An 89,061-nucleotide genomic window follows, 5' to 3' on the forward strand; every position below is an offset into this window, starting at 1 on the left:
TGGACGGTCCTCGGGACCCTCCTGGTGGGCGGTGTCGCCGCCTACCGCAACCGCAGTGCCCTGGCACTCTGGCGCTTCCAACGCCGCGCCAGGCGCGGCAGAGCCTGAGGCTCGCATCGACGAGGGCGAAAAACCGGCCGGTGTGCGGGTACAAAGAGGAGCCCGGCCGGAACACTGCCGGGGAAGGACCCCATGAACCTGGACCGCACCCGAGGAGGATCCGTGAGATCGCGTACGAGGACCGCGCTCACCGCCCTGCTTCCGCTCCTCGCCGTTGCGGCCTGCACCGGTCCTGCAGCCGAGGAGCCAGGCGGGTCGTCGCCGGCGCCGACCTCGAGCCCGTCCCCGTCCCCGACCCCGTCGCAGGATCCGGGAGCGCCTCAGGAGCAGCACCTGCCCGAGGAGCCGCAGCCCACCATCACGAGCGGCGAACCGATCATGCCGACCGACTGAGCTCCTGCTCCTCGAAGAGCTCCCCCACCCGGGCGAGGAAATCACGCAGGTTCGGCTCGGTGACGAGTGCGTCCGCCTCGGGCAGGGTCAGCCAGCGCAGTTCGGCGCCCGGCTTCTCGGGACGGGCCAGTTCCGGGGTGCCGGTGGCGAGCAGGAACCGCAGGTCGGCGTGCTCGTGGGCCGGTTCGGTGCGGCCGGCCGGCACCGGCAGGACCACCACCTGACGCAGGGTCGCGTCCGGCCAGCAGATCAGGTCGTCGAGGCCGGTCTCCTCGGCGCCCTCCCGGAGCACCACCTGCACCGGGTCCTGCTCGCCGGGGTCGCCGTGCCCGCCGATCTGCAACCAGGCGCGCATGCGGGCATGCCAGCGCAGCAGCACCCGCCGCGTCGGTGGATGCACCACCAGCGCCGACGCGGTGACGTGCAGTGGCAGCTCCCGCGACCACGGGTCGCCACCCGAGACCAGGTCCCGGATTCGCCGTACGTCGGCAGTCTCCGCCGCGGTCCGTGGCTGGCATCCGTCAAGCGCCGTCGCGAGCGGCGTCCGTGCGGGGTGATGCATCAACTGCTCCCTGTGGGACCGGGGGATCTCGAAGGCCCACCACCCTATCGATCGACCGCCGTCACGGCTGTTGCTTCACGGCCGCCGGGCGCAGCCCGCGCCCGCGGCCCGTCTTCGGGGCGAAGATCGGCCCGCGTACGGGTAGAAAGAGGAGAGCGAACCCACCACTGCCGGGAAGGAACCCGATGAACCTGGACCGCCCGATCCCGCCGGACCCGTACGAGCTGCTCCCCGCCGTCGGATCGTTCACGCTGACCAGTTCGGACATCGCCGACGGTGAGCCGATGGACGCCGCGTTCGCCCACCCGGGTGTGGGTGGCGAGAACCGGTCGCCGCAGCTGTCCTGGTCCGGCTTCCCCGCCGAGACCCGCGGTTTCGTGGTCACCTGCTTCGACCCGGACGCCCCCACGGCCAGCGGTTTCTGGCACTGGGCGCTGGTGAACGTACCGGTGGAGGTGACCGAGCTGGCGTCCGGCGCGGGCAGCGCCGCCGACGCCGGGGTGAGCGGCGCGTTCAGCGTCCGCAACGACTACGGCGACGCCGGGTACGGCGGCGCGGCCCCGCCGGCCGGTGACCGTCCGCACCGGTACCTCTTCGCGGTGCACGCCCTCGACACCGACAAGCTCGACCTGACCCCGGACACTCCGCCCGCGCAGGTCGGCTTCAACCTGACCTTCCACACCCTGGCCCGAGCCGTCCTGCGCCCGACCTACCAGGTCAAGTAGGCCCCGGCCGGGGTCGGCACGGCTCCCCGCGCCCGGCCGGGCCGACGCGAACCGCGCCCGGCCGGGCCCCGCCCCCGGCAATTCATGATCGTTAGTTGATTTCCGGTGCCCTGACCCGCTGAGAACACCGGAAATCAACTAACGATCTCTGTCTCTCGACCCGATGGACGGTGCGTCCGCCAAACCGGCTCCACCCGTCCTCCACAGAGCGCAAACCCTGCCCAGCCCCGTCGATCATGAGGTTATGTGCGACCGGCGCGGCGTGTCGTGGTCATAACGCCATGATCAGCGCACGCCTGACGGTGATCGGGTTGGGCGGAGGTGTCTGGGAGGCGGTGCTGGCGTCGGAGGGGGGAGGTGGGGTGGCGGGTCAGGCGGGGACGCGGGCCACGGCGAAGACGGACTGGCCGAAGGGCGGGCGGACGGCCTGCTCGGCGGCCTTGGTGACCGGGAGGACCAGGGAGTCGTACACCTTGACCATGGGGCCTTCCTTCGGCATCAGCCGGAAGACCTTGGTGGCCATGAAGTAGCCGATCAGGCCGAGCGCGTTGGCGTAGTGCAGCTTCTCGACGGTCAGCCCGGCCTCGGTCAGCGCCGCGCGCATCGTCTTCTTGGTGTAGCGGCGCACATGGCCGGTGGCGATGTCGGCCGGTCCCATCGCGAACATGAAGGCCGGCACGATCAGCACGATCGCGCCGCCGGGGCGGACCAGGTCGCGCATGCTGCGCAGCGCGCCCACGTGGTCCTCGATGTGCTCCAGCACGTTGTACGACACGACCGCGCTGTAGTCGCCGTTCTCGGAGTGCGGCAGCAGCATCTGCCGTACGTCGATGTTGGGGTGGTCGGCGAGGCGCTCCTTGAGCCCGACCAGGCGGTCCGGGTCGGCCTCGGTGGCGGTGAAGCGCTCCAGGTGCGGCGCCCACTCCAGCGCGTAGTCGCCGAGGCCGCTGCCGATCTCGATCGGGTTGTCGCCGAGGTACGGCAGGGCGAGTTCGACGAACCAGCGGCGGTGATTGACCGCGGTGGCGAGTCCCTCGAGGACCTCCGACTGGATACGCTGGTCCCCAGTGATTTCTGCCATGCGGCCGATTCCCTCGCGATCTCGAGTCGCCTGCACCTGGTCGGGACAGAGTGAACCATCTACCCCGGCGGTACCAAAATCGGGGCAGCAAAGACCCCAGATTAGCGGCATCCCCCCGGGGCACCGCCAGCCGGTGACCACCAGGTGAACCCGAGATGCCCCAAAACGGGCCCCGCCCCCGTACGGCTTTACTACGCTCGCAGCGAGATGGCTTCGACGAGCGCACCCTTCGCGGACGGTTCCGGACCGGAGCGCGGCGGCGCAGCGACGGCCGTGCAGAGTGGACAGGGCAGGCTCGCCGACCTCGCCGCGCTGCTCAGCTTCGCGGCGCTGGCCTTCTGGGTGACCGCGCGGCTCTGGCTGCACCCCGGCCACCAGGTCCGGGCCAACCGCACCGACCAGGCGCTCTTCGAGTGGATGCTCGCCCACGGCGCCCGGGTGCTCACCGACTTCGACTACCCGTTCTTCTCCGACCGGATGAACGTGCCCGACGGCGTCAACCTCGTCGCCAACACCTCAGTGCTGGCGGTGTCGCTGCCGTTGACGCCGATCACCCTGGCCTTCGGGCCGCGCGCGGCCTTCGTGGTGTTCCTGACGCTGGCGCTGCTGGCCACCGCGCTCGCCTGGTACCTGGTGCTCTCCCGCTATCTGGTCGGCTCCCGCGGCGCGGCCTGGATCGGGGCGCTCTTCTGCGCCTTCGCCCCGAACATGATCTCGCACGCGAACGGGCACCCGAACATCGTCAGCCAGTTCCTGGTGCCGCTGATCGTCTGGCGCACGCTGGAGCTGCGCCGCCACGGCCGCTGGCTGCGCAACGGCGTCTTCCTGGGGCTGCTCATCGTCGCCCAGGGCTTCATCAACCTGGAGATCCTGCTGATGACCGCCGTCGGGCTCGGCGTGGTCGTCGCCGTGCTCGCCGTCGGCCGCCGGACCGTACGCGCCGACGCCCGGCCCTTCCTCGCCGGCCTGGGCGTCGCCGCCGCGGTGTCGGTGCTGCTGCTCGGCTACCCCATCTACGTCCAGCTCTTCGGTCCCGGCGCCTACCAGGGACTCTCCACGCTGATCCGCGGCTACCGCACCGACCTGGCGGCCTTCTTCGCGTACGCCCAGGAGTCGGTCGCCGGCGACCCGGCGGTCAGCACCCGGCTGACGCCGAACGACACCGAGGAGAACGCCTTCTTCGGCTGGCCGCTGGTGATCCTGGTGGCGACGCTGGTCTGGTGGCTGCGCCGGGACCTGCGGGTGATCGCGCTCGCCGTCACCGGCGCGCTCTTCGCGCTCCTCTCCCTGGGACGCAGCATCCAGTTCAACGGGGAGGAGACCGGCATCTGGGCGCCCTGGGCGCTGCTGGAGGACCTGCCGCTGCTGCACTCGGTGGTCCCCACCCGCTGGACGCTGGCCGTCACCCCGGTCATCGGGGTGCTGCTGGCGATCGCCTGCGCCCGCAGCGCCGAGCTGGCCCGGCGGTATCCGGCGGCGCGCAACGGCATCCGCTTCGCCACGGTCACCGTGCTGGCGATGGCGTTGCTGCCGATCGCGCCCACTCCGCTGCCGACGTCGCCGATCCCGGCCACGCCGGAGTTCGTCAGCTCCGGGGCCTGGCGGACGTACGCCGACGGCGACCGGAGCGTGGTGACCCTGCCGCTGGCGGACGCCACCTACGCCGAACCGCTGCGCTGGTCGGCGCAGACCGGTCTGGACCTGCGGCTGGCGCGCGGCTACTTCCTCGCCCCGGACACCCGCGCCGACGCGCCCGAACCGGGGGTTGGCGTCTTCTCCGGGCCGCCCCGGCCGACCAGCACCCACTTCTCGGCGATCTGGCGCAACCGTGAACAGCCGCCGCTGGACCGGACGCAGCTTGTCGCCGATCTGCGTTACTGGCAGGCGGGGGCGGTGGTGCTCGCCCCGCACCGCCGGGCGGAGCAGATGCGGGAACGGATGACGACCCTGCTCGGCGCCGAACCGGTCTGGACCGGTGGCCTCTGGGTCTGGGACGTCCGCGATCTGACCGGCTGACCCCCGCACCACGCCCGGCCCGTCCGTCACCGCGCCCGGCCCGTCCGCACCGTGCCCGGCCCGTCCGTTACCGCGCCTGGCCCGTCCGTCAGCGCCGTGTCCGGGAAGGCCGGCGCGGTCGCCGGGGCGAGGGTCAGGCGGTGCGGATGCAGCAGCCGGGGCAGACCTTCGGCTGCGGCAGGCGCGCCGCGAGGCAGCAGGTGCGGCGCTGCACCGCGGGCAGCCCGTGGGCGTCGGTGGAGATCTCGATCAGGTCGCTCATGCCGAGCGTTTCCAGCAGCGTGTCGATGGTCCGCAGCGACGAGCCGGGGAGCGCGTCGGCGGCCTGCAGGATCGCGTACGCCACGCCGGAGGCGATCGAGCCGTGCAGTACCCGGGTGCCGAGCCGTACCTCGGTCTGCAGGGCGGTGATCATCGGCGTGAAGTGCCGGTCGAGCAGTGACTCGCGGAGCACGGCGAGCAGCGCGGCCTCGTCGGCGACGACGTGGATGCGCGGGTCGCCGGCCAGCGCCAGCGGGTCGGTGGGGAGCACCGCGATGCGGGTCTGCGGACGCAGGCCCAGCGCCACCGCCGGCCGGTGGTCGGCGAAGTCGACGAGGACATCGGCGGGGTCGAGCAGTGGGACGCGGCGGGCGCCGGCCCAGCCGAGCACGGCCGGCAACGCCAGCCAGTAGCTGTACGCCTTCCAGGCGACGCCGGCGCAGACGTGCTTGCTGCCCTGCCAGCGGGTGACGGCGGCGGCGACGAAGTCGGCGATGCCGCCGTCGTGGATCAGGTTGCCGGCGGGCCGCCAGCCGGACTCGTCGGTGACCACCAGACCGGGAGCCAGCCCGGGGAGGCGGTCGGTGCCGAACATGCCCCGCAGGGTCGTGGTGACCGGGGCGAGAGCGGCGGCGGGGTCGACGGCGGCGCGGCCGGGGGCGAGGGTGATCACGTCAGGCTGCCGTTTCGCTGCGGCGTCCTAGCGGTCACCTGGACCATCTCCTCGGGTTGTTGCCGTTCGTCGTGCGCTGCCTGTGCCCTGTCGTCGTGCTGCCGGGCGCCGTGCTCCGGCGACCCGCGAAGCTAAGGCTAACCTAACTTGCCGTGCGTCAACAAGGGCTCGGGCCGATCCGTTCCCAGCCGGTGCCCGCCAGGGACCGCGTCGCTCGCCCCAGCCGGGACAGGCACCCGCCAATGTCGCCGGATACCCGGACACCACCTGGGAAAACCGGCATGGGCGCCGAGGCGTCGCCCGACGAAAAAAGACCGGGCCGCGTGCCCAGTGGGTGGGGCACGCGACCCGCTCTCGGGGGGAGAAAAGCCTCAGTAGTCGCCGAAGCTGTCGTACCGGATCTGCTCCGGCGGCACCCCGTCGGCGGCGAGCGCGCCGAGCGTGGCCCGGACCATCGGCCCGGACCCGGCAACGAAACAGTCGTGCTCGGTCCACGGGCCGAACCGGGTGAAGACCTCCGAGACCTGCCCCTGCTCGCCGGTGAAGTCCGGGTCCTTGGAACAGACGGGGACCACCGAGAGCCACGGGTAGTCGGAAAGCAGCTGCTGGAACTCCGCCAGGCCGTAGAGGTCATCCCACCGCCGCGCGCCGTAGAAGACATGCACCCAGCGGGTCCGGTTGTAGCGGGCCACCTCCTGCACCAGTGCCTTGATCGGCGCGATGCCGACCCCGCCGGCCACGCAGAGGATGTCCCGCGACGAATCCCGGTTCAACGTCATCGCGCCGGTCGGCGCCGCGAGCCGCAGCAGATGCCCCGGTTTCGTACGCCGTACCAGCGCCGCCGACACCCAGCTCTCGCGTGGCACCCGTACGTGGAACTCCAGGACGTTGTCGTCGGTCGGGGCGTTGGCGATCGCGTACGTCCGCCACACCCGCGGCAGGAAACGCGGCACCTCGACGCTGACGTGCTGCCCGGCCCGGTAGTCGAGCCGATCCAGCAGCGGGCGGCAGGTGATGACGGCGAGGTCGCGGCCGCGCCGCTCGTGGGTGAGCACCTCGGCGTTCCAGAAGGCCGGCTCGGTCGCCTCGGCGGCCCCGGCCCGCATCCGGTCCGCGATCGCCGCGTACGCCCCGGCCCAGGCCTGCTGGTACTCGTCGTTCCAGTGCTTGCCGGCCACCGACGCGAGCGCGTCGAGCAGCGCCTCGCCAACGGCGTCGAAGTGCTCGTCGCGGAGGTGGAACCTGCGGTGGTCGCGGCCGAGGGCGCGCAGGGTCGTGTCGAAGCGTTCGGGGTCGCCGACGATCTGGATGGTGGTGACCAGGGCCTCCAGCAGCCGGTCGTGCTGGGGAGCCATCTGCGCCGGGAAGAGGTTGCGCAGTCCCGGCTGGTCGAGGAAGAGCCGGGAGTAGAAGTGGCTCACCAGCCGGTCGCGGGAGTCCTCGACCAGGACCCAACTCTCCTTCAGTAGCCGTTCCAGGTTGTCCATATCGACGCCCTCTCGGATACGCACGGGAGCTGACCTGCCAAAGCATGACCACTCTTCGTGTCAGGTGGTCGCACAGAGTGTGCGACCGGCGCGAACGCGGCCGTCGTTTCGCGCGATCCCGGCGTGGCTGCGTTGTTGCGTGGCTGCGTGGCTGCGTGGCGTCCCGGCGTCGGAGGCCGCCCTGTTCGGCGTGGAGGTCCCGGCGCCGCGGGCCGGACCGGTCAGGCAGAGTGGGGCGGTGACCGTTGAGCTGGCCGCGCCGCCCCGGCGGCGGATACTCGGCAACGAGGTGCTGCTGGTCCTCGGACTCTCCCTCGGGCAGTCCGCCATCTACTCCCTGGTGCGCATCGTCGCCCGGCTCACCGACGAAAGACCCCTGTCGGAGCAGAGCGCCGCGCTGAACGTCTCCCAGTCGGTGCGCCCCTGGCTCGACCTGACGTACCAGCTCCTGGGGATCTTCTTCGCGCTGCTGCCGGTCCTGCTGGCGTTGCACCTGCTCAACCGCTACCCCGGCAACGCCGTACGCCGCCTCGGCCTTGACGCCGGCCGGCCCGGCCGGGACCTCGCGTACGGGGCGGGGCTGGCGGCGCTGATCGGGCTGCCCGGGCTGGCGCTGGTCTGGGCGGCGGCGCAGCTCGGGCTCAACGTCTCACTGGTGCCCTCGGCGCTGCAGGACACCTGGTGGGCGGTGCCGGTGCTGATCCTGGCCGCCGCCCAGAACGGCATCCTCGAGGAGGTGCTCGTCGTCGGCTACCTGATGACCCGCCTCGGCGAGCTGCGCTGGTCGGTGCCGGCGATCATCGCCGCCAGCGCGCTGCTGCGCGGGACGTACCACTTCTACCAGGGCTTCGGCGGCTTCGTCGGCAACGTGGTGATGGGCGTGATCTTCGCGCTGGTCTTCCTGCGGACGCGGCGGGTGATGCCGCTGGTGGTGGCGCACACGCTGATCGACGTGGTCGCCTTCGTCGGCTACGACCTCCTGCCCGACTCCTGGTTCGACTGGCTCTGACCCGGTAGGTCAGCGGCGCCCGGCCGGTGCGGAGGTGGCGCGGTAGTGGGCGATGGCGCGGGAGGCGAGCCGCCGGTTCACGTCGGCGCAGGCGATCCCCGCCAGTAGCGGACCGGCTCCCGGCAGGCGCCGGGTCAGCAGCCGCAGCGTCGCCCACGCCCCGGTCTGCCAGGCCAGCGGCACCGCCAGCCGCCGCCCCGCCTCGGCGACGTCCCGTACCGGGTCGTCGGTGGGCTCGGTGTCGGGCCCGGTCGCGTCGACCGCCCGGCCCACGGCGTTGCGGGCGCTGGTCAGGTCCGGATGCACGCCGGTGAAGGCCAGCAGTTCGGCGGCCCGGTCCGGGTGGGTGGGGTCCTGATCGTGCGCGGCGGCCAGGTGCAGCAGCAGCCCTGCCTGCGTCCACGCGAGGGTCGCCCCCTCCAGCACCGGCCCGGCCACCCCGGCCAGTGAGGCGAGCGCCCCGCCGGCCTTGGCCATCCGGTCGTACCGCCCGGTGGCGAGCCGCACCAGACCGGCGGTGGTCACATCCGGGTACGTCGAGCGCACCTCGTCCGCCCAGCTCTTCGCCGCCGGCCCGAGCGACTGTACGGCGGCGAGCGCGAGCAGCTCCGGCGCGTACACCGGCTGCGCGGCGAGCCGGCGCAGGACGGCCAGTGCGGGCGTACCCGTCGCGGGGACGGCGGGCTCGGTGGTCGGGGCGGGGAGGTTCGGCGATTCGTCGACCCGTACGAGCGCGTTGCCAGTCGCCGCGAGGGCCGGCTGCATCGCTGTTGCGGCCCCAACCCCGCCCTGCGCGGTGTCGCGGTGGGCTTCGGACGCCGGGGCGATGGTGGGTCCGGTGGTCGGGGTGCCGGCTTGCGGGGGTGCGGCCGGCTCGGCGATCGGAGCGGCGGCCTGCGGGGGTGCGGCCGGCTCGGCGCTTCCGGGTAGCGGGGCGGTCGGGACGGAGGGTTCGTGGCGCGGGGTCAGCCCCGGCAGCGGCTCGGGTGCCGCTTTCCCGGCAGCGGCGTTCCCGGCGGCCTTCTTCGCGGGCGCGGCCTTCTTCACGGCGGCCTTGCCGCCGGTGGTCTTCTCGGCCGCGGTCTTCCCGGTCGTGGTCTTCCCGGCCGTGGTCTTCTTGGCAGTGGTCTTGCTGACAGCGGGGGTCTTACTGTCGGCGGCCTTCGCGGCGGTCTTCTTCGCCGTCCTGGCCGGTCTCCTGGTGGCCTTGGTGCCCTTGGCCGGCGTCACCGGCTCGGCCGCAGTCGTCGTTTCGGCGGCATGCGCCGGTGGCACGGCCGGTTCGGCGCCGCCCGGCTCGGCGCTGTGCGGCGCTGGGGCGACGGAGGGAACCCGGTGGTGAGCTGCCTCACGATCGGACGAGCCTTCGGCGCGGCCACCCCGTTTCCGCGGCGGCGGCTCCTCGCCGGCGGGTGGCTGGAACAGTACGGCCGGCGGCGGCGTCTTGCGGGGGCGTGACGCGGATCGCTCCTGCGGCGGTTCAGCACCGCCACGAGTGGGTTGCCGGCGGGGCGGATCGGTGCGGGCCTGCTCCTCCATGCCGTTGGAGCGTAGTCCCGTTCCGCCCCGTTCGCCCGGTGTAAGGCCCCGGTGGCGGTACCGCTTTGCTGAGGTGGTCACCGGACCTGTATCCTCGGACGCCGGTAGCTCTTAGCTATCGAGGAGACTTCGCCTAGTCTGGTCTATGGCGCCGCACTGCTAATGCGGTTGGGGTCTTAAAGCCCCTCCCGGGTTCGAATCCCGGAGTCTCCGCGCGAAAGCCGGTTGTGTAGACTGGCCCAGCACGAGCGCCCGTAGCTCAATGGATAGAGCATCTGACTACGGATCAGAAGGTTAGGGGTTCGAGTCCCTTCGGGCGCACACAGTTGAACAGGGAAAACGTACAAGGCCGGTCGCTTGCGACCGGCCTTGACAGCATCCGGTGACAGCAACGTCATTCCGGGGTCCCGTCATCGAGCATGCCGCCGAGCTGATCCAGCGCCGCCCGCTTGTCGTCCAGGCTGACATGCCCATAGACCGTCATGGTCATTTCCAACGTGCTGTGCCCCACGATGTCCATCACCGCACCGTTCGAGGCGGTACGCCCAGGGCCAGGAGCACCGAGACGCACCCGTGCCGTAGGTCATGCAGCCGGATGGCCGGCAGTCCCGCCCTGGCACACTGATCCTGTACCAGGCGAGTGCAGTTCCGTGGGTCGAGCGGAGTGCCGATCGGGGTCGTGAAGACGTAGCCGAGACTCGGCCACTTCGCCCCCAGTGCCAGCCGTTCCGTCTCCTGGTTTCGCTGGTGGACGCGCAACGCTCGGACGACGACGGCCGGGAGCGGTACTGCACGCGCCGAGCGTTGAGTCTTCGTCGGAAACGTTGCCAACTTCCCGTCGACCCGGTACAGGCTCCGCCGGACGCGCAGAACCCCCGCATCCAGGTCGACGTCGTCCCACCGCAGGCCCAGGGCTTCACTGCGCCGAAGACCGAGCACCGCGAACACCAGGAAGAGAGCGTGCAGCCGGTGATGCCGCGTTGCTTGAAGCAGCACGCGGACCTGGTCGACCGTCAGCGGTTGGCGTTCCTGCTTCTCCGGGCGGGGTGCCCGGACCAACTTCGCCACGTTGCGAGAAATGATCTCTTCCCGCATCGCGTCCTCCAAGGCCGCACGCAGCACCGCATGAGCCAGCTGCGCCGTCCGTTCCCCAACGCCGTCTGCCGAGAGGGCAGCGAGGAACTGCCGAACGTCGCGGGCGCCCAGTTGCCCGAGACGCTTCCGGCCGAGCTTTGGCACCAGATACTTCGCGATCAGGTCGCGGTAGGACCGGGCGGTATTGGGCCGAACCCGCGGAGCGGCTACCTGCTCCATCCACTCATCGAGGTACCGGGCGACCGTCAACCCGGCGGGAGCCAACGGCGCGCCTGCGCGAACGTGCTTGCGAATTTCGACAAGCTTCGTCTCGACCTCTTCCGCCGAATGGCCGTAGACGTAGCGGCGTGACTCCCCACCCCCCGGCATGGGAACGAAGTACGCTGCCGTCCATCTGCCGTCCTTGCGCAGGTAGATCGAGCCTTCCCCGTTTCCGCGCCTGGAACGCCGAGGCTTGCGCTCGGGCAACTGCTCACCGTCTATTCCTGGCTGCGGCATCAGTCGTCGGCTCCCGCTTCAACGCGGCCCGCGATGCGGGCCGCGCCGCCCGGCCTCGGCCTGCTGGCGACCTCCGGCCGGCATCGGCCGGACCGGGCGGCAAGACGCATGGGGATTGAAGGGGATTTGAAGACCTCGGGGCTCCGCCCCGAACCCCGGGCCTCCTCGGAGATGCCGCCGCGGATCACCTCGCCGGGCACCACAAGGGCTACCGGCCTCCCCGGACGGGGCCACGGTCGTTCGTCCGGTAGGGCGCTCCACCTTGTCCCCGCCCGGGGAGGCCGGAAGGTCTACGACTGCCCGACGAGGAGATCCGCTTCTAGCTGAAGCTTCAGTTTGCGAAAGCTTGTACGACGTTGTACCAGGGCATGGTGGTGATAGCCGACCCCAGGGCCCCGCCGAGTCCGTTCAGAATGATGGTGCGCACAACGATGCCAAGGGCCTTAAGTCGATCAGGTCGCGGTTCGTTTCGGTTCAATTCGCGATCCATCAAAGCCAGTTGAGCCTGGATATCGTCACGATCTTCCTGGCTCATGGCGGGGTGTTCGGCTGCTGCGCGCGCGCCTTCGATGAACTCTCGAGCTTGAGCTGCGAGTTCAACGGAAAACTCGCCATACTGGCTGGCGTTCGGGCTGCCCTGCTGCACCTGCGAGCCGATCATCGTCCCGATGTGAAGGACATTGACCATCGGAACAAAGTGCTCAGTCGGCTGGTCTGGCCTAGTCCGAGCCTGTTCAATCTCGCGAATTCCCAGGTGGGTCAGCTCGACAGAGAACACTCCTTGAAAGGCACGCTCGGCACGCAGCAGTCCCTCGCCTTCAAGGAAGTCGATCGCATCGTCCACCGCTGTTCTCGATGCACTGTCGTCGCCGATGCCTTCCTGCTTGAGGAACAGTTCCGGTCGCACGGATGCGGAGCGGCTGCCCTTCGCCTGGTCGAAGACCCAGTTCATGAACCGCGTGCGGAACGTGCGTCGTGCCTCGATCTCGTTTGCCATCGGCCCCTCCGGCAAGAACATCAATAAAGATACTCATGTCTACCATCGGGCGCTCATGATCGTTAGTTCGCCGCCCCTTCGGCGTGTCGCGGCCGCAAGTGTCTGGCTTCTGGTCGCAGTCCGCAAGAGGTCAGCGTCCGATTAGCGGCAGGATGGCACAGGGTAGCCGAGGCTGGGAAGGGTTGCCGGCGTCGTTACTTCACCGAAGTAGATAAGACGCCATGACCGCCGCTCCGGCGATGACCGCCATCGCAAACAAGGATGCGGCGACTCCCTTGCGGAAGGAATCCCAGGAAAAGGCGTTGACGCCGCGAGATTGGGATGCGCTGAGGAGCATGTGGGAGGCGGAGTTCATTTCCTCGCAGACTCTCTTAAGCTCCTCTGTCTTTGCGATCGTCAGCGATGCTGATTCAGATGCTTGCTGTAGCTGATATAAGACGCCTTCAAGGTCCTTCGTTCTGTTCTGGATCTCGTGCGAAACAGTGAACAAGCTATCTGCGACGTTCGGGTTGATGCTGTCAGCGGCCCGAGAGAGTAAGTGCGCGACGTCTTCATTGATGCATGCACTCGCTCGCGAAAGAATGTTGGCGACGTCTTCATTTATGTTGCGGGCGGCGGTTGCCAGCGTGTATACGGCGTCCGGTGATATGACACCTTCGGTGAGTGCTCTATGGACTATGGCGCCAAGTGCGGGGGCGTCTTTGGCCAGCTTGTGTAGCACCGCCTTCGTCTTTGGGTCGAGCTGTTCTATCTTTAGGTCCCTGCCGACAAGTAATCCTGGTCCGGTGTTTATCTGACTACCCGCTGGCCACTCTTTAGGGGTGTCCATAGCGCCTCATTCCCTGATCAGGTTGCTGTCGCCGTCGAATCGAACATCTCGGCCGATGAATATTCCGGAGCCGTGATTTTGCTGCGAACCCACAATGAATGCGTGGTCACCCGTGCTGGCGACGCCTTCGTTGCTTCCAATGGCAATGGAGTGCGGTCCGGAGGAGTCCTGAATTGCGGCGGGCAGCATGCGCGCCACATCACTTGCCAAATCTGGATCCGCAGATAATGCCTTGCGAATTTGCAGGCGAAATGCTGCCTCGCTGTCCTCCTCTCGGTTCGCGAGATCAATGAAAGCGTTTTTGATGGCGTCCTCTGAATCCTTTTTCCGAAGGATTCGGGAGAGTATGCGCTCTCCTATCCCGGCAACTGCGGTAGACGTCTTCTCGACGGCCATATCATGGATCTTTTCTGCCGCGTCCTTGCCGTAGGCGGTGGCCATGGCGGCGGCATACGGCACCACTGCCGAAGCGACCTGGGCTACATCGATCTGCATCTATTATGGATACGTGAGGTCGACGGACGGGGCAGTCGTAAACGAGACAGTCCATGCACGTTGGGCGGGCCTTGCCCCGTGCCATGTAGCCTCCGGCTAGCTGCGCGTCGCAGTCCGCATCCAGTCCGCAAGAGGTCGGCGGACACCGGGGAGTGGCGAGAGATGTCGGAAGGTGTTCCGCTGCTGGACCGCCATGTGCCCAGGTCGGCGGGGCAAGCAACTTGATCTCGTAATGCATAGGTCGCGGCTTCCGTGGGACGACGCTCATCCCGCTGCAACGCCTGCCGATGCCCCGTTGCATCGGAACCCATCTCGTACGGCAGCATGTCGTGGTGACCACCCAACTGTGCTCCTGCTGCGGACAACCAGCCGATGTCCACGACCGGCAGGCGCGGTTTCGGCTGCCTGATCCTGTCCTGAACACGCGCAAGCAGCACAGGGCACGGGGCGCGTGGCTGAGCCATGGGACGCCGGATGATTCGGTGATGATGCAGGTTCCCGGGGTCGGTGCCTTCGTGCGAGCGCTGCTTCCCGTGAAGTTGACCGGTGGCTTCAGCGCTACGTTCGGGGTCTGGGTTGCCCTCGATCCCGCTGACCTTCAACGCACGTTCGCAGTATGGTCGCGCCCGGAGTATCAGAACCTACGGCTCCAGGGCTGGCTCGCGAACGCTCTCCCGGCCTGGGGCCTGCTGGCTGCCCCGGTCGAGCTGGAGGTGCGTGATCCGGAGCAGACGCCGTACTGCGCAGAGAGCACAGATCCTAAGCTGGCCAAAGTGCTGACTGAGATCTGGCCGCACCAGGATGTGTTAGCCGAGCTGCCATAGACCTTCAGCCCACGGGCCATCCACGGGCCACAAGGCGGTGTCACGGGAGGCCAAACGAGGCTACCGCCGGCCAGCCCGGCAAGGTAAAACGCCATGCTCCGAACCGATCTTGTGCGATTCCCAAGCTGGCAGTCAGCGTGCGCGTGCCCGTTGCGTGCCCGTTGGGGTGGGCGATGGCGGTCAATGGGGGGTCTGCTGCACCGATAGGTGACAGGTCAAGTCACGCGGCCTGACTGGCCGGTGGGGTCATGATGGTCTCGTACTCGATAGGGGTCAACCGGGACAGGGATCGTTGGCGTCGGCGGCGGTGGTAGGTCCGTTCGATCCAGGTCACGATCGCGGTCCTCAACTGTTGCCGGGTCGTCCAGGTTCGGCGGTCGAGGACGTTGTTCTGCAGCAGGCCGAAGAAGGATTCCATGGCGGCGTTGTCGCCGGCGGCGCCGACTCTGCCCATCGACCCGGTCATGTGGTGCTGGTGGAGGGCGTGGACGAATTTCCGGCTTCGGAATTGCCTGGGTTCAACCGGCGTTGACACCACCTGGTCTCGTCGGGGAGGCTGGACGGTCTGGTGACTGCCCGACCAGGAGATCCGCCGATTCCGGGGATGCTTCGCAACGTGGATACTAGGCGAATGCGCGAAGAGGAAGTCTTTCAGGCGATCGCCCATCGCGTGGCTGCTCTCGACTACAGCGACGAAGTCTTCGTCCGCCCTGGCTACCTGGATGCGGATGGCAGCTGGGTACTGACGCCTTCTGCCGATGACGTTCGATGGCTAGAGGAGCGTGGGTCACAGGCGCACCTTGCAGCCGAGGCGGTCGGAGCGGTTGACCCGCTGCCGCCGCTCGAACCTGCCTCTGCCGAGGCCGTGGCGGAGGCCGAACGACTGCTCGGCCATCCGTTACCGCCGTTGCTGCGTCGTCTCTACCTTGAGGTTGCCAACGGCGGCTTCGGTCCGGGCGTACTAGGTGTCGCTGACGGTTACACGGACGACCTGGAGAGAACGGCAGTCGATCGGCTGGACCCACGAGAGCCCTCAGGCCTTTTTCCTGTCGCCCATTGGGGATGCGCAATCTACTCGTACGTCGACTGTTCCGAGCCATCGGCGATGATGTGGGGCTTCGATCCGAACTCGGGTCTGGCAGAGCGGTCGTTCTTTCCCGAGGGGATCTCTCTCACCGAATGGCTCAGCCGGTGGCTGGAAGGGCGGCTCCGCCAGCCTTTGCTCGTCAAGGATCCGCAGACGGGTGTATGGCGTGGCGCAACCCATGCTGAGCATGAAGCCGAAGCTCGTGAAGTCGCCGAGCTAGCAGCACGGATAAGCGGCGCTGGCGGACGCGACGCCCGAGGAGAAGGGCGCCGCAGATAGCACCGTTGCCCACGGTGACAGCAACGGTTGACAGCAACGGTGCTGTACGGACTGACGCAGCAGCGGACAACTGCGAGCCCTGCTACCACTGTTTGCCCACCCTCCTGCACCGAGCCGGACGGTTCGGCCGAGGCTACGGATCAGAAGGTTAGGGGTTCGAGTCCCTTCGGGCGCACAAACGATCAAGGCTGTGACCTCCCTGAACAGGGGTCACAGCCTTTTTCTTTCCCATTTTGTGGCCACCGGTCCCGCCTGCTGGGATGACGATGGGCGGTGCAGCGGGGGCTCGGCGATGGTGCCGGCGACGTCGGCGAGCCTGTTGCGACCCCGGTTGCGGTCTGATCTAGGCGCGTCGCCGTGCCGCGGTGGGCACGGTGTGCACGTTGGTTGGGATCGCAGAGGAAGGGCGAGTGACCAGCGGCGTGATCGTTCGGGGACGGCCGGCGACGCCGCGACGCCGGAGCGATCGCCGGACGCGCGTCGCGAGGCCCGACGCCCGGGAGTGCTGATTCCTATGGCGTGAGCGCGTATGAGGGGCGGAGGAGGGTTCGCGCTGACGCCGGTGCGCGGTGGCACCGGCCAGTCAGGCCGCGTGACAACACCTGTCCTCGCTCATTCGGTGAACTCGGTCCAGGAGACAGCGCGGTCGAACCGCTGGGCGGCGAGGTCGTCGACGCGGATCATGAAGCGGCCGAAGTAGACGTAGTCACGGGTCTCGAATTGCACCAACGGGAGCCACTCCCGGCGGATCCGCTGCAACTCCTGTTCCACGAGGAAGGCCTCCTGGGCGCGGTCGATGCCGTTCAGGCGGCCTCGAAGCTTCTTTTCCGCCATCTCCAGCTCAGGGTCGTCGTACAGGTGGCCGTAGGACTTGCCGCCGGTGTGCCACGAGTAGCCGCCGAGCTGGAAGGCGGCGGAGTTGGCGGCCGGCCGGAGCCGGTCGACCAGGGCACACAGTTCCCGACGATGCGGCATGTCGCGCGCCAGCTGCTGCTGAAAGACGGACAGGTCCGCATCCTCCGCGGTCAACCAGGAGGGTAGGTCGGCGTGGACGACAGCGAAAAGGTCCTGCTCGGGGGCGATGAAGTCACGGTTCGCGTAGTAGGGATGGGCAGCGTAGTCAGCCGGCAGCTGCGCCGCGGTCTCCGTGCCGGCGCGCACATACAGCAGCCGCCCGTACTGCTGCGCGTCGCTGCGCTCACAGACGTCGTAGTCCTCTTCGTGATGCAGGAACACCAGCAGGGAGCCGTCCGACGGTAGCGGCAGGCGCTCGACCCGCGGCAGCGCGGCACAGTCGAAGGACGCGATGAACGGCAGCGGGTAGCCCTCCGGGTCGGTGGGCCACGGCATGCCGACCGGGAGCTGCGGTAGGCCGCCGGCCTGGCCGACGAGCACGTCGGCGGGCCGCCCGGACGGCAGATCCCCAGAATGCGCCGCGATCCCGCCGTTGTACTGCTGGCTTGTACAGATGGCGAAGCGCAGCAGCTCGGCGAACGTCGCCGTCTCGGTCTTGGTGAAACCCGCGTCGGTCGCGGCGCGCCAAAAAAGCTCGTAGTGATCCACGGACGTAATACTGGCAGGCCTGAATAACCGGCGGCGGCAGGCTTTTCGTATCCGCTCTTCGGCTGCTCGCCCACCGCGGCGTGCCCTTGCGGTCGAAATGGGTGAACCTTGTCTTCGAGCCTTTTCCGATCGGGTACGGGTGGTGGCTGCGGGATCCACCACCCGTACTTCGCTCGGACCGGCCGGATGGTGCGGCTATTTCGTGAGAGTTCCGCGCAGCAGGCACTTGCCCGAGTGCGTGGCGTCGCCGCCGCGCTCATGGCGCCCACGGAGGCTCCGGTGCAACTGAGGCGGCGGTGGGCTCGGGGGTCGTTGCCGCGCCCCCGAGCCGCGGATCAGCTCGTCAAATAGCCCAGGTCTCGCACCACCTCGCAGAACGCGACGGGGCCCAGGCCATCGCACCCGCGTACGCCAGTCAGGGTCTTGGGTTGGTCCGGGTCATGCCAGTTATATCGAGGCGTATACGTGATCTCGACTGTCTGCGGCCAGTCGCGCAGGACCGAGGTGTGGTCGTCGCCGAAGCGCCAGCCCGTCGAGGTGAGCACGAACAGTTTCCGCGCGTCGACCTTCATGCCGGCGAAGGTAGCCAGGTCTACCTCGCCCGGTGTTGCCAGCTCGCGGCCCAGTTGGGGGAACGGCTGGATGATGGCGTAGTCGGCGAAGATCTCCGACCAGGCGGCCCTGTCGTCGCCGAGGTGCCACGGGTGCGGCACGGCGACGGTGGCCGTGTCATCGAGCTGCCATGCCTGGTCGTGCAGGTCGGCGAAGGTACGGTCCTCGGCGACCCGGAAACTGACGGTGCCGTGTTCGCCGGACGCCGCCCACACCAGCCGGTGGGTGAGCTGCCACATCAGCGGGTGATCCAGCAACAGGGCGCGGAACTCGGCCGCACTCCACCGGCGCCCGGTGACCATGGCGTCCTCGATGGCCCGAATGCGCTCGCCGCCGATCTGCTTGACCTCCTTCTTCAGGTCGGCGAACCGCGCGTACGCCGCAGGCGCCAGCACCGGATCGTCGGCGGCAGCCGGCCGCGGCAGCCGGGACAACCGGCGTCCGTCCCCGGCCGCGATCCACGGCTGCAACTGCTCGTCGAGATTCACCGTGAAACGGCGTGGCCCGTAGTCCAGGACCGTCCGGCCATCGGCGTCGAGACCCAGGTCCGGCACGATCCGGTCGGCGAGTTGCTCGGGGCTCAGGCCGCGGGCGGCGGCTGTGCCGGCGAGTTGCTGGGAGGCGTGCTCGCGTAGACCGGCGGTTGACGCTCTGCGGCTGAGCCGATGCAGTTGGGTCAGGGCGAAGTCGGTGCCGATCGCGGCGAGCACGTCCATCGCGGCGCGGATCCGGGTGCTGGCGGACGACCATTGCGGGAGTACGGCGACCAGGTCGGCGACGGTGGTGTCGTCACCGAGAGCGGCGATGGACACCAGCGCGATGCCGCTCTTCGGCGCGTATTCGGCCGTGCGCCACTGCTCGAGGACGGCCCAAGCAAAAGCGCCCAGCTGTCGTGGCTCGCAGATGTCACGGGCGGCAATGAGCTCCGGTCGCGGCTTGGTGATCGTGGAGAGGGCGAGCAGCACACACAGCCGGTGGACCGCCTCCGCAGCCAGTGTCTCGCCGGTGTCGCGGACGGTGACCGCGGGAAGCTTGGCGGGGATCAGCCATTCCGGCAGGTCTGGTTCCCGCGGCAGCACGCCGGCCAGAACCGGTGGCACCACGCCCTGCGGGCTGGGGGAAGGTAGACCGGCGATCGCGTGGACGCGGGCCCGCCCGTCATCGTCGAGGGCCGCCAGCGACTGGGGGTACGCGAGAACGTGGTCACGCAGCAACTCGATGACGAGTGGCTCGGTGGCTCTGGTGAGCAGTGCCCGCAGCGCCAGCTGGGGATCGCGCTTGGCCGCCGCCAGCAACGCCGGCCGGAAGTACTGGCGCTCGACCCGGTCCACGACGAGCCCGAACGCCTCCTCGGTCGGGATCGCGGCCAGCGCGGCCACGGCCCGTTTCACGTTGTCCGCGCCGTCGATGCCACGGTAGTAGTCCTGCTGGTCCAGCATCGTCGCCCACCCGGCGCCGAGCCCGCCCCCGCCGTTCGCGACGATCTCCTCGGCCCGGGCGCGGCCCGGCCCGGCCAGGTGCGGGATCCACCGCGGCTCGGTGAGCACCATCGCGCCGAACAGGTCACGCGACACCGCGTCGTCGCGCTCGGCGAGGACACGCAGAACCCGCAGCGGGTAGCGGGTCAGCACGCCCGACTTGAGCAGGTTCCCCGGCCGCCACGGCTTCTCGTCGAGGTGGTCGCGGACCAGGATCCGCATCGCGTCGTCGCTGGGTGTGCCGGCGACGAACCGGGCCGCATCCGGGTTGAGCCGTGTCGGCTGGTTCAGGGCGCTGAATTCGTGCAGGTAGAGCAGTGCCAGATAGAAATCGTCAGCCAGAAAGGTGACGGCGGCCGGTCCCACACCGTCCAGCACCGTGAGGGCGTCCCCGGGTTCCTCGAAGCCGAGCATCGTCCGGCGGATCGCGCCGCGCAGTTGCTCGAGATGTTCGGTGCGGCTCGCGGCCAGTAACAGGATCCCGGACATCGCGCGATGATCGGCCTGGATCCACTCCTCCCGGCCGGGCTCGTCGAACCATGCCGCTGCCGCCGCGCAGTCCTCGTCCACCCAGTCCTGCCTGGTCGGCATCAGGTAGGAGGCCAAGATGCGGCCGGCCGGGAAGCTCCGATGCCCGGCCAGGACGGATTCCGCCTCCCTGTAATCCCGGTCCGACGCGACCGCGAGGTGACGCCGGACCGCCCGGGCCACCGCGTACGTGGCGCCGAGGTCATCGCCGCGCCACCCCTGCTCGTAGGTGTCGCCCTCGGAGGCGCGGGTCCAGAGCTCACCGGTGTGGCAGATCTGGTTCGCCGCCACGACGGCCCGGACCGCGAACAGCAGCCCGGCCCGGGCCACCCATGCGTCCACCAGGGTCTGCCCGTCGGCGGGCACGTTGCGATAGACCACGAGCAGCGCTGCCACCGCAGCGGCGACCGGGTCATCATCCGGTGCCCGCAGATGCCGCTCGCCGGGGGCGACCAGCGCCGCGTCGAAGACGGCGTTACGGCCCAGCACGCGGGCACGTCCCTGCGTGGTCCGGTCCGTCGCGAGGAGGTCCCGAAGCCGCTGCGCGGCGCCCGCCGGATCGGTGATCGCCGGCCGCCACCGGCCACCTCGCCGCGGATGGACACGGGCCCACCAATCCTTCGGCATGTGCCAGGCGTCCTCGTCCGGCATCACGAACCTGCGCATAAAGCCTCCTCGTCCACAGTTCGCGGGGAGGGTAGTACATCGGTATGACGCGAATTGTCCACAGCCGACGGCGTTCCACGGGGCCGCAGCGCAGCGGAAGTGTGCGAGGGGTCAGGTACAGGTCCTGAGCCGCTTTCGAGTCGCAATCGCCTGCGGGTGCGCCGTCGGTGCGCGGGGCGGTGTTCGTGGACGCGGTGCTGCCGCCGCCCGAGGGTGAGCAGGCGGCGGCGCCGGAGGGGCTGCGGGAGCTGTTGCGCGCGCAGACGGACGGTGAGGGGCTGCTGCCGGTGTGGACGCGCTGGTGGCCGGCGGCGGATGTCGCGGTGTTGTTTCCGGACGCGCAGGCCCGGGCGGCGGTGGAGGCTCAGCAGCAGCGGGTGCCGTTCGACTATCTGACCGCGCGGGTGAAGGTGGCCGGTGGCTGGGATCGTTTGCCTGCGGCCTATGTGGCGTTCGGTGACACCTATGCCGAGGAGCGGGAGGACGCCCGTGGTCGCGGCTGGGCGGTCGAGACGATGGCCGGCGACCATCTACACATGCTGGTGGAACCAGGCCGGGTGGCGGCGGCGATCGTACGCCTGGCGCGGGCTCTCTGATCTCCGCACGCCCGCGGGCCAGCCGTTGAAGTCGGAGACCGTCCTGGCCCGGTCGAACCTGCGCTGCCGCATTGCGCTCTCTCCTTCTGCTCGGCCGGGCTGCCGGCCCCACGCTGGATCGCTGCGACGGCACCGTCTTGGACGAAAACGACATGGCGATGCCGGACGGAAGGTGGCGAGTCGACTGGCCGTACTACCCGAAGCCGGGCGAACGGCACCCGGCGGAACAGCCGTACGTCGTGCTCGCGGATCCCGAGGGCAACCGGTTCTGCGTCGCCGGGCAGCGGTAAGACGCGTTGCCCCTCGGCCGGCCGGCCGGCCGCTCGCGCTCATCGCCGTCGCATGCCCGCGGTTGAGGATGCCGGCGATCTTCTCCTTGCGATGATGGTCAATATTGATAGCCTTCAGCGGTGCTTGAGCACCTGGACATCTCGCTGCGTTGCCTGATCGGAGTGGTCTTCCTCGCCGCCTGCATCGGCAAGGTCGGCAGCCGCGCGTCCTGGCGTGAGTTCGTCGCCTCCCTCGCCGCGATGCGGGTGGTGCCGGCGCGGCTCGTCCCCGCCGCCGCCTACGCGGTCGGCCTGGCGGAAGCCGCCGTTGTGGTTCTGCTGCTGTTGCCGCCGACCGGCCGGCTCGGCCACCTGCTCGCGGTGCTGCTCCTGGTCGCCTTCAGTGGCGGGATCGCCGTGACGCTGCGCCGACGAACGCGGGTGGCCTGCCGCTGCTTCGGTGCGGCGGGTGCGCCACTCGGCCGGCGGCATCTGCTCCGCAACGGTCTGCTGATCACTGCCGCGCTGGTGGGAGTGGCTGTCGGGGGCGCCGGCGGTGGCGTGGCCCCGGCGGGAGTCGCCGTGGCCGGGGTGGCCGGTGTGGTGCTCGGACTCCTCTTCGTGCGCTTCGACGACATCGTCGAACTTTTCGTCGCCCCGCCTGCCCGGCCCGGACCCGGGATCCGCGCCGGACGGCGCGGCGGGCCTGAGCAGGCCCACCGACACGACGACGCGACCGTGCCCCCGAGATAGCTCACCACCCCGAGAAGCACAAGGAGCCCCTCATGGCGTACCTCGCCGCTGCCGTCGTTGTCGTCGGCATGATCGCCCTGCTGAATCTGATCCTCGCCTTCGGGCTGATCAAACGGCTACGGGAACACACGGCGCGGCTCGCCGTCCTCGAGGCCGGGCACAGCAGCCAGATCATGCTCGGGGCCGGGGAGAGCGTCCAGCCGTTCCAGGCCGTCGCCGAGGACGGCGCGGCCGTCACCCGGGACGGGCTGACCGGGCGTACGCTCGTCGGGTTCTTCTCCCCGGGCTGCGAACCCTGCAGGGAGCGGATGCCGCACTTTATCCGGTACGCGGCCGAGCACCCCGGCGGCCGGGACCGCGTCATCGCGGTGGTGGCGAGCGAGCCGGCCGCCGCGGCGGAGTACGTGGCCGCGCTGACGCCGGTGGCCCGGGTCGTCGTCGAGTCCGACGGGGGGCCGCTCGGCGTCGCCTTCGGGGTGCAGGGCTTCCCGGCGTTCGGTCTGGTCGACGAATCCGGAGTCGTCGTCGCCAGCGGTTCCATGATGGACGAACTCTTCGTGCCCGTGGCCGGATGAGTCCAGCAGACGACGGCGGCTCCGCCCGGCATGGCCCGCCGGGCGAATCGACGGAGAAAACGCCAGGCGGATCACCCCGTACGGCCGGTGACCGCCGATGGCCGCTGTTGACCGCTGCCGCCATGGGCCTGCGCCTCGTGCGTCGCGGAGCGCCCCTGGTCACGATCGCCTATGGCCTGGTCACGGTGGCGAGCGGGGTGCTGCCGATCGTCACCGCGTGGCTGCTCAAGGTGGTCCTGGACGCGATCGGCAGCGGCGCGGAGCTGGGCACCGTTCTCGCCGCCGGCGCCGGCCTGGCCGTCGCGGGGCTCGGCACCGCCCTGCTGCCGCAGTTCGGCGCCTACCTGACCGCCGAGATCGCGCGGAACATCGCCCTCGTCGCCGACGACGAGCTCTACCGCTCGGTGGGCCGCCAGGTCGGGCTGGCCCGGTTGGAGGATCCGGTCTACCTGGACCGGCTGGGACTTGCCCAGGACGCCGCGGCCCGGCCGGTGCAACTGGTGGAGGCGGGCTTCGACCTGGTACGGGGGGTGCTGCTGGTCGGCGGCTTCGTCGGATCGCTCGCCCTGCTCAGTCCGGCCCTCACCGGACTGGTCCTGCTTGCCGCCGTACCCGTGTTCCTGGCGGAGCTGGCGCTCGCCCGCCGCCGGGCCCGGGTGCAGTGGCAGCTCGGCCCCTGGGAACGTACGGAGATCTTCTATCGGAGTCTGCTCCAGGACGTGCAGGCGGCGAAGGAGATCCGGCTCTTCGGCCTGGAGGGTTTTCTGCGCGGGCGGATGCTGCGGGAGCGGCGCCGGGCGAACCAGGCGCTGCGCCGGGTCGACCGGCGGGAACTCCTCATCCAGGGCGTTCTGGCGGTGTTGGCGGCGGTGGTCGGCGGGGCCGGGCTGCTCTGGGCGGTCCGGGCGGCGTACGCGGGCGAGCTGTCCGTCGGCGACGTCTCGATGGTGATCGCCGCGCTGGCTGGCGTGCAGTCCGGGCTGAACGCGCTGGTGCGGGCCGTCGCCGACGGACACGAGCAACTGCTGCTCTTCGACCACTTCGCGGTGATCAGCACCGCTGAGGTGGATCTGCCGCACGCCGTCGCGCCGGCACCGGTGGGGCCACTGCGCCGGGGCATCGAACTGCGCGACGTCTGGTTCCGCTACAGCGACGAGCTGCCCTGGGTGCTGCGCGGTGTCGACCTTCACCTGCCGGCGGGTGAGGCGGTCGGACTGGTCGGGCTCAACGGCGCCGGCAAGAGCACCATCGTCAAGCTGCTCTGCCGCTTCTACGACCCGGACCGGGGGGCGATCCTCTGGGACGGCGTCGACCTGCGCGACCTCGACGTGACAGAGCTGCGCCGCCGGATCGGTGCCGTCTTCCAGGACTACATGGCCTACGACCTGAGCGCGGCGGAGAACATCGGCGTGGGCAACCTGCCGGTGGCGCAGGACCGGGACCGGCTGATCCGGGCGGCACGGCAGGCCGGCGTGCATCCGGTGATCGAGTCACTGCCGTACGGCTACGACACCCTGCTCACCCGGATCTTCTTCGGTGAGTCGGACCAGGGTGACCCGCAGACCGGGGTGCGTCTCTCCGGCGGGCAGTGGCAGCGGATCGCCCTGGCCCGCGCCTACCTGCGGGAGGAACACGACCTGATGATCCTCGACGAGCCCAGTGCCGGCCTCGACCCCGACGCCGAGCACGAGGTCCACAACGCGCTGCGTGCCCACCGGGCCGGCCGCACCAGCGTCCTCGTCTCACACCGGCTCGGATCGATCCGCGACGCCGACCGGATCGTGGTGCTCGCCGCCGGGCGGGTCGTCGAGCAGGGGACACACACCCAGCTGATGGCGGCCGACGGCGCGTACGCGGGGCTGTTCCGTCGTCAGGCGGACGGCTATCAGCTCGATCCGGTACCGGAAGAGGTGCGGTGAGCACGCCGGTCGTCGTGGCCGCCGCGCTCGCCGCCGCGGTGGGCGCGGCGCTGTGGTGGCTGCGCGTGCGGTACGTGCTGGTCACCGTCGACGGAGAGAGCATGTTGCCGACGTACCGCCCCGGTGACCGGGTGCTGGTGCGGCGGGTACGCGCCTCGGCGTTGCGTACCGGGCAGGTCGTGGTCGCCGGATGGCCGGACCGGCACTGGGTGCCGGGGCAGCGGACCGGCAGACACCGGCCGGTGCCGGACGAAGCCTGGCTGATCAAGAGGATCGCCGCACTGCCGGGCGATCCGGTGCCACCGGGGTTGCCCGGTCCGGACGTGTCGCAGATCGACTCGCTCGTCGCGGCAGCAGCAGGTGGGACGGTGCCGGGCGGCCGCGCGCCGGAGACCGTGCCCACCGGGCTGCTGGTGCTGATCGGCGACAACCGGGCGGCAAGTCACGACTCGCGACAGGTCGGTTACTTCACGCTCTCGGACGTGCTCGGCGTGGTCAAACGCAAGGTCGTCTCGTCAGGTCATTGACGTCCATATACATGTACGATCATCGCTGTCCCACCATCTGGCGGGATGAACTCCAGTTAGGAGGATTCGCGTGCTGCGACTGATCGAATCTCTGGGTGACCGGATGCTCAGCCTGGTCGTGCCGAAGACCACGGCCGCCGCTGCGGCGTGCCAGGCCGGGTGGGGCGCCTACTGCGACTGCAGGTCCGGGCGGCCCCGCTACCTGTACTGCGAGTGTGTGAACGGAATCCGGCGTTGCGACTGCAAGACTCGTTCCGGGGTCGGAGTCTGCTGACCACGCTCCGGTGAGCCCGTCCTGCCGTGACCGGTGGGACGGGCTCATTCCGCTCGGGGGTGGACGACCCCTGCCCAGGAGTTCCTTCAAGCGGCTAGGAGCATGGGATGTGTCAGGCGAATTCGCACCCGAGTTCATTCCAGACTTGCATTTCCGACCATTCCGCCAGGAATTGGTAGGGGTAGGCCGGAAAAGCGACCGCCGAGACCCGGGTCAGGGCCTGGATGTCATCCGCCTCCAACTCGAGATCGGCTGCGCCGAGATTGGCTTCCAGTTGCTCGGCGCTGCGTGCACCCAGAAGCACAGAGGCGACGCCAGGGCGTGACATGAGCCAGGCCAGCGCTACATGCGCCATCGGCCGGCCGATCCGGTCTGCGATCTCCCGGACAACAGCGAGGACCTCGTAGGTGTGCTCGGCGTTGCGCCGTGCATAGGCTTCCACACCACGATCGGGGTCGTCGCCGAGGCGGGTGGCTCCCTCGGGCCGGGAGTCGGATGAGTATTTCCCGGTCAGCCAACCGCCGCCGAGCGGGGACCAGGGAATCAACGCCAAGCCGGCATCGATACAGCAAGGCATGACCTCGAGTTCGATGCCTCGGTCGAGCAGGTTGTACTGCGGCTGCAACGCGATGGGCACGGAGACGCCGAGCATCCGGGCAGTGAGGATGATCTTTTGGATCTGCCAGCCGGCAACGTTCGACCAAGCGATGTAGTGAATCTTGCCCTGTCGGATCAGATCGCCCAGCGTCGAGAGTGTCTCCTCGACATCGGTGTGCCGGTCCCAGCCGTGCATGTAGTAGACGTCGATGGTTTCAAGTTGCAGGCGACGCAGGCTGTCGTTGACTGCCCGGACGATTGCCCGGCGTGAGCCGCCACGACTACCTGGGGGCGGCCCGAAGCGACCCTTGGTGGCAATGACGAGGTCGGCCATGCCGCCGCGCTGTTTCCCCCAGCGCCCGATGATTTCCTCGGAGAGGCCGTTCGAATAGACGTCGGCGGTGTCAATGAACGTGCCGCCGCGTTCAACAAACAGGTCCATCTGTCGATAGGCCTCCGCTTCGGTGGTCTCGGCGCCGAAGGTCATCGCGCCGAGTGCCAGACGCGAGACAACCGGGCCGTTACGTCCCAGCTGCGCCACGGGCATAATTACGTTCCGGTCCGCTGAAATCGTCACTAGATACTCCATCCGCAACAGCAACAACGAGTGATCACGGTTTCCTTAACGCGGGCCGGCATCCCGCCTTCCGGGCTGACTCACGGCTGCACGATCCCACAACCTCGTACTATCCGCAGTCCTGTGTGTACGGAAACGGCGAAGCCGAAGCGCGTGGCACGCGGCCGGTCGGGGGAGGCGTCGCTTTCGTCAGGCTCCCCCGACCGGCTGCAGGGGGCATATCCTTCCTCTGTGGGCCTGCGGTTCGAGACACGTCGATCGGACTCAGGGTGGATCAGCACCGTGTGGACGTGCACGAGCGAGCAGGTCACCGCGATGACGTCGGTCGCCGGGGCGCATTGGGGCCTGGTGTTCTGGGAGCAGGCGGGCCGGACGTACGCGGGGATCACCGGTCCTGAGACCCGGACGGGGACGGCGCCGGTGCCGGAGGGGGCGACCTTTACGGGTATCGACTTCGCCGTCGGCACCTCGTTGCGGGCAGTGTCCACGCCGGCGCTGGTCGACGGTGGCATCCAGCTTCCGGACACGACCCGCCGGACGTTCAGGCTGGATGGGGCGCGCTGGGAGATGCCCGGCTGCGACGATGCCGAGGCCCTGGTCGAGCGTCTGGTCCGGGCCGGGATCGTGGTCCGTGACCCGCTCGTTGCCGAGGTGCTGCGGGGTGGCCACCCGACCGTGGCGGAGCGCACAGTCGAGCGCCGGTTCCGCGCCGCGACCGGGCTGACGCGGGGCGCGGTGCGGCAGATTGAGCGGGCCCGTACGGCGGCGGAGCTGCTGGCGGCCGGGGCCACGGCAGGCGATGTCGTCGTCAAGCTCGGCTACTTCGATGAGCCGCACCTCGCCCGGGTGCTGCGCACCTACGTCGGGCGTACCGTCGGGCAGTTGCGGGCGGGCGTCGGCGGGGCGATCGCGCTCGATGTGGATCAGCGCCGGACGTCGTAGACGAGTTTCAGGATGCCGTTCGGGTAGCTCTCCGACTCCCGCAGCGTCAGCATGTGCTTGTCCCGGTCGGCGCGGCCGAAGAGGCTCTTCCCGGCGCCGAGCAGCACGGGGAAGACGAGCAGGTGGTACCGGTCGATCAGGCCGGCGTCCGACAGCCGCCGGGCCAGCTTCGCGCTGCCGTGGATGAAGATCGCGCCACCTTCGCTCTCCTTTAGCGAGGCGACGTCGTCAGTGGAACGCAGGATGGTGGTCGGCCCCCACCCGTCGACGAGGGCGTCCTCGGTGAGCGTGGAGGAAACGACGTACTTGGGCAGTTCCTGGTAGTCGGCGTGGTCGGCGGATCCGGGCCAGACCGGCGCGAACGCCTCGTAGCTGCGGCGGCCGAACATCAGCGCCGTCGTCTCGGCGAGCTCCTCGCCCTTAAGCGACCAGGCTTCCGGTACGTACTCGAGGTCCTTGAACACCCAGCCGCCACTGCGGTGCTCCTCGCCCGGACCGCCGCCGGGCGAGTCAACGACACCGTCGAGCGACATGAAGCCCGTGTAGACCAGATCCCGCATTGCGCTCTCCTCCTGCTCGGCCGGGCTGCCGGATCCACGCTAGATGGCGGCCACGGCACCGTCTTGGACGAAAACGACATGGCGCGAGGTGTGGCCTAACCAGCGGAGGGTGGCCTGGGTGCATCCCAGACCTGGGCGAACTCGTCGGCAAACAGGGGCCAGACCAGACGTACGCCGTCCTCGACGGAGTCGATCTCATCGGCCGGCGGCCCGAAGATGACGAATTCGTGGGGGATGATCCTGCCGGCTGCGTCCTTTCGTTGTAGCGGATCGGAAAAGCGCAGCGCCACTTTGTCGCCGAGGCGGCGACAGGCCTCCGGCTCATCCTCGACCAGGGCAAAGGCTTCCTCGTATGCCAAGAGCGGATCGCGGTATCCGCCGTCACGGAGGAACCGGAATCCCCAGTGCTTTCCCCCGGTGGCCCAGATCAGCCTCATCGCCGGCTCCTGATGAAAATGTGCTTCTCCTCGGCGCTTTCCAGGTCGATCCGGAAGCCTGTCAGCGCCGCTCTCAGGTGGTCCTGCTGGACCAGCGCCTCGGCCCTGGCCTCGGCGAGTTTGCTGCCGGCCATCACGGCTGCGTCGCTGAGCCAGGGCATGACGAAGGTGAGGACCTTGCCAACCGGTGCGGGGAGCTTGCTTTTGGCCACCACTCCAGTCAGCACATAGCTCAAAACCTTGGCGCCACCGACCAGGTTCTCGGCGACCTTGCTGCCCTTTTGCAGCGCCTCGGCCCACCGTACGTGTCGTTCGAATGGCAGCATGGCGGCCAGCGGCAGGATCAACTCCAGGCCGACGCGCTCGCTCACCTCGATCCTGCCCGGACTGAACTTCGCCGAGGAGAGCAGCAGAAAGTCCTCGCCCACTGACAAAGCGTCACTGGCTTCGACGAACCCGGCGATTACCTCACGCAGTTCGGTTATCTCCTCTCCGGCCTTGCTGATGAGGAGATCCCGGAAATTGAAGACATTCATCTGCGGCAGCAGATCGGACTTCGACAGGGCGAATATCCAGATCCGCGGGACCTCGACGAGAGGCTTGCCGTCGGTCAGGATGTCGTCTTTGAGGGAGAGCAGCCCGTTGCGGAAGTTGGCAAGCAACGACTTCAGGTACCGCTCCTCCTCGCCCTCGTTGTCCAGCAGACGTTGTGCGTCCACCAGCAGCAGTGCGACATGAGAGCCGAGCAGGGACCGGAAGGTGTCGACCCGGCGCTGGGCCTCCTCGGGCCCGCTCACGTCCTGCTCGAACCACTCGCCCGGGTAGTCGTGCCAGACGAGGCGCAGGGCATCGAAGGGCCGCGCCTTCTTCGCCCTGGGGCCAGAGGCGTCCTTCAGCTTGATCGAAAATGAGTAGGACGTAGCGGTGAAATTGGTGGCGCGGGGCAACCGTGGGGTGGAGTCCTTCATGCCGAGATAGTTGCGATGCAGCCGATTTCCCTGACCGAAGTCGTCCGCCATCACATAGAAAGGATTCTTCTTTCCGAACTGCGGTTCCTGTGTGGCTCCGTAGAACGAGGAGAGCAAGACGGTCTTACCGCTGCCACGCCCTCCGAACACCGCAATCTGCTGCTCCAGCGTCCGACCCAGTTGCATGCGAGCAAGATACGCTTCGGCCGGCTACCCGCAACCCCACCGGCCGCCGCCCTGCGCGCAGCCGTGACCGTCATGTCCGTCTTCGTCTCGGCCGGAGTAAAGAACCCGACTCGCCGGTGCGCCTGCGGAGGACCATACGGGGCCGATTGTCAGTCAGCGGCGATCCGTGCGGTCGCATCTTCGGCGGCGGCGAGCAGCACCGAATTCCCGGTACGGGCGTACGCGTCGATCGCAGCGTCGGCGAATTTGATCGCGTGTGCGTCCCCGGTCTCCACAGCTCGTTGCATGACCTCTTCGGAACGCAACGACGTACGGGTGGAAGGGGCGGGCCGCGCCTCGGCCGGACTGTATGCGGCGGTGACCGCGGCCGTCGCAGCCCAGGCGGCGGCGAGGCTCGGGGCCCAGAGCGCAGCCGGCAGGGCCGGCAGGGTGCGCAGTACCGCGGTCGGCGCGGTGGCGGCGTGCACGAGCATGACGGGCTTGGCGTATCCGTGTGTGCCGTGGCGGATGACGGCAGCGTCCACGATGGCGGCGAGCCGGGTCGGCACATCTTCCGTGTGGTGACCGGGCACGGCGCCGGCCGCAGTCGGCCAGGTCGGCAGGTCGGCCAGTTGGGCGAGGCGGGCCCGGATGCCGTACCGCTGGTCCGGGACGCGGGGCACCGCATCGAGCGCGGACCGCGCGTCGGTCACCGGGTAGGGCCCGACGCCAGGCGACGCGAGTGGTTGCCACCGGGCCGCCCAGTACGCCAGCCCCTGGCCCAGCTCGGTGACACGCGGCCCGGTTTCGGCGCCGAGCAGGGCGCGTACCGCGTGGCCGACGCGGATCACGCCGTGCGTGGCGCCCGCGGCGATGCCGGGCAGCAGGCGCGGCCACCATCGGGCGAGCACGTCCCGCCAGTGGTCGTCGGCGAGTTCGCGGTCGAAGTAGGTCAGCCAGTCGCCCGTACGCACCGGGTCGCCGAGCGGATCACGCCACTCGTCCCGGGCGATGGCTTGGATTCCTCGTGGGCGCTCCTCCAGCCGGTCTGCATAGGAGTCGAGCCAGCGGTGGACGGACTGCGCCTGGCCGTGGTGGACCAGCGCCTCGGCCGCCATGGGGGCGTGGTTGGAGAGCCAGCCGTCCCGCTCGGGGCCGGTGTGTCGCAGCCGTTCGTACGCCTCGTCGAGCATTGTCATGTGCAGAAGCCTGCAACGTGAAGCTCGGTTCAAGTCAAGGTTGACTCTGACTACACGGACTGCGGTCCTTCCATTCGCAACCGGCAGCTCATGGCATCCGGAGTACCCGTACCGGATCACGCAGGCCGGCTGCCGCCGCCGACGGCAACTGGGCGATCGCCCCGCCGAGGCCGGCCGCGACCACCGTCCAGACCACGAAGTCCGGCGGCACCACCACCGACTGGGCGAACCACAGGTACCCGGAAGCGCAGACGGCGCCGCAGACACTGCCGGCGAACATCACCATCCAGCCGGGCAGGAGCACCAGCGCCACCACCGTCAGACGGCTCGCCCCGAGCGCCCGCCGGCGCCCGAACTCCTGGCGCCGTGAGTTCACCATCAGGACGGAGACGAGCCCCAGCACCAGGGCGCCGGCCGTCATCACTCCCGCCACGATCGTCGCGCTCCGCTCGGAAACGGTACCGGTGATTCCGGCCCTCAACTGCGCCAGATCGGTTGCCTGCTCCACCCGGATCTGGCCGGGCCGGCTGCTCTCCGACAGGGCCAGGAGCATTGCGGTGGTCTGCTCCATGGATTGCACGTGGGTGACGGTGACGTACAGGTTGCGGGGCTCGTCCCGATCGACGTCCGCCTCGAAGAGCGCGCCGGTCGGCGCCCGCTGGTGGTCCGGGTCGTAGACGCCGACGACCGCCCATTCGTGTCCGTTCGCGTCCTGGACCGCGCCGATCCCGTCGCGGAAGCCGAGCGCCGTTGCGCTTGCCGAATCGATGACCGCCTCGTCGGGGTCGCTCGGCCACCGGCCCTGCCGCAGTGTCAGTGGCAGTCCCTCCCAGGAGTCGGCGACCGCCCGAGCCGCGACCGCGGGACCATCCGCGAGCGCCCGGTTGCGGACGTCGACAGCGGGCCCGGTCATCCACACCTCGTCCACCGTGGAGAGACTTCGTACGTCGGCGAGCATGGACCAGGGCAGGACCCGGCTGCCCTCCTCGTCCACCAGCGTCAACGTTCGCAGGTGAGGCTGGGTGAAGGTCGCGGCGACCGCGTCCCGCTGGGCCACACCCTGCCCCACCGTGACGGTCAGACCGGCGATCACGGCGAAGCCGATCGCGGCGACCGTCAGCGAGAAACCGCGCAGGGCGCGGGCGGTGGCCCATGATTCCCGCAGGATGTGGACGACGGAGCTCACAGCCGCACCGTTCTCGTGCAGCGCTCGATGACCCGGTCGTCGTGGGTGGCGATCAGCACCGCACTGCCGGCCGCCGCCGCGTCCGCCATCGTCGCCAGCACGACCTGCGCCGACGCCGTGTCCAGGTTTCCGGTCGGTTCGTCGGCGCAGATGACCGCCGGTTCGAGCAGCAGGGCGCGGCAGAGCGCTACCCGCTGGGCCTGTCCGCCGGATATCTCGCCGGGCCGGGCCGAGGGACGCAGGCTGACCCCCATCCGTTCGAGGAGATCCATGGCCCGCTCCGTGTACGCCGCAGGGCTGAGACCGGCATAGAGCGTCGGTTCGAGAACCGCATCCAGCACCGTGCGGCGGGCGTCCAGGGCGGCGTCCTGGAAGACGAACCCGAACGACCGCGCCCGCAGGCGCGAACGCAGGAAGTCGGGCATCGCGGCCAACGGCCGGTCGTTCAGCCGTACCTCTCCCGACCAGGGAGTCAGCAGGCCAGCGAGGAGGTAGAGCAGTGTGCTCTTGCCCCGGCCGGAAGGGCCGGTGAGGGCGACCATCTCGCCCGCGCGAACGCCTGCGCTCAGGTTCTCGACGATCGGAGCGCTGCGGCGGTAGCCGAAGGTAACTCCCTCAGCGGCAATGATCATTTTTGGGCCTGCGGTCCCGGTACGGCGACCGTGGCGCCCACTGCAAGGCCCGTCACCACCGCGATTCCTCCTGCGGAACCAACAACCGACACCTCCTGGCGGGTCCCGTCGACGAGCCGGACGCTGGTCTGGCCGGCGGCGTCGGTCTCGATCGCGGCCATCGGCACCGCCGGGCCGCTCTGTTCCGGCACCGTCTGGACCTTGATCGGCACGCTGACCGAGGCCTCCTTGCCGAGCGCTCGCAGGCAGTAGGTGTCCACGGCGCAGAACTGCTTTTCCGGACTGGCGGGACGAGCCAGGCGTACCAGCATCTCCCCGCCGGGCGCGCCGTCGCCGGCGGCTGCCGGGACCTGGCCGAGCCCGGCGACCACCGCCTGCTGGTCGTCGCCGACCAGTACGGCGGCGCCGACCGGTATCAGTGCCGCCTGGTCCCGGGCCACCCGCAGCTCGAGCTCGGGCACGCCCTTGTCGACCCGGTAGGGGCGGTCTCCGGGCGTCGCGTTCCTGCCCGTCTCGAGCGCCTCGGTGGGGCGCACGCGGACCGGCAGGGTGGGGAACCAGAGGATGTCGCCGGCCTGCAGGGTGCCGTCGGCGGACAGCCCGGCCCCGCGCTGCCACTGCATCAGAGCCGATTGCAGATTCGCGTCGAACAGCGGCGAGTCCCCGCAGACCGACGGTGAGCCCTGTGCGCAGAGGAATCCACGTAGCTGGCGTACGTCGGCGCCCTCGTCGCCGAGGCTCAGGGCACGGAAGGCGGGCACCTTGCCCCTGCCGGCGTGCACCGGCCGGAGGTCGACCGTGTACAGCGGGGTGCCGGCCTTGACGGAGGTGGAACGGCCCACGAGGACGCTGGTGATCACGCCGCTCGCGCGGGCTGTGGGGCCATCTGCCGTGGTCGGCGTGATCTTTCCAGTGAACGACAGCGACCGGCCGACCGACCTGTTCTCGACCGTCCACGTCATCGCCGTGGCCGTGGCGTCGCCGGCGATTCCGGTGGCCCGGGTCGCCGATCCGACCGACCAGCGGCCTGCCTGGAAGGTCACGGCGACCGCGATGACCACCGCGAGCACCAGCCCCGTACGGCGCACCGCCGGCCGCCAGTCCCTTTTCACCGGGGCGCTCCGCTTTCGAAGGGAAGCATCTGCTCGGGGCACTTCTCCAGGGCCTGCTGCCACTCCTGCTCGGTGTTGAGCGCGAACAGGTTCAGCTCCTCGTGCTTTTCGAGGTAGACCGCCTCGGACGGGAGCTCGGCCGTCGGCAGGCCGTTGGCGGCGAGGCAGTCGGAAAGCGCGACGATCCGCTCGTACTCGGTGCGCAACGCATTCTCGTCGTCGGCCGGGAGCAGGCCGTCGGCCACCAGTTGCCGACGGCAGTCCGCCAGGGCCGACTGGTACTCCGAGAACTGGTTGTCCTCCGGGTCGACGAAGTTGACGCCGCCGTCCGCGCCTCGGGTCACCGGGAATCCCTCGGCGGAGAGACACTCGAAGAGGCGGTCGTTGACGGTCCGGTCGTCGACCGTCCTGGCCCCGGCAGGTGGGGTTTCCGTGCTGGAGCAGGCGACCGCGGCGACCGTCGTCGCCAAGGCGAGCAGGACGCCGAGCCCGCGGCGGCCCGGCGACGGCCGCCCTCTCAGCGAGGCCCAGGCAGCGCTCATGACAACTCCTCTTTCAGTTGGGTTGCGTAGCGGGTCGCTTCGACGTTGCAGACGCTGCCGGCAGCGCCCCACTCGCGTACGAAGGCGTGGAATCCGCCGAGACAGTCACCGCGCCGGCCGTCGATCTCGGCGAGTAGCTCCGCCTCGCCGACGGGCAGATCCAGGCTGGCCCGCGCCAGGCCCAGGCTGCCGGCGAACAACAGGAGGCTGTTCATCTGGTCGAGCGGCCGGTCGCCGAGGGTCCTTGCCATGTGCGCGGCCAGCCGGTCGAGCAGATGGTTGTCCGTACTGCCGGTGCCCTGGAGGGCGAGCAGCAGCCGGGCCGCGGCGTACCGGTTGTCGTCCTGTGGTGCGAAGAGCGCGGTCAGGGCGGCGGGGGTGATCTCCGGGGAACGCAGCGGCACGTCGAGCACGTCGGCGTGTTCGGCGGCCGAGATCCAGGCCATCACGGCTTCCGGGGTCGTCAGCGTGGGCGCGTCCGCCTCTGCCTCTTTCAGGAACTCGGCCACCACCGCTGCCCGTTGCTGCGGGGTGGACTGCGTTCCGAGCAGATGCCCGATCGCCGCGCCGGCGAGGCGGTGGCTGATGTCGCGCCCGGTCAGTGGCCCGGTTGCGGCGAGGACCTTGCTCGACCACTGCGGGTCGATCAGGCCGGGGCCCTCGGGGGCGATCCGCAGGTAGCGGATCATCCGGAACGTCGAGCCCAGCGAACCGGCGAAGACCGGCGCCTCCAGGATGCCGCCGGCGACGAGACGTTCCTCGTCGAACTGGTCAGCGAAGAGACGGGTCAGGGCGGGGTTGCCGGCGCGCGCGAAGGCCCGCACCGCGTACGAGTAGGTGTAGTCGTCGAAGGCTGCCCGGTCGAGCAACGGCCGCCAGTACCCGGGGTCGGTACTCATGCCGGGCACACCGGGGTGCAGGGCCACCCAGCCGTAGAGCTCGCGGGCGAGGAGAGCGATGTCGGTGCCCTCTTCGAGGGAGGCCAGCCACGTGCCGGCCGCCGAGGGAGCCGGCGTTTCGTGGCCGGCGCGGGTCAGCACCTCAACGACCTGCATCTGCACCCACGGCGAGGGGTCGTCGTGCAGCTTCAGCAGGTCGGCGCGGGCCGTCTCCCCGAGCCGTACGGGGTTGCCGGTCTGCGTGGCGACCGTCGTCGCCTGCCACAGCCGTTCCAGTGCGTCGCGGCCCGGGACCCCGCGGTCGGCTGCGGAGAGCCAGCCGGTCACGGTGCGGGCGTCGACCGGGGATTCGAGTCCTGCCTCCACGAGCAGGGCGGCTGCCGCCACCTCGTTCGTCTCCTCGGTCAGCGCCGGGTGGAGCCCCTTGGCCGTCTTGGACCAGGAGGTGGGATCTCCGGTCGCCTGGCGTGCCAGGTTGTGCAGCACCTCGCTGAGCGCCGAGGGGGTGAGTGCGCTCCACAGCTCGGGCGGGAACAGGAGATTGTCCGGGGACCGGAGGTTGTCGAGGTCTGCGGCGAGACCCGTCGGCCGTGCCGCGGGTTCCGGCGCGGCGGGGGTGCACGAGCCGAGCAGAAGGAGCAGGGTGCCGAGAGGCACGAGACGCCGCCAGAGCGGACGTCTCGTGCCACGACCCGTGGGGCTGATTACCAAGTCGTCCATCCGCTGTTGGCGGTGACGCTGCCCGAGGTCAGGCGCGACCGCGAGGCGACCGAGACGGAGAAGATGCTCGGCTTGGCGGTGCCGGACATGTAGTTGCGCTTGGCGGTGACCGTCCGCGACGCGGTCGCCAGTGAGGTCGAGTTGCCGGTGATGGTCACCGACGGCTTGGCCGAGATGGTCACCGAGACGCTGATGCCATTGGCCTTGACGTCACCGCGGTGGGTGAACTTCTTGGTGGCCGAGGTGGTGGCTTCGGCGTCCCAGTCGCAGCTGCTCACGTAGACGTTGCAGGACCAGGCGTTGGCGGTGTAGGTGACACCGGAAACGTTGATGCTGCTCGAGCTGCTGAAGGCGTTGGCCGGCACGGCCATTCCCATGCCGAGGCCGGCCACCGTGGCGGAAACCGCCATTGCCCGCCAGATATTACGCTTGATCTGCATTGCGCACGTCACCTCATTTGAGTCGAAGAAAGAATGCTTTTAATTGGCGAAAGCAAATGCTACTGAATGATTCATGCAACCCGGGTTGGCGCGCGCCGAGAGCAGTGAATCATGGTGGCCGATGCTTGGTCAACTCCACAGTGGACTAACGGGCAGTGATCAACTGCGATGGCTCGGACGATAGTTTTCGCAGGTGGGAAGGTTGTGGGGAGGGTGGCACTTCGTGCCGTCTCCGGAGCTGCGCCACGGCCTGCGACCGCCGGGGAGGCAAAAGCGCCGTCGTGCCCATCAAGTCCGAATCATCCGGTCGATGATCTTTAGTCGGTAATGATCTTCAAAGAAATTCATTGCCTGTCGGCAATGTTCCCCGGGTGGAAATTCGTGCCGCGTTCGGTGTTCCCGGTATCGGCCGTATTCCTCGTGGCGCAGCTCGACCCGGTCGGCATTGGTGGCGCCAGATGCCACCGCGCCGCGGTCCGACAGCCCTCGGCCGTCGACCGGCAGGGTCAGTGGTCGCGGAGCAGGCGGCCCGCGCCGGGGACCTGGTCGGCGATGCCGTGTTCGCGCAGCGCGTGCCAGAGGGTGGCGGCGTTGATGGCGACCACCGGCTTGCCCAGTTCCTGCTCGAGCCGGTCGGCCTGGGCGACGAAGGAGAGGTTCGTGCCGACCTGGACGATCGCGTCGACCTCGGGGCCGTCGAGTTCGGCGACGAGTTCATGCAGCCGCTCCTCGCCGACGCGGGCGATGTCGGTGGCGGTCGGGCAGCGCAGGCCGGTGATCGCCACGACGTCGAAACCGGCTTCGGTGAAGAAGCGCCCCACTTCCCGGTCGGCGACCGGCTGGTACGGCGAGAAGACCGCGATCCGTCGGCACTCCAGCTCCTGCAGCGCCGCCCGGCACGAGCTCGCTCCGGTGGTGACCGGCAGCCCCGTACGGTCGCGAAGTCGCCGCTCGAAGGCGGCGTTGCCCTCGACGCCGCCCCAGAACGTCTCCGCGGACATCCCCATCACCATGCGGTCCGGTTCGGCGGTCAGGGCGTCGCGGACCGCGGTGTCGATCGATGCCCGGATCTGCCCGAGGAGCGCCTCGAAGCCGGCGTCGTCGTTCATCACCGGGTTCGGGATGTACATCGACCCGGCCCGGTAGGCGACACCGGGCACGCGAGCACCCCAGTAGTCGTGTTCGACGACGGTGTTGGTGCTCGGCACGATCACACCGAAGACGGCCCGGGGTCCGACGATGTTGGTCACTGCTGACTCCGCGTTTGTCGTGGGGGTCGCGACGCCCCTGCGCCCGACGCGCCGTCAGCCTCCCACGACCGATCGCGGCACGGTACGCCCCGAAGTACCGACTGGGACGGCCTCAAGTAGCGAGTCCGGTGGTGATTGGGCCCTTTGCCGACGTCGGAGGCCGAGGGGAGAGAAGTGTCCCCCTGTCGTCACCTACCGGCCGCGCGCCGAAACGGGTTGTCTGGTGCTGCGTAGTCGCACCACATCGGAGGTGACGGCATGGCATAGGGCCCGATGGTCCTCCTGACCCACAACTGAATATCTCAGGTGATCATGCGGCCTGGCGGACGCACGGGGGGTCCGCCGGGCCGTATGTCGTTTCGGTGACGGCGCGCAGGGGTGACGCAGCGGGCGGTCATAATGACCGCGATGGCCCACTATCCACAGGCGACGCGCGCCACCGGCACCGAGGCCGGTCCCGGGCGCGACCTGGGTGTACCCGGATGCGTCCGCGCGGTCGAGGTCGGGCGGGGCGGGTTCGGCGTCGTCTACCGGGCCTGGCAGCCCGTCTTGTCGGCTGCCTGGTCGCGGGCGCGGTGCTGCTCTCCGTCGCCGGGTCGGCGGCCCCACCGGCGGTCCCCGAGGTGTCGATGCCGGCGCAGGTCGCAGTCGGCGAGCAGGAGCTCTACGCACTTTCCGAAGAGCACCCGGTGACCGTGGCCAACGCCGGCGCCGTCCCCGTCCAGGTCACCGCGGCCCCGCCCGGCCGCTGCTACGACGACGCCGTGCAGATCGCCCCGCCGGCGTACGGGTACGACGGTGGCCTGCGGGCGCTCTCCGTACGCCAGTACTGGTCGCCGACCTGCCGGGCGGTGATGGGGTACGTCTGGGTCTGGAAGCAGTACCGGGACAACGCGATGCTCGACGACGGCACGTGGCGGGTACGGCTGGCGGTCCGGCCGGCCGGCGGGGCACGCGGCAACGGTGTCGCCGAGCACGTCCAGGGCCAGCCGCACGAGCTCTGGACGGTGCCGTTCACCCCGGGCGCCGGCTGCACGGTCGTGACGGCGACCCTGACGCACCGGCGTACGGGTGAGTCGATGACGGCGACCACCAAGCCGTGGTGCGGTTGACCATGCGCGGCTACTTCGAGGTCCACCTCGCCGGGTCGGTGCGGCTCGCGCCGCTGACCGCGGACGCGCTGACCATCGGCCGCGCCGTCGGCAACGAGGTGACCATCGACAGCAACCTGGTCTCCCGGCTGCACGCCCTGGTGGAGCGTTTCCCCGCCGGCTGGTGCATCCGTGACCTGGGCAGCACCAACGGCACCCGGGTGAACGGCGTGCGGCTGCGTTCGGCGCGGACCCTGCGCGACGGGGACCGGATCGAGGTCGGCCCCGCCCGGCTCGTCTTCCACGCCCCCGACGGGGAGATCGGCACCCGTACCGTCGGGATGGAGTTGCCGCCGGTGCCGCCGGTGCTGACGCCCCGGGAGCAGGAGGTCCTGGCGGCGCTCTGCCGGCCGTACTTTGCGGAAGGCACGCCCTTTCCCGAGCCGCCCACGGTGCGGGCGATCGCCGCGGAGCTGCACGTCACCGAGAGCGCGGTGAAGAAGCACCTCGCCCGCCTCTACGACAAGTTCGGCCTGATCGGCAACAACGACCGCCGCCGCTCCCGGCTGGCCGCTGAGGCCGTACGCCGCGGCGCCGTCTGAAACGCCGTCGCACCCGTGGATTTCCTTGAGGAACTCCGGCCGAGGGTGTCGGATCGGAGCGGAGGCGTTCGTAGCTGGAGTGGGAGGCGGGCCGGACGGGCCCGCCGGTAGCCGAGGAGACAGTGATGGCGCAGTACCTGATGTCGGTGTTCGGGCCGGCCGAGCGCGGCGAGTTCGGCGGCTACTCCTCCGAGGAGGAGATGACGCAGGCGTACGCGGACACCGGCGCTTTCAACCAGCGCCTGCAGGACGAGGGTTACTGGGTTTTCGCCAACGGCCTGGCGCCGGCCACCACCGCGACCGTCGTCGACGGGCAGGGCGCCGAGCCGGTGGTCACCGACGGGCCGTACCTGGAGTCGAAGGAGCACATCGGCGGCTTCTGGATCATCGACGCGCCCGACCTGGATGTGGCGTTGAAGCTGGCCGCCGACGGGTCGAAGGCCTGCCGGGGCAAGGTCGAGGTGCGTCCCTTCGCAAGCGAGTGACGGCGGTCGACGAGGCGATCATCCGGGTCCACCGCGCGGAGTGGGCCCGGGTGGTCGCCGCGCTGGCCCGGCGCTTCGGCGACCTTGACCTCGCCGAGGAGATGACGGCCGAGGCGTTCGCGGTCGCGGTCGAGCGCTGGCGGGCCGACGGTGTGCCCCCCAACCCCGGCGCCTGGATCACCACCACCGCCAACCGGCGCGCCATCGACCTGCTGCGCCGGGAATCCCGCCGCGACGACAAGCAGAGGCAGGCGCTGATGCTGTACGACGATCCCTCGGCGCAGCCGCACGGCGTCATCGACGACGACCGGCTCCGGCTGATCTTCACCTGCTGCCATCCGGCCCTGGCGATGGAGTCCCGGATCGCGCTGACGCTGCGCATGGTCGGTGGACTGACGGTCGCCGAGATCGCCTGCGCGTTCCTGGCGAAGGAGACCGCCGTCGGACAGCGGATCACCCGGGCGAAAAGCAAGATCAAAGCGGCGGGGATCCCGTACCGGGTTCCCGCTGCCGAGGACCTCCCCGCCCGCGTCGGCGGCGTACTGGCGGTGCTCTTCCTGATCTTCAACGAGGGCTATCTGAGCTCGGACCCGGCGCAGGAGGCAGTCCGCGGCGACCTCACCGGCGAGGCTATCCGGCTGACCCGGCTGGTCCATGCCCTGCTGCCCGCCGACGGTGAGGTGGCCGGACTGCTGGCGTTGATGCTGCTGACCGAAGCGCGCCGCACGGCTCGGGTCTCGGCCTCCGGTGAGCTGGTCACGCTCGGCGAGCAGGACCGCGGCGCCTGGGACGCGGCGCTGATCGCCGAGGGGCACGCGCTCGTCCGGGCCCGGATCGCCGCCGTCGCCGCAGGTCAGGGCCGCCCCGGCCGCTACCAGCTCCTGGCTGCCATCAACGCGGTGCACACCTCCGCCCGCGACGTACGCGACACCGACTGGTCCCAGGTCGTCGCCCTCTACGACCAGCTCGTCGCCCTCGACCCGTCGCCGATCGTCGCGCTGAACCGGGCCGTCGCCCTGGCCGAGCTCGACGGGCCCGAGGTGGCGCTGGCGCTCGTCGACCGGCTGGACCTGGCCGGCTACCACGCCTACCACGCCACCCGCGCCGACCTGCTGCGCCGGCTCGGCCGGTCGGCGCAGGCCCGCACGGCGTACGAAAGGGCCATTGAGCTGGCCGGAAACACGGCGGAGGTCGCCTACCTCACCCGCCGCCGCGACCAGCTCACACCGAAGTAGGACAGCGCGCCGCCTCACCTGCCGCCCCGAACGGTTTGTCAGGGTCCGCTCTGGCGCCGATCGGCTTCCGCCGGTCTACGGCAGTTCCAGGAATTCGCGCAGCGCCGTCTCGACCGCCTCCATGGTGGCGTGTGAAACGAACCCGTGGTTGTCGCGGAGTGCCCTTCGGTCCGCGACCTGCACGACACTGTGGATTCGGACGTACGCGCCGGTCAGCGGGTCGCCCTCATCGAGGCGTACCGCCAGGTGGTTCGGGTGCGGTACGTCGCGTACGACGGTCAGCGCCCAGATGGGGAGTACGTCGACGCTGTTGTACTCGTCGTTGCTGATCACGAGGATTCGGTGCTGACTGCTGCCACGCAGCAACGTCCAGATCTGTCCGCGTCTCACCACTGGGAGTCACGCAGAGCTACGTCATTGCTCGCCTCGATCAGCGTACGGTCGTCCTCCGCCTGCTCGGCGGAGCGTCGGCGCAGGTACTCGCCGTACGCCTGGGCTGCTTCCCGCTGGCGGGCCCGGCGGGCCTCGGGGAGGACGCGCCGTACGGCGTCGACCACGACGGCGGAGGCATTGCCCTGGCTGCGCAGGTAGGCCGCGACGTCGTCGGGCACGCTTATGCTGATCTTGACGGTCATACTTTCATCCTACCGGCTGCCGGCTGCTGATTACCGGCTGCGGGCGTCGGCGTGGCCGACAGCCGCCCCGGCAAATGGGAGCGCGCAGCGCGGGCCCTGGCCGGTAGCGTGCCTGCGGTGACAGGGCAGAGGCGGGGCGTCGCCCTCGATGCGGGACGCGGCGCCGGCTCGGCAGGGAAACGGGAGCAGATGATCCGGAGAGCAGACCTCAGCGACGCCGACGCCATCACCGAGGTGTTCCTGGCGTCCCGGGCAGCGGCGATGCCCTACCTGCCGCGCCTCTACGACGACGCGCAGACCCGCGCCTGGATCGTCCACGTGGTGCTGCCCGGCTGCGCGACCTGGGTCGCCGAGAGCCCGGCCGGCGAGATCCTGGGCTTCGCCGCGCTCGACGGCGACGTGCTGGAACACCTCTACCTGCGGCCCGACGTACGCCGGCAGGGCATCGGCACGGCGCTGCTGGCACAGGTGCGCCAGGCCGCCCCGGGCCGGTTGAGCCTGCGCGTCTTCACCCGCAACACCGCCGCCCGGTCGTTCTACCAACGGCACGGCTTCCGCCCGGTCGACGAGGACGACGGCAGCCGCAACGAAGAGAACGAGCCCGACATGACGTACGCCTGGCAGCCGTGACCCGATCCGACGTGCCGTTCGCATGCCGGCCCCTTGAGTGCGTACCGCTCTTTTCTTGATCGTTAGTCGAAAACAAGTGTTCCAGGGGGCTCGGGGCACCGGTTTTCGACTAACGATCAAAAAGCGGCGGCTCAAGGTGTGACGGCGGCGGCTCAAGAATCGCGGCGGTGGCTCAAGGTGTGACGGCTGCGGTTCAAGGTGTGGTGGTGGCGGCGCGGAGCAGTTCCAGCGGGTCGGTTTGGACGCCGAAGCGGTGCCGCAGCGCGCGGTGTGCGGCGTGCAGCCCGGCCATGCCGTGCACTCCCGGCCCGGGCGGGGTGGAGGAGGAGCAGAGGTACACCCCGGGCAGCGGGGTGCGGTACGGATCCCAGCGCGGCACCGGCCGCATCGCCAACTGCCACGGGTTCACCGCCCCGCCGGAGATGTCACCGCCGACGTAGTTGGCGTTCTGCTCGGACGCCTGCGCCGCGGTCACCACGTGCCGGGCCAGGATCAGGTCCCGGAAACCGGGGGCGAAGCGCTCCACCTGGGCGGCCACCTGGTCACTGACGTCCCGCACGGACCCGTTCGGCACGTGCGCGTACGTCGAGAGCGTGTGCCGGCCGGCCGGGGCGCGACCGGGATCGACCACGCCGGGCTGCACGGCCAGCACGTACGGGCGCTCGGCGTGCCGGCCGGCGGCCACCGCTGTCTCGGCGGCCCGCGCCTCGGTGGCCGAGCCGACCAGGTGCAGGGTGCCGGCCAGGCCGCATTCGGGGACCGTCCACGGCACCGGGCCGGCGAGCGCGAAGTCGACCTTGCAGGCGGCGCCGCCGTACCGGAAGGAACGCAGTTGCCGGGCGTAGCCGGTGGGGAGCCGGTCGCCGGCGATGGTGAGCAGTCCGGCGGGGGCGACGTCGAGCAGGACCGCGCGCGCCGCCGGCAGGTCGGCGAGGTCGTCGATGCGGGTGCCGGTGATGACCTGGCCGCCGAGGCGGCGCAGCCGGGCCGCCATCGCGTCGGTGATCGTGGCGCTGCCGCCTTCGGGGACGGGCCAGCCGACGGCGTGGCCGAGGGTGGCCAGCAGCAGCCCGGCGCCGGCGGGGGCGAGCCGTCTCGGCGGGGCGATCGCGTGCGCGGCGACCCCGGCGAAGAGCGCAGCGGCCGCCTCGTCGCGGAATCGCGTCGCCGCGGCGGGGGTGCCCTGCTCCAGGGTGCGCAGACCCAGCAGCAGCGCGGCGGCCGGGTCCGGCGGCACCGCACGCAGGTCGGACAGGGCGGTGCCGACCACCCCCTGCCAGCGCCGCACCAGTGGTCCGAGCAGCGACCGCCAGGCCGGGCCGTCCCGGCCGAGGCCCGCGGCGGTCCGGTCCAGGTCCCGCCAGGCCAGCGCCGCCCGGCCGCCGTCGAGCGGGTGGGCGTACGCGATCTCCGGCTGCCGCAGCCGGACGCCGTGCGCGGCCAGGTCGAAGGCGCGGAAGAACGGCGAGGCGAGCGCCATCGGGTGCACCGCCGAGCAGACGTCGTGGCGGAAACCGGGCAGTGTCACCTCCTCGGTACGGGTGCCGCCGCCGATGGTGGCGGCTGCCTCGTACACCTGGACGGTGAGCCCGGCCGAGGCGAGCACCAGGGCGGCGGCGAGCCCGTTGGGGCCGGACCCGACGATCACCGCGTCCACCTGGGCGCTGCCGTGCCGGCCGGTGCCGGCCACGGTCTCCGTCATCGCCGTCTCCTCTTTCCGCGAGGTTTCACACTGTCACGGCCGCCGGTGCGCCGTCCCGGACCAGTGACTGTTCGGCGGCGAGACCGGCGTAGAGGGTGTTGTCACGGACCAGCTCCGGGTGGGTGCCGACGGCGCGTACGACCCCGTCTTCCAGGAGCACGATCTGGGCGGCGTCGACGATCGTGGAGAGCCGGTGCGCCACCACCACGACCGTTGTCGTCCGGGAGATGTCCCGGACGACCTCCCGCAGCGCCGCCTCGTTGGCGGCGTCCAGCTGGGAGGTCGCCTCGTCGAGCAGGAGCAGCCGGGGCCGGCGCAGCAGGGCGCGCGCCACCGCGATCCGCTGCCGCTCCCCGCCGGAGAGGGAGAGACCGCGGTGCCCGACCGGCGCGTCCAGGTCGCCGCCGAGGCGTGCCAGCAGGGACTCCAACCGGGTCGTCCGCAGCACCGCCCGGATCTCGTCGTCGGTGGCGCCGGCGGTGGCGTACGCGATGTTCTCCCGCAGGGTGCCGGCGAGCACGGCGACGTCCTGCTCGACGTAGCCGATCACGGCCCGCAGCTGGGCCAGCGGCCAGTCGGTCAGCGGCCGGCCGTCGACGAGGATCCGGCCGTGCTGGGGTTCGCCGAAGCGTTCGATCAGGCTGAGGACGGTGGTCTTACCCGATCCGGAGGGCCCGACCAGGGCCGTCAGGCCGCCGGCCGGGACGGTCAGCGTCAGGTCCCGCAGGGCCGGTTCGTCGCGTCCCGGGTAGCTGAAGTGGACATTCTCGAAGGTGACACCGGCCGGCTCCGGTGCCCGAGCCGGCGCCCTCGTGGGCGGGACGGGCGGCTCGTCGACAGCGGGGAGGTGGAGCCCTTCGATCGGCAGCGCGTTGATCTGCGCGATCCGGGCCAGCGCCGCCCGCCCCACCTGCAGGTAGGTGCCGGCGCCGGCGAGCTGCATCACCGGATGCATCAGATAGGCCACATAGAGCAGGAACGCCACCAGCGCGGAGACCGGGAGGGAACCGGCGGCGACCCGCGCGCCGCCCACCCCGAGCACCACCAGGAACGCGACCTGGATGGCGAGCCCAGCGCTGGTCCCGGCGATCGAGCCCCACCGCGCCAGGCTCACCCCCTGCCGGTACGCGGCCAGCGCGGCGGCGTCGATCCGGGCCGCCTCCACCGCCTCGGCGCCGGAGGCCTTCACGGTGGTGAAGGCGCCCAGCGCCCGCTCCAGGGCGGCGCCCATCTCGCCGACCGACTCCTGCGAGCGCAGCGCGGCGGTCCGGATCCGCGGCATCAGCAGCCCTATGACCAGCACCAGCAGCACCACCACGACGGCGGTGACCGCGAGCAGGACCAGGTCGACGAAGGCCATCAGTGTCACCGCGCCGATGAGCATCACACCGCCGGTGAGCAGGTCGATCAGGCACTGGGTGGCGAGCTGCCGCAGCAGCATGGTGTCACTGGTGACCCGGGCCAGCAGGTCTCCGGGGGCCTGGCCGCGTAGCGCCGGCACGGTGAGCCGCAGCAGGTGCCGGACCAGGCCCCGCCGCCCGTCCAGCGCGACCGCCTCGCCGGTCCGCAGGATCAGATAGTTGCCGGCTCCGAGCAGCACGGCGGCGGCGATCACCAACCCGGTCAGGGCCGACAGCGCCCCGCCGACGCCCCGGCCGTCGGTGAGCCCGTCGATCAGGGCTTTGGCGGCCAGCGGCTGGGCGAGCCCGAGCAGGCTGGAGGTGAGCAGCAGTACGGCGGCGGCGAGGAACGGCCCCCGGTGCGGCCGGACGTATCCGGCGAGCATCCGCAGCCAGTGCCGGTCACCGGATGGCTGGTTCACCGGGCGTCCGCGGGGCGGTAGACGCTGACGTGCATCGGCTCGGCGCCGGTGAAGGGGGTGCCGGCCCAGTCGCTGTGCCGCTCCACCAGGCGCAGCCCGGCCTGCTCGGCGTAGGCGTCGACCTCGTCGGGGGTGGTGAGCCGGCTCAGTTCGGTGGCGATCCGGGAGCGCCCCTGCTCGAACCAGATGTGCGACAGGTGCCAGATCCGCCGGTCGGCGTCGATGGTCGAGTACGACAGCAGCCCGGTGTCCCGCCCCGGATAGGGCGTGAAGTACGACTCCCGCGCCCGGCCCTGGTTGAGCGCCAGTGCGAACGCCGGATTGTGCGTCTCGATCACCAGGGTCCCGCCGGGAGCCAGGCGGTCCGCGGCCGCCTGAACCGCACGTGCCTGCTCCTGCGGATCGAGCAGCATCGACAGCGTCCCGCAGACGCAGTAGACGAGGCCGTACTGGCGCTCGTCGGCCCAGTGCCGCAGGTCGCCGAGGACCGGGGTCACCGGGTCCCCGACGGCCGGGGCAACCGATCCGTCGCCGATCACGGCGGTCACCGGACCGTCGGCGGCCATCGTTTCGGTCAGCACGGCGAGCATCTCCGGTGAGGAGTCCACGCCGACGACCGGCCCGACCAGTTTGGCCAGCGGCAGTGCGACCCGCCCGGTGCCGACGCCGAGTTCCAGCGTCGCCGCCCCGTCCCCGGGGTGCAGATCGGCGAGGCGGCGTACGGTCTGCGCGACGGCGGGGCCGCCGGGGAAGAGCCGGTCGTAGAAGTCGGCGAACTGCCGCCCGTAGCCGATGTCGTGGATGTCAGTCATCAGTGTTCTCCGTCAACGGCACGAACGGGGAGGCCAGCAGGTACTCCGGCTTCTGGGACTCGTCGTAGCCGGCGCTGCGGGCGATCAGGAACTGGAAGCCCTGCAGGCCGCGCCGCGGGTGCTGCTGGCGCACGACCTGCTCCACGAGGTCGCGCAGGACCTCGTACGCCGGGGTGGTGGTGATGTCCGTTCCGGGGTGTCCCATCCACCTGATCAGATCGGCGCAGATGTCGAAGACGGCCTTGTCCTGGCGTCGTTCCGGGAACCAGACCATCTGCCGCCAGGCCCGGCGCGGGATCTCGATGGTCTCCGCCCAGGGGGTCTGCTCGCCGTCGTCGGTCAGCACCCGGTGCAGCAGGTGGAAGTCGTGCTGGGCGGGTTCCGGGGCGAAGAACCGCCAGTTGCCGATCATCAGCCCCGCGACGTCGTAGCGGCGGAACCGGTCGAAGACCTGCTGCGGGTGCTGGCTGAGCACGGTCACCCCGAACCAGGTGACCAGGCCGGCGGTGAGCCCGATGGTCAACGGGCGCAGGTCGGAGGCGACCCGGCGGCTCATCGCACACCGCCCTTGCGGATCGCGTCGCCCTTGCGGGCCGCGCCGTCCTTGCCGACCGGCCCGTCCTTGCCGACCGGCCCGTCCTTGTGGATCGGGCCGTCCTTGTGGAGCAGGCCGTCGTCCTGCGGAGAGTCCTCGGTGACATCGGCGACGAACGCGGCGAGGATCTCGGCAACCTCGCCGGAGTGGTCGGCGTCGGTGAGGATCTCGTCGTGGTCGGCGCCCTCGATGGTGTGCCGTTGCGCTCGCGGCGCCGCTGCGGCGAACTCGTCGTGCAGCTCCGCCTGCACCGCGTCGGCGCGCGCGGTCTGCCCGGCGGTGATCACCACCAGCGGTACGTCGATGTGCGGCAGTGGGGTGTCGGCCTCGAAGTGTTCCCGCACCACCTCCCACTCCCGCCGGGCCGCGGACCAGAGCGCCGGGTCCCGGTACTGGGCAAGGGCGATGCGACGCACCGACTCCGGCATCCGCTCGACCCAGGCGGGCCGGGGCAGCATGGATCCGAGCCCGGCCCGCAACGACCCCGGCATGATCGCCAGCGTCTCGGAGAGCGCCCGGCCGCCTTCGGCCTGGCGCGGTGAGCGCTGCAGCTCGGCGGGGTGGCTGGCGTCGACCAGCGCCACCCCGCGCACCTGGCCGGCGAGCCGTTCGGCAGCGAGCAGCGCCAGGTAGCCGCCGAGGGAGTGACCGGCCAGCACGAGCGGACGGTCTCCGGCGACGTGCCGGGCCAGTTCGACGAGGTCGTCGACCATCGTGTCGAACCGGTACTCCCCGGTGTCGTGGTAGCGGCTGGCGCCGTAGCCGGCCCGCTGGTACGTGACGGTGGTGAACTGCTCGCCGAGCGGTGCGGCGATCCGCTCCCAGTGCTCGGCGGTGGCCGCCAGCCCGTTCTCCAGCAGCAGCACCGGGCCGTCGGCGGGGATCGGGCCGCTGCCGGCGTACCGGTAGGAGAGGCTGTTGCCGGCGGTGGTGGCGAATCTCTGCTCGTCGCCGCGACCGCGCTCGATGATCCGCCGCCGGCGGATCCGGGCGGCCTGGCCGGCGGCGAAGAGCGCCAGGCCGGCGGCGGCCGCGACGGCGGGCAGGGTGTCGTCCCGGCGGACACCGTCGCGCGCGCCGGTGCGGTCCCGGGGACGGGTGGTGTAGACGACCGCGGGATAGGTGGAGGTGAACGCCCAGAAGAAGCGTCCCAGCCCCATCACCCGGGTGTTGACCAGGTGGAACGCGCCGGCTGCGCCGAGCAGGAAGGGCGCGGGACGGCCCTTGGCGGCGAAGGCGAGCGGGAATGCGCACTCCATCGCCAGCACGCCGTGCGCGGTGAGCCGGGTCAGCCGGGGGAAGCGGCGCATGAGTTCCCAGGCCTGCTTGTCGCCGTAGGTGATGGTGCGGACGATCGCGGGCAGTGCCCGTCCGCTGCGCCAGGTCTCGCTGGGCAGTTTCGCCCACCCGGAGACGGTGTACGACAGCACCGACTGCAGGGAGAGGAACCAGAGGGCGGCGTCCACGACGGCGGGGCGGTTGCGGCCGGCGCGGGCGACGGTGGTGAGCGCCTGGACGAGGAAGGAGACCTGGTCGGCGCCGTCGCTGCCGTAGAGGTGCTGGGCGTGCAGCGCCCCCTGGCTGCCGGTGAGGACGGCGTTCGCGACGACCCGTTGCCGGTTGGTCAGGGGCAGCCAGAGCGCGGCGGCCGCGACGGCCCGACTGGCGTGCAGCGCGGTGACCACCCGCTGGTCGGCGAAGAGGTCCAGGACGCGGGTGGCCCGGGGGGCGTGGGCGCGGAAGGTACGGCGGTTCACCGCCCAGTTGTTCGCGCCACCGCGCTGCCGGTCCCGGCCCCGGGTGAGGTATTCGAGGCTGGCGAGCAGGTGGGTCACCGAACCGATCCGCTCGGTCCAGTTCAGCACGGTGGAGCGGTCGAGGCCGGCAGTCAGCCGGCGCGGGCGCGCGGTGGGTCTCTTCATGGGGAAGCGCTTTCTGATGGTGCGTCGGGCCGGACCGGCGAGCGGGGGCGACTATCGGGAGCGGTGCGGGACGGTGCGGGGGCGCCGGCCGGAGGAATCCGGATCAGGGGTCGCTGTGGCACGAGCCGGTGTGCCGCAACTGGCACACCGGCTCCGGCACGGGCGTTGGCAGGCCTCGTACGTTGGGCCGCTACTCCACCACCGGCTCGGTGCTGCCGATGGCCCTGCCCACGGCGTAGCCCGCGGTGAAGAGCCCGGCCACCGAGGCAACCAGGCCCATGCCGGCGGCGAAGGTCACGACGGGGGCGGGGGTGGCCAGGACGGGCATCGTCCCGAACTGGTTGCGTGCCTCCCGGCTGGTGATCGGGATCGTGGCGAGTTCCGGTTCGGCGTTCACCCGCATAGCGAGACTGGACATAGATCACCCTCCTCAATGGTGTGGTTGTCGCCTGGCCTACAGGGGTTGCGTCGACCCTCCGATGACGGCGAAGGCCGGGCCGATCTGGCAGACGTGGTAGCCGCCGGCGGGGGCGGCGACGAAGGCGACGCAGAGGACGGGCGAGGCGCCGGTCCGGTTCTGCACCTCGGGGCTGGTGATCGGGATCGTGGCGAGTTCCGGATCAGCGTTCACGCGCATGGCAAGACTGGACATTGATCATCCTTTTCCATGTGTGGGCGGTCGCCCGCCTACAACTGCGGCTCGGTTGTCCCCTCGGCTGCGGCGCGGGCCTGGCCGAAGGTGTAGCCCGCGGAGAACGCGCCCCACCCGACCAGGACACCGGCCACCACCGCCGTGGTGGCGAGTACCGGCGCGACGTTGCCCCGGGCGTACAGGTCCCGGCTGTCGGCGAGGTCGCCGAACATCTCCGCCGAGATGTCGTTGGTGTGCTCGACCAGAAGGCTCATCAGCAGGTACCTCCTCTCGTTCTGATTAGCTGATATGAACGAGAGCAGAGGAACGATTCATATCAGCAGCGATCATGAGACGCTAGGATGGCCGATGACTCGTACGCCGTCAACCACTTCCCGACGGCGCGATCCCATCGACGAGGGGAGGGTGTCCGCATGGGCCAGTCGAGCACCGGCACCCTGGCCGACAAGATCAACAGGCTCTTCGAGGTCGTCCGCCGCCCGGACCGGGAGCAGTACCGCAACGAGGAGGTGGCCACAGCCTGCCGCGAGGCCACCGGCGAATCCTTCTCCGCCACCTACCTCTGGCAGCTGCGCACGGGTCGCCGGGTAAACCCGACCAAGCGGCACCTGGAGGCGCTCGCCCAGTTCTTCCAGGTCCCCCCGGCCTACTTCTTCGACGACGAGCAGGGCGACCGCATCGCCGAGGAGCTGGAGCTGCTCGGCGCCCTCCGCGACAGCGCCGTCCGGCAGATCGCGCTCCGCGCGGTCACCCTCTCCCCAGAGGGGCTGGACACCATCAGCGACATGATCGAGGCGATCGGGCGACGGGAGGCGCGCCGGGCCGGAGCCGCGGCCCAGCAGCGACCGCAGTCCGGTGGAGGAGAGGAGACCGCTGGGCCGGCGGTTCGCGATGGCGGTTGACCGGCGCATGTGGCGCCGCTGCCGCCAGATCGTCGACGGGCTGACCATCCCGGCCCCGTTCGAGCCGGTCGCGTTCATCGGCGCGCTGGCGCACCGGCGCGGTCGGCGGGTCGAACTGGTGCCGATGCCCGGCGGCGCCACCCAGTGCGGCGCGCTGGTCGCCACCGATGACGCCGACTATCTCTTCTACGCCACCAGCACCACCCGGCTGCACCGCGAGCACATCCTGCTGCACGAGGTCGGCCACCTGCTCTGCGGTCACATCGATGACCGCTCCCTCGCCGCCCTGCCCGACCTGCTGCTGCCGAACCTCTCCGCCGACCTGGTCCGCCGGGTGCTCGGCCGCTCCGACTACTCCGCCGCTCAGGAGCAGGAAGCCGAACTGGTCGCCTCGATGATCGCGCAGCGGGCCCGCCGGGACCCGGTGGACAGTCCCGGGCCCGTCACGCCCGAGGTCGCCGACGGGCTGGCCCGGCTCGGCTCCATCTTCGCCACCGACTGACCACCGCCGAGGGGTGCCATGCTGGACTGGCTCAACTTCGGCGCCCTTGCGCTCGCCGTCGCGGTCGCCGCCTACAAGCTTCTGCGGATACGCGGCAAGCCCGGCGCCGACGGCATCCGTTACCTCTGCGCCTTCTTCTGCTCCATCGGGCTCGGCCTGGCGGTGATGGCACCCCCTGTCTTGGCCGCGGCCAGCCGGATCGAGCCGGTGCCGAACCTGGGGCGGCTGGTCGGCAACGGACTGGAGATGCTCGCCGCGTACTTCCTCGGGGCGCTCGGCCGCAGCATCGCCCGCCCGGTCGACACCCCGCGCTGGCTGCGCCGGCACGGCCTGGGGCTGGCCGGGGCGGTCAGCTTGATGGGGACGCTGCTGGCCACCGCCGACACCGAGTTCACCCTGAACTTCGTCAACGCCTACTCCCACGACCCGCGAGTGGTCGGCTACCTGGCCGTGTTCTTCTGCTACATCCTGGTCTGCCTCTTCGCCTTCATGGCGGGCGTCGGCGGCTACCTGCGGCACACCGGCAGCGGCGTACTGGGCGTGGGGCTGCGTTTCGTGGTGGCCGGGACCATCCTGGGCATCCTCTGGGCCGCCTGGTCCGGCCTGCGGCCGGCGATCACGCTGATCACGGGCCGCTCCCTGGCGACGACCCTGCCGGTCGGCGCCACCCTGGGCTCGATCTGCATGCTGCTCTGGCTGATCGGGGCCACCCTCACCGCCTGGGGGGAACGCATCACCGCGCCACTGCGCTGGATCCGCGCCCTGCGCGCGCTGCGCCGCATCGATCCGCTCTGGCGCGCGCTGCGGGCCGCGATGCCACAGATCGCGCTGCACACCGGCCGGGGGCGGCCGCTGCCCGGGGTCGAGTTCGCGCTCTACCGGCGGGTGATCGAGATCCGTGACGCCCAACTGGCGCTGCGGCCCTACGCGCACCCCGACGCGGCCCGCTGGGCAGGCCCCACCGCGGACCCGGCCACGGTGGAAGCCGCCCTGCTCGCGGCCGCTCTGGTCGGGCACGCGCACGGCCGGCGGTACGGCGCGGAGCACCCGTTCCAGGACGTCGACGCCTCGCTGGAATCGGAGAGTGCCTGGCTGGCCCGGGTGGCCCGGCAGTACGCCCACGCCGAGGAGGTGACCCGGGTGCGCCGGCTCGCCACCGCTAAGGTCACCGGCGAGGCGGCGCTCGGCACGGGCCAGGACGGACCGATTCCTTGATCGTTAGTCGGAAACCGGTGCCAGGAACCCTTTGGAGCACCCCTTCTCGACTAACGATCAAGGATGCCGGACCCGCCACGGCGTATCCCGGTTCCCGGCGGGTGGGTGCCGTCGCCAATGCCGGCAGCGCCGGTCTCCCCAGTCGATCCGGCGGCGCCGGGTTCCTGAGTCGATCCCTGCGGCGCCGGGCTCGTCAGTCGAGTACCGCGGTCGCCTCGACCTCTACCAGCATGTCGGGCTCGGCGAGCATGGCGACCCCGATGCCGGTCAGCGGCGCCTGCGGGGTGATGCCGAGCTTCGCGCTCGCCCGGGCGACCCCCTCCAGGAAGCGCGGCATCAGGTCGGGGTTGGTGTCGACGAAATAGACGGTCAGCTTGACCACGTCGTCGAAGGTGGCGCCGACGCCGGCCAGGGCGGTGGCGACGTTGAGGTAGCACTGCTCGACCTGGGCGGCGAGGTCGCCTTCGCCGACCTTGCCGCCGTCGGCGTCGCGGGCGACCTGGCCGGCGATGAAGACCATCTTCGAGCCGGTGGCGACCGACACCTGCCGGTAGAGGTCGACCTTCGGCAGGCCTGCGGGGTTGATCAGGGTGACGGACATGACGACTCCTTCGAGAGAGAACCCGGGGCTCGTTCGGGAGAGAGCCTGGGGCTCGCGATGGGCGAAACTATAGCAGTGCAATGCTATGTATTCTGGTGGCGTGGCGAGGACGAAGGATCCGGCGGTGCGTACCCTGCTCATCGAGCGGGCCGCGCAGATGCTGCGCGCCCGCGAACCGATCACCCTGCGCTCCCTCGTAGCCGGCACCGGCGTCTCGACGATGGCCGTCTACACCTATTTCGGCAGCATGGACGGGCTCTGGAAGGCCCTGCGGCAGGAGGGCTTCACCCGGCTGGCGGCGAAGTTCGCGCCGGTGCCCGCCTCCGACGACCCGGTCGCGGACCTGGCCGGCCTGATCGCCGCGTACGTCGGCAACGCCCTGGAGCACCCCGACCTGTACCGGGTCATGTTCGACGCGAGCTTCGACCTCGAAGACCTCAAGGCCGCCGACGCCACACTGGAGTTCCTGGTGCAGGCCGCTCGGCGCGGCCAGGAAGCCGGGCGCTTCCGTGCGGCCATCGTGCCGCTGGACCTGGCGATCCAGAGCTGGGCCGCGGCGCACGGGCTGGTCTCCCTCGTCGCCAACGGACCTTTGTCGGCTGAGACGCTGGAGCACGTCCCGATCCTGCTGACCGCGCTGTATGTCAACGCCGGCGACGACCCCGACCGGTGCCGCCGTTCGGTCGCCGCCGGCTGGGCACGGCCCGCCTAATCCCCGCGCGGGTGTCGGACGTACGTGGTTGGGTGTCGGCGTGAATTCACACCGCTTCCTGGCCTGCCTGGCCGATGATTACGCCCGCCTGCGCGCCGTCGCCGAGACCGACCTCGACGCTGCCGTGCCGAGTTGTCCCGGCTGGAGCGTCGCCGACCTGACCCGCCACGTCGCGGAGGTCTACCTGCACAAGAGCGCGATCATGCGGGACGGCGCCGAACCGGAGCCGTGGCCGCCGGCCGACTGCGCGACAGCCGCACCGATCCCGCTGCTCGACCGGGCGTACGCGCAGCTCGTCGACGAGTTCGCCGGCCGCTCGCCGCAGGATTCCGCTCTCACCTGGTACGCGCCGGACCAGTCCGTCGGGTTCTGGATCCGGCGGATGGCGCAGGAGACGGTCATCCACCGCATCGACGCCGAGCTCGGTGCCGGGGCGTCGTTCGCGCCGGTCCCCGACGATCTGGCCATCGACGGCATCGACGAGCTGCTGCGGATCTTCGTGGCGTACGCCGTGGCCGAGTATGCCGACTACTTCACGGAGGTCCTCGCCGAGTCGCCCGGCCGGACGTACCGGCTGCGGACCGATGGTGCGGCCTGGCTGGTGCGGACCGGGCCGAAGTTGTTCACCGTGGACGATGCCGCCGACGAGCCGGTTGACGGGGCACCCGCCGCGGTCGACGTGACCGTGAGCGGACCTCCGGCTGCGCTGCTGCGCTGGTTGTGGGGCCGCGAGCGCGACGGTGACCCGAGCGAAGTGACGGTCGAGGGCCCGCCGGAGGCGGTAGTGGAGTTGCGCCGCTGCATCGTCACCGCCACCCAGTAACCGGCCGGAGGGCCCGACGAGAGCGGGAGGCTGGCACCTCATCGTTAGTCGGAAACCGGTGCGAGATGGCCCCCGGAACACTGGTTTCCGACTAACGATCAAGGAGTTCGGTGAGCAGCTTTTCGACCCGGGTCCGGATCTCGTCGCGGATCGGCCGGACCGCTTCGACGCCCTTGCCGGCCGGGTCTTCGAGCTTCCAGTCCTCGTACCGTTTGCCGGGGAAGACCGGGCAGGCGTCGCCGCAGCCCATCGTGACGATCACGTCGGAGGTCTCGGCCGTCTCGTACGCGAGTTTCGTCGGGGTCTGCCCGGCGATGTCGATGCCGACCTCGGCCATTGCCGCCACGGCGGCCGGGTTGACGTGATCGCCGGGGGCGCTGCCGGCGGAGCGGACCTCCACCCGGTCACCGGCGAGGTGACGCAGCCAGCCGGCCGCCATCTGGGACCGGCCCGCGTTGTGCACGCAGACAAACAGGACGCTCGGCTTGCTGGACATGCGGCGGCTCCTCGGTACGGGTTGGGTGGACGACGCTGCGCGGCAGGATCAGCGACCACGGCGAAGGGCCTGCCGCCGACTGCCCGGCGCGCTTGCCGCGGGTGACGGGCTCAAGGCGGTGGGGCCGGCGCTTGCGGCGGTGGCCTCATGGTGACTGGACGGTGCTTGCCGCGGCCGGGGAAGCGGCGGCGGGGAAGCGCCGGCGCAGGGCGAGGCTCACGTAGACCAGGGCGACCAGGACGGGCACCTCGATCAGTGGGCCGACCACCCCGGCGAGCGCCTGGCCGCTGGTGACGCCGAAGGTGCCGATCGCGACCGCGATGGCAAGTTCGAAGTTGTTTCCCGCCGCGGTGAACGCCAGTGTGGTGGTGCGTTCGTAGCCGAGCCCGATGGCCTTGCCGAGCGCGTACGAACCGCCCCACATGATCGCGAAGTACGCCAGCAGCGGTACGGCGATCAGCGCCACGTCCCACGGCCGGGAGGTGATGGCGTCGCCCTGCAGGGCGAAGAGGATGACGATCGTGAAGAGCAGCCCGTAGAGGGCGACCGGGCCGATCTTCGGCAGGAAACCCTGCTCGTACCAGGTGCGGCCCTTGGCGCGTTCGCCGAAGCGGCGGGTGAGGAAGCCGGCGAGCAGCGGGAGGCCGAGGAAGATCAGCACGTTGCGGGCGATGTCCCAGCCGGAGACCGCCAGTGCCGCGCCGTCGAGGTTGAGCCAGCCGGGCAGTACGGCCAGGTAGAACCAGCCGAGGACGCCGAAGGCGATCACCTGGAAGACGGAGTTGACCGCGACCAGGACGGCGGCGGCCTCACGGTCGCCGCAGGCGAGGTCGTTCCAGATGACGACCATGGCGATGCAGCGGGCCAGCCCGACGATGATCAGGCCGGTGCGGTACTCGGCGTGGTCGGCGAGGAAGATCCAGGCGAGGGCGAACATCAGCGCCGGGCCGGCGACCCAGTTCAGCAGCAGTGACGAGATCAGCAGCCGCCGATCGCCGGTGACGGTGTCGAGCCGGTCGTAGCGGACCTTCGCCAGCACCGGGTACATCATGATCAGCAGTCCGAGCGCGATCGGCAGCGAGATGCCGCCGATCTTGACGGCGTCGAGGGCGGCGTTCAGCCCCGGGATCAGCCGGCCGAGCAGCAGGCCCGCGACCATGGCCAGGCCGATCCAGAGCGGCAGGAACCGGTCGAGCCGGGAGAGGCGGCCGACGACCGCGGGCGCGGTTTCGGCGGAGACGGTCTGGGTCACGGGATCAGCAGGTCCTGACATTGTCGGAGCGGGTCTGTGCCTGGGCGGCCAGGTCGGCAAGATGCAGGGCGGCACCCTGCAGGGCCTGCGGTACGAGCCGGTAGAGGGTGTGCCGGCCGCGCGGCTCGGCCTCGACCACCCCGGCTTCGCGGAGCTGCCGGAGGTGCCCGGAGACGTTGGGCTGCTTGGCTCCGGTGCCCGTCACCAGGTGCGAGGTGGTCGCCGGGCCGGCGGCGAGGAGTTCGACGATGCGCGCCCGCAGCGGGTCCGCCAGCAGCCGCACCACATCAGGATTCGCTGATATCAGTTCATCCTGATTTGTTGTGGCGGGCGTCATGGCCGGGGGTGCCGGCTGTGGCGGCCGGGGTGCTTCGGCCGCGAGCAGCCCGCCGAGCAGGGCGAGCGCCGACCGCCGGACCGAGTAGTACATCCACGTGCCGCGCCGCTCGGCGTCGACCAGGCCGCTCTCCCGCAGCACCCGCAGGTGATGGGAGATGGTGGCGGCCGTGACCTCGAAGGCGTCGGTCAGGTCGCAGACGCAGATCTCGTCGGTGGAGGCGATCAGCGAGAGCAGGCGCAGCCGGATCGGATCGCCGAGCGCCTTGAACATCGGCGCCAGCTCGCCGGCGGCCTGCGGCGCGAGGGCCTGCACCGACAGCGGCGGACAGCAGGCGGCTGCGGGCGAGGGGTCCAGCAGGGGGGAGGCCGACATGTCCCATAGCTTGACATCCATCAAAGCAGGATGCAAGGTGGCGTGTACGTTTCGAGCAGCGTCTAGATAAGCATCAGGCGGCGCTGATGCCCCGCGCCTGCCGTACGCCGGCACACCGCGTGACCCCGAGGAGCAGACCGATGACCGACAAGCCCACCACCGCGCAGCCCTCCGGCGATCCTGCCGAGACGACTGCCTGCTGCGCCCCCGCTGAGACCGCCGCGCCCGCCGACGCCTGCTGCGCACCGGCCGAAGCCAAAGCCGATGCCGAGGCCGGATGCTGCTCCGCCGAGGCCGCGCGGGCGCCCGCCGAGGACGGCTGCTGCGCTGACGCATCAGGGCGTACTGATGTGATCGGGGATGCTGCCGCTTCGCCGGTCGCCGAGGTGGACGCCGCCCTGCCGGTGGTCGTGATCGGCGCGGGCCCGGTCGGCCTCGCCGCCGCCGCCCACCTGAGCGAGCGCGGGATCCCCTTCACCGTCATCGAGGCCGGCGACGGGCCCGCGGCGGCCATCCGGCAGTGGGGGCACGTTCGGCTCTTCTCCCCGTGGCGGTTCGACGTCGACCCGGCCGCAGCCCGCCTGCTCGCCGAAGCCGGCTGGGCCCGCCCCGACGACGACAAACTCCCCACCGGCGCCCAGCTCGTCGCCGACTACCTCCAGCCGCTGGCCGACCTGCCGCAGCTCAAACCGCACCTGCGCTACGGCGCACGGGTCGCCGCCGTGACCCGGGCCGGCTTCGACCGGGTCCGCACCGCCGGCCGCGAGGCCACCCCGTTCCTCGTACGGCTGGACTCCGGCGAGGAGATCCTGGCCCGCGCGGTCGTGGACGCCTCGGGCACCTGGGGTACGCCGAATCTCCTCGGCGCAGCCGGCATCCCCGCGCACGGCGAGCCCGAGGCGGCGGCCTTCGTCGAGTCGGCGCTGCCGGACGTCCTCGGCGCCGACCGGGAACGTTTCGCCGGGCGGGCCACCCTGGTCGTCGGTGCCGGCCACTCGGCCGCCAACACCCTGCTGGCGCTCGCCGACCTCGCCGCGCAGGCCCCGGGCACGACGGTGACCTGGGCGATCCGTGCCGCCTCGCCGGCCCGCGCCTACGGCGGGGAGAGCGCCGACGCGCTGCCCGCCCGCGGCGCGCTCGGCACCCGGCTGCGGGAGTACGTCGAAAGCGGGGCGATCACCCTGCTCACCGGCTTCGGCGTCCAGCGCCTCACCGTCACCGGTGAGCAGGTCGAGGTCTCCGACGGCGCCCGTACGGTCGTGGTGGACCGGATCGTGTCGGCGACCGGTTTCCGCCCCGACCACGGCATCGTCTCCGAACTGCGCCTCGACCTCGACCCGATCATGGGTTCGCCACGGGCGCTCGCCCCGCTGATCGACCCGAACCAGCACTCCTGCGGCACGGTCCCGCCGCACGGCGCGGATGACCTGGCGCACCCCGAGCCGGGCTACTACGCGATCGGCGTGAAGTCGTACGGCCGGGCGCCGACCTTCCTGCTGGCCACCGGGTACGAGCAGGCCCGCTCCGTCGTCGCCGCGCTGGCCGGTGACTGGGCTGCCGCCCGCGACGTGCAGCTCGACCTGCCCGAGACCGGGGTCTGCAACAGCAATCCCGTCCTGGGCGCCGACGGCACGGGCGCCGACAGCGGCGGCGACTGCTGCGGCACGCCGGCCGTGCCCGAGCCGACCGGCCGGGGGCTCGCCACCGGAATCGCCGGTGGGCTGCTGAGCGCACCGCTGGTGCTCACCGACCTCACCCCTGCCGGGCAGTCCGGAGGCTGCTGCTCCTGACCTGGCAGTTGCTACCGTCATCGCCGGCGGCTGTGGCCGGGATCCGCCGATGCCACCGGCACGGCGATCAAGCGACCGCCGGGAGATAGGCTTTTGGAATGTCCCGAGCCTCGGTGCCGACCTTCTTCCAGAGGTTGGCATCGGGCCCCGGCGACGCCCGAAACCTGTTGACGGAAGGCTGAGGACGAGGTGCTTTTCAAGGCTTTCCGCGGGTCGATCGCGCTGACGGTCATCGGTCTGGCCCTGGCCTTCTGGTACGCCGGCACGACCGGACTGGCGATCGCGGCGATCCTGATCGTCCTGGAGATCTCCCTCTCCTTCGACAACGCCGTGGTCAACGCCACGATCCTGCGCAAGATGAGCCTCTTCTGGCAGCGGCTCTTCCTGACCGTCGGCATCCTCATCGCGGTTGTCGGCATGCGGATGGTCTTCCCGCTGCTCATCGTCGGTGTCACAGCCAACCTCAACCCGGCAGAGGCCATCCGACTCGCGCTCGAAAAGGGCGATCCGCACACCCCGGGCACGTACGGCTATCTGATGGCCGACGCGCACCCGTCGATCGCCGCCTTCGGCGGGATGTTCCTGCTGATGCTCTTCCTGAGCTTCATCTTCGAGGAGCGCGACGTCCACTGGCTGGCGTGGCTGGAGCGGCCGCTGGCCCGGGTCGGCCGCCTCGAGCAGCTGCCGGTCGTGGTCTCACTGGTCGCTCTGGCGATCGCGGGCTACGGCTTCGCCGCCGAGGACAAGATCGGCACGGTGCTCCTCTCCGGCATCCTCGGCGTGGTCGCGTACGTCTCGGTCAACAGCCTCGGGAAGCTCTTCGCGCAGGACTTCGGCGAGCGCAACTCCGGGGAGGCCGGGCAGCGGGGCGCGAACGCGCAGCTGGCGGCGCAGACCGGCAAGGCGGCGTTCTTCTCCTTCCTCTACCTGGAGCTCATCGACGCCTCGTTCAGCTTCGACGGCGTGATCGGGGCGTTCGCCCTCACCTCCGACCCGATCATCATCGCCATCGGGCTCGGCATCGGCGCGCTCTTCGTCCGGTCGATGACCGTCTACCTGGTGCGGCAGGGCACGCTGCAGCAGTACGTCTTCCTGGAGCACGGCGCGCACTGGGCGATCGGGGCACTGGCGGTGCTGCTGCTGGTCAGCATCAAGACCGAGGTGCCCGAGCTGATCACCGGGCTGATCGGTGTCGGCTTCATCCTGGCCGCGTTCGCCACCTCCGTGGTGCGCAACCGCCACCTGACCGGCGGTCAGAGCGACGGTGACCAGACCGAGGGGTCGGAGTTGACCTCGGTCTCCGAGCAGCGCTGACCCCGGGCCCGGGCCTGCCCCGGCCGCCCCCGCGGGCAGGCGCCTCACGGGCAGGCGCCCCGCGGGCAGGCGCCGCGCGGGCGGACGGCCTCCCGCAGGGCTGGCGGGACAGCGTGGAGCCCACTGCGGCGATACGGTTCGCTGATGTTCGCAATTGATCTCGGTGACGGCGCCGAACTTCGTCCGTTGGAGCCCTGGCAGGCCGAGGAGTTCCTCGCCCACATCGACCGGGCCCGCGACGCGGTCGACCCCTGGGTGCCATGGGCGACGCTGAGCACCGACCTGGAGTCGGCCCGCGCCACCCTGCGGCGGTACGCCGATCGCGCCGCCGCCGACACCGGTCGGCTCTACGGGATCTGGCTCGACGGCACACTCGTCGGCGGGGTCATGTTCGTCGCCTTCAACGCCGCCGCCGGCAGCTGTGAGCTGGGCTGCTGGCTGGAGCCGGCCGGGCAGGGCCGGGGCCTGATCACCCGGGCGGCCGGGCACCTGATCGACTGGGCGGTGCGGGTGCGGGGCATCCACCGGGTCGAGTGGCAGACCCGCCTGGAGAACACCGCCAGCCGCAACGTCGCGAAGCGGCTGGGGATGCGCCTGGACGGGGTGCTGCGGGAGCAGTTCCCGTACCGGGGGGTGCGGCACGACACCGAGGTCTGGTCGCTGCTGGCGCCGGAGTGGACCGGCCGGGCGGCCGGCGCCGGGGACGCGACGACCCCCTGACATCGAGGGCCAGGGGGTCGCCGTCGGCGATCAGGATCAGCCGATCCTGTACGCCCGGTAGACGATCGTCTCGGAGCTGTTGCCCTTGGTGTCGGTGACCTTGGTACGCAGGCTGACGTAGCCCGAACCGGGGTTCTTGACGCTGGTCACCCACTTGCCGCCGGACTTGCTGAGAGTGGCCTTCTTCCAGGTCTTGCCGTGGTCGACCGAGACGTACGCGACCACCGACTTGACGGTGGAGCGGGTCAGCGGCACGTCGTACCCGGAGTGCTGGCGGCGCACGGTGAACTCCACCTTGGTGGTGCTGCCCGGCGCGGCCGAGTTGGTGATGTCCAGGTGCTTCGGGGCGATCGTGACGGTGTGGGCCGGCACGTGCTGGCCCTTGTTCGGGTTCGCGTAGAAGCGGAACTTGCTGATCGTGCGGGCGGAGAGCAGGGTGCCGGGGTAGGTCGCGCCCGGCGAGGTGCGCTTCGCGTCGACGGTGAGGCCGTACCAGCCGGCGGACGTCATCCGGTAGTTGAACTCGGCCCCGGTGCGCCGGGTCTGCTGCTTCAGGACCTTGCCCCCCTTTGTCAGCTTCACCACCGCCGCGCCGCCGTTGTCGTAGCCGGCTGGGCTGACGAAGTATTCCCACGCGGAGAACCGGAGCAGCTTGTTGTTGACCACGGGAATCCGCCCGCTCGGACCGAAGACGGCGGGAAAGACCGCCTCGGAGTAGGTCTTGCCGCTCTCCATGGTGCGGGTGCGCCGGTAGGCGCCGTAGATGCCGCTGCCGTCCTCGTTGCGCACCTCGGTCTGCCATTTGCCGGGCGAGACGTGGGTGTGGAGGGTGACCCGGCCACCGTCGTACCACAGCTGCGAGCGCATGGTGCCGAGGCATCCGCCCGCCTCGTTCTCCAGGGACGTGGGGGTGTGGCGCCCGCGGGTGGCGCCGGTGCGGACCTGGGTGGTCAGCCGCGCCAGCTTGGACGTGGCGAAGGTCCGGTTCACGCCGGCCGGTACGCCCTTCGTCGATCCCGCGACGACGTGGCTGTTGACGACCCGTCTGCCTTTCTGGTCCTCCGACCCCTGCGACCACTCCGCCATGTAGGCGAAGCGGAGATTGGCGGAGGAGTTCGGCACGACGTAGACGTGGCCGGGGTCGGTGACGGCCGCGGCACGTCCTGTCCAGTCCTGTCCGGCGACGCAGATCGCCGCCGTCACCCAGGTCGCCGCTCCCTTCGGCGTGTCGAGTGCGACCTTCACCGGGCGTCCCTTGCGCGCGTCGACGGTGGTCGCGCTGGCGCCGGAGACCTTGACCGTACGGGCGCCGACGGTCTGGGCTACCGAGCCGTCCTCCCGGATCAGCGTCGTCACCACGTAGGTGCCGCGCGGCAGGGACGCGGCCTTGCTGCCGATCAGGTCGTAGGTCCGCTTCGTTCCGAGGTTCGTCGCGACCACCCGTTCGCGGACCTTGGCGCCGGTGCGGTCGATGACGGTGACGGTCAGGGTGTTCGTCGCGGCAGCGGCTGCGCCCGGGGCGGCCGTTATCGCGAGGGATGTCAGAAGAGCGGCTGACGTGAGGGCCGCTGAGGTGCGTCGCACGCGTTGTCCCTTTGTCTGGTGTGCCGGGTCAGGCGATCTTGTACGCCCGGTAGATGGTGATGTCGGAGGAGTTGCCCTTGGTGTCGGTGACCTTGGCCCGGAGGGTGACGTATCCGGACTTCGGGTTCTTCACCGTGGCGACCCACTTGCTTCCGGACTTCTTGAGGGTCGTCTTCTTCCAGGTCGCGCCGTTGTCGTACGACGCCCAGGCGGTCATCGTCTTGACCTTCGGGGCGGTGCCCGCCTTCACCCCGTTCTGGGACTGGCGTTCCAGGGTGAGGGTGACGTCGGTGCTGCTGCCCGGCCCGGCGGCGTTCTGCAGGTTCAGCCCGGCCGGGGTGAAGCGGGTCAGGTAGACCGGGGCGACCTGGGTCTTCTTCGGATCGGCGTGGAAGCGGAAGCGCGCGCTGGTCCGGTAGGAGAGTTGCCCGGCCGGCGGGTCCGTGCGCTTGGCGTGGACGGTGAGGCCGTACCAGCCGGAGGTCTTCAGGGGGTAGGTGAAGCGCTCGACGCGGGGGAAGTAGTCCGACTCCAGGGTCTGCTTCTGGAGGGTCTTGCCACCCTTGGTGAGCGTCGTCGACGTCTTGACGCCCGCCACGTGGCTCCAGCCGTCGTGGGCGAAGTTGGTCACCCCGGCGAAGCCGGGGTCGGTGAACATGCCGTGCGGCTCGAAGAACAGAGTCCTGTACCTGGTGTACGGCAGGTCCCGGCTCGGCCCGCGTCCGGCGCTGAAGAACTTCACGCTGTAGCTTCCACCGCTGACCAGGGTGCGGTCGCGGATGCTCGACGCGCGCGTCGTCTCGCCCTGGAACTGCCACTTGCCCGGCGTGAGGTACGCCGGCGCGGAGAATCCACCGACGCCGCTGCGGCCGTCGGCGATGAGGCCCTGGGCGCAGCCATTGGCCTTGGATACCAGATACACCCGCTGGGACTCCCGGTCGCTGCGGGACTCGGCCCGTGCGGTGATCTTGACCGGAACCAGACTGGAGCGCTGCACCGTCTTGCGGTAGCCCTTCGGCAGGCCCTTCACGGTGTCGAGGGAGGTGTAACTGGGAGCCGCCGCGTTCTGCTGCCAGGTGGTGGCGAGCGTGAACCGCAGCTTCTCGGAGCTGTTCGGGATGACGTACCGGCGGCCGGCGCCCCACGAGTGCACCAGCAGGTTGCTGCCCACGCAGATCCGTGCGGTGGTCGATACCACCGGCTCTTCGACGGCAGGGCTGATGGCCGGCTCGACGAGCCTGCCGTTGCGGCCGTCGATCACGGTCGAGCTCGTGCCGGAGACCTTCACGGTACGGGCGCCGAGGGTGCTCGTACCGTCACCGGGCTGGATCTCCGCGCCGGCGATGTACGTGCCCTTCGGGAGTTTCCTGGCCTTGTTCGAGGTGAGGGTGTAGTCGGCGCCGGTGCTCAGGTTGGTGACGTACACGTACGTCTTGACCTTGGCGCCGGCGCGGTCGTAGACATGCACGGTGAGGGTGTTGGTGGCCGCGGAGGCCGCGCCGGGCATCGCTGTGACGGCGAGGGGAATGAGTACGGCGGACGCGGTGAGCGTCGCCAGGGTGCGTCGCATGAGTCATCCTCCAGAATCGACGTTCGCCGACCCTACCAAGATCGATTCGGGCGGCGCCGTCCGTTATCCGGATTGACGGTGGGAATGGGCCGATCGGCCAGGCGATGGCGGCCGGTTTCGCTACGGAAACGTTTCGGGCCGCCCTCGGCGAACGAGGGCGGCCCGGATCGTGCGGTGCCGGATCAGCGGATTCGGTACGCCCGGTAAATGGTGACCTCGGAGGAATTACCCTTGGTGTCGACGGCCTTGGCCCGGACGGTGACGTATCCGGAGCCCGGGTTCTTCACCGTGGCGACCCACTTGCTGCCGGACTTCTTCAGCGTCGTCTTCTTCCAGGTCTTGCCGTTGTCGTACGACACCTGCGCCGTCACCGTCCGCACCGTCGACTTGGCCCGCGGCTCGGCCTGCTTGGGCCGCTGCACCTTGATCACGAGATTGGTGGTGCTTTCCGCCTCGGCCCGGTTCTGAATGTCCAACCCACCCGCGGCGATTCGGATCAGGTGAGCCGGCGGAGCCTGGTTTTTCCGCGGGTCGGCGTAGAACCTGTACTTCGCGACAACACGGGGAGAGAGGATCCCGGCCGGGACCGTCTTTTCGGGGTGGTATCGCCGGGCATCGGCGGTCAGGCCGTACCAGCCCGCCGCGGGCAGTGTGTGGCTGAATTCCGGATCGCGTTTGGCGAAGTTGTCACGGGTCTGCTTCTTGAGGATTTTGCCGCCCCGGCTGAGCGTCACGACGGTCCTCGAGTTGGTCTCGTAGGAGCCTTCGGCGCTGGTCGAGTCGGGATTGTCGAGCATGGCCATCGTGGTGAAGGAGAGCCGCCCGAAACCAGAAACCGTCGGCAGGAACGTGTTCGGGCCGTAAGCGGCACGGAAGAAGGTAAGCCCGTAGTTCTTGCCGCCCTGCAGCGTCAGGGTCCGGTCCTGGTAACTGTCGTCCCCGATGACCTTGAAGTTCCAGGTGCCCGGAGAGACGTGGGCGGTAAACCGGTGGGGCGTCTTCCAGTTGTACTGCAGCCGGTGACTCTCATCCAGCGACATGGCGGTGGCCCCCATGTCCCGCAGGCATCCGCTCGCGGTGGAATCCATGAAGTAGTTGTGCTCGGAGCTGAACGCCGTTCCGCTGCGGGCCGTCAGGGTGACCGGGGCGAGGCTGCTGCGCTCCACCGTCCGGCTGTAGCCGGCCGGGACCCCCTGCGTCGTGCCTGTGACGACGTAACCCACGTCGTTTGTCGCGCCGTTCTTGGGCTCGGACCAGTAGGACAGGTGCGCGAACTGGAAGTTCCGGGAGCTGTTCGGTACGACGTAGACCCGCTCCGGGTCGTGCGCGGCGGAGACGTAGGTCGACGGTCGTACCGAAGCGCAGATCCTGACGGTGGTGTCCGCATGACTCATGCGGTGGGGGGCGGGGTTCAGCGTGACGTTCAGCGGCCTGCCCTTGCGGGCGTCGATGACGGTCGTGCTGGCACCGGTGACCTTGGCGGTCCGGCCGCCGACGGTGACGCTGTCGTCGGTGGGGGTGTGGATGCTCGCAAGGGCGACGTAGGTGCCCCTGGGGAGCGTCCGGGCCTTGCCCGACGTCAGGGTGTAGGTGGCGCGGGTGCTCAGGTTGACCACGGAGACGCGGGTCGCGACCGCGGCGCCGTTCCGGTCGATCGCGGTGACGGTGAGGGTGTTGGTGGCGGCCGAGGCCGCGCCGGGCGCGGCCGTGACCGCGACGGGCAGCAGTACGGCGGTCGCGGTGAGCGTCGCGAGGGTGCGTCGCATGAACCATCCTCCAGAATCGACGTACGCCGACCGTATCAAGATCGATTTCTCCGCACCGTCCGTCACTCGGTTCGGCGGCGGGAATGGGCCGATCGGCCAGGCGGCGGTGGCCGATTTCGCTACGGAAAAGATCCGGGCCGCCCTCCACAAACGAAGGCGGCCCGGATCGTGCGGTGCCGGGTCAGGCGATCTTGTACGCCCGGTAGATGGTGATGTCGGAGGAGTTGCCCGAGGTGTCGACGACCTTGGCCCGGAGGGTGACGTATCCGGACTTCGGGTTCTTCACCGTGGCGACCCACTTGCTTCCGGACTTCTTGAGGGTCGTCTTCTTCCAGGTCGCGCCGTTGTCGTACGACGCCCAGGCGGTCATCGTCTTGACCTTCGGGGCGGTGCCGAGCTTCACGCCGCCCTGCTTCTTGCGGTCAAGGGTGAGGCTGACGTTGGTGGTGCTGCCCGGCTTGGCGGCGTTCTGCAGATCCAGGCCGGCCGGGGTGAAGCGGGTCAGGTAGACCGGCGCCACCTGCTGCTTCCTGGGGTCGGCGTGGAAGCGGAACCGCGCGGTGGTCCGGTACGAGAGCAGCCCGCTCGGCATCGCCATGGTGGGGTGCTCCCGCTTGGCGCTCACCGTGAGGCCGTACCAGCCGGCCGAGGTCATGAGGTAGTTGAAGCGCGCCTCGTGGGCGTACGTGAAGCGCTTGGTCTCCTTCTTGAGCGTCCTGCCGCCCTTGGTGAGCGTCGTCGACGTCTTGACGCCCTCGGTGGAGCTGTAACCGTCGGTGAACGTTTCGACGACGCCGGTGGAGCCGGTGTCGGTGAACATCCCGTGCGGGTTGAAGTACAGGCTCCGGCCGTAGGTGTACGGCAGGTCGTAGCCGGGTCCGCGGCCGGCGTTGAAGAAGTTCTGGCTGTAGCGCCCGCCACTGGCAAAGGTGCGGTCCCGCACGCTGATATGGAGAGGCGTCTCGGCTACGAACCGGTACTTGCCCGGCGACAGGTGGAGCGGCATCGTGAACCCGCCATAGCCTCCGTGGCCGGTGACGCTCAGGCCACCGGCGCAGCCGCCGGCCCGGCTGTGCAGGGCCACCCCCAGATGCTGCTGATCACCACGGGCCTGCGACCGCGCGTGGAGGGTGACCGGAACGAGGCTGGAACGTTGCACCGTCCTGCGGAAGTTGTTCGGCAGCCCGATCATGCTGCCGAGCGCGGCGTAACGGCCCCGGACCTCGGTGGACGTTCCCGACTGGTGGGTGTCCATCCAATCGGCGGCGTAGGCGAGCCGGAAATTCTCCGAACCGTTCGGGATCACGTAGAGCTTGTCCAGGATGGCGTGAGACTCGACGAGGTAATCGCTTCCGGCGCAGATGCGCGCCGTGAGAGCGCCGAGGGTCTCCGCAGTGGGCGGGTTGAGCGAGACCTGGAACGGCTTGCCCTTGCGACCGTCGATGACGGTCGAGCTCGATCCGGAGACCTTGACAGTACGGCCGCCGAGAACCGTCGTGTCGTCGCTTCCGACGATTTCGGCGGCGACGACGTAGGTGCCCCTGGGTAGTTTCCTGGCCCGGTTGGAGGTGAGGGTGTACGCCTCGCGGGTGTTCAGGTTGGTGGCGTGCACAGACGTGCTGACCTTGGCGCCGTCGCGGCCGTAGACGTGCACGGTGAGGGCGTTGGTCGCGGCTGATGCGGCACCGGGCATCGCGGTGATCGCGAGGGGAATGAGTACGGCGCTCGTGGTGAGCGCCGCGAGGGTACGTCGCATGAATCATCCTCCAGAATCGACGTACGCGGAATCTATCAAGATCGAATCTGAGGCGTGGTCCCCTTTTTCGGCCGGTGGCGGGATTCGGCCGATCGGTGGAGGGATGGCGAGCCGTTTTCCCGGAAACGGGTCGGGCCGCCCCCGTTCGACGAGGGCGGCCCGTATCAGTGCCGGATCAGGCGATTCGGTACGCGCGGTAGATGGTGATGTCGGAGGAGTTGCCCTTGGTGTCGGTGACCTTGGCCCGGAGAGTCACAAAACCGGACTGCGGGTTCTTCACCGAGGCGATCCATTTGCTGCCGGACTTGGTGACGCCGACCTTTTTCCAGGTCTTGCCGTTGTCGTACGACACCTGCGCCGTCACCGATTTCACGGTCGACTTGGCGCGGGGTGCGTCGTGGTACTGCTGCGGCCGCTCCAGTTTGAGCTGGACGCTGGTGGTGCTGCCGGCCTTCGCGCGGTTCTGCGAGTCGAGCCCGGACGCGGCGAAGCGGACCAGGTGCACGGGCATCGTCCGGTACAGGTCCGGGTTCGCGTGGAACCGGAACTTCGCGACCGTCCGTGGGGAGAGCAGCCAGGACGGCGTCGGCGCACCCTCGGGGTGGTAGCGCCGGGAGTCCACGGTCAGCCCGTACCAGCCGGCCGAGGAGATCCGGTAGCGGAACTCGTACGCGCTGCGGCTGTCGCGGGTCTGCTTCTTGAGCGTCTTGCCGCTGCGGGTGAGTGTCACCGTCGACCTCGTGGCGCCCGCGTCGGAGTAGTCGGAGAGCCCCGAGTCGGGGTTGGCGACCATCCCGAGGGTGCTGAAGGAGATGACGCGGCGCGCCACCCACGGCACGTACCGGTGCGGGCCGTAGACGGCGCGGAAGAACGTCAGGCTGTAGCTGTTGCCCCCGGTCAACGCGAGGGTGCGGCTCTGCTCGCTGGTGTTCGACCCGGTCGACAGCTCCCACGTGCCCGGGGTGACGTGGACGGTGGTGCGGTTCGGGGCCGGCCACGTGTGCCGGAAGTTGTTGTCGTCGTCCCATCCCGCGGGGTGCTGCGGCATGCGGCTCAGGCAGCCGCCGCCGCGATAGTCCAGCGTCATACTGTGTTCGTCGGGGAAGATCGCGCCACTGCGGGTGCCCACGGTGACCCTGGCGAGACCGCTGCGCGGGACCGCCCGGCTGTAGCCGGCCGGGATGCCCTTCGTGGTGCCGGCGAGGACGTATCCGGTGAGGCCGGGAGAGCTCTGCGCGGACCGCGGCTCGCTGACGTACGTCGCGTAGGCGAAGCGGAAGTTCTCCGAGCCGTTCGGTACGACGTAGAGCGGGTTCCGCGGGTCGCCGTTGGCTGCCCACTCCCCGTAGTTCGCCGGGGTGCAGATCCGGGCCACGGTCGTCCGGTAGCTGCCGGGTGCGGCGGCGGGGCTCAACCCGACGTCGACCGGCCGTCCCAGGCGGGCGTCGATGGTGGTGGCGCTGGCGCCGGAGACCTTGACGGTCCGGCCACCGAGGGTGCTGCTGCGCTCCCCCGGCGTGAAGATGTCGGCCATCGCCACGTACGTGCCCTTGGGCAGCGTCCGGGCCTTGCCCGAGGTCAGGACGTAAGGCTTCTTGGTGCTCAGGTTGACCGTTGTCACGCGGGTCGCGACCGTGGCGCCGGTGCGGTCGTAGGCGGTGACGGTGAGAGTGTTGGTGGCGGCGGAGGCGGCACCCGGTGCCGCTGTCGCCGCGAGGGGAACGAGTACGGCGGTCGCGGTGAAGACCGCCAGAGTACGTCGCACGAATCATCCTCCTGGATCGAAGCCTGCCGAACCTAGCAGTGCCGGGCCCGGGATGCCGTCCCGTTTCGCCCCGCCCGGCCGCCCCGCGTCGTCCCGTTTCGCCCCGCCCGGCCGTCACGCGCTGCGGGTCCCGGAGAGCCGGACCGCTCGCGCGGGCGACGTCAATGTCGCCAGCCGCAAACGCAGTGATTGCGATGATTTGAACACGGAACGGCAAAGATCTTGACGGTGAATGTTGTCTCAACTTGTGAGACGGAGCTTGGGAGGGCGTGAGCGTGCGGCCCTCGCACGCAGCGAGAACAAGGCGTGACAGGCGCCACGATGCGGGACAGCGCTGCGCCTCACCGCCGAGGGGCGGGTCTAGCGTCCGGTCGACAGTTGGGGAGTTTTTCTCCAGTTGACCCAAGGCGTCCGCATGCGCCGGAAATGGCGTCCGCGGTGCGCGCGTATCCAGACGAGGTAACGCGAATGAGTTCCGGTTCGAACAGCCGCCGGCGCATCGCCGCCGTGGCGGGCGTCGCAGCGACGGCCCTGGTGCTGTCCGCCTGTGGCGGCAGCTCCGACAGCGCGGGTGAGGACGGTGTCCTCACCATCGGCACCAGCGACAAGATCCTCACCATCGACCCCGCCGGTTCGTACGACAATGGCTCCTTCGCCGTGATGAACCAGGTCTACCCGTTCCTGCTGAACACCCCGTACGGCAGCGCCGACGTCAAGCCGGACATCGCCGAGTCGGCCGAGTTCGTGGAGCCGACCAAGTACCAGGTCAAGCTCAAGGCCGGGCTGAAGTTCGCCAACGGCAACGACCTCACCTCCTCGGACGTGAAGTTCAGCTTCGACCGGCAGGTCGCCATCGCCCACGACAACGGCCCCGCGTCGCTGCTGGGCAACCTGGCGAGCACCGAGGTCGTCGACGACACCACTGTCGTGTTCAACCTCAAGAGCGGCAACGACCAGACCTTCCCGCAGATCCTGGCCAGCCCGGCCGGTCCGATCGTCGACGAGGACGTCTTCGCCGCCGACGCGCTGACCTCGGACGCCGACATCGTCAAGGGCAACGCCTTCGCCGGCCAGTACAAGATCACCGGCTACGACATGAACAACCTCGTGTCGTACGAGGCCTTCGACGGCTACCAGGGCATCCTGGGCGCCGCGAAGACCAAGGAGATCAACGTCAAGTACTACGCCGACGCGTCGAACCTGAAGCTGGACATCCAGCAGGGCAACATCGACGTGGCGTTCCGCAGCCTCTCGGCCACCGACGTCGAGGACCTGCGCGGCAACGACAAGGTCAAGGTCGTCGACGGCCCCGGCGGCGAGATCCGCTACATCGTCTTCAACTTCAACACCCAGCCGTACGGCGCCAAGACCGCCGACGCGGACGCCAAGAAGGCCCTCGCGGTCCGGCAGGCGGTCGCCGACCTGATCGACCGTGACGAGCTGTCGAAGCAGGTCTACAAGGGCACCTACACCCCGCTCTACTCCTTCGTTCCGGAGGGCCTGACCGGCGCCACCGAGTCGCTCAAGGGTCTCTACGGCAACGGCCAGGGCGGCGCGGACGCCGACAAGGCCAAGAAGCGGCTGGCCGACGCCGGCGTGCAGACCCCGGTCACGCTGAGCCTGCAGTACTCGAACGACCACTACGGCCCGTCCTCCGGTGACGAGTACGCGCTGATCAAGGACCAGCTGGAGTCCAGCGGCCTGTTCAAGGTCGACCTGCAGACCACCGAGTGGGTGCAGTACTCCAAGGACCGCGTCACCGACGTGTACCCGGCCTACCAGCTCGGCTGGTTCCCGGACTACTCCGACGCCGACAACTACCTGACCCCGTTCTTCGGTGCGGACAACTTCCTGGTCAACGGCTACGACAGCGCCGAGGTGCAGAAGCTGGTCGCCCAGCAGGGCACCACGCCGGACGCGGCGCAGCGGCAGAAGCTGATCGAGCAGATCCAGGAGACCGTCGCCGGTGACCTCTCCACGCTGCCGTACCTGCAGGGTGCGCAGGTGGCGATCACCGGAACTGACATCGCCGGCGCCGACACCACCCTCGACGCCTCCTTCAAGTTCCGTTACGGCGCCCTGAGCCGCAACTGATCTCGTAACGGCCGGCACGTCCGGACCGGCCGCCCGCGGTGACCCCCACAAGGGGCTGCCGCGGAGCCGGTCCGGACGTGCCGACCACCCGGATTTGGTGGAGTGACATGACGAGCACGACGACGGAGCCGGCCGAACCCGGTACCGGGCCACAGGCACCACCCGCCGCACCGGCAGCCCGCAAGAGCGGTGGCAGTGGACTCGGGCGCTACCTCCTGGTGCGCTTCCTGCTGATCATCCCGACCGTACTCATCCTCGTGACGACGGTCTTCCTCGTCATGCGCCTCACCGGTGACCCGATCACCGCGGCCCTCGGCGGACGGCTGACGCCGGACCAACTCGCCGAACGCATCGAGGCCGCCGGTTACAACCGGCCGCTGCTGGTGCAGTACTGGGACTACCTCAGCGGCATCCTGCGCGGCGACTTCGGCACCACACTCAGCGACAACCGGCCGGTCACCGAGGTCCTCACCACCTACGGTGCGGCCACCCTCGAACTCGCCTTCTACGCGCTGATCGTGGCCTTCGCCGTCGGTATCCCGCTCGGCCGCCGCGCCGCCTACCTGCGCGACCGCCTGCCCGACGCGGTGCTGCGGGTCTTCGCGATCCTCTGCTACGCCACCCCGGTCTTCTTCTTCGGACTGATCCTCAAGCTGGTCTTCGCCGTCGAACTCGGCTGGCTGCCGGTCGCCGGCCGCGCCTCCACCGGGACCGAGATCCGGATGCAGCGTGTCCTTGACAGCCGCACCGGCATCTACCTGGTCGACGCGATCCGCACCGGCGACGGCGCGATCATCTCCGACGTGCTCCTGCACGCCGTGCTGCCCGCGGTCGCCCTGGGCCTGCTCACCGCCGGGGTCTTCCTGCGGCTGGTCCGCACCAACGTGATCGGCACCCTCGGCACCGGCTACGTCGAGGCGGCCCGCTCCCGCGGTGTCAGCGAGCGGCGGCTGCTGCGCAAGCACGCCTACCGCCCCGCCCTGATCCCGATCATCACCGTCATCGGCATGCAGATCGCCATGCTCATGGGTGGCGCCGTGCTCACCGAGACGACCTTCGAGTGGAAGGGACTGGGCTTCCAGCTCGTCCAGTACCTCCAGGCCCGGGACTTCGTCGCCGTACAGGGCATGGTCGCGATGCTTGCGGTCATCGTCGCGGTGACCAACTTCGTCGTCGACGTCATCGCCGCCATCATCGATCCCCGGGTGAGGTACTGAGATGGCCACCACCGCCAAGACCACCACGCCGGCGCACCCGCCGCTGTGGCAACGGCTGCCCGTCGTACGGCAGGTCCGCCAGAGCGTCGGCCTGCAGCGTGGAATGCTCGTCGCCGGCCTCGTGCTGACCGGCCTGTTCCTGCTGACCGCCCTCTTCGCGCCGCTGCTGGCGCCGTACGGCTACAACCAGCTGCGTGATTCCGCCGGCCCGTTCGGCGCGCAGCTGGGCCCCTCCGCCGAGCACTGGCTCGGCACCACCGTCGGTGGCTACGACGTGGCATCCCGGGTGATCTGGGGTTCGCGTACGGCGCTGATGGTGATCGTCGTGGCGCTCGTCTTCTCGCTCTTCCTCGGCGTGCTGCTCGGTCTGCTCTCCGGCTACTTCGGCGGCTGGCTCGACCGGGTGCTCGTCGTCGTCTGCGACGCCATCTACGCCTTCCCGTCGCTGCTGCTGGCGATCGTCATGGCGATCGTCATCAGCGGTGGCCAGTCCAGCCTCTACGGCGGCATCGTCGCCGCGGCCATCTCGATCACCGTGGTCTTCGTGCCGCAGTACTTCCGGGTGGTGCGCGCCGAGACGGTCCGGATCAAGTCGGAGGCGTTCGTCGAGTCGGCGCGGGTGATCGGCGCCGGGCACGGGCGGATCATGACCCGGCACGTGTTGCGCAACGCCACCCGGACGCTGCCGCTGATCCTGACCCTGAACGCCTCGGAAGCGATCCTCACCCTCGCCGGCCTGGGCTTCCTCGGTTTCGGCATCGAGCCGACCGCCGCCGCCGAGTGGGGCTTCGACCTGAACAAGGCGATCTCGGACGTCACCAGTGGCGTCTGGTGGACCGCCGTCTTCCCGGGCCTGGCGATCGTGCTGGTCGTGCTCGGTCTGACCCTGGTCGGCGAGAGCCTCAACGACCTGGCCGACCCGCGGCTGCGCACCCGCCGCCGCGGCGACGACGGCGGCGAGGTCGCCGAGACCTCCGTCGTGCCCGGTGGCGCGCAGACCAGCGTCGTGCCCGGTGGCGCGCAGACCGCCGGACCGGCCGGGCTCGCCGGCCTCGAACCGACCGACGACAAGGGGGCACAGGCATGAGCGGCGTCGTCGACATCAGGGACCTGTCGGTCTCGTTCGCCACCGACCACGGCACCGTCGCCGCGGTACGCGACGTCAGCCTCTCCGTCGCCGCCGGCGAGGTGCTCGCGGTCGTGGGCGAGAGCGGCAGCGGCAAGACCGTCACCTCGCGCAGCATCCTCGGGCTGCTGCCCGAGACCGCGACCGTCCGCGGCGCGGTGGTGCTCTCCAGCAAGGACGGCAAGAGCGAGCGGAACGTGGCGACGCTGAGCGGCAGCGAGCTGGCCGCGGTCCGCGGCCGGGACGCCGCGATGGTCTTCCAGGAGCCCTCGACGGCGCTCAACCCGGTCTACCCGGTCGGCTGGCAGATCATCGAAGGGCTGCGCGCACACGGCAAGTACAGCCGCGCGCAGGCCCGCGCCAAGGCGATCGACGTGCTCCGCCGGGTCGGCATCCCCGACCCGGAGCAGCGCGTCGACCACTACCCGCACCAGTTCTCCGGCGGGCAGAAGCAGCGCATCGTCATCGCCCAGGCGCTCGTCCTCGACCCCGGCGTGATCATCGCCGACGAGCCGACGACCGCGCTGGACGTCACCGTGCAGGCCGAGATCCTCGACCTGCTGCGCCGCTGCCGCGACGAGTTCGGCACCGCGATCGTGCTGATCACCCACAACATGGGCGTTGTCGCCGACCTCGCCGACCGGGTGGCCGTGATGTACCAGGGCCGCATCGTCGAGCAGGCCGACGTCAAGACGATCTTCTCGGCGCCGCAGGACCCGTACACCCGGCAGTTGCTCGCCGCGGTGCCGCGGCTGGGCACCGGCACGGCCCGGGCGCAGGAGCGCGCCGGACGCCGCCCGGCGGGCTGGGCCGACTCGGCGCCGGTGGTCGAGGCCCGGGACCTGCGCATCGTCTTCCCCGGCCGGATGCGCAAGCCGGACTTCACCGCCGTCGCCGGGATCAGCTTCAGCATCCGCCCCGGCGAGGTGCTCGGCCTGGTCGGTGAGAGCGGCAGCGGCAAGACCACCACCGGCCGGGCCATCGCCGGCCTGACCAAGGTCACCGGTGGCTCGCTGAAGGTGCTCGGCACGGAGATGAACGGCGTCAAGGAGCGGCGCTTCCGGCCGGTCCGGGAAAAGATCGGGTTCGTCTTCCAGGACCCGGCCTCCAGCTTCAACCCGCTGCTGACCATCGCCGAGGCGGTCGCCGAACCGCTGATCGTGCACGGCCGGGCCAAGGACCCCCGCGCCGCCCGGCCTCGCGTCGACGAGCTGCTGGAGGCCGTCCAGCTGCCGAAGGCGTACGGCGACCGGTTCCCGCACGAACTCTCCGGCGGCCAGCGGCAGCGGGCGAGCCTGGCCCGCGGGCTGGCGCTCGACCCGGAGCTGCTGATCGCCGACGAGCCGACCTCGGCGCTGGACGTCTCGGTGCAGGCCCGGGTGCTGGAGCTCTTCGACGAACTCCAGCGCGAACTCGGCTTCGCGGCGCTCTTCATCAGCCACGACCTGGCCGTTGTCGACATGCTCGCCGACCGGATCGCCGTGCTCTACCGCGGCAAGCTGGTCGAGGAGGGTACGGGCGAGGAGGTGCTCGGCGCGCCGAAGCACCCGTACACCCGGCGGCTGCTGGCCTCGCTGCCGGTGCCCGACCCGGAGCAGCAGGCACTGCGCCGCGCCGAGTGGGAACGCCTGCGCGCCACCGACTGACCCGGCGAACGAGGGTTCCGCTTCCTTCTCGTTGATCGCTCGATATCGAGAAGAGTAGATTCGTGGGCGCTGGCGGGCGGCGGGGTCCCGTCACGCTCACGAGCCGGAGGTGGCACCGTTGGCCTCCACCGCGGGTGGCCGGAGTGTAGGGCTGACGCGTTCTGTGCTGCCGGCCCCGCTTCGCCGTGATCTGGCGACGATGATGCCGTCCGGCCGACCGGTGACCTTTGCTGCTGGTGACCTGATGATCAGCGAGCACGCGCGATCGACACATGTCCTCGTCATTACTCGCGGGGTCGTCAAGATTACCGTCAGCGCACCCGGCGGTCGCGAGGTCCTGCTTGGCCTACGTGGCGCCGACGAGCTCGTGGGCGAGTTGAGTGCGATCAGCGGCGACGCTCGCTCTGCCAGCGCGTGGGCGCTTCGGCGGGTGGAGGCACGGGTTATCGCCGGTGCAGTCTTCCGTAGCTACCTGCAGACACACCCGCCTCTGATGTTCGCGGTACTGCAGGCGGTGGTGCAACGGCTACGAGAGGCGGACGGTCGCCGCTTGGCCTTTGCCGGGTTCGATGTGGTGGAGCGCGTCGCCATGCTGCTCGCCGAACTGGCGCAGACGCATGGCAGGCCTGTGGAGGGCGGCACCATGATCGACCTGCCGATCTCGCAAGATGAGATCGGGGGCGCAACAGGTGCCTCCCGGGAGGCTGTAGCCAAGGCGCTGCGGCGTCTGCGTGCGAGGGGCGCGGTCGCTACAGGGCGGCGACAGATTATCGTGCAGGATCTTGCCGCGCTGCAATCAATGTTTCGGCAGTAGGTAAAAGTACGCAGACGCGGGCGGCTCTCGGGGATAGACATAGCTCATCCCCGATATGAGGAGTGCCCATGCCGACGCCAGCGCACCACACGATCGTAGTCGTGGACGTAGAGAGCTCCAGTCAGCTGACCAATGCGGAGAAGCCGGTCGTCCGCGAAGAGTTGTACAGGCTCCTGACCGACTCGGTCCGCGCCGTCGGCGTCGGCTGGCCCGATCTTGTAGAAGACCGCGGCGACGGTGCCTACCTCCTGTTCCCGGCGCAGGTGCAGAAGCACGCCCTGTTGCGCGCGTTCGTCGAGGAACTTCACCAGCGTCTGGCGCAGCGCTCGGTGAGCGATTTGCCGATCAGGCTGCGGGTAGCGATTCACAGTGGCGAGGTCACGCCCGACTCTTACGGCTCCAGCAGCATCGACGCTGACGCTGCCTTCGGCATGCTGGACAGCCGGCTGGCAAGAGATGCGCTGAAAGCATCGCGCCGGGCGCAACTGGTGATCATCGTGGCCGACGGCTTCTACGAGAGTGTCGTTCTCGGGCAGACCGCGGTAGAGGCGGCGGGGTTTCGTGCCTACTGCATCGAGACCAAGAAAGGCCCTGGGAGGGTATGGCTGCATCTTCCCGGTGTGTCGCAGCAGCCCGCGCTGCAGGATGCCGTCGACGTTGGCGCCGCTGCGGAGAGCGTGGCCCAAACTCAGGCGGCCACCATGGCTCCCGTTCAGGTGGCCGGAGACTGGAACGGATCTCAGGTGAACGGATCCACCATCTCTAGGCAGAAGATGGAACATCGTGGTCGCGGATAAGAGCGGCGGCCGCCCGGCCGGACGCGCCCGCGGCGAAGTGGGACCGGACCAGAACGGTCGGAACCGTCTCGGTCAACCTCCAGGACCGCAAGCCCCCGCAGGCGCGCGTGATGCCCAACTCTCCGTAAAGGCGCCGCCTCCAGCTCCGGAGGAAAACGCGCAGGCTGAGAGTGACAGACGTGAGCCCGGGCATCCTGCGGACCCGTATGACAACTTCAACGACAGTATGGAAGATCGGGTTTCTCTAACCGAGGCGCTCGAACAGGCATTGCGGACGTTCGCGTCGCCCCCCGTTCAGCAATGGAACCAGAACGTCTTCTATGGATCGGGTGGCCCGCTCGATGCAAAGCAGGGGCCACGGGCGGTTCCGCAGTCCCTTTTAGAGCGGATCCGTCGCACCTTCGTCCAGCCCCCGGACTATCGGAAACTACTGGCTGAGTTGGAAAAGCGGTCACTGGTACTGCTGACCGCGCAGGCTGGCAGTGGCAGGAACTGGACGGCTCAGTTCCTGCTCGACGCCACCTGTGGAGGGCGCGTCAGGAGGATCGACGAGATTCAGGCAGGCAGCTTTGCCGCCGACGCCATCGCCCCTTTCACCGGCTACCTCTGGTCTGCATCGACTCCCCTGGCGCTGAACGAGCTCGACTCCGATCGGCTGGATGTGCTCGCGGCCGAACTGCGCGACCGGTGGTCCCGCGCAGTGGTGCTGGTGCCGTACGACGCAGTCCAGTCGATGCCGGGTGCCTTGGCGGAGTACCTCTTCATCCTGGAGCGGGCACCGGACCTCACCGAGGTCCTCAAAAGCCACCTGCGAGCTCTTCTTGGAAGGTCGCTCGGCGAGGAGGCGGACAGGATCGTCTCGTCGAGGCCGGTCGCCCAGGTGCTGAAGGAGCTAGGCCGGCGCGATGACGGATGCCGGTCGGTGGCGCGGTTCGCAGAGTCGTTGAAGCCCGTTGCGGAGGGCATGGCAATTCTGGAAGTGGCGTGTGAAGCCGCCACAGCGGTGCCCTGGTCGGGGGACTATTTCAGGAACCTGCAGGAGCCGGAAGAGCAGGAGTTCGCAATCGCCCTCACAGTCGGCGCCAACCATACGCTTTCTGCGGTGGCCGGCCTGGCGCGGAACCTGGGCAGACGGGTCCAGGAGGCACAGGAGCCGATGGAAAGGCCCCGTTGCAGAGTATGGTTTCGCACAACAGGGCAACTCCTGTCCTTGGTGCAGGCAGAACAATTTCCCACCCGCTATCGGACACCCTTCGGCCTTGTTTCCGCGGTTGGGGTCCGGTCAAGGATTGATGGCTTCCCGCCGCTGCTGATGCGCACCCTGTGGCAGGAGTATCCGCATCTGCAGCCCATCCTGATCGAATGGTTGCAGGATCTCTGCTCCGAGAGTCAGGACGCAATGATCCGCTCCAACGCCGCTGCGGCAATCGGTGTGATCGCAGGCCATGACTTTCATCTTGTCTATCGCGACGTGATCGAACCGTGGTCGAGCAGCTTCCGGATCGAGCGACGCGAGGCCGCGGCGAACATCCTGGGTCTCGTCGCGAGAGGCGACCTCGCGGATCAGGTCTGGGAGCTGCTGGCGCAGTGGAGCGACCCGGTCGAAACAACGAGTCTTGTCGACTCCGACAAGTCGCTGTCTGCTGACGTCGAGCTGGACCGTTCCGCTGCCTCTGACGCGATTCCGGGCAGCGTCGTGCCCGACGATGTGAAGGCGTCTCTTGCCGATCGCCGCCGTCGGCAATTGACGGCCGCCGTCGCGCTCGGGGCCTCGGTGGGAAGCACGGATGTCCCACACGCGCTCGAGCTGCTCGAGCGGCAGGCCGGCTATCCGCACGCGGAGCTGTCGTGGGCTGTTGGCCGCGCGGTCGCGGACCTTGCATACGGGTCGAGTGACGAGGACATGCTCCGGGTCGTCGCGGCGCTCGCGTCCTGGCAGGCGAGCGCCTCCCGTGCTCGGGTGCACGCCGCGCTCGGCGCGTTTCTGCAGCTCGTGTGGATTTCTGCGAGCGGCGGCCCCGGGACGCCCAAATGGCTGCGCGTTGTCAGGCTCTCAGGTGTGCAGGACCAGTTCTGCGCAGATCTGGCGAGACTGTGGAGGCGCTGCTTGAACAGTGCACGGTACGAGCGCGTGGCGATGGACGTGCTGAAAAGCTGGTTGCGAAATCTGGAGTCTGACGCTTCCGCCGAGAGCGTGATGCGAAATCTTGTCGGGGCGATTCCACAAGTGCCGCGGGAATTTCGAGTGATGCGCACCTATCTCACCGCGTGGGGGCGCCGCGGTTTTGATGACAAACCTCTGGCATTCGTTCGACAGGTCCTCGATGACAGGGAGCGGTCACATGCATGAAGCTCGGACCAATCCGATTCTCCGCGAGTTGCCGGTCCCGGTTTTCGGGATTTCCGCCACGACGGGGCAGAGCCGCGGAAACACGGCACTGGTTTATGCGGATGCGGAAGGCGGGGTCTGCACGGGGGAGCCGCCACGCCTTCGCCGGCGGTTGGCCGGCAGAGTGCGGATGTACGAGGTGGACACCGCACTGCAGTCGGTGACGGTCATCTTCACCCTCCCGTCCGCGGATGAAGCGCTCGATTTCTCCGCGCGCATGCATCTTCAGTGGAGGGTCTACAAGCCGGAAGCTCTTATTCAGGCCGGCCTGCGCGACGCGCAATCAGTCTTCTGGCCGTTCTTCCAACGGCGGATGCGCCCCATCAGTCGGCGTTTTCGGCTTGAGCAGAACGCGGAACTCGAAGTTGAACTCAACCGGTCTCTCGAGGACGTGCCCTTCATGCTCGATCATGGCATTGAGGTGGCTTCGTGTTTTGTAGGCACAAGTGTCTCGGATGACGATGCGAAGGCTTTCCTCCTTGATCGGGCGCGGACTCGTTGGGGTGCCGAACAGCAGGAAGCGGAGCACCAGTTGGCGATGCTGCGCGAGGAGTATCGGGCGCGAGAATCGGAGCTGCAGCGGGCTGCCGCGCTGGTGACCGAGGAGCACGACTTGTTGCTGAAAAAGCAGCGCATGAGCTTCTACCGGAGCGCGATGGAGGACCGCAGCCTCGGCGTCCTCGTTCTTCAGCTCCTCGAGCACCCGGCAGACATCTCGGCTGTCGTGAAACTGCTGCAGGGGCGCAAGACGTCCTATCTGGAGGCGGCCCGTGACACCCTCCGGGACATGATCCGCAACGACGAGCTAAGTCTCGCCGACCTGGATCCGGTTCGGCAGCGTGCCGTGGATCATCTGCATGAAGCGCTTGAGTCGCTCGCCTGCGACGCGCGGACGCAGAAGCTGATGCAGGAGTTCGGCGTGGAGCCGGATGATGGCGGCTCGAGCCTCAGGTCGGTGTCGTAGTCACGGCGCCCACGCTGATCCAGACGACGAAGACGCAGACAGCCACGGCAGTGGCGAGCGTCGCGAGTCTCAGGCGCCGGTACTTCCGCACCGCGATCCGGGAGAGCGTCCACGCCTGACGCCACGCCTGCTCTGCTCGGATGTCCTCGCGTGTGTTGTAGAGCAGGGTCGGATCCCGCAGCCTGGCGACGGCCGGAAACGAGAATCCCCCGGCCTCAATGGGTGCGCTGTCCAGGGCCGGCAACTGCGTGGACATGAGGAGGAGGCTCGCACCAACAAGGGAGACGAAGAGAAGCGCAGAAGTGGCCGCCATCAGTACCTGTGCGGCTCCCGTCAGGTGGTGCACGTTGCCGACCAGGGAGATCCGGTCGACCAGAGCGGTGATCAGGAGACCCTGGATTGCGCCCAGCAGAGCAGCCTTGACGTCGGCGTTTCTGATCCAGTGTCCAAACTCGGTCACGCTGTGCAGACTCTCGGTGAACTCACGCGCCGGGAGAGTTGCCGGACCGGCGGACCCTGGCTTGTTCTGGCACGAGCACTGCCGGTCTTTGCTTCTTTTGCGTTTCGTTCGTCCCATGCTGCGATTCGACCGCGGCTTCGAGCCGGTGTCTGTGTCGTCGTACACGCAGGCGGCTCCGACCTTTGCGTGGTGGAGCCGCCCGCGTTGCTCGTTCTGTTTTGGGTCAGCGCGCGCGCTGGATGAGCTGGGCCATGCGGCGCATGTTGCTGGGCTTGCTCGCCTTGCGGGCCTGCTTGAAGACGCCCTTGACCACCTGCCGGGGCTTCTGCTGTTCGCCGGCGAGCGCCGTGACGATGATCAGTGCGCCGGTCAGGACGGGGATCGCCCACTGGAGGACCTTCAGCTGGCGCTGTTCGGAGGCGATCTGCTGGGACTCTTCGCCGGGTTCGGTGATGCCTTCGCTGGCCATCCCGTCGGCCTGCTCGATGCGCTTGCCGAGCCTCCGGCTGTACGCGGTGGTGCCGAGCGCGGCCGCGGTGAGCCCGGCCTTGGCGATGCTCATCTTCCCGACGCCGGACTGCAGGGCGACCCGCGGGCTCTCGGTGACGAGTTCCCCGGTCGCGCCGATCAGATGACTTCCGATCGCCGCCGCGTTGACCGGCGTCCAGCGCGACCAGCCCTTCGACGCCAGCCGCAGACGTTGCCGTGGCTCGGCGTACTTGGCGGCGGCGCCGTTGACGCCGATCGCCCCCATCAGGGTGCCGCCGAACCAGGCGGCCAGCCCCAGATCGTGCAGGGAACGCAGTGCGGTGTGCCGTTGCGACATGTGCCGGACCCCCTCGTTCGGTGAGGTCAGCGGCTACCCGTCGGATACCGTCCTAATCCTTTCCTGCCCGCACCTGCGGTGCCCCCCGGGTGCGAGCGGGCAGCGGGGTGCCGGTGGTGCGGGTAGCTTCCGCAGGGTGCGGGTAACGAAGTACACCCATTCCTGCGTACGGCTGGAACGTGATGGCCGGGTGCTGGTCATCGACCCGGGGACGTGGAGCGAGCCACGGGCACTGACCGGAGCGGACGCGGTGCTGGTCACCCACGAGCACACCGACCACGTGGACGTACTGCGGCTCGCCGGCCTCGGCGTACCCGTGTACGCCCCGGCGGCGGCGGTGATCCCGCGCCTTGACGTCATCGGGGTGGCAGCCGGCGAGGAGTTCACCGCCGCCGGGTTCCGGATCCGCGCCGTCGGCGGGCGGCACGCCACCATCCACGGCGGCAAACCCGACTGCGCCAACCTCGGGTACGTCGTCGACGACGTCCTCTACCACCCGGGCGACTCCCTGCACCTGCCCGGGCAGCCGGTCGAGACGCTGCTGGTGCCGTTGCAGGCGTCCTGGCTGAAGCTGACCGAAGCGATCGATTTCGTCAACGCGGTCGCCCCGCAACGGACGGTCGGCATCCACGACGGGCAGCTCAACGAACGCGGCCTTAGCAGCATCAACGGCTGGCTGGCCGAGGAGACCGACGCCGGCTACCGCTACCTCGCGCCGGGCGGGCAGCTCTGAGAAGCGCAGGGGTTCAACGGCTCAGGGGGTCAGCGGTTCGGCCTTGCTGCGGCCGTGCCGGGCCTTGTGCAGCACCAGCGGCGAGGCGAGCGCGGCCAGCGCGCCGCCGACGAGGGTGGCGACGATGAAGACCCAGACCTGCGACAGCGGTGTGCCGCCGGCGAAGAGCGCCGGGCCGAGCGAGCGGGCCGGGTTGACCGAGGTGCCGTCGAGGTTGACCGCGACCAGGTGGCAGGCGCCCAGGGCCAGGCCGATCGCCAGGCCGGTGATGCCGACCTGCTCGGAGCGGCTGGTGACCGCCAGCACGACCAGTACGAAGAGGAAGGTGAGCACGATCTCGACGACGAAGGTGCCACCGAGGTTGATGGTGTTTCCGTAGGAGTTCGCGCCGAGCGAGCCGGTCTCGTCGGGGACGCCGCCCCAGCCGGTCAGCAGCCGCAGCAGGGCTCCGGCGGCGATGCCGCCGATGAACTGGGCGACCCAGTAGCAGGCCGCGCCGACCAGTGAGATCTGGCCGGTCAGCAGGGCGCCGAGGGTCACCGCGGGGTTCACGTGGCAGCCGGAGACCGGCCCGAAGACGTAGACCAGCGCCAGCAGGGTCAGTCCGAATGCGAGCGCCACCACGATCACACCACCGGTCTTCAGGGCGACGACCGCGCTGCCGGCGCCGAAGAAGACCAGGATGAAGGTGCCGATCAGTTCGGAGGCGTACCGCTTTCCGTTCTCCATCCCGTCAGATTAGGCCCGAGATGTGTAGTTTTCCGGGCATTTGCGGAAACAGCGGTGGGGGACGACCGAACAGGTCGTCCCCCACCGTGGACCAGTTGCGGAACCGGGGGTCCTACAGCGTGCGGGCCAGCCGGTCGGCGAGCAGCCGGGTGAAGCGGGCCGGGTCCTTCAGTTCGCCGCCCTCGGCGAGCAGCGCCATCCCGTAGATCAGCTCCGCGGTCTCGGCCAGCGCCGCCGGGTCGGCGCCGGCGGAGTGGGCCTCGCGCAGCCCGGTGACCAGCGGGTGGCCCGGGTTGAGCTCCAGGATCCGCTTGATCTGCGGCAGCTCCTGCCCCATCGCCCGGTAGAGCTTCTCCAGCGTCGGGGTCAGGTCCTGGTCGTCACCGACGATGCAGGCCGGCGAGGTGGTCAGGCGGGAGGAGAGTCGCACCTCCTTGACCTCGCCGGCGAGCTGCTCGCCGAGCAGGCTCAGCAGGTCGGCGAAGTCCTTGCGCTGCTGCTCGCGCTCCGGCTCCTGCTCCGCGTCGTCGCCGCCGTCCAGGTCCACCTGGCCCTTGGCGATCGACTGCAGCGGCTTGCCGTCGTACTGGCCGACCTGCTCGACCCAGACCTCGTCGACCGGGTCGGTCAGCAGCAGCACCTCGTAGCCCTTGGCGCGGAACGCCTCCATGTGCGGCGAGTTCTCAATCATGGAACGGGACTCGCCGGTGACGTAGTAGATGTCGCTCTGGCCGTCCTTCATGCGCTCGACGTACCCGCGCAGGGTGGTCGGCTCCTCCGGGTCGTGCGTGGAGGCGACCGAGATCAGGTCGAGCAGCGTCTCCCGGTTGTCGACGTCGTCGAGCAGGCCCTCCTTGATCGCCCGGCCGAACTCGGTCCAGAGCGTGCGGTACCGCTGCGGCTCCTTGGCCTGCATCTCCTTGATGGTGGTGAGGACCTTCTTGACCAGGCGGCGCCGGACAATGCGGATCTGCCGGTCCTGCTGCAGGATCTCCCGGGAGATGTTCAACGACAGGTCGTGGGCGTCGACCACACCCTTGACGAAGCGCAGGTAGTCCGGCATCAGCGCGTCGCAGTCGTCCATGATGAAGACGCGCTTGACGTACAGCTGCACGCCGCGCCTGCCCTCACGCATGAACAGGTCCGCCGGGGCGTGCGACGGGATGAAGAGCAGAGCCTCGTACTCGAAGGTGCCCTCGGCCTTCATGTGGATCGTCTCGAGCGGATCGGCCCAGTCACGCGCGACGTGCTTGTAGAACTCGTTGTACTCGTCCTGGGCGACCTCGTCGCGCGAGCGGGCCCAGAGCGCCTTCATCGAGTTCAGCGTCTGGACCTCGGTGGTCGTCTCGTCGTTCTCGCCGGGGCGCTCCACGCTCATCCGGATCGGCCAGGCGATGAAGTCCGAGTACTGCTTGACGATCTCGCGGATCTTCCACTCGTCGGCGTAGTCGAAGAGGTTGTCCTCGGTGTCTGCCGGCTTGAGGTGCAGAGTGACCGAGGTGCCCTGCGGCGCGTCGGCGACGGCGGAGATCTCGTACGTCCCCTCGCCGGCCGACTCCCAGCGCACCCCCTCGGTCTGCCCGGCGCGGCGGGTCACCAGCACGACCCGGTCGGCGACCATGAAGGTCGAGTAGAAGCCGACGCCGAACTGGCCGATGAGCTCCTGGGAGGCACCGGCGTCCTTGGACTCCTTCAGCTTGCGCAGCAGCTCGCCGGTGCCGGACTTGGCGATCGTGCCGATCAGCGCGACTACCTCGTCGCGGGACATGCCGATGCCGTTGTCCCGTACGGTCAGCGTCCGCTGCTCCCGGTCGGCCTCGATGGTGATGTGCAGGTCGCTGGTGTCGACTTCCAGCTCCTTGTTCACCAGCGACTCGAGGCGCAGCTTGTCGAGGGCGTCGGAAGCGTTGGAGATCAGCTCGCGCAGGAAGATGTCCTTGTTCGAGTAGATCGAGTGCACCATCAGCTGCAGCAGCTGACGCGCCTCCGCCTGGAACTCCAGCGTCTCTGTCGGGTTGCTCACCAGACTCCTTCCCCCGGGGCGATGTGAACCGTGGAGAAGGATACGAGCACCCGGACACCGCCGTACGCCCAGCGCCGGGCTGTCCGCGCGGCCCTGCCGGTTGGCGGGCGGCCGGTTCACGGCCCGGGATCAGGGCTTCGCCCCCGCCGGCTGAAAAGGTCCCCGAAGGTGACCGGGCGGTGCTCGACGGCCCAGCCGAGCAGCTGCTGCACCGCGATGATCACCGCGGTGGTGATGAGCTCCCGTGGGCTCGGTGGGGCGCTGAGCGTGAGCAGGCTGGCGGCGAGCCAGAAGTCCAGACCCGTGCGCAGGGCGGCGAGCAGGTCGCGCAGGCGCACCAGGACGATCGCGCCGGCGACGAGGCCGGCGAGCACCACCAGGAGCGCGGCGGTGTGGAGCAGCGTCGCGTACGCCGGCACCTCAGACCGCCCCGGCCGAAGCCTCGCTCGGATCCACGCCGCCCCGCTCGCCTCGGTCGCCCCGCTCGCTGGTGCGCTCCGGACGCAGCTCGGAGTGCTCCTGTCGGATCTCGCGGCCGAGGAAGTAGTTCAACCCGGTCCGGATGGCGGCGATGGCGGCCAGCGCCGCCAGGTCACGCAGGGCGGGGGCGAGGGCGGTACGCAGGATGTCCGAGGCGAGCTGGAACTCCAGCCCGAGCGCCAGGTAGCGGCCGAGACCGAGGCGTACCCGGGTGAAGTTCTGGGCGTTGCGGGTCTGCACGGCGACGAGCACGAACCGGACGAAGGCGATCACGGCGCCGAGGAAGACGATCACCACGCCGAAGGTCTCCACGATGCGGACCAGCAGGTTCACGACCTGGCCGAGCCACGCCTGGTCCAGCAGCGATTCCATGCGCCCAGTTCCCCGGGCCGGGACGGCTTACACGCCTCCCCGCCCCGGGACGGCGGGCGGCACGCCGCTCCCGGGCTGGCGTTTCCCGCCCGGGAGCGGCGGCTCACTCCCCGCCGAGGAGCTCCTCGAAGCTGCGCGAGAGCGCGAACGGGTCGGCGGGCTTGCGGGGCTCCCGCCGCCGGATCTCCTCGGCCAGCTCGGCCGCCGCCCGGTTGATCCGCGTACGCAGGGTGCTCTCCTGCTCGTCGCCGCCCCAGTCCTCGGCGGCGGCGAAGACCGCGGTCGGCACCACCGGCGCCCGCAGGTACGCGAAGAGCGGCCGCACCGCGTACTCCAGGGCCAGCGAGTGCCGGGCGGTGCCGCCGGTGGCCGCGATCAGCACCGGCAGGTCGGCCATCGCGTCGCGGGGCAGCACGTCGAAGAACGACTTGAACAGCCCGTTGTAGGAGCCGCTGAAGATGGGCGTGACGGCGATCAGCGCGTCGGCGCCGGTGACGGCCTCGATCGCCTCGCTCAGCTGCGCCGACGGGAAGCCGGCCAGCAGGTTGTTCACCAGGTCGTGCCCGAGGTCGCGCACCTCGATCACGCGTACCGCGGTGTCGGTGCCCTGCTGGGCGAGCTGTTCCACGGTGGCGGCGGCCAGCTGGTCGGCGAGCAGCCGCGTCGATGACGGCACGCTCAGCCCGGCCGAGACGACCGCGACCGTACGCGCGCTCATCGCCCGGTCTCCGGCTGGGCCGCCGCCGCGACGGCCTTGCGCGCGGCGTGCGTCGGGGCGTCCGGCACGCCGGGCTTGCGGCGGGCGGCGAACTCCTTGCGCAGCACCGGCACCACCTCCTCGCCGAGGAGGTCGAGCTGCTCGAGCACGGTCTTCAGCGGCAGGCCGGCGTGGTCGAGCAGGAAGAGCTGGCGCTGGTAGTCGCCGACGTACTCGCGGAAGCTCAGCGTGCGGTCGATGACCTGCTGCGGGCTGCCGACGGTCAGCGGCGTCTGCGAGGTGAACTCCTCCAGCGACGGCCCGTGGCCGTAGACGGGGGCGTTGTCGAAGTAGGGGCGGAACTCGCGGACCGCGTCCTGGGAGTTGCGGCGCATGAAGACCTGCCCGCCGAGGCCGACGATCGCCTGCTCCGGGCTGCCGTGGCCGTAGTGCGCGAAGCGCTGCCGGTAGAGGTCGACCATCCGCTGGGTGTGCTCCTTGGGCCAGAAGATGTGGTTGGCGAAGAACCCGTCGCCGTAGTACGCGGCCTGTTCGGCGATCTCCGGGCTGCGGATCGAGCCGTGCCAGACGAACGGCGGCACGCCGTCCAGTGGCGCCGGCGTGGAGGTGTACGACTGCAGCGGGGTGCGGAACTTGCCCTTCCAGTCGACGACCCGCTCGCGCCAGAGGCGGTGCAGCAGCGCGTAGTTCTCGATCGCCAGCGGGATGCCGTTGCGGATGTCCTGGCCGAACCAGGGGTAGACGGGCCCGGTGTTGCCGCGGCCGAGCATGAGGTCCATCCGCCCGTCGGCGATGTGCTGGAGCATCGCGAAGTCCTCGGCGATCTTCACCGGGTCGTTGGTGGTGATCAGCGTGGTCGCGGTGGAGAGGATCAACCGCTGCGTCTTCGCCGCGAGGTAACCGAGCATGGTGGTCGGGGAGGAGGGCACGAAGGGCGGGTTGTGGTGTTCGCCGGTGGCGAAGACGTCGAGGCCGACCTCCTCCGCCTTCTGGGCGATCGTCAGGATCGCCTTGATCCGCTCGCCCTCGGTGGGGGTGTGGCCGGTGGTCGGGTCGGTGGTGACGTCTCCGACGCTGAAGATTCCGAACTGCATGGTCGTTCCTCCCCGCGGTTCGAGCCCTCGAACCTGTTTCTTTGACGCGTCAACTATCCCACGGGATTTGTTGACGCGTCAAATATCCGCCGAAGGGCGGATCCCCGCCAGCCCTTCCCCGACCAGGCGGCGTCAACCGTCCGCGCTGGCATACTGGCCCGCCATGGTGCTCTCTCGCTGGTCGTCGCTCTTCCTCGCCGCTGTCGGCGTCTGGACCTGGGCCATCTGGCCCCGCTTCGCGCTCGCCATCTGGAACGACCCCCGCTCCTGGTCCACCGGCCGCATCGCCGAAGGCTCCGGCACCGCGTTCCTCTGGGTGCACGCCCTGCTCATCGCGGCGTCGCTGGCCATCGGCACCCTGGTCGCGGTGATCGGCGTACGCGGCCTGCTCGCCCTGCGCCGCGGACGCCGGGACTAAGGCCCGCGCCGTCGGGCAGCTGCGCCTGGTCCTCGCCGAACTGCACGCTTACGCAGGGGCCTGCCGCGAGTTCGGCGACGGCTCCCGGTCGAGCGAGGCGCTTGGGTACGGGTCCACTGGGCTCTGCCGGCGTGACTCCTGGGCGGGCGCCCGAGGTGTTCTCAGGCCGGCGCCGGGCCCTCGGGGGGTCGATTTGGAGCCCCGCCGGGCCTTGTGTAATCTTCTCTCTGTCAGCGCGGAACGGACGAAAACGGGGCGAAAGTCCTGAGGCCGGAGCGCTGGAATACCGGAGCCGCACGATGAGTTGTCATCGGGTGTGCGACGGACCGGGCGGTGCCGCCGGATGGACTGCGAAAGCGGTCGATTTGGAGCGGCGAAGCCGACCGGGTAACGTGGAACGCCGGACAGGGAACCGGGCGAGCTTGCGGGAGACCGCAGCGGCCGGCCTGCCGAAACCCAAGATCGGATGCAGTGGTAACCTGCTGCACGAGATTGCGGGGCTGGACCGGTAGGAAGCGCTGAAAATCGGAAAACACCGATTTGACGGGCGGAAAACGGGAAGGTAACGTAGTAAGAGTGCCCGGCGCGGGAACGCGGCGGGG

Annotated in this window: 87 protein-coding genes, 2 tRNA genes and 2 pseudogenes (1 of these 91 running past the window's edge); 38 read left to right on the plus strand and 53 right to left on the minus strand. The window is 69.8% G+C overall.

The genetic code is table 11. The annotated features are described in order from the left end of the window. Positions 1 to 108, plus strand: the end of a protein-coding gene (locus ACK8GG_RS16995; RefSeq protein WP_440356766.1) for a WD40 repeat domain-containing protein. 1,266 nt of this gene lie to the left of the window's left edge; 108 of the gene's 1,374 nt are visible here — the last part of the coding sequence; its start codon lies off the left edge, out of view; the stop codon is at positions 106 to 108. 328 nt (positions 109 to 436) lie between these two features. On the opposite strand, the gene ACK8GG_RS17000 is transcribed toward ACK8GG_RS16995, so the two are convergent. After that, on the minus strand, positions 437 to 1,015 hold the full coding sequence (locus ACK8GG_RS17000; protein ID WP_440351185.1) for an NUDIX hydrolase: 579 nt from the start codon (positions 1,013 to 1,015) through the stop codon (positions 437 to 439). 185 nt (positions 1,016 to 1,200) lie between these two features. Between ACK8GG_RS17000 and ACK8GG_RS17005 the strand changes: the two genes are divergently transcribed. Further along, on the plus strand, positions 1,201 to 1,740 hold the full coding sequence (locus ACK8GG_RS17005) for a YbhB/YbcL family Raf kinase inhibitor-like protein (protein ID WP_440351184.1): 540 nt from the start codon (positions 1,201 to 1,203) through the stop codon (positions 1,738 to 1,740). Positions 1,741 to 2,110: 370 nt separating this feature from the next. Here ACK8GG_RS17005 and ACK8GG_RS17010 read toward each other — a convergent pair whose 3' ends face one another. Then, complete coding sequence (locus ACK8GG_RS17010) at positions 2,111 to 2,821, minus strand: class I SAM-dependent methyltransferase (protein ID WP_440351183.1); 711 nt, start codon at positions 2,819 to 2,821, stop codon at positions 2,111 to 2,113. Between the two features lie 207 nt (positions 2,822 to 3,028). Here ACK8GG_RS17010 and ACK8GG_RS17015 point away from each other — a divergent pair, with 207 nt between their 5' ends. Continuing rightward, positions 3,029 to 4,837, plus strand: a complete 1,809-nt coding sequence (locus ACK8GG_RS17015; RefSeq protein ID WP_440356767.1) for a DUF6311 domain-containing protein — start codon at positions 3,029 to 3,031, stop codon at positions 4,835 to 4,837. Between the two features lie 133 nt (positions 4,838 to 4,970). Here ACK8GG_RS17015 and ACK8GG_RS17020 read toward each other — a convergent pair whose 3' ends face one another. Then, a complete protein-coding gene (locus ACK8GG_RS17020) occupies positions 4,971 to 5,771 on the minus strand; it encodes an IucA/IucC family C-terminal-domain containing protein (protein ID WP_440356768.1) in 801 nt (266 codons plus the stop codon). A gap of 371 nt (positions 5,772 to 6,142) precedes the next feature. Next, complete coding sequence (locus tag ACK8GG_RS17025; RefSeq protein WP_440356810.1) at positions 6,143 to 7,258, minus strand: globin domain-containing protein; 1,116 nt, start codon at positions 7,256 to 7,258, stop codon at positions 6,143 to 6,145. A gap of 238 nt (positions 7,259 to 7,496) precedes the next feature. On the opposite strand from ACK8GG_RS17025, the gene ACK8GG_RS17030 reads away from it, so the two are divergent. Continuing rightward, positions 7,497 to 8,267 carry a CPBP family intramembrane glutamic endopeptidase gene (locus ACK8GG_RS17030; RefSeq protein WP_440351180.1) on the plus strand — a complete coding sequence of 257 codons (771 nt, stop codon included), beginning with the start codon at positions 7,497 to 7,499 and terminating at the stop codon, positions 8,265 to 8,267. 9 nt (positions 8,268 to 8,276) lie between these two features. Here the strand turns inward: ACK8GG_RS17030 and ACK8GG_RS17035 are convergent, their stop codons facing one another. Next, a complete protein-coding gene (locus tag ACK8GG_RS17035) occupies positions 8,277 to 9,542 on the minus strand; it encodes a hypothetical protein (RefSeq protein WP_440356769.1) in 1,266 nt (421 codons plus the stop codon). Positions 9,543 to 9,928: 386 nt separating this feature from the next. Here ACK8GG_RS17035 and ACK8GG_RS17040 point away from each other — a divergent pair. Both ACK8GG_RS17040 and ACK8GG_RS17045 read left to right on the plus strand, forming a co-directional pair. Continuing rightward, a tRNA-Ser gene (locus tag ACK8GG_RS17040) sits at positions 9,929 to 10,019 on the plus strand. Between the two features lie 35 nt (positions 10,020 to 10,054). Then, positions 10,055 to 10,127 (plus strand) — tRNA-Arg (locus ACK8GG_RS17045). Between the two features lie 73 nt (positions 10,128 to 10,200). Here the strand turns inward: ACK8GG_RS17045 and ACK8GG_RS17050 are convergent. From ACK8GG_RS17050 to ACK8GG_RS17070, 5 genes are all read right to left on the minus strand, one after another. Next, entirely contained in the window at positions 10,201 to 10,326 is a 126-nt protein-coding gene (locus ACK8GG_RS17050; protein WP_440351178.1) for a hypothetical protein, read from the minus strand. Continuing rightward, positions 10,326 to 11,369, minus strand: a complete 1,044-nt coding sequence (locus ACK8GG_RS17055) for a tyrosine-type recombinase/integrase (RefSeq protein ID WP_440351177.1) — start codon at positions 11,367 to 11,369, stop codon at positions 10,326 to 10,328. Before ACK8GG_RS17055 ends, ACK8GG_RS17050 begins: the two co-directional genes overlap by 1 nt. A 361-nt stretch (positions 11,370 to 11,730) precedes the next feature. Further along, entirely contained in the window at positions 11,731 to 12,396 is a 666-nt protein-coding gene (locus ACK8GG_RS17060) for a hypothetical protein (RefSeq protein ID WP_440351176.1), read from the minus strand. 199 nt (positions 12,397 to 12,595) lie between these two features. Beyond that, on the minus strand, positions 12,596 to 13,225 hold the full coding sequence (locus ACK8GG_RS17065; RefSeq protein ID WP_440351175.1) for a hypothetical protein: 630 nt from the start codon (positions 13,223 to 13,225) through the stop codon (positions 12,596 to 12,598). Between the two features lie 6 nt (positions 13,226 to 13,231). Continuing rightward, the gene (locus tag ACK8GG_RS17070; RefSeq protein WP_440351174.1) at positions 13,232 to 13,720 is read right to left on the minus strand and encodes a hypothetical protein; all 489 of its coding nucleotides are present in this window, start codon (positions 13,718 to 13,720) and stop codon (positions 13,232 to 13,234) included. A gap of 332 nt (positions 13,721 to 14,052) precedes the next feature. Here ACK8GG_RS17070 and ACK8GG_RS17075 point away from each other — a divergent pair, with 332 nt between their 5' ends. Then, complete coding sequence (locus ACK8GG_RS17075; RefSeq protein WP_440351173.1) at positions 14,053 to 14,544, plus strand: DUF2199 domain-containing protein; 492 nt, start codon at positions 14,053 to 14,055, stop codon at positions 14,542 to 14,544. A gap of 220 nt (positions 14,545 to 14,764) precedes the next feature. On the opposite strand, the pseudogene ACK8GG_RS17080 reads toward ACK8GG_RS17075, so the two are convergent. Beyond that, positions 14,765 to 15,055, minus strand: a pseudogene (locus tag ACK8GG_RS17080) (integrase core domain-containing protein); the annotation flags it as partial. Between the two features lie 120 nt (positions 15,056 to 15,175). Between ACK8GG_RS17080 and ACK8GG_RS17085 the strand changes: the two are divergent. After that, positions 15,176 to 15,910 (plus strand): hypothetical protein, encoded by a 735-nt coding sequence (locus ACK8GG_RS17085; protein WP_440351172.1) that lies wholly within the window; start codon positions 15,176 to 15,178, stop codon positions 15,908 to 15,910. A gap of 612 nt (positions 15,911 to 16,522) precedes the next feature. Here ACK8GG_RS17085 and ACK8GG_RS17090 read toward each other — a convergent pair. Both ACK8GG_RS17090 and ACK8GG_RS17095 read right to left on the minus strand, forming a co-directional pair. Then, on the minus strand, positions 16,523 to 17,473 hold the full coding sequence (locus tag ACK8GG_RS17090) for a DUF1963 domain-containing protein (RefSeq protein WP_440351171.1): 951 nt from the start codon (positions 17,471 to 17,473) through the stop codon (positions 16,523 to 16,525). Positions 17,474 to 17,808: 335 nt separating this feature from the next. Then, positions 17,809 to 20,757 carry a DUF4132 domain-containing protein gene (locus tag ACK8GG_RS17095; RefSeq protein WP_440351170.1) on the minus strand — a complete coding sequence of 983 codons (2,949 nt, stop codon included), beginning with the start codon at positions 20,755 to 20,757 and terminating at the stop codon, positions 17,809 to 17,811. Between the two features lie 185 nt (positions 20,758 to 20,942). Here ACK8GG_RS17095 and ACK8GG_RS17100 point away from each other — a divergent pair, with 185 nt between their 5' ends. The 6 genes from ACK8GG_RS17100 (at position 20,943) to lepB (ending at position 25,396) form a co-directional block, all read left to right on the plus strand. Continuing rightward, positions 20,943 to 21,353 (plus strand): hypothetical protein, encoded by a 411-nt coding sequence (locus ACK8GG_RS17100; protein WP_440356770.1) that lies wholly within the window; start codon positions 20,943 to 20,945, stop codon positions 21,351 to 21,353. 152 nt (positions 21,354 to 21,505) lie between these two features. Beyond that, positions 21,506 to 21,643, plus strand: a complete 138-nt coding sequence (locus ACK8GG_RS17105; protein ID WP_440351168.1) for a hypothetical protein — start codon at positions 21,506 to 21,508, stop codon at positions 21,641 to 21,643. Positions 21,644 to 21,763: 120 nt separating this feature from the next. Next, positions 21,764 to 22,375: a MauE/DoxX family redox-associated membrane protein gene (locus ACK8GG_RS17110; protein WP_440351167.1), complete on the plus strand. Its 612-nt coding sequence runs from the start codon at positions 21,764 to 21,766 to the stop codon at positions 22,373 to 22,375. Between the two features lie 32 nt (positions 22,376 to 22,407). Further along, the gene (locus ACK8GG_RS17115) at positions 22,408 to 22,950 is read left to right on the plus strand and encodes a TlpA family protein disulfide reductase (protein WP_440351166.1); all 543 of its coding nucleotides are present in this window, start codon (positions 22,408 to 22,410) and stop codon (positions 22,948 to 22,950) included. A gap of 122 nt (positions 22,951 to 23,072) precedes the next feature. Continuing rightward, entirely contained in the window at positions 23,073 to 24,869 is a 1,797-nt protein-coding gene (locus ACK8GG_RS17120; RefSeq protein WP_440356771.1) for an ABC transporter ATP-binding protein, read from the plus strand. Continuing rightward, positions 24,866 to 25,396 (plus strand): signal peptidase I, encoded by a 531-nt coding sequence (lepB, locus tag ACK8GG_RS17125; protein WP_440356772.1) that lies wholly within the window; start codon positions 24,866 to 24,868, stop codon positions 25,394 to 25,396. The genes ACK8GG_RS17120 and lepB overlap by 4 nt, the downstream gene beginning before the upstream one ends. Before the next feature lie 386 nt (positions 25,397 to 25,782). On the opposite strand, the gene ACK8GG_RS17130 is transcribed toward lepB, so the two are convergent. Beyond that, positions 25,783 to 26,844: an aldo/keto reductase gene (locus ACK8GG_RS17130; protein WP_440356773.1), complete on the minus strand. Its 1,062-nt coding sequence runs from the start codon at positions 26,842 to 26,844 to the stop codon at positions 25,783 to 25,785. 231 nt (positions 26,845 to 27,075) lie between these two features. Between ACK8GG_RS17130 and ACK8GG_RS17135 the strand changes: the two genes are divergently transcribed. Continuing rightward, positions 27,076 to 27,786 (plus strand): helix-turn-helix domain-containing protein, encoded by a 711-nt coding sequence (locus ACK8GG_RS17135; RefSeq protein ID WP_440354671.1) that lies wholly within the window; start codon positions 27,076 to 27,078, stop codon positions 27,784 to 27,786. Here the strand turns inward: ACK8GG_RS17135 and ACK8GG_RS17140 are convergent. The 11 genes from ACK8GG_RS17140 to ACK8GG_RS17190 form a co-directional block, all read right to left on the minus strand. Beyond that, positions 27,768 to 28,346 carry a dihydrofolate reductase family protein gene (locus ACK8GG_RS17140; protein WP_440356774.1) on the minus strand — a complete coding sequence of 193 codons (579 nt, stop codon included), beginning with the start codon at positions 28,344 to 28,346 and terminating at the stop codon, positions 27,768 to 27,770. The two genes, ACK8GG_RS17135 and ACK8GG_RS17140, sit on opposite strands and share 19 nt — an antisense overlap. A gap of 95 nt (positions 28,347 to 28,441) precedes the next feature. Then, a complete protein-coding gene (locus tag ACK8GG_RS17145) occupies positions 28,442 to 28,783 on the minus strand; it encodes a hypothetical protein (RefSeq protein WP_440356775.1) in 342 nt (113 codons plus the stop codon). Next, positions 28,780 to 29,937 carry a hypothetical protein gene (locus tag ACK8GG_RS17150; RefSeq protein WP_440356776.1) on the minus strand — a complete coding sequence of 386 codons (1,158 nt, stop codon included), beginning with the start codon at positions 29,935 to 29,937 and terminating at the stop codon, positions 28,780 to 28,782. Before ACK8GG_RS17150 ends, ACK8GG_RS17145 begins: the two co-directional genes overlap by 4 nt. Positions 29,938 to 30,086: 149 nt before the next feature. After that, positions 30,087 to 31,115, minus strand: coding sequence for a questin oxidase family protein (locus ACK8GG_RS17155; protein WP_440356777.1), 1,029 nt, complete (start codon positions 31,113 to 31,115; stop codon positions 30,087 to 30,089). A gap of 88 nt (positions 31,116 to 31,203) precedes the next feature. Next, positions 31,204 to 32,301, minus strand: coding sequence for an ABC transporter permease (locus ACK8GG_RS17160; protein ID WP_440354674.1), 1,098 nt, complete (start codon positions 32,299 to 32,301; stop codon positions 31,204 to 31,206). Beyond that, positions 32,298 to 32,933 carry an ABC transporter ATP-binding protein gene (locus ACK8GG_RS17165; protein WP_440354675.1) on the minus strand — a complete coding sequence of 212 codons (636 nt, stop codon included), beginning with the start codon at positions 32,931 to 32,933 and terminating at the stop codon, positions 32,298 to 32,300. The genes ACK8GG_RS17160 and ACK8GG_RS17165 overlap by 4 nt, the downstream gene beginning before the upstream one ends. Then, positions 32,930 to 34,045: a peptidoglycan-binding domain-containing protein gene (locus ACK8GG_RS17170; RefSeq protein WP_440354676.1), complete on the minus strand. Its 1,116-nt coding sequence runs from the start codon at positions 34,043 to 34,045 to the stop codon at positions 32,930 to 32,932. Before ACK8GG_RS17170 ends, ACK8GG_RS17165 begins: the two co-directional genes overlap by 4 nt. Continuing rightward, positions 34,042 to 34,587: a hypothetical protein gene (locus ACK8GG_RS17175; RefSeq protein ID WP_440356778.1), complete on the minus strand. Its 546-nt coding sequence runs from the start codon at positions 34,585 to 34,587 to the stop codon at positions 34,042 to 34,044. The genes ACK8GG_RS17170 and ACK8GG_RS17175 overlap by 4 nt, the downstream gene beginning before the upstream one ends. Next, complete coding sequence (locus tag ACK8GG_RS17180; protein WP_440356779.1) at positions 34,584 to 36,143, minus strand: hypothetical protein; 1,560 nt, start codon at positions 36,141 to 36,143, stop codon at positions 34,584 to 34,586. Before ACK8GG_RS17180 ends, ACK8GG_RS17175 begins: the two co-directional genes overlap by 4 nt. Positions 36,144 to 36,190: 47 nt before the next feature. Further along, on the minus strand, positions 36,191 to 36,646 hold the full coding sequence (locus tag ACK8GG_RS17185; RefSeq protein WP_440354679.1) for a hypothetical protein: 456 nt from the start codon (positions 36,644 to 36,646) through the stop codon (positions 36,191 to 36,193). A gap of 506 nt (positions 36,647 to 37,152) precedes the next feature. Then, on the minus strand, positions 37,153 to 37,896 hold the full coding sequence (locus ACK8GG_RS17190; RefSeq protein WP_440354680.1) for a maleate cis-trans isomerase family protein: 744 nt from the start codon (positions 37,894 to 37,896) through the stop codon (positions 37,153 to 37,155). 575 nt (positions 37,897 to 38,471) lie between these two features. Here ACK8GG_RS17190 and ACK8GG_RS17195 point away from each other — a divergent pair. The 4 genes from ACK8GG_RS17195 (at position 38,472) to ACK8GG_RS17210 (ending at position 41,309) form a co-directional block, all read left to right on the plus strand. Further along, complete coding sequence (locus ACK8GG_RS17195) at positions 38,472 to 39,008, plus strand: hypothetical protein (RefSeq protein ID WP_440356780.1); 537 nt, start codon at positions 38,472 to 38,474, stop codon at positions 39,006 to 39,008. After that, a complete protein-coding gene (locus tag ACK8GG_RS17200; protein ID WP_440354682.1) occupies positions 38,999 to 39,589 on the plus strand; it encodes an FHA domain-containing protein in 591 nt (196 codons plus the stop codon). The genes ACK8GG_RS17195 and ACK8GG_RS17200 overlap by 10 nt, the downstream gene beginning before the upstream one ends. Positions 39,590 to 39,714: 125 nt before the next feature. Then, positions 39,715 to 40,074 carry a YciI family protein gene (locus ACK8GG_RS17205; RefSeq protein WP_440354683.1) on the plus strand — a complete coding sequence of 120 codons (360 nt, stop codon included), beginning with the start codon at positions 39,715 to 39,717 and terminating at the stop codon, positions 40,072 to 40,074. Further along, the gene (locus ACK8GG_RS17210; RefSeq protein WP_440354684.1) at positions 40,071 to 41,309 is read left to right on the plus strand and encodes an RNA polymerase sigma factor; all 1,239 of its coding nucleotides are present in this window, start codon (positions 40,071 to 40,073) and stop codon (positions 41,307 to 41,309) included. Before ACK8GG_RS17205 ends, ACK8GG_RS17210 begins: the two co-directional genes overlap by 4 nt. 75 nt (positions 41,310 to 41,384) lie before the next feature. Here the strand turns inward: ACK8GG_RS17210 and ACK8GG_RS17215 are convergent, their stop codons facing one another. Continuing rightward, a complete protein-coding gene (locus ACK8GG_RS17215) occupies positions 41,385 to 41,699 on the minus strand; it encodes a type II toxin-antitoxin system PemK/MazF family toxin (protein ID WP_440356781.1) in 315 nt (104 codons plus the stop codon). Continuing rightward, positions 41,696 to 41,944, minus strand: a complete 249-nt coding sequence (locus tag ACK8GG_RS17220; protein ID WP_440356782.1) for a hypothetical protein — start codon at positions 41,942 to 41,944, stop codon at positions 41,696 to 41,698. The genes ACK8GG_RS17215 and ACK8GG_RS17220 overlap by 4 nt, the downstream gene beginning before the upstream one ends. 117 nt (positions 41,945 to 42,061) lie before the next feature. On the opposite strand from ACK8GG_RS17220, the gene ACK8GG_RS17225 reads away from it, so the two are divergent. Beyond that, entirely contained in the window at positions 42,062 to 42,574 is a 513-nt protein-coding gene (locus ACK8GG_RS17225; RefSeq protein WP_440356783.1) for a GNAT family N-acetyltransferase, read from the plus strand. 193 nt (positions 42,575 to 42,767) lie between these two features. Here the strand turns inward: ACK8GG_RS17225 and ACK8GG_RS17230 are convergent, their stop codons facing one another. The 8 genes from ACK8GG_RS17230 to ACK8GG_RS17265 all read right to left on the minus strand — a co-directional run bounded on the left by ACK8GG_RS17230 (position 42,768) and on the right by ACK8GG_RS17265 (position 50,333). Beyond that, complete coding sequence (locus ACK8GG_RS17230; RefSeq protein ID WP_440356784.1) at positions 42,768 to 44,276, minus strand: phytoene desaturase family protein; 1,509 nt, start codon at positions 44,274 to 44,276, stop codon at positions 42,768 to 42,770. Between the two features lie 25 nt (positions 44,277 to 44,301). Then, entirely contained in the window at positions 44,302 to 46,098 is a 1,797-nt protein-coding gene (locus ACK8GG_RS17235; RefSeq protein WP_440356785.1) for an ABC transporter ATP-binding protein, read from the minus strand. Further along, positions 46,095 to 46,910 (minus strand): class I SAM-dependent methyltransferase, encoded by an 816-nt coding sequence (locus ACK8GG_RS17240; RefSeq protein WP_440354692.1) that lies wholly within the window; start codon positions 46,908 to 46,910, stop codon positions 46,095 to 46,097. Before ACK8GG_RS17240 ends, ACK8GG_RS17235 begins: the two co-directional genes overlap by 4 nt. Beyond that, the gene (locus ACK8GG_RS17245; protein WP_440356786.1) at positions 46,903 to 47,466 is read right to left on the minus strand and encodes a hypothetical protein; all 564 of its coding nucleotides are present in this window, start codon (positions 47,464 to 47,466) and stop codon (positions 46,903 to 46,905) included. Before ACK8GG_RS17245 ends, ACK8GG_RS17240 begins: the two co-directional genes overlap by 8 nt. Then, positions 47,463 to 49,427 carry an alpha/beta fold hydrolase gene (locus tag ACK8GG_RS17250; RefSeq protein WP_440356787.1) on the minus strand — a complete coding sequence of 655 codons (1,965 nt, stop codon included), beginning with the start codon at positions 49,425 to 49,427 and terminating at the stop codon, positions 47,463 to 47,465. Before ACK8GG_RS17250 ends, ACK8GG_RS17245 begins: the two co-directional genes overlap by 4 nt. A 190-nt stretch (positions 49,428 to 49,617) precedes the next feature. After that, complete coding sequence (locus ACK8GG_RS17255; RefSeq protein WP_440351145.1) at positions 49,618 to 49,845, minus strand: hypothetical protein; 228 nt, start codon at positions 49,843 to 49,845, stop codon at positions 49,618 to 49,620. Between the two features lie 36 nt (positions 49,846 to 49,881). Beyond that, positions 49,882 to 50,079 carry a hypothetical protein gene (locus ACK8GG_RS17260; RefSeq protein ID WP_440351144.1) on the minus strand — a complete coding sequence of 66 codons (198 nt, stop codon included), beginning with the start codon at positions 50,077 to 50,079 and terminating at the stop codon, positions 49,882 to 49,884. A 35-nt stretch (positions 50,080 to 50,114) separates the two neighbouring features. After that, positions 50,115 to 50,333, minus strand: a complete 219-nt coding sequence (locus ACK8GG_RS17265; protein WP_440356788.1) for a hypothetical protein — start codon at positions 50,331 to 50,333, stop codon at positions 50,115 to 50,117. Between the two features lie 159 nt (positions 50,334 to 50,492). On the opposite strand from ACK8GG_RS17265, the gene ACK8GG_RS17270 reads away from it, so the two are divergent. Genes ACK8GG_RS17270 through ACK8GG_RS17280 form a run of 3 tightly spaced genes read left to right on the plus strand, consistent with a single transcriptional unit; the run spans position 50,493 to position 52,698 of the window. Next, positions 50,493 to 50,981 carry an XRE family transcriptional regulator gene (locus tag ACK8GG_RS17270; protein WP_440356789.1) on the plus strand — a complete coding sequence of 163 codons (489 nt, stop codon included), beginning with the start codon at positions 50,493 to 50,495 and terminating at the stop codon, positions 50,979 to 50,981. Beyond that, positions 50,971 to 51,483: a hypothetical protein gene (locus ACK8GG_RS17275; protein ID WP_440356790.1), complete on the plus strand. Its 513-nt coding sequence runs from the start codon at positions 50,971 to 50,973 to the stop codon at positions 51,481 to 51,483. The genes ACK8GG_RS17270 and ACK8GG_RS17275 overlap by 11 nt, the downstream gene beginning before the upstream one ends. 18 nt (positions 51,484 to 51,501) lie before the next feature. Beyond that, the gene (locus tag ACK8GG_RS17280) at positions 51,502 to 52,698 is read left to right on the plus strand and encodes an MAB_1171c family putative transporter (protein WP_440356791.1); all 1,197 of its coding nucleotides are present in this window, start codon (positions 51,502 to 51,504) and stop codon (positions 52,696 to 52,698) included. A gap of 193 nt (positions 52,699 to 52,891) precedes the next feature. On the opposite strand, the gene ACK8GG_RS17285 is transcribed toward ACK8GG_RS17280, so the two are convergent. Continuing rightward, positions 52,892 to 53,299, minus strand: coding sequence for a RidA family protein (locus ACK8GG_RS17285; RefSeq protein ID WP_440354698.1), 408 nt, complete (start codon positions 53,297 to 53,299; stop codon positions 52,892 to 52,894). 100 nt (positions 53,300 to 53,399) lie between these two features. Between ACK8GG_RS17285 and ACK8GG_RS17290 the strand changes: the two genes are divergently transcribed. Together ACK8GG_RS17290 and ACK8GG_RS17295 are read left to right on the plus strand one after the other, a co-directional pair. Beyond that, positions 53,400 to 54,011, plus strand: coding sequence for a TetR/AcrR family transcriptional regulator (locus ACK8GG_RS17290; RefSeq protein ID WP_440356792.1), 612 nt, complete (start codon positions 53,400 to 53,402; stop codon positions 54,009 to 54,011). Positions 54,012 to 54,051: 40 nt separating this feature from the next. Beyond that, positions 54,052 to 54,834, plus strand: coding sequence for a maleylpyruvate isomerase family mycothiol-dependent enzyme (locus tag ACK8GG_RS17295; protein ID WP_440356793.1), 783 nt, complete (start codon positions 54,052 to 54,054; stop codon positions 54,832 to 54,834). Between the two features lie 91 nt (positions 54,835 to 54,925). Here the strand turns inward: ACK8GG_RS17295 and ACK8GG_RS17300 are convergent, their stop codons facing one another. The 4 genes and pseudogenes from ACK8GG_RS17300 to ACK8GG_RS17315 form a co-directional block, all read right to left on the minus strand. Beyond that, positions 54,926 to 55,330 (minus strand): arsenate reductase ArsC, encoded by a 405-nt coding sequence (locus ACK8GG_RS17300; protein WP_440351136.1) that lies wholly within the window; start codon positions 55,328 to 55,330, stop codon positions 54,926 to 54,928. A 145-nt stretch (positions 55,331 to 55,475) separates the two neighbouring features. Next, positions 55,476 to 56,582, minus strand: coding sequence for an ACR3 family arsenite efflux transporter (gene arsB, locus ACK8GG_RS17305; protein ID WP_440356794.1), 1,107 nt, complete (start codon positions 56,580 to 56,582; stop codon positions 55,476 to 55,478). 4 nt (positions 56,583 to 56,586) lie between these two features. Beyond that, positions 56,587 to 56,919, minus strand: coding sequence for an ArsR/SmtB family transcription factor (locus ACK8GG_RS17310; RefSeq protein WP_440354737.1), 333 nt, complete (start codon positions 56,917 to 56,919; stop codon positions 56,587 to 56,589). Positions 56,920 to 56,952: 33 nt separating this feature from the next. Beyond that, positions 56,953 to 57,294: pseudogene (locus ACK8GG_RS17315) on the minus strand (ArsR/SmtB family transcription factor); the annotation flags it as partial. A 386-nt stretch (positions 57,295 to 57,680) separates the two neighbouring features. Between ACK8GG_RS17315 and ACK8GG_RS17320 the strand changes: the two are divergent. The 3 genes from ACK8GG_RS17320 to ACK8GG_RS17330 all read left to right on the plus strand — a co-directional run bounded on the left by ACK8GG_RS17320 (position 57,681) and on the right by ACK8GG_RS17330 (position 61,118). Continuing rightward, positions 57,681 to 59,084, plus strand: coding sequence for an FAD-dependent oxidoreductase (locus ACK8GG_RS17320; protein WP_440356811.1), 1,404 nt, complete (start codon positions 57,681 to 57,683; stop codon positions 59,082 to 59,084). 189 nt (positions 59,085 to 59,273) lie between these two features. After that, positions 59,274 to 60,398, plus strand: coding sequence for a DUF475 domain-containing protein (locus tag ACK8GG_RS17325; protein ID WP_440356795.1), 1,125 nt, complete (start codon positions 59,274 to 59,276; stop codon positions 60,396 to 60,398). Positions 60,399 to 60,542: 144 nt separating this feature from the next. After that, entirely contained in the window at positions 60,543 to 61,118 is a 576-nt protein-coding gene (locus tag ACK8GG_RS17330; RefSeq protein ID WP_440356796.1) for a GNAT family N-acetyltransferase, read from the plus strand. A 36-nt stretch (positions 61,119 to 61,154) separates the two neighbouring features. On the opposite strand, the gene ACK8GG_RS17335 is transcribed toward ACK8GG_RS17330, so the two are convergent. From ACK8GG_RS17335 to ACK8GG_RS17355, 5 genes are all read right to left on the minus strand, one after another. Next, entirely contained in the window at positions 61,155 to 62,702 is a 1,548-nt protein-coding gene (locus ACK8GG_RS17335; RefSeq protein ID WP_440356797.1) for a hypothetical protein, read from the minus strand. Positions 62,703 to 62,730: 28 nt separating this feature from the next. Beyond that, entirely contained in the window at positions 62,731 to 64,272 is a 1,542-nt protein-coding gene (locus ACK8GG_RS17340) for a hypothetical protein (protein WP_440356798.1), read from the minus strand. Positions 64,273 to 64,454: 182 nt separating this feature from the next. Next, positions 64,455 to 66,038 carry a hypothetical protein gene (locus ACK8GG_RS17345; RefSeq protein ID WP_440354706.1) on the minus strand — a complete coding sequence of 528 codons (1,584 nt, stop codon included), beginning with the start codon at positions 66,036 to 66,038 and terminating at the stop codon, positions 64,455 to 64,457. A 181-nt stretch (positions 66,039 to 66,219) separates the two neighbouring features. After that, positions 66,220 to 67,794, minus strand: coding sequence for a hypothetical protein (locus ACK8GG_RS17350; protein ID WP_440354707.1), 1,575 nt, complete (start codon positions 67,792 to 67,794; stop codon positions 66,220 to 66,222). Between the two features lie 175 nt (positions 67,795 to 67,969). After that, positions 67,970 to 69,559, minus strand: a complete 1,590-nt coding sequence (locus ACK8GG_RS17355; protein ID WP_440356799.1) for a hypothetical protein — start codon at positions 69,557 to 69,559, stop codon at positions 67,970 to 67,972. A gap of 468 nt (positions 69,560 to 70,027) precedes the next feature. Between ACK8GG_RS17355 and ACK8GG_RS17360 the strand changes: the two genes are divergently transcribed. The 8 genes from ACK8GG_RS17360 to ACK8GG_RS17395 all read left to right on the plus strand — a co-directional run bounded on the left by ACK8GG_RS17360 (position 70,028) and on the right by ACK8GG_RS17395 (position 80,606). Beyond that, complete coding sequence (locus ACK8GG_RS17360; protein WP_440354709.1) at positions 70,028 to 71,653, plus strand: ABC transporter substrate-binding protein; 1,626 nt, start codon at positions 70,028 to 70,030, stop codon at positions 71,651 to 71,653. A 107-nt stretch (positions 71,654 to 71,760) separates the two neighbouring features. Further along, on the plus strand, positions 71,761 to 72,870 hold the full coding sequence (locus tag ACK8GG_RS17365) for an ABC transporter permease (protein WP_440351128.1): 1,110 nt from the start codon (positions 71,761 to 71,763) through the stop codon (positions 72,868 to 72,870). Between the two features lies 1 nt (position 72,871). After that, positions 72,872 to 73,957: an ABC transporter permease gene (locus ACK8GG_RS17370; RefSeq protein ID WP_440354710.1), complete on the plus strand. Its 1,086-nt coding sequence runs from the start codon at positions 72,872 to 72,874 to the stop codon at positions 73,955 to 73,957. Then, a complete protein-coding gene (locus tag ACK8GG_RS17375; protein WP_440356800.1) occupies positions 73,954 to 75,642 on the plus strand; it encodes a dipeptide ABC transporter ATP-binding protein in 1,689 nt (562 codons plus the stop codon). The genes ACK8GG_RS17370 and ACK8GG_RS17375 overlap by 4 nt, the downstream gene beginning before the upstream one ends. 202 nt (positions 75,643 to 75,844) lie before the next feature. Next, entirely contained in the window at positions 75,845 to 76,456 is a 612-nt protein-coding gene (locus tag ACK8GG_RS17380) for a Crp/Fnr family transcriptional regulator (protein WP_440354739.1), read from the plus strand. A 101-nt stretch (positions 76,457 to 76,557) separates the two neighbouring features. Then, entirely contained in the window at positions 76,558 to 77,253 is a 696-nt protein-coding gene (locus tag ACK8GG_RS17385; RefSeq protein WP_440354712.1) for a nucleotidyl cyclase domain-containing protein, read from the plus strand. A gap of 226 nt (positions 77,254 to 77,479) precedes the next feature. Further along, the gene (locus tag ACK8GG_RS17390; RefSeq protein ID WP_440354713.1) at positions 77,480 to 79,603 is read left to right on the plus strand and encodes a hypothetical protein; all 2,124 of its coding nucleotides are present in this window, start codon (positions 77,480 to 77,482) and stop codon (positions 79,601 to 79,603) included. After that, positions 79,596 to 80,606, plus strand: a complete 1,011-nt coding sequence (locus ACK8GG_RS17395) for a hypothetical protein (protein ID WP_440354714.1) — start codon at positions 79,596 to 79,598, stop codon at positions 80,604 to 80,606. Before ACK8GG_RS17390 ends, ACK8GG_RS17395 begins: the two co-directional genes overlap by 8 nt. On the opposite strand, the gene ACK8GG_RS17400 is transcribed toward ACK8GG_RS17395, so the two are convergent. Next, entirely contained in the window at positions 80,590 to 81,066 is a 477-nt protein-coding gene (locus tag ACK8GG_RS17400; RefSeq protein ID WP_440354715.1) for a Pycsar system effector family protein, read from the minus strand. The genes ACK8GG_RS17395 and ACK8GG_RS17400 overlap by 17 nt on opposite strands. A 223-nt stretch (positions 81,067 to 81,289) precedes the next feature. Then, positions 81,290 to 81,892 (minus strand): hypothetical protein, encoded by a 603-nt coding sequence (locus ACK8GG_RS17405; protein ID WP_440356801.1) that lies wholly within the window; start codon positions 81,890 to 81,892, stop codon positions 81,290 to 81,292. 136 nt (positions 81,893 to 82,028) lie between these two features. On the opposite strand from ACK8GG_RS17405, the gene ACK8GG_RS17410 reads away from it, so the two are divergent. Then, entirely contained in the window at positions 82,029 to 82,625 is a 597-nt protein-coding gene (locus ACK8GG_RS17410) for an MBL fold metallo-hydrolase (protein WP_440356802.1), read from the plus strand. A gap of 21 nt (positions 82,626 to 82,646) precedes the next feature. Here ACK8GG_RS17410 and ACK8GG_RS17415 read toward each other — a convergent pair whose 3' ends face one another. From ACK8GG_RS17415 to ACK8GG_RS17440, 6 genes are all read right to left on the minus strand, one after another. Beyond that, entirely contained in the window at positions 82,647 to 83,354 is a 708-nt protein-coding gene (locus ACK8GG_RS17415) for an MIP/aquaporin family protein (protein ID WP_440351123.1), read from the minus strand. A gap of 112 nt (positions 83,355 to 83,466) precedes the next feature. Next, positions 83,467 to 85,377 (minus strand): molecular chaperone HtpG, encoded by a 1,911-nt coding sequence (gene htpG, locus ACK8GG_RS17420; protein WP_440356803.1) that lies wholly within the window; start codon positions 85,375 to 85,377, stop codon positions 83,467 to 83,469. A 116-nt stretch (positions 85,378 to 85,493) separates the two neighbouring features. Beyond that, on the minus strand, positions 85,494 to 85,796 hold the full coding sequence (locus ACK8GG_RS17425; RefSeq protein ID WP_440354718.1) for a hypothetical protein: 303 nt from the start codon (positions 85,794 to 85,796) through the stop codon (positions 85,494 to 85,496). Position 85,797: 1 nt separating this feature from the next. Beyond that, positions 85,798 to 86,229, minus strand: coding sequence for a DUF1622 domain-containing protein (locus ACK8GG_RS17430; RefSeq protein WP_440354719.1), 432 nt, complete (start codon positions 86,227 to 86,229; stop codon positions 85,798 to 85,800). A gap of 103 nt (positions 86,230 to 86,332) precedes the next feature. Then, positions 86,333 to 86,947, minus strand: a complete 615-nt coding sequence (locus ACK8GG_RS17435; protein WP_440354720.1) for an FMN reductase — start codon at positions 86,945 to 86,947, stop codon at positions 86,333 to 86,335. After that, positions 86,944 to 88,041 (minus strand): LLM class flavin-dependent oxidoreductase, encoded by a 1,098-nt coding sequence (locus tag ACK8GG_RS17440; protein WP_440354721.1) that lies wholly within the window; start codon positions 88,039 to 88,041, stop codon positions 86,944 to 86,946. The genes ACK8GG_RS17435 and ACK8GG_RS17440 overlap by 4 nt, the downstream gene beginning before the upstream one ends. Before the next feature lie 163 nt (positions 88,042 to 88,204). On the opposite strand from ACK8GG_RS17440, the gene ACK8GG_RS17445 reads away from it, so the two are divergent. After that, a complete protein-coding gene (locus ACK8GG_RS17445; protein WP_440351117.1) occupies positions 88,205 to 88,459 on the plus strand; it encodes an SCO4848 family membrane protein in 255 nt (84 codons plus the stop codon). Positions 88,460 to 89,061 lie beyond the last annotated feature (602 nt).

The organism is Melissospora conviva (assembly GCF_049523535.1).
In the GTDB taxonomy this organism is placed as follows: Bacteria; Actinomycetota; Actinomycetes; order Mycobacteriales; family Micromonosporaceae; genus Melissospora; species Melissospora conviva.

What these genes read in the sequence shown, in the direction of transcription:
- ACK8GG_RS17000 (WP_440351185.1), bottom strand. Translation starts at nt 1,015, where the DNA reads ATGCATCACCCCGCACGGACGCCGCTCGCGACGGCGCTTGACGGATGC.
- ACK8GG_RS17005 (WP_440351184.1), top strand. Translation starts at nt 1,201, where the DNA reads ATGAACCTGGACCGCCCGATCCCGCCGGACCCGTACGAGCTGCTCCCC.
- ACK8GG_RS17010 (WP_440351183.1), bottom strand. Translation starts at nt 2,821, where the DNA reads ATGGCAGAAATCACTGGGGACCAGCGTATCCAGTCGGAGGTCCTCGAG.
- ACK8GG_RS17015 (WP_440356767.1), top strand. Translation starts at nt 3,029, where the DNA reads ATGGCTTCGACGAGCGCACCCTTCGCGGACGGTTCCGGACCGGAGCGC.
- ACK8GG_RS17025 (WP_440356810.1), bottom strand. Translation starts at nt 7,258, where the DNA reads ATGGACAACCTGGAACGGCTACTGAAGGAGAGTTGGGTCCTGGTCGAG.
- ACK8GG_RS17050 (WP_440351178.1), bottom strand. Translation starts at nt 10,326, where the DNA reads ATGGACATCGTGGGGCACAGCACGTTGGAAATGACCATGACGGTCTAT.
- ACK8GG_RS17060 (WP_440351176.1), bottom strand. Translation starts at nt 12,396, where the DNA reads ATGGCAAACGAGATCGAGGCACGACGCACGTTCCGCACGCGGTTCATG.
- ACK8GG_RS17065 (WP_440351175.1), bottom strand. Translation starts at nt 13,225, where the DNA reads ATGGACACCCCTAAAGAGTGGCCAGCGGGTAGTCAGATAAACACCGGA.
- ACK8GG_RS17070 (WP_440351174.1), bottom strand. Translation starts at nt 13,720, where the DNA reads ATGCAGATCGATGTAGCCCAGGTCGCTTCGGCAGTGGTGCCGTATGCC.
- ACK8GG_RS17085 (WP_440351172.1), top strand. Translation starts at nt 15,176, where the DNA reads ATGCGCGAAGAGGAAGTCTTTCAGGCGATCGCCCATCGCGTGGCTGCT.
- ACK8GG_RS17095 (WP_440351170.1), bottom strand. Translation starts at nt 20,757, where the DNA reads ATGCGCAGGTTCGTGATGCCGGACGAGGACGCCTGGCACATGCCGAAG.
- ACK8GG_RS17105 (WP_440351168.1), top strand. Translation starts at nt 21,506, where the DNA reads ATGGCGATGCCGGACGGAAGGTGGCGAGTCGACTGGCCGTACTACCCG.
- ACK8GG_RS17115 (WP_440351166.1), top strand. Translation starts at nt 22,408, where the DNA reads ATGGCGTACCTCGCCGCTGCCGTCGTTGTCGTCGGCATGATCGCCCTG.
- ACK8GG_RS17120 (WP_440356771.1), top strand. Translation starts at nt 23,073, where the DNA reads ATGGGCCTGCGCCTCGTGCGTCGCGGAGCGCCCCTGGTCACGATCGCC.
- ACK8GG_RS17140 (WP_440356774.1), bottom strand. Translation starts at nt 28,346, where the DNA reads ATGCGGGATCTGGTCTACACGGGCTTCATGTCGCTCGACGGTGTCGTT.
- ACK8GG_RS17145 (WP_440356775.1), bottom strand. Translation starts at nt 28,783, where the DNA reads ATGAGGCTGATCTGGGCCACCGGGGGAAAGCACTGGGGATTCCGGTTC.
- ACK8GG_RS17150 (WP_440356776.1), bottom strand. Translation starts at nt 29,937, where the DNA reads ATGCAACTGGGTCGGACGCTGGAGCAGCAGATTGCGGTGTTCGGAGGG.
- ACK8GG_RS17155 (WP_440356777.1), bottom strand. Translation starts at nt 31,115, where the DNA reads ATGACAATGCTCGACGAGGCGTACGAACGGCTGCGACACACCGGCCCC.
- ACK8GG_RS17165 (WP_440354675.1), bottom strand. Translation starts at nt 32,933, where the DNA reads ATGATCATTGCCGCTGAGGGAGTTACCTTCGGCTACCGCCGCAGCGCT.
- ACK8GG_RS17175 (WP_440356778.1), bottom strand. Translation starts at nt 34,587, where the DNA reads ATGAGCGCTGCCTGGGCCTCGCTGAGAGGGCGGCCGTCGCCGGGCCGC.
- ACK8GG_RS17185 (WP_440354679.1), bottom strand. Translation starts at nt 36,646, where the DNA reads ATGCAGATCAAGCGTAATATCTGGCGGGCAATGGCGGTTTCCGCCACG.
- ACK8GG_RS17205 (WP_440354683.1), top strand. Translation starts at nt 39,715, where the DNA reads ATGGCGCAGTACCTGATGTCGGTGTTCGGGCCGGCCGAGCGCGGCGAG.
- ACK8GG_RS17220 (WP_440356782.1), bottom strand. Translation starts at nt 41,944, where the DNA reads ATGACCGTCAAGATCAGCATAAGCGTGCCCGACGACGTCGCGGCCTAC.
- ACK8GG_RS17230 (WP_440356784.1), bottom strand. Translation starts at nt 44,276, where the DNA reads ATGACGGAGACCGTGGCCGGCACCGGCCGGCACGGCAGCGCCCAGGTG.
- ACK8GG_RS17240 (WP_440354692.1), bottom strand. Translation starts at nt 46,910, where the DNA reads ATGACTGACATCCACGACATCGGCTACGGGCGGCAGTTCGCCGACTTC.
- ACK8GG_RS17245 (WP_440356786.1), bottom strand. Translation starts at nt 47,466, where the DNA reads ATGAGCCGCCGGGTCGCCTCCGACCTGCGCCCGTTGACCATCGGGCTC.
- ACK8GG_RS17250 (WP_440356787.1), bottom strand. Translation starts at nt 49,427, where the DNA reads ATGAAGAGACCCACCGCGCGCCCGCGCCGGCTGACTGCCGGCCTCGAC.
- ACK8GG_RS17255 (WP_440351145.1), bottom strand. Translation starts at nt 49,845, where the DNA reads ATGTCCAGTCTCGCTATGCGGGTGAACGCCGAACCGGAACTCGCCACG.
- ACK8GG_RS17260 (WP_440351144.1), bottom strand. Translation starts at nt 50,079, where the DNA reads ATGTCCAGTCTTGCCATGCGCGTGAACGCTGATCCGGAACTCGCCACG.
- ACK8GG_RS17265 (WP_440356788.1), bottom strand. Translation starts at nt 50,333, where the DNA reads ATGAGCCTTCTGGTCGAGCACACCAACGACATCTCGGCGGAGATGTTC.
- ACK8GG_RS17270 (WP_440356789.1), top strand. Translation starts at nt 50,493, where the DNA reads ATGGGCCAGTCGAGCACCGGCACCCTGGCCGACAAGATCAACAGGCTC.
- ACK8GG_RS17275 (WP_440356790.1), top strand. Translation starts at nt 50,971, where the DNA reads ATGGCGGTTGACCGGCGCATGTGGCGCCGCTGCCGCCAGATCGTCGAC.
- ACK8GG_RS17280 (WP_440356791.1), top strand. Translation starts at nt 51,502, where the DNA reads ATGCTGGACTGGCTCAACTTCGGCGCCCTTGCGCTCGCCGTCGCGGTC.
- ACK8GG_RS17285 (WP_440354698.1), bottom strand. Translation starts at nt 53,299, where the DNA reads ATGTCCGTCACCCTGATCAACCCCGCAGGCCTGCCGAAGGTCGACCTC.
- ACK8GG_RS17300 (WP_440351136.1), bottom strand. Translation starts at nt 55,330, where the DNA reads ATGTCCAGCAAGCCGAGCGTCCTGTTTGTCTGCGTGCACAACGCGGGC.
- ACK8GG_RS17310 (WP_440354737.1), bottom strand. Translation starts at nt 56,919, where the DNA reads ATGACGCCCGCCACAACAAATCAGGATGAACTGATATCAGCGAATCCT.
- ACK8GG_RS17330 (WP_440356796.1), top strand. Translation starts at nt 60,543, where the DNA reads ATGTTCGCAATTGATCTCGGTGACGGCGCCGAACTTCGTCCGTTGGAG.
- ACK8GG_RS17340 (WP_440356798.1), bottom strand. Translation starts at nt 64,272, where the DNA reads ATGCGACGCACCCTGGCGACGCTCACCGCGTCCGCCGTACTCATTCCC.
- ACK8GG_RS17345 (WP_440354706.1), bottom strand. Translation starts at nt 66,038, where the DNA reads ATGCGACGCACCCTCGCGACGCTCACCGCGACCGCCGTACTGCTGCCC.
- ACK8GG_RS17350 (WP_440354707.1), bottom strand. Translation starts at nt 67,794, where the DNA reads ATGCGACGTACCCTCGCGGCGCTCACCACGAGCGCCGTACTCATTCCC.
- ACK8GG_RS17360 (WP_440354709.1), top strand. Translation starts at nt 70,028, where the DNA reads ATGAGTTCCGGTTCGAACAGCCGCCGGCGCATCGCCGCCGTGGCGGGC.
- ACK8GG_RS17365 (WP_440351128.1), top strand. Translation starts at nt 71,761, where the DNA reads ATGACGAGCACGACGACGGAGCCGGCCGAACCCGGTACCGGGCCACAG.
- ACK8GG_RS17370 (WP_440354710.1), top strand. Translation starts at nt 72,872, where the DNA reads ATGGCCACCACCGCCAAGACCACCACGCCGGCGCACCCGCCGCTGTGG.
- ACK8GG_RS17375 (WP_440356800.1), top strand. Translation starts at nt 73,954, where the DNA reads ATGAGCGGCGTCGTCGACATCAGGGACCTGTCGGTCTCGTTCGCCACC.
- ACK8GG_RS17380 (WP_440354739.1), top strand. Translation starts at nt 75,845, where the DNA reads ATGCCGTCCGGCCGACCGGTGACCTTTGCTGCTGGTGACCTGATGATC.
- ACK8GG_RS17390 (WP_440354713.1), top strand. Translation starts at nt 77,480, where the DNA reads ATGGAAGATCGGGTTTCTCTAACCGAGGCGCTCGAACAGGCATTGCGG.
- ACK8GG_RS17395 (WP_440354714.1), top strand. Translation starts at nt 79,596, where the DNA reads ATGCATGAAGCTCGGACCAATCCGATTCTCCGCGAGTTGCCGGTCCCG.
- ACK8GG_RS17405 (WP_440356801.1), bottom strand. Translation starts at nt 81,892, where the DNA reads ATGTCGCAACGGCACACCGCACTGCGTTCCCTGCACGATCTGGGGCTG.
- ACK8GG_RS17415 (WP_440351123.1), bottom strand. Translation starts at nt 83,354, where the DNA reads ATGGAGAACGGAAAGCGGTACGCCTCCGAACTGATCGGCACCTTCATC.
- ACK8GG_RS17430 (WP_440354719.1), bottom strand. Translation starts at nt 86,229, where the DNA reads ATGGAATCGCTGCTGGACCAGGCGTGGCTCGGCCAGGTCGTGAACCTG.
- ACK8GG_RS17435 (WP_440354720.1), bottom strand. Translation starts at nt 86,947, where the DNA reads ATGAGCGCGCGTACGGTCGCGGTCGTCTCGGCCGGGCTGAGCGTGCCG.
- ACK8GG_RS17440 (WP_440354721.1), bottom strand. Translation starts at nt 88,041, where the DNA reads ATGCAGTTCGGAATCTTCAGCGTCGGAGACGTCACCACCGACCCGACC.
- ACK8GG_RS17445 (WP_440351117.1), top strand. Translation starts at nt 88,205, where the DNA reads ATGGTGCTCTCTCGCTGGTCGTCGCTCTTCCTCGCCGCTGTCGGCGTC.